Source organism: Bacteroides stercoris ATCC 43183, assembly GCF_025147325.1.
Lineage (GTDB): Bacteria > Bacteroidota > Bacteroidia > Bacteroidales > Bacteroidaceae > Bacteroides > Bacteroides stercoris.
In genome coordinates this window covers 1,960,023-2,075,365 of sequence record NZ_CP102262.1, presented here as the reverse complement: position 1 = coordinate 2,075,365, position 115,343 = coordinate 1,960,023, and the positions used below count along the sequence as shown (strand labels likewise).

93 protein-coding genes and 1 riboswitch (2 of these 94 cut by a window edge) are annotated in these 115,343 nt (G+C 44.1%); of the genes, 49 read left to right on the top strand and 44 right to left on the bottom strand.

What is annotated here, in order from left to right:
- The 4 genes from NQ565_RS08355 to NQ565_RS08340 all read right to left on the bottom strand — a co-directional run.
- Positions 1-607, bottom strand: the 5' end (the start) of a protein-coding gene (locus NQ565_RS08355) for an SLC13 family permease (protein WP_005654987.1). Its footprint begins 947 nt before the window's first position; 607 of the gene's 1,554 nt are visible here — the first part of the coding sequence; the start codon lies at positions 605-607; its stop codon lies beyond the left edge, outside the window.
- Positions 608-623: 16 nt separating this feature from the next.
- Positions 624-1,439 carry a 3'(2'),5'-bisphosphate nucleotidase CysQ gene (gene cysQ, locus NQ565_RS08350; protein WP_005654986.1) on the bottom strand — a complete coding sequence of 272 codons (816 nt, stop codon included), beginning with the start codon at positions 1,437-1,439 and terminating at the stop codon, positions 624-626.
- Positions 1,440-1,686: 247 nt separating this feature from the next.
- Positions 1,687-2,190, bottom strand: a complete 504-nt coding sequence (locus tag NQ565_RS08345; protein ID WP_005654982.1) for an SPOR domain-containing protein — start codon at positions 2,188-2,190, stop codon at positions 1,687-1,689.
- A gap of 49 nt (positions 2,191-2,239) precedes the next feature.
- Complete coding sequence (locus tag NQ565_RS08340) at positions 2,240-2,692, bottom strand: lipocalin-like domain-containing protein (protein ID WP_040315749.1); 453 nt, start codon at positions 2,690-2,692, stop codon at positions 2,240-2,242.
- 201 nt (positions 2,693-2,893) lie between these two features.
- Between NQ565_RS08340 and NQ565_RS08335 the strand changes: the two genes are divergently transcribed.
- Genes NQ565_RS08335 through NQ565_RS08325 form a run of 3 tightly spaced genes read left to right on the top strand, consistent with a single transcriptional unit; the run spans position 2,894 to position 3,762 of the window.
- Positions 2,894-3,103: a YtxH domain-containing protein gene (locus tag NQ565_RS08335; RefSeq protein WP_005654976.1), complete on the top strand. Its 210-nt coding sequence runs from the start codon at positions 2,894-2,896 to the stop codon at positions 3,101-3,103.
- 29 nt (positions 3,104-3,132) lie between these two features.
- Positions 3,133-3,495 (top strand): phage holin family protein, encoded by a 363-nt coding sequence (locus tag NQ565_RS08330; protein WP_005654975.1) that lies wholly within the window; start codon positions 3,133-3,135, stop codon positions 3,493-3,495.
- A gap of 6 nt (positions 3,496-3,501) precedes the next feature.
- Entirely contained in the window at positions 3,502-3,762 is a 261-nt protein-coding gene (locus NQ565_RS08325) for a hypothetical protein (RefSeq protein WP_005654973.1), read from the top strand.
- Positions 3,763-3,800: 38 nt separating this feature from the next.
- Here the strand turns inward: NQ565_RS08325 and NQ565_RS08320 are convergent, their stop codons facing one another.
- The 14 genes from NQ565_RS08320 to NQ565_RS08255 form a co-directional block, all read right to left on the bottom strand.
- On the bottom strand, positions 3,801-4,610 hold the full coding sequence (locus NQ565_RS08320) for a glycosyltransferase family 2 protein (protein WP_005654971.1): 810 nt from the start codon (positions 4,608-4,610) through the stop codon (positions 3,801-3,803).
- Positions 4,611-4,691: 81 nt separating this feature from the next.
- The gene (locus NQ565_RS08315; protein WP_005654970.1) at positions 4,692-6,005 is read right to left on the bottom strand and encodes a UDP-glucose dehydrogenase family protein; all 1,314 of its coding nucleotides are present in this window, start codon (positions 6,003-6,005) and stop codon (positions 4,692-4,694) included.
- A 21-nt stretch (positions 6,006-6,026) separates the two neighbouring features.
- The gene (locus NQ565_RS08310) at positions 6,027-7,079 is read right to left on the bottom strand and encodes an NAD-dependent epimerase (protein WP_005654968.1); all 1,053 of its coding nucleotides are present in this window, start codon (positions 7,077-7,079) and stop codon (positions 6,027-6,029) included.
- Complete coding sequence (locus NQ565_RS08305; protein WP_005654966.1) at positions 7,076-8,071, bottom strand: glycosyltransferase; 996 nt, start codon at positions 8,069-8,071, stop codon at positions 7,076-7,078. The genes NQ565_RS08310 and NQ565_RS08305 overlap by 4 nt, the downstream gene beginning before the upstream one ends.
- 6 nt (positions 8,072-8,077) lie before the next feature.
- Complete coding sequence (locus tag NQ565_RS08300) at positions 8,078-9,160, bottom strand: EpsG family protein (protein ID WP_005654964.1); 1,083 nt, start codon at positions 9,158-9,160, stop codon at positions 8,078-8,080.
- Positions 9,157-10,272 carry a glycosyltransferase gene (locus NQ565_RS08295; protein ID WP_005654962.1) on the bottom strand — a complete coding sequence of 372 codons (1,116 nt, stop codon included), beginning with the start codon at positions 10,270-10,272 and terminating at the stop codon, positions 9,157-9,159. Before NQ565_RS08295 ends, NQ565_RS08300 begins: the two co-directional genes overlap by 4 nt.
- A gap of 5 nt (positions 10,273-10,277) precedes the next feature.
- Positions 10,278-10,793, bottom strand: coding sequence for an acyltransferase (locus NQ565_RS08290; protein WP_005654960.1), 516 nt, complete (start codon positions 10,791-10,793; stop codon positions 10,278-10,280).
- Positions 10,790-11,710 carry a glycosyltransferase family 8 protein gene (locus NQ565_RS08285; protein ID WP_005654958.1) on the bottom strand — a complete coding sequence of 307 codons (921 nt, stop codon included), beginning with the start codon at positions 11,708-11,710 and terminating at the stop codon, positions 10,790-10,792. The genes NQ565_RS08290 and NQ565_RS08285 overlap by 4 nt, the downstream gene beginning before the upstream one ends.
- On the bottom strand, positions 11,679-13,721 hold the full coding sequence (locus tag NQ565_RS08280) for a glucosamine inositolphosphorylceramide transferase family protein (RefSeq protein ID WP_005654956.1): 2,043 nt from the start codon (positions 13,719-13,721) through the stop codon (positions 11,679-11,681). Before NQ565_RS08280 ends, NQ565_RS08285 begins: the two co-directional genes overlap by 32 nt.
- A 20-nt stretch (positions 13,722-13,741) precedes the next feature.
- Positions 13,742-15,265 carry a lipopolysaccharide biosynthesis protein gene (locus tag NQ565_RS08275; RefSeq protein WP_040315746.1) on the bottom strand — a complete coding sequence of 508 codons (1,524 nt, stop codon included), beginning with the start codon at positions 15,263-15,265 and terminating at the stop codon, positions 13,742-13,744.
- A gap of 598 nt (positions 15,266-15,863) precedes the next feature.
- A complete protein-coding gene (locus NQ565_RS08270) occupies positions 15,864-16,499 on the bottom strand; it encodes a sugar transferase (RefSeq protein WP_005654954.1) in 636 nt (211 codons plus the stop codon).
- 53 nt (positions 16,500-16,552) lie between these two features.
- The gene (locus NQ565_RS08265; RefSeq protein WP_005654953.1) at positions 16,553-17,014 is read right to left on the bottom strand and encodes a UpxZ family transcription anti-terminator antagonist; all 462 of its coding nucleotides are present in this window, start codon (positions 17,012-17,014) and stop codon (positions 16,553-16,555) included.
- A 46-nt stretch (positions 17,015-17,060) separates the two neighbouring features.
- The gene (locus tag NQ565_RS08260) at positions 17,061-17,612 is read right to left on the bottom strand and encodes a UpxY family transcription antiterminator (protein WP_005654952.1); all 552 of its coding nucleotides are present in this window, start codon (positions 17,610-17,612) and stop codon (positions 17,061-17,063) included.
- Positions 17,613-18,690: 1,078 nt separating this feature from the next.
- Positions 18,691-19,665 carry a type I phosphomannose isomerase catalytic subunit gene (locus tag NQ565_RS08255; RefSeq protein WP_005654949.1) on the bottom strand — a complete coding sequence of 325 codons (975 nt, stop codon included), beginning with the start codon at positions 19,663-19,665 and terminating at the stop codon, positions 18,691-18,693.
- Positions 19,666-19,866: 201 nt separating this feature from the next.
- Here NQ565_RS08255 and NQ565_RS08250 point away from each other — a divergent pair, with 201 nt between their 5' ends.
- The 11 genes from NQ565_RS08250 (at position 19,867) to NQ565_RS08200 (ending at position 31,714) form a co-directional block, all read left to right on the top strand.
- The gene (locus NQ565_RS08250) at positions 19,867-20,964 is read left to right on the top strand and encodes an aldose epimerase family protein (protein WP_016661310.1); all 1,098 of its coding nucleotides are present in this window, start codon (positions 19,867-19,869) and stop codon (positions 20,962-20,964) included.
- Positions 20,965-21,010: 46 nt separating this feature from the next.
- On the top strand, positions 21,011-22,321 hold the full coding sequence (locus tag NQ565_RS08245) for an MFS transporter (RefSeq protein ID WP_005654947.1): 1,311 nt from the start codon (positions 21,011-21,013) through the stop codon (positions 22,319-22,321).
- A 49-nt stretch (positions 22,322-22,370) separates the two neighbouring features.
- A complete protein-coding gene (galK, locus tag NQ565_RS08240; protein ID WP_005654946.1) occupies positions 22,371-23,525 on the top strand; it encodes a galactokinase in 1,155 nt (384 codons plus the stop codon).
- 371 nt (positions 23,526-23,896) lie between these two features.
- Entirely contained in the window at positions 23,897-25,906 is a 2,010-nt protein-coding gene (locus NQ565_RS08235; RefSeq protein ID WP_005654944.1) for a transketolase family protein, read from the top strand.
- Between the two features lie 128 nt (positions 25,907-26,034).
- Positions 26,035-26,472 (top strand): ribose 5-phosphate isomerase B, encoded by a 438-nt coding sequence (gene rpiB / locus NQ565_RS08230; protein ID WP_005654942.1) that lies wholly within the window; start codon positions 26,035-26,037, stop codon positions 26,470-26,472.
- A 265-nt stretch (positions 26,473-26,737) separates the two neighbouring features.
- On the top strand, positions 26,738-28,141 hold the full coding sequence (locus NQ565_RS08225) for a glycoside hydrolase family 28 protein (protein ID WP_005654940.1): 1,404 nt from the start codon (positions 26,738-26,740) through the stop codon (positions 28,139-28,141).
- A 379-nt stretch (positions 28,142-28,520) separates the two neighbouring features.
- Positions 28,521-28,796, top strand: coding sequence for a tetratricopeptide repeat protein (locus NQ565_RS08220; protein ID WP_005654935.1), 276 nt, complete (start codon positions 28,521-28,523; stop codon positions 28,794-28,796).
- A gap of 12 nt (positions 28,797-28,808) precedes the next feature.
- A complete protein-coding gene (locus tag NQ565_RS08215) occupies positions 28,809-29,036 on the top strand; it encodes a 4Fe-4S dicluster domain-containing protein (RefSeq protein WP_004289820.1) in 228 nt (75 codons plus the stop codon).
- Between the two features lie 11 nt (positions 29,037-29,047).
- On the top strand, positions 29,048-30,133 hold the full coding sequence (locus NQ565_RS08210; RefSeq protein WP_005654933.1) for a 3-methyl-2-oxobutanoate dehydrogenase subunit VorB: 1,086 nt from the start codon (positions 29,048-29,050) through the stop codon (positions 30,131-30,133).
- A 254-nt stretch (positions 30,134-30,387) separates the two neighbouring features.
- Entirely contained in the window at positions 30,388-31,152 is a 765-nt protein-coding gene (locus NQ565_RS08205) for a thiamine pyrophosphate-dependent enzyme (RefSeq protein ID WP_005654929.1), read from the top strand.
- Between the two features lie 19 nt (positions 31,153-31,171).
- Complete coding sequence (locus NQ565_RS08200) at positions 31,172-31,714, top strand: 2-oxoacid:acceptor oxidoreductase family protein (protein ID WP_005654927.1); 543 nt, start codon at positions 31,172-31,174, stop codon at positions 31,712-31,714.
- A gap of 122 nt (positions 31,715-31,836) precedes the next feature.
- Here the strand turns inward: NQ565_RS08200 and NQ565_RS08195 are convergent, their stop codons facing one another.
- From NQ565_RS08195 to NQ565_RS08170, 6 genes are all read right to left on the bottom strand, one after another.
- Positions 31,837-34,164: a BACON domain-containing protein gene (locus NQ565_RS08195; protein ID WP_005654925.1), complete on the bottom strand. Its 2,328-nt coding sequence runs from the start codon at positions 34,162-34,164 to the stop codon at positions 31,837-31,839.
- 24 nt (positions 34,165-34,188) lie between these two features.
- A complete protein-coding gene (locus NQ565_RS08190; RefSeq protein ID WP_040315744.1) occupies positions 34,189-35,157 on the bottom strand; it encodes a hypothetical protein in 969 nt (322 codons plus the stop codon).
- A 16-nt stretch (positions 35,158-35,173) separates the two neighbouring features.
- Complete coding sequence (locus NQ565_RS08185; RefSeq protein WP_005654922.1) at positions 35,174-35,935, bottom strand: hypothetical protein; 762 nt, start codon at positions 35,933-35,935, stop codon at positions 35,174-35,176.
- A gap of 37 nt (positions 35,936-35,972) precedes the next feature.
- Positions 35,973-36,710: a hypothetical protein gene (locus tag NQ565_RS08180; RefSeq protein ID WP_005654920.1), complete on the bottom strand. Its 738-nt coding sequence runs from the start codon at positions 36,708-36,710 to the stop codon at positions 35,973-35,975.
- 30 nt (positions 36,711-36,740) lie between these two features.
- Positions 36,741-37,394, bottom strand: a complete 654-nt coding sequence (locus NQ565_RS08175) for a response regulator (protein ID WP_005654918.1) — start codon at positions 37,392-37,394, stop codon at positions 36,741-36,743.
- A gap of 104 nt (positions 37,395-37,498) precedes the next feature.
- A complete protein-coding gene (locus NQ565_RS08170) occupies positions 37,499-39,403 on the bottom strand; it encodes an ATP-binding protein (protein WP_005654916.1) in 1,905 nt (634 codons plus the stop codon).
- 261 nt (positions 39,404-39,664) lie between these two features.
- On the opposite strand from NQ565_RS08170, the gene NQ565_RS08165 reads away from it, so the two are divergent.
- Both NQ565_RS08165 and NQ565_RS08160 read left to right on the top strand, forming a co-directional pair.
- On the top strand, positions 39,665-41,746 hold the full coding sequence (locus tag NQ565_RS08165; RefSeq protein WP_005654914.1) for a putative porin: 2,082 nt from the start codon (positions 39,665-39,667) through the stop codon (positions 41,744-41,746).
- A gap of 15 nt (positions 41,747-41,761) precedes the next feature.
- A complete protein-coding gene (locus tag NQ565_RS08160; RefSeq protein WP_005654912.1) occupies positions 41,762-42,577 on the top strand; it encodes a transporter substrate-binding domain-containing protein in 816 nt (271 codons plus the stop codon).
- 90 nt (positions 42,578-42,667) lie between these two features.
- Here NQ565_RS08160 and NQ565_RS08155 read toward each other — a convergent pair whose 3' ends face one another.
- Positions 42,668-44,593, bottom strand: coding sequence for an NAD(+) synthase (locus tag NQ565_RS08155; protein WP_005654910.1), 1,926 nt, complete (start codon positions 44,591-44,593; stop codon positions 42,668-42,670).
- A 194-nt stretch (positions 44,594-44,787) separates the two neighbouring features.
- Between NQ565_RS08155 and NQ565_RS08150 the strand changes: the two genes are divergently transcribed.
- Positions 44,788-45,222, top strand: a complete 435-nt coding sequence (locus NQ565_RS08150; RefSeq protein WP_005654906.1) for a Fur family transcriptional regulator — start codon at positions 44,788-44,790, stop codon at positions 45,220-45,222.
- 26 nt (positions 45,223-45,248) lie between these two features.
- Positions 45,249-45,806 carry an NADH peroxidase gene (locus tag NQ565_RS08145; RefSeq protein WP_005654904.1) on the top strand — a complete coding sequence of 186 codons (558 nt, stop codon included), beginning with the start codon at positions 45,249-45,251 and terminating at the stop codon, positions 45,804-45,806.
- Between the two features lie 88 nt (positions 45,807-45,894).
- Here the strand turns inward: NQ565_RS08145 and NQ565_RS08140 are convergent, their stop codons facing one another.
- Positions 45,895-47,592 carry an OmpP1/FadL family transporter gene (locus tag NQ565_RS08140; protein WP_005654903.1) on the bottom strand — a complete coding sequence of 566 codons (1,698 nt, stop codon included), beginning with the start codon at positions 47,590-47,592 and terminating at the stop codon, positions 45,895-45,897.
- Between the two features lie 33 nt (positions 47,593-47,625).
- Positions 47,626-48,885 (bottom strand): hypothetical protein, encoded by a 1,260-nt coding sequence (locus NQ565_RS08135; protein ID WP_005654900.1) that lies wholly within the window; start codon positions 48,883-48,885, stop codon positions 47,626-47,628.
- A gap of 204 nt (positions 48,886-49,089) precedes the next feature.
- Here NQ565_RS08135 and prmA point away from each other — a divergent pair, with 204 nt between their 5' ends.
- Entirely contained in the window at positions 49,090-49,932 is an 843-nt protein-coding gene (gene prmA / locus NQ565_RS08130) for a 50S ribosomal protein L11 methyltransferase (protein ID WP_005654898.1), read from the top strand.
- A gap of 33 nt (positions 49,933-49,965) precedes the next feature.
- On the opposite strand, the gene NQ565_RS08125 is transcribed toward prmA, so the two are convergent.
- The 6 genes from NQ565_RS08125 to NQ565_RS08100 form a co-directional block, all read right to left on the bottom strand.
- Positions 49,966-50,814, bottom strand: a complete 849-nt coding sequence (locus tag NQ565_RS08125) for a glycoside hydrolase family 25 protein (RefSeq protein WP_081448464.1) — start codon at positions 50,812-50,814, stop codon at positions 49,966-49,968.
- A 142-nt stretch (positions 50,815-50,956) separates the two neighbouring features.
- A complete protein-coding gene (locus NQ565_RS08120) occupies positions 50,957-52,603 on the bottom strand; it encodes a diphosphate--fructose-6-phosphate 1-phosphotransferase (RefSeq protein ID WP_022103660.1) in 1,647 nt (548 codons plus the stop codon).
- A 137-nt stretch (positions 52,604-52,740) separates the two neighbouring features.
- Positions 52,741-55,497 carry an AAA domain-containing protein gene (locus NQ565_RS08115; protein WP_005654893.1) on the bottom strand — a complete coding sequence of 919 codons (2,757 nt, stop codon included), beginning with the start codon at positions 55,495-55,497 and terminating at the stop codon, positions 52,741-52,743.
- 179 nt (positions 55,498-55,676) lie between these two features.
- Positions 55,677-57,056 (bottom strand): efflux transporter outer membrane subunit, encoded by a 1,380-nt coding sequence (locus NQ565_RS08110; protein ID WP_040315743.1) that lies wholly within the window; start codon positions 57,054-57,056, stop codon positions 55,677-55,679.
- Between the two features lie 35 nt (positions 57,057-57,091).
- Entirely contained in the window at positions 57,092-60,202 is a 3,111-nt protein-coding gene (locus tag NQ565_RS08105; RefSeq protein WP_005654891.1) for an efflux RND transporter permease subunit, read from the bottom strand.
- A 9-nt stretch (positions 60,203-60,211) separates the two neighbouring features.
- Positions 60,212-61,462 (bottom strand): efflux RND transporter periplasmic adaptor subunit, encoded by a 1,251-nt coding sequence (locus NQ565_RS08100; RefSeq protein WP_040315804.1) that lies wholly within the window; start codon positions 61,460-61,462, stop codon positions 60,212-60,214.
- 303 nt (positions 61,463-61,765) lie between these two features.
- Here NQ565_RS08100 and NQ565_RS08095 point away from each other — a divergent pair, with 303 nt between their 5' ends.
- From NQ565_RS08095 to NQ565_RS08085, 3 genes are read left to right on the top strand one after another with little or no spacing between them, the layout of a single operon-like run.
- Positions 61,766-62,035 (top strand): hypothetical protein, encoded by a 270-nt coding sequence (locus NQ565_RS08095; protein ID WP_005654889.1) that lies wholly within the window; start codon positions 61,766-61,768, stop codon positions 62,033-62,035.
- Positions 62,036-62,040: 5 nt separating this feature from the next.
- Positions 62,041-62,595 (top strand): 1-acyl-sn-glycerol-3-phosphate acyltransferase, encoded by a 555-nt coding sequence (locus tag NQ565_RS08090; RefSeq protein WP_005654888.1) that lies wholly within the window; start codon positions 62,041-62,043, stop codon positions 62,593-62,595.
- Between the two features lie 29 nt (positions 62,596-62,624).
- Positions 62,625-63,464 (top strand): amidohydrolase, encoded by an 840-nt coding sequence (locus NQ565_RS08085; protein WP_005654887.1) that lies wholly within the window; start codon positions 62,625-62,627, stop codon positions 63,462-63,464.
- Here NQ565_RS08085 and NQ565_RS08080 read toward each other — a convergent pair.
- Positions 63,436-64,137, bottom strand: a complete 702-nt coding sequence (locus NQ565_RS08080) for an SIMPL domain-containing protein (RefSeq protein WP_016661332.1) — start codon at positions 64,135-64,137, stop codon at positions 63,436-63,438. The two genes, NQ565_RS08085 and NQ565_RS08080, sit on opposite strands and share 29 nt — an antisense overlap.
- Before the next feature lie 251 nt (positions 64,138-64,388).
- On the opposite strand from NQ565_RS08080, the gene nagA reads away from it, so the two are divergent.
- The 12 genes from nagA (at position 64,389) to NQ565_RS08020 (ending at position 82,094) form a co-directional block, all read left to right on the top strand.
- Positions 64,389-65,555: an N-acetylglucosamine-6-phosphate deacetylase gene (nagA, locus tag NQ565_RS08075; RefSeq protein ID WP_005654885.1), complete on the top strand. Its 1,167-nt coding sequence runs from the start codon at positions 64,389-64,391 to the stop codon at positions 65,553-65,555.
- Between the two features lie 101 nt (positions 65,556-65,656).
- Positions 65,657-67,648: a glucosamine-6-phosphate deaminase gene (locus NQ565_RS08070; protein WP_005654884.1), complete on the top strand. Its 1,992-nt coding sequence runs from the start codon at positions 65,657-65,659 to the stop codon at positions 67,646-67,648.
- An 88-nt stretch (positions 67,649-67,736) separates the two neighbouring features.
- The gene (locus NQ565_RS08065; RefSeq protein WP_005654883.1) at positions 67,737-70,667 is read left to right on the top strand and encodes a golvesin C-terminal-like domain-containing protein; all 2,931 of its coding nucleotides are present in this window, start codon (positions 67,737-67,739) and stop codon (positions 70,665-70,667) included.
- Between the two features lie 114 nt (positions 70,668-70,781).
- On the top strand, positions 70,782-71,105 hold the full coding sequence (locus NQ565_RS08060; protein WP_005654882.1) for a hypothetical protein: 324 nt from the start codon (positions 70,782-70,784) through the stop codon (positions 71,103-71,105).
- Positions 71,102-71,314 (top strand): sulfurtransferase TusA family protein, encoded by a 213-nt coding sequence (locus tag NQ565_RS08055; RefSeq protein WP_005654881.1) that lies wholly within the window; start codon positions 71,102-71,104, stop codon positions 71,312-71,314. Before NQ565_RS08060 ends, NQ565_RS08055 begins: the two co-directional genes overlap by 4 nt.
- 26 nt (positions 71,315-71,340) lie before the next feature.
- The gene (locus NQ565_RS08050; protein WP_005654879.1) at positions 71,341-73,146 is read left to right on the top strand and encodes a YgiQ family radical SAM protein; all 1,806 of its coding nucleotides are present in this window, start codon (positions 71,341-71,343) and stop codon (positions 73,144-73,146) included.
- A 331-nt stretch (positions 73,147-73,477) separates the two neighbouring features.
- A complete protein-coding gene (locus NQ565_RS08045; RefSeq protein ID WP_005654874.1) occupies positions 73,478-74,170 on the top strand; it encodes a DUF3575 domain-containing protein in 693 nt (230 codons plus the stop codon).
- 20 nt (positions 74,171-74,190) lie between these two features.
- Positions 74,191-75,261, top strand: coding sequence for an OmpA family protein (locus tag NQ565_RS08040; protein WP_005654872.1), 1,071 nt, complete (start codon positions 74,191-74,193; stop codon positions 75,259-75,261).
- 73 nt (positions 75,262-75,334) lie between these two features.
- On the top strand, positions 75,335-76,540 hold the full coding sequence (locus tag NQ565_RS08035; protein ID WP_005654870.1) for a fimbrial protein: 1,206 nt from the start codon (positions 75,335-75,337) through the stop codon (positions 76,538-76,540).
- Between the two features lie 13 nt (positions 76,541-76,553).
- Positions 76,554-77,453 (top strand): FimB/Mfa2 family fimbrial subunit, encoded by a 900-nt coding sequence (locus NQ565_RS08030; protein ID WP_117857861.1) that lies wholly within the window; start codon positions 76,554-76,556, stop codon positions 77,451-77,453.
- 18 nt (positions 77,454-77,471) lie between these two features.
- Positions 77,472-78,914, top strand: coding sequence for a fimbrial protein (locus NQ565_RS08025; RefSeq protein ID WP_005654868.1), 1,443 nt, complete (start codon positions 77,472-77,474; stop codon positions 78,912-78,914).
- A 36-nt stretch (positions 78,915-78,950) separates the two neighbouring features.
- Positions 78,951-82,094, top strand: a complete 3,144-nt coding sequence (locus tag NQ565_RS08020; protein ID WP_005654866.1) for a hypothetical protein — start codon at positions 78,951-78,953, stop codon at positions 82,092-82,094.
- Between the two features lie 196 nt (positions 82,095-82,290).
- On the opposite strand, the gene mfd is transcribed toward NQ565_RS08020, so the two are convergent.
- Complete coding sequence (mfd, locus tag NQ565_RS08015) at positions 82,291-85,677, bottom strand: transcription-repair coupling factor (protein WP_005654862.1); 3,387 nt, start codon at positions 85,675-85,677, stop codon at positions 82,291-82,293.
- A gap of 191 nt (positions 85,678-85,868) precedes the next feature.
- Between mfd and NQ565_RS08010 the strand changes: the two genes are divergently transcribed.
- From NQ565_RS08010 to NQ565_RS07980, 7 genes are all read left to right on the top strand, one after another.
- Entirely contained in the window at positions 85,869-86,621 is a 753-nt protein-coding gene (locus NQ565_RS08010; protein WP_005654860.1) for a polyprenol monophosphomannose synthase, read from the top strand.
- A 4-nt stretch (positions 86,622-86,625) separates the two neighbouring features.
- Positions 86,626-87,987 carry a dihydroorotase gene (locus tag NQ565_RS08005; protein WP_005654859.1) on the top strand — a complete coding sequence of 454 codons (1,362 nt, stop codon included), beginning with the start codon at positions 86,626-86,628 and terminating at the stop codon, positions 87,985-87,987.
- Positions 87,988-88,033: 46 nt separating this feature from the next.
- Positions 88,034-88,927, top strand: coding sequence for a vitamin B12 dependent-methionine synthase activation domain-containing protein (locus tag NQ565_RS08000; protein ID WP_175456003.1), 894 nt, complete (start codon positions 88,034-88,036; stop codon positions 88,925-88,927).
- 71 nt (positions 88,928-88,998) lie between these two features.
- Positions 88,999-89,484, top strand: a complete 486-nt coding sequence (locus NQ565_RS07995) for an RNA polymerase sigma factor (RefSeq protein WP_005654855.1) — start codon at positions 88,999-89,001, stop codon at positions 89,482-89,484.
- A gap of 3 nt (positions 89,485-89,487) precedes the next feature.
- Complete coding sequence (locus NQ565_RS07990; protein ID WP_005654853.1) at positions 89,488-90,114, top strand: hypothetical protein; 627 nt, start codon at positions 89,488-89,490, stop codon at positions 90,112-90,114.
- On the top strand, positions 90,102-91,331 hold the full coding sequence (locus NQ565_RS07985; protein ID WP_005654852.1) for a metallophosphoesterase: 1,230 nt from the start codon (positions 90,102-90,104) through the stop codon (positions 91,329-91,331). The genes NQ565_RS07990 and NQ565_RS07985 overlap by 13 nt, the downstream gene beginning before the upstream one ends.
- A 47-nt stretch (positions 91,332-91,378) precedes the next feature.
- The gene (locus NQ565_RS07980; RefSeq protein ID WP_005654850.1) at positions 91,379-92,137 is read left to right on the top strand and encodes a lysophospholipid acyltransferase family protein; all 759 of its coding nucleotides are present in this window, start codon (positions 91,379-91,381) and stop codon (positions 92,135-92,137) included.
- Between the two features lie 19 nt (positions 92,138-92,156).
- Here the strand turns inward: NQ565_RS07980 and NQ565_RS07975 are convergent, their stop codons facing one another.
- Positions 92,157-92,915, bottom strand: coding sequence for a DUF4369 domain-containing protein (locus NQ565_RS07975; protein ID WP_005654848.1), 759 nt, complete (start codon positions 92,913-92,915; stop codon positions 92,157-92,159).
- Positions 92,916-93,047: 132 nt separating this feature from the next.
- Between NQ565_RS07975 and NQ565_RS07970 the strand changes: the two genes are divergently transcribed.
- From NQ565_RS07970 to NQ565_RS07950, 5 genes are all read left to right on the top strand, one after another.
- A complete protein-coding gene (locus NQ565_RS07970) occupies positions 93,048-94,280 on the top strand; it encodes an anaerobic sulfatase-maturation protein (protein ID WP_005654844.1) in 1,233 nt (410 codons plus the stop codon).
- 30 nt (positions 94,281-94,310) lie between these two features.
- Positions 94,311-96,470 carry a S46 family peptidase gene (locus NQ565_RS07965; protein ID WP_005654841.1) on the top strand — a complete coding sequence of 720 codons (2,160 nt, stop codon included), beginning with the start codon at positions 94,311-94,313 and terminating at the stop codon, positions 96,468-96,470.
- A gap of 138 nt (positions 96,471-96,608) precedes the next feature.
- On the top strand, positions 96,609-98,798 hold the full coding sequence (locus tag NQ565_RS07960; RefSeq protein ID WP_005654839.1) for a S46 family peptidase: 2,190 nt from the start codon (positions 96,609-96,611) through the stop codon (positions 98,796-98,798).
- 82 nt (positions 98,799-98,880) lie between these two features.
- Positions 98,881-99,177 carry a thioredoxin gene (gene trxA, locus NQ565_RS07955; RefSeq protein ID WP_005654838.1) on the top strand — a complete coding sequence of 99 codons (297 nt, stop codon included), beginning with the start codon at positions 98,881-98,883 and terminating at the stop codon, positions 99,175-99,177.
- A 9-nt stretch (positions 99,178-99,186) separates the two neighbouring features.
- Positions 99,187-99,657: a thioredoxin family protein gene (locus NQ565_RS07950; protein WP_005654836.1), complete on the top strand. Its 471-nt coding sequence runs from the start codon at positions 99,187-99,189 to the stop codon at positions 99,655-99,657.
- A gap of 170 nt (positions 99,658-99,827) precedes the next feature.
- On the opposite strand, the gene NQ565_RS07945 is transcribed toward NQ565_RS07950, so the two are convergent.
- The 8 genes from NQ565_RS07945 to NQ565_RS07910 all read right to left on the bottom strand — a co-directional run bounded on the left by NQ565_RS07945 (position 99,828) and on the right by NQ565_RS07910 (position 112,085).
- A complete protein-coding gene (locus NQ565_RS07945) occupies positions 99,828-100,679 on the bottom strand; it encodes a histidinol-phosphatase (RefSeq protein WP_016661346.1) in 852 nt (283 codons plus the stop codon).
- 71 nt (positions 100,680-100,750) lie between these two features.
- Positions 100,751-102,640 (bottom strand): ABC-F family ATP-binding cassette domain-containing protein, encoded by a 1,890-nt coding sequence (locus NQ565_RS07940; RefSeq protein ID WP_005654832.1) that lies wholly within the window; start codon positions 102,638-102,640, stop codon positions 100,751-100,753.
- 78 nt (positions 102,641-102,718) lie between these two features.
- Positions 102,719-103,528: a DUF3805 domain-containing protein gene (locus NQ565_RS07935; RefSeq protein ID WP_005654830.1), complete on the bottom strand. Its 810-nt coding sequence runs from the start codon at positions 103,526-103,528 to the stop codon at positions 102,719-102,721.
- A gap of 261 nt (positions 103,529-103,789) precedes the next feature.
- A complete protein-coding gene (locus tag NQ565_RS07930; protein ID WP_005654828.1) occupies positions 103,790-105,760 on the bottom strand; it encodes a SusD/RagB family nutrient-binding outer membrane lipoprotein in 1,971 nt (656 codons plus the stop codon).
- Between the two features lie 24 nt (positions 105,761-105,784).
- Complete coding sequence (locus NQ565_RS07925) at positions 105,785-108,982, bottom strand: SusC/RagA family TonB-linked outer membrane protein (protein WP_040315736.1); 3,198 nt, start codon at positions 108,980-108,982, stop codon at positions 105,785-105,787.
- Between the two features lie 157 nt (positions 108,983-109,139).
- A complete protein-coding gene (locus NQ565_RS07920; protein WP_040315496.1) occupies positions 109,140-110,144 on the bottom strand; it encodes an ISAon1 family transposase in 1,005 nt (334 codons plus the stop codon).
- Between the two features lie 10 nt (positions 110,145-110,154).
- Entirely contained in the window at positions 110,155-110,505 is a 351-nt protein-coding gene (locus NQ565_RS07915) for an ISAon1 family transposase N-terminal region protein (protein WP_005652161.1), read from the bottom strand.
- 377 nt (positions 110,506-110,882) lie between these two features.
- Positions 110,883-112,085 carry a hypothetical protein gene (locus NQ565_RS07910; RefSeq protein WP_005654822.1) on the bottom strand — a complete coding sequence of 401 codons (1,203 nt, stop codon included), beginning with the start codon at positions 112,083-112,085 and terminating at the stop codon, positions 110,883-110,885.
- Positions 112,086-112,278: 193 nt separating this feature from the next.
- Between NQ565_RS07910 and NQ565_RS07905 the strand changes: the two genes are divergently transcribed.
- The 3 genes from NQ565_RS07905 to NQ565_RS07895 all read left to right on the top strand — a co-directional run.
- Positions 112,279-112,968: a response regulator transcription factor gene (locus NQ565_RS07905; RefSeq protein ID WP_005652157.1), complete on the top strand. Its 690-nt coding sequence runs from the start codon at positions 112,279-112,281 to the stop codon at positions 112,966-112,968.
- Positions 112,943-114,739: a sensor histidine kinase gene (locus tag NQ565_RS07900; protein WP_005654820.1), complete on the top strand. Its 1,797-nt coding sequence runs from the start codon at positions 112,943-112,945 to the stop codon at positions 114,737-114,739. Before NQ565_RS07905 ends, NQ565_RS07900 begins: the two co-directional genes overlap by 26 nt.
- A 34-nt stretch (positions 114,740-114,773) precedes the next feature.
- Positions 114,774-114,983, top strand: a riboswitch (cobalamin riboswitch).
- Between the two features lie 273 nt (positions 114,984-115,256).
- On the top strand, positions 115,257-115,343 hold the beginning of the coding sequence (locus NQ565_RS07895; protein WP_005654818.1) for a tryptophanase. It continues 1,287 nt past the right edge of the window; 87 of the gene's 1,374 nt are visible here — the first part of the coding sequence; the start codon lies at positions 115,257-115,259; the stop codon falls past the right edge of the window.

The following is a 115,343-nucleotide window of genomic DNA, read 5'->3' as shown; positions in this document are numbered from 1 at the left end:
CGGGCAATAGTCTGGAAGAAAACAGAAACAGATAGATAATACCGGTTATTGCAATAAAAATACCGACTTTCCCAAGTTCAAACATAGTAAATCCCTCATAACCAGCATCCAGTATCATACCGTGTACCACCAGATTGGTGGAAGTGCCGATTAAAGTACAGATACCTCCCAGAATCGTCACATAGGACAAAGGAATCAGAAATTTAGTAGCCGGAAGCTTTACCGACTCAGCCCAACGTTTTATAATCGGAGCAAAAATTACAACGACAGGAGTATTATTCAAGAAAGCCGAAATAAAGGAAATCGTAGGCAGCATTCGGAGTTGCGCTTTGAAAACGGTGGTTTTACCTTGTGGCAGGAGTTTCTTGATAAGCTGCCCCAACGCACCGGACTGGCGAATCCCCTCACTGACCAGAAACAGCATGGCAACCGTAATCATACCCTTATTGCTAAATCCTTCCAGCATTTCTTTAGGTGTCAGGATTCCAGCACAGAGAAACAGTACCACCACCGAAAAGAGCACCATCCCCGGACGCATTTTATCCAGAACCAGGGCTATCACCATGCCCAGCAACGCTAAAAGCACAAATATGATTTCAAACGTCATATATACGAGTCGTTATTTAATTACGCCTGGGCTCTACTATAAACCAAGGATTCAACAAATCTTCCTTATTGTACTGTAGCGGTTCTTCTTTTCCGGCCTGATATACTTCCATACCGGCAGCACGTGCAATGGCATGCCCTGCTGCCGTATCCCATTCCATGGTGGGAGCAAAACGGGGATATACATCCGCCTTACCTTCCGCCACCAGACATATTTTAATGGAACTTCCACTGGAAATCAATTCTACATCCGAGTGGCAATGCTTCATCTTTTCAATGTAATCTTCAGTTTCGGGAGACAGATGTGAGCGGGATGCTACAATTACAAATTTATCGTGATTATCCTTAATCGGCAAATGAACGGCTTTCGCCATCAACTCTTCCAACGACGCTCCGCTGCGAGCTGTAAAATCCGAAAGTTTGTAAGCACCTAATGTTTCTTCTGCAAAATAAAGCTCCCGCTTTACCGGAAGGTATATAACCCCCATTACCGGAACGGAATTACGAACCAAAGCGATATTAACGGTAAACTCGCCATTCCGTTTGATAAACTCTTTGGTACCATCCAGAGGGTCTACAATCCATAAAGTAGTCCATGCACATCGCTCTGTATAGGGCAAATGCTTTCCCTCCTCGCTCAATAATGGATAAGGCTTTTTTTGCAGATAGTCGGCAATAGCCGCATGCGCTTTCTTATCAGCAATCGTCAAAGGAGAATTATCCGCTTTCTTTTCTATTTGAAAATCTGAGGTCGGATCGTTGTAAATAGAGAGGATATCTTTGCCGGCACAAAGTGCTGCATCAATCGCATCAAGTATATATTGTCGTTCCATATTGTATTCTCAAAATATATAAGGTGCAAAATTAAAAACTTTTTTACCGCCAAAAGTTTTTAATTTTGTTTTATAACTTCTTTTAAACGAAAAGAGATATTTATAAGTACTTTTCACAATCACCCAAAACAGAGTTTTCATAATCATTTTCAACAGATTATGAAAAAGGCAGTAACTTCCCAGTTACCGCCCTATCTTGAAAGGAGGGAAATACCCCTTTCTTATGAATTACCAAAAAGAATTCAAATTAATTAATGCGATACAGCAGCCAAGCACCCTGGAAATCCTGACGGTTAGGGTATTTAGCCTTGAAAGCATCGCGAGCGCTGGCAGCAGAGTTTCTGTCTGCATATGTACTTACAATTACACGATACATAGCGGCGTCTGCATTAAATGCAATGACAGCATTATAACCTTCCTTATCCAAGAAGTTTTTCAGGTTCTCCGCATTGGCTTTCACACCGAAGCTACCGCATACAACACTATAATCTTTCAGTCCGTCAGCACCTGATACCACCGTCACTTTCTCTTCACGGATCGTACCTACCGGTGCACTTTCTACAACCTTAGCTTCTACCGGAGCGCTAACCACAGGAGCAACTTCCTCTACCGGTGCAGTAGTCTGCGGTTCTGCCAGTTCCTGCTGTTTAGCCTTTTCGTATGCTTTCTTGTAAGCGCTTTCACTCGATTTACAAGAAGAGAATGCCAGTACAATACATACTCCCATTCCTAACACTGCCAATTTTTTCATCTTTTCTTTTTATTTTTTGTTAATAACTATATCTATTCTCAAATAACACTCAATATTTACGGAAAACATATTTCGTTCCTTCATAGTCCAACCGCATCTTCTTGTTTGTCAATTCTTCAACCTTGAACGTTCTCTCGCCGCTATCTCCCCAACCAAAGAACTTCTTATAGCTATCCGAATTTACAAGTTCTTCATGAACAGACTCATTTCCTGAACTATTATCCGGCCACAAAGTTATAGAAATTTCATCATCTTTCAACTTATAATAACCATAAAAAGATTCATAGCTTCCACTTTCATTCATACAATGTGCCAGAAAACTACCTTTTTGAAAATCATAGAAGATACTGTCTACTTTCTGCACTTTACCATCGGGATACTGATATTCGCGCAACTGCCATTTTCCTACCCACTCGGAACCGCCGTCATTCATACAAGACGCCAGTCCCAGCGCTACACACATCAAAAGCAATAGTATTGTCCCGTTCAACAATCTTTTCATATATCTCTTTTTTGTTTAGGAAGCAAAAGTACTCCGAACCGCTTATCTTAGCCTCTCCTATGCCGTTAAATATAATTAAAATACATGTTTTATCTCTTTTTGAGGCATATATTTTCAAAAAACACGAATTAATGAACAATCATTCAAAATAAATTGTTAGCTTTGTCATATTAGACCTAATAAAAAGAAAGGAGTATTATTATGAAAGGATTAAATGTTTTAGCAGCTTTTTTGGGTGGTGCAGCGGTAGGTGCTGCCATCGGTATTTTGTTTGCCCCGGAAAAAGGAGAAGATACGCGTCACAAGATTGCGGAAATCCTTCGCAAGAAAGGTATCCGGTTGAACCGTAATGAAATGGAAAACCTCGTTGATGAAATTGCAGCAGAACTGAAAGGCGAAGCAAACGAATAAATCAAACCACATTTCAAAACAAAGCCACTATGTTTGCAGATGACAACAGTATTGAGAATATCCAGCAGCTATTTTTCGATTTCAAGAAATATCTGGAGCTACAAAAGAAATATACCCAACTGGAAGTAGCGGAGAAATTAACCATATTGCTCTCAACGCTTATACTTGTATTGTTGGTCGTCATCCTCGGCATGGTGGCTTTGTTTTATCTCTCCTTTACCCTGGCCTACATACTAGACCCCATAGTAGGCGGATTAATGGTAAGTTTTGCCATGATAAGCTGCTTCCATATTTTATTGATTGCGTTAATTGTTGCGTTCCGCAAAAAAATCATTATTAATCCAATGACCAAATTCATTGCCGGATTATTCATAGATAACAATAAAAACTAAAATATCATGGATATGAATGATACCGTCCAGACAGAGATTCTTACACTGGAAGACCTCCAACGACAAAAGGCCGAAGCATTAGAAGAATTACGTGCCCAAAAGCAGGTCATGAATGATACCGCCCGGAACTTATTTGCCCCGATAGCCCCTGCTGCAAATAAAGGAACGGCTATCATGCGTGCATTTAATACCGGTATGGCTGTATTCGACGGAGCCATGCTTGGAATAAAACTGATGAAAAAAGTCAGAAAAATATTCAGACGCTGAAAATCAACCAGGCTATAAAGGAATCATTCATGCAGTATCTATCTAATCAATTTCGTATATATAATTGCCCGCAAAGAATTAGGTATTAGCCTAATAGAGAAACGGACAAATAGGTTTTGCATGAATTGAGAAAAAGAAATAAAATGCATTTGTCTCATAATTTGCAGAAAATGCAATTCGTTTATCATATATTTCCATCCCCCTCTTCTTTTAAACATTTCCGGAGAAAAACGGAAATACAGCAAGCTTTCCTGAATATTATAAAACTTAGCTCCATTCATCAACATACGTATCCATAAATAGTAATCCTCAAATAAAGGGAAATGTTGGTATCCACCGGCAGCCAATACTGCGCTCTTTCGAAACATTACAACCGGATGATTTATAGGATTACGGCGTTTTGCAAATTGTCTAATATCATCAGGTAGCTCCGGTAACTTTCTTACAGACTTTACTTCCGAAATATCATCTTCAAATTCGTCAATCCAAGCTCCAACCACGTCTATATCCGAATACTTTTCAAAAATAGCCAATTGTTTCTCAAAACGATCCGGTTTAGCAATATCATCTGTATCCATTCGGGCAACAATGTCATAAGAACAATGTTTAAGACCTTCATTTAAGGCTTTTCCCAAGCCTTGATTGGTTACTAATGGAAAAACTTTCAAATTAGGATATTGCGATACATATAAATCAATGATGCCATCAAGTTCATTATTTAATGGACCATCCTTTACTAAAATAACCTCAACAGGAGACTGAGTTTGAGAAAAAATACTATCTAAACTTTTTACTAAATAATTAGGATTCTCTTTGTTGTAAACAGAAAGAAGTACAGACAAATTCATTAGATTAAAATAATAAAAAATAGTATTGTTCGTTTGCTATCATAGCAAGGGGATATAATACTTCCTTATTCATTGTAAAAGTTATTTTCCAATGCACATATAATCAAAGCCGATTTCTTTCATATCTTGTTCGTCATAAATATTACGTCCATCAATTAGAACAGCTTGGTTCATTGTTTTTTTTACAACTCCCCAACTGGGCATTCTGAATTGCTTCCATTCTGTGAGCAATAGCAATGCGTCTGCATTGAGAACTGCATCATACATATCTGTTGCGTATTCTACAGTATTACCGATTCTCCTTTTGCATTCGTTAATCGCAATAGGATCATAAACTTTTACTTTACAACCAGCTTCTATTAATTTTTGAATCATGACCAATGCCGTTGCTTCTCGCATATCATCTGTTTCAGGCTTGAAAGCCAAGCCCCAAATCGCAACTTTTTTACCTTTTAAATCATTCTGATAATATTCCAAAAGTTTTTTGTATAAAATACTTTTTTGAGTTTCGTTTACCTCTTCTACAGCTTTTAGGACTCTCATATCATATCCGTTCTTTTCAGCTGTTTTAATTAAAGCCTTTACATCTTTCGGGAAACAGGACCCTCCATATCCGCATCCAGGATAAAGAAATTTATTGCCTATGCGTGTATCTGCCCCAATACCTTTGCGTACCATGTTTACATCAGCTCCTACTAATTCACATAGATTAGCTATGTCATTCATAAAACTGATACGAGTAGCAAGCATGGAATTGGCTGCATATTTAATCATTTCTGCGGAAGGAATATCTGTAAAGATAACTCGGAAGTTATTTAACATCATCGGACGATATAGACGTGTCATCATCTCTTTGGCTTTCTCCGATTCTACTCCGATGACTACACGATCCGGACTCATAAAATCTTTAATGGCAGCTCCTTCCTTTAAAAATTCAGGATTACTCGCCACATCGAATGGAATAGATACCCCTCTTTTATCTAATTCGTCTTGAATTGCTTGTTTTATTTTTTTTGCAGTGCCTACTGGAACGGTGGATTTTGTTACTAAGACTAAATATTTATTCATGTTTCTACCTACAGTACGAGCTACTTCCAACACATATTTTAAATCAGCACTTCCATCTTCATCAGGGGGAGTACCTACAGCACTGAATACAATATCTACATCATTGAGACATGTTGTTATATCTGTGGTGAAATGTAATCTTCCTTCTTTATTATTTCTTAATACCATTTCGTCCAGTCCTGGCTCATAAATGGGAATATTTCCATTCAAAAGTGCTTGTATTTTTTCCTCATTGACATCTATACAAGTTACATTTACTCCCATCTCTGCAAAACAAGTTCCTGAAACAAGACCAACATATCCTGTTCCTACAATAGCTATATTCATAATTATAAAAGATTTTACGATTTAAATTTTATAAAAATTACGATACCAACTAATGGTTTCTTTGACCCCTTCATTTAAATCCTTATGTGGTTTAAAACCTAATTCATTTTCTAATCGCGAAGTGTCAGCATAAGTTTGATACACATCTCCCGGCTGCATGGGCAAATAGATTTTATCGGCTTCCTCTCCGATAGCGTTTTCGATAGCTTGAATAAAATCCATCAGTTTAACGGGTTGAGAATTACCGATATTGTATATTTTATAGGGAGCTGATGAAGAAGCTGGAGATGGAGATTCCGGATTCCATGTTGCGTCAGCTGTAGGAATATGAGTAATGACTTTTAAAACACCTTCTACAATGTCGTCAATATAAGTAAAATCACGTAGCATATCTCCATTATTGAAGACTTTAATGGGACGGTGATTTAAAATGGCATCTGCAAATAAGAAAGGTGACATATCAGGACGTCCCCATGGTCCATAAACGGTAAAGAAACGTAAACCGGTTGAAGGAATATTATATAGATGACTATATGCATGAGCCATAAGTTCATTTGATTTTTTTGAAGCGGCATATAAGCTTACCGGATGGGCAATGCTGTCATCTTCTGAAAATGGTACTTTCCCATTTAGTCCATACACGCTGCTTGAACTGGCATAAACAAAATGTCTTACTTTATTATGGCGGCAACCCTCTAAAACATTCAAGAAACCATCTACGTTGCTTTCTATATAAGCATAAGGGTTCTGTATTGAATAGCGTACTCCTGCTTGTGCGGCTAAATTACATACACACTCAAATCCCTCATTAGCAAAAAGCATTTGCATTGCTTGAGTATCTTCTAAATTCATTCGGATGAACCGGAAATTAGAAAAAGTCGTACTTGAGGTGAATTTATACCAACCTATATTCTCTTTTTCGATTCCCAATTCAGCCAAACGGCCATATTTAAGATTGATATCGTAATAGTCATTTATGTTATCCAAACCTATTACTTCGTTTCCATATGCCAATAAATGTTTGGAAACATAACTACCAATGAAACCAGCTGCACCTGTCACTAATATTTTCATGATATAATGTATTTAGATAGGAGATTTGCTATTTTTATTTTTTCTGCAATAGTCAGTAGCTTTGATAAGATGAATACTTTTAGCCTGAACTCTAATGGTCTGAAGTCCTTTCGTGCAATCTTTATAAAGATGGAGATGAAATTCTTAATTCTTTTCTGGAAGAAAGATTCTCTAAGATCGTTAAGAAGTGATATGGTTGATTGATATTTTTTTTTATCATTTAAGTCATAAATAAGTTCTGGTAAATTAGGATAGACTTTCAAATGCTTTTGTCTAAATTCCTTGAATTGTTTTTTTACTCTTAATGTATTTATATATTGTTCATAAGCATATTTTCTTGAAACAGAACGCAAACTAGTTTGCTGGATTCTAACGTAAAACAATTTTTCTTTTAAATTGTGAAAGTGGTATCCCAATGCATAGGCTCTTATCATGAAATCGTAATCCTCGCAATGGGTAAAGTTTCTGTATCTGCATTTTTTAAATAATTCACATTTCCCGAACCAAGTGGGATGAATTAAATTGATTGTGATATAGCGCAACATCATTTTTTGTGAAAAATCCGTTGATAGTTTATGGTATTCACCAATCAATTCTCCCTCTTCATTAATGACAAAAGCATCAGTTCCCAATAAGTCTATTTCAGGATGTAGATATAAATAATTTAATTGTTTTTCTAATCTGTCATGAGCTGAAATATCGTCTCCATCCATGCGAGCTATGAAACTACCGGTTGCAATATCAATACCTCTGTTTAGCGTATCCGGTAATCCTTTATTTTGTTCATTTATAACAGAAATAATCCGTTTGTCTTTTTGGGAATATTCGGTTAATAGGTTCTTTAGTATCTCATTGGTGGGATTATCCAATAATAGTATAATCTCTAACCTATCATAAGTTTGCTCTATGATAGAATCAATAGCTTTTCTGGCAAGATTTTCAGGTTCATTGTATAAAGGTAATAAAACAGAAATAAAATCTTTGTTTTTCATTTTACATTAAAATAAAATGGATTTGTATGGAATATATTCACTTGCATCATTTAGTATATTCAGTGATAGGTAGATTCCCCATGCACAAATAATGGTCAGTATTATGTATTTGTCTTTCAAGTTTACATGCTTTAACAAGAACGGCAATGCAATAAAGAGAGGATAAACTAAGGCTATTGTTCCTCTGGATGCAAAATCAGCCGACATGGTAATTAAGGCAAAATACATGCATGTCCCAATGAAATACAGATTGATACATAATCTCAGTATTTGCTCTTGGTGGTAAATATTGTATTTAAAAGCATAGTAAAACAACAGAAAAGACATTCCTGCACGTTCAATCATTCCCATTGAAAAACTGACAGCCATCGATTTATAACTTAAATATGCGGTTAATGCTTCAGATAAATAAAAATTTTGAGGAATAAGCTGTATAATTATTTCAGACAACATGGGAGATGCTATATAAAAAGCGAGCGCAATAGTTGAAAAACAGAAAATTGTCTTTTTATTAAAATCCCAATTAGCCATAAATATAGGAATAGCTAAAAGCAACATGGATTTATGGAAGAAAAAACCTACAATAGTTATCCATAAAAAAGCTAATATCACACGCTTTTTCTGCAAAAGTGGAATTAATCCCAAAAGAGTTACTATAATAGCAAAAGGTTGACGCATTTGTCCCATGACCTGAAGGTAAAAGGCATAAGCAAAAAACATGAAGAACGATAATAAAACATAGGGAGAATAGCGTTTAAATAAGGTAAAAGCTAACAATATAGTAACAAAACTAAATGTAACAAGAAAGAAATGAAAAGAGTTATATATTGTTTTACATAAACTGACGCTTATTTCGTAGCCTATTTCCATTGACTTGTCTGTCCATGTATATTGAAATATAGAAGGAACAACCTTAAAATGATCCAAATAAGAGTCAAAATCCAATCCTATTTGGCGAAATCCTGCAAATAAGGTCAGAATACATGTTGCGGTAACAATACAAAATGTAAGATATGTTTTATTGGAATGCTTGTCAACAGACCATACAGCTGTAAAAAGAGATAAACTTGTTATAACAAAATAAATCATATTGCTTTGTTACCTACTTGATAAAAAACAGATCTATATTTGGGTAAAATAACCGAAATGTCGTATCTTTTTTGGGTCATTAGTCTTATTTTCTCTGCATCAAAATTGGTTGATAAGAATTTTTCCAATCCGTTCTGGAAAGAGGTTTCTGATTCAAAGTTACATGAGATTCCATTTATACCTTCAATGATGATTTCATTTATACCACCAGGGCATTGGTTGCTAAAAATGGGGATTCCCAAGGCGTTGGCTTCTAACAAGACATTAGGGAAACCTTCATGTCTAGAGCTTAATATGATTCCATCGGATTCTTTTAATATACTATAGGGATTGCTTTGAAACCCCAAAAGCTGTACAGAACTTTCAAGATTTAATAGTTTAATCATCTCAGTTATTTTATTCAATAAAGCTCCTCCTCCTAAGATGTAGAGTCGGAAAGGAATCTTTGGATTTAGTTCTGCCATTCGTTTCAAAAGTATATCATATCCTTTCTGATGCTCCAATCTTCCGATAGCAACAAAATTTATTTTTCTTTCTTCTTTATTGAGCTTGTATTTAGATGCTTCTACACTCTTCGCAATGATTGCATTGATATTTATCGGATTGTTAATAAGATTGATCTTTTGTCGATTGATTTTCCATATGTTGATTAAATCATTCTTCATGTCAATAGATTGCGCTATGATACTGTCATATTGATTATAGAAAACCTTGTAAGATAACTTAATGAATGGGTTATGAAAATTATACTGCTGGCTTAATACATTAGTTTCTCTTACGATGAATCTTATTTTCCATAGTTTCATGAAAGGAATAAAAAAAGCAAGCATAATATTCAGTTTGTCCAATCCTACATAACATATGTTAGGACGTATAGAAATAATCTGTTTTATGATGGAGTATATTGAATAGCGTATTCTGTTTTTTATATTTAAGTTTATTACTTTTACGTTAGCAGAAACATAACTGAGATAAGTGTTTCCTTCCTTTTTTAGTAGCAACAAGATGATTTGTTTATTTTGGTCTTTTGCAAATTCATTAAGCAGATAGGATATGATTCGTTCTGCGCCTCCATTTCCTAAAGTCGTAGAAACAAATAATATTTTTTTCATTCGGATTACTTTTGTAAAAATAGTTGAGAATAATATTCTTTCTTTTGGGATGATGATAATTGTTTTGTTGGATATACGCTATGTTGAACTTTATCAAAATATTCATCAATACTTTTTAAAACTCTTGCCGGACTTCCTACGACTACTGAATTATCGGGTATGTTTTTTGTCACTACACTTCTTGCCCCAACAATTACATTGTTTCCTATATGTACCCCAGGTAGTATAATACACCCTTCCCCTATATATACGTTGTTTCCAATTTTGATTGGAGCTATTTTATCCCAATCAGGGTGTTGCTCTCTAAAAACCCATATTCCTCCATCATGAGTTTCAAAATGTGTACGTGTGGCAGAAACATGATTGCCTATTTCTACAAGGTAGGGTTCAGAACTAAATGTGCAATGTATCAGCCTGCATTGATTACCTATTTTGACACCTAAAAAACGTGCAGCTCTTGCTCCATCTACATGATAGAGATATTTATGTATAATCTTTCTGATAAATGTTTTGATGTTCATTGCTTATAATCTCCTCGAATGAAATTTCTTAATAATCGGAGAATTTTTTTTAATGTCCACGTTGGGTACTGTATTTTATAGGCTGTTTGGAAATGCATCTCTTCGCTGTAAAAAACAGACTTTTTATAGTATCTCCACCAATTATCGTATCGATAACAAAAGCCATTCCATGGCTTATTAGTTCCTTCATAATGTATGATACCTTCAGTAAAAGCTTCTTCTACTTCTTTTGGAGAAAAAACACTAAACAAACGTTTCGGGTTTGTGTAATATAATTCATAGCTTTTTTGAGTAAAGCAATATTTTAATGGGAGAAAAGTTAAACGGTTCTTACAGACTATATTTATAATATCTTGATCTTGAAATTGAAATTTTTTTGTCAAATATTCTTGGATTTTATTGAAAAGCTGTTTTTCTCGCTGGAGTTTCGCGTTTATTAATAAAAATCCAGAATTAATATAACCATGGATATTCAACCCTAATTGTATAATATAATCTTTTATACTTTCTGCACCTATCGCCTTAATACCACCAAAATAATTATCTTTTAAATCTGTATCTAAAACTTCTTGTAGTCCGGATTGAAAAATAACATCTACATCAGAATAAATAATTTTATCATATTGAGGTATTAAATCTGGAATAAGCAGTCTGAAATAAGCAGCTTTAGAAATATTGCGAATCTCGAAAGCATTATCAAATCTGTCGTCTATTTCTATAAAATTAATGTCAGCTTTGTATGCAAAAATTGTTTTATTTAACAGTTCTTTATCATGTTCTGTTATATCCGCTGCGCTTAGTATATAAATGTCATAATATTCCTTCTCATCAGAATTCATTAGTAGAGACAAAATACATACTCCAGCCTGCATAACATAATTATGGTCAATACTGAAAACGATAGGAATTTTTTTCATTTGATTTTTTTATGAACTTATTAATAGCCAATAACGATTTACTTATGAATGGCTTACGGAATTTTCTTCCATCGATTACGGCAAGATTATCATAGACATTGAAAGTATGCATTCCTTGATCATAAATTGTGTGTTGAGGATACATACGTTTTAGCTCCTTCATTTCAAAAGTTCCCTCTGTATAGGATATTTCATAAAACACCAATCCTTTTCCATATGCCCCATTGCAATCTTGTGCAGGTCGTATGATTTTACCATTTAACCTGAATAGGGAACCGGCATTTCTACCCGTATTGGAAGGAAATTCCATGGTTTGAATAGGATGATATTCTCCATCCCATTTTTCTGATTGATAAATGAATAGTTGATTCCCGTTTTGCACGGGGAGTTTGGTTGTAAATAAATGAAAACTGTTAAAGCAAGTTTCTAAAGAAGCATCAGTTAAAGGCTCATCATGTAATATTTTATGTGGTTTAAAGTTATTGTCTTTCTCGTCAAATTCATAAATAACCAAATGCCCTTCTGCTGAATTTTCGGGGTAAATATATATTTTATCATCTTTTCTAAATATTGCAGGAAAAGACAAATGGCTGTTTAACTCTAAAATTACATCTATCTTTTTTAACTCATAAGTTTGTTTGTCAATTGTCAGTTTAGAAATCCTTCCCCGGTGGATAGGATCATAGAATTCTTCAACAAGAACAATAATGTCATCGTTAGTAACTTTTAGGATAAATGGATCTGCAAACCATCGATTTTTATAGTTATGTTTCATCCAATGAATATCCCAAGTGGACTTATCTAAAAAGTCTTGATTAATATCAACAAAACCAATATTCCAAGATACATCTAAAGAATTTCGTTTGACTTTATTTAATGCTCGTTGCATATAGTATTTTAATTCATCATAAAAAGGTTCAGAGTCCTTTTTGTTGTATAGAAGATATGTGTGTGATTTTATAACATCTTTTATCCAATGAATAAAAGAAATTTTATGAGTGAGTACACTTTGAAAAAAGTCAATAAGTTCCGGAATTACTAGTATTTCTTTTTTCGCAACATATTTTCCCTCTTCTATTGAATTATCAGTCATACCTTTACACCATATGTAAGGAAGATTATAACCAGCTCCAGTTAAAGCATAAGCATTTCCATCGTTTCTGAAATTTATTTCCATAAAATAGTTACAACCATGTTTGGATTTTATAAACTCTACACTGAAAAGTCCTATGTATTTTGTTGCTCGAATAAATTCTTTAACTTTTGCTATTTCGATATTTTCTTGGCTATTGATAGGTCTAAATTTTAAGAATCCTGTATTTGAAACAGAAGAACTTCTTATTATCTGAGATACTCCAGGAATGATAATATGTTCTTCATTCTTGTTTTTTATGCGGCATCCTATAAATTGGAATTCGTAATCTTTGTCTATGTATTCTTGCACCTGAATAATTGGTGCGTGAACAACTTTTATTATTTGATTTAAATCTGAACTATTATAGCAAATATGGATATCAGTTTTTGATCCTTCTATGCTTAATAAAGGCTTAATGATACAAGGGTAGTGGAGATTATTGGGAATAGGATTCCTTTTACTGATAATCCATGTTTGAGGAGTTTTCAAATTATATTTCTCTGCCAATAGTCTCATCTTTTCCTTATCCATTAGTAAGGTGATGCGTCCTTCTTCCTCTGCATTGGGAAAGATAAAATGAGGGCTTAAGTTATTATAATTTTTGTCTATACATGAGGATGCTCCATCACTACAACAAATAATGATAGGTTTAGAATTTTCTTTCGTGTATTTTTCTATAAGAAGTTTTACACCCTCTTCTTCATTAGATACATAATAGGTTTGGCTTATGTATTTGCTTTGTGCAACAAAACTATGATTGGTTCCGTGTAAGATAAGTATTGGAGTTATCCCTGCTTCCCCTAAACTTCGAATTACTCCTAGTGTATTATGATGGTTACCACCAAAAACAATGATTTTATTAGGAATTATTTCCATAAAAAATATAATTTGCTTTTTTATTTCTTTAGAATAGTCTTTATCGCATTTTTTTCTTTCGAAGAAAATCCTATTAAAAAAGTTATTATGATAAATATTATAATTGAGAGGATAATTGGTAATAAAATAGAATATATGCAAGATGGTTTTGATTGCTGAAAATAGGCTTGAATACCATATAATGTAATACTTACACAAACGAAAGTCTTTAAGTAAGGTATTATCACTCGATAAAAATATTGTTTGATATTAAATTGACCTATTTTTTTTGCCCAAATAAGGATAACTATTAAGTTTAATAACTCAATTATTGCCATAATGTAAAATATGTTTTGTAGAGCTAGGTTACAGAACTTTAATGCACTATAAGAAATTGGTAAAGATAAACTCAAAATGATAAGTTCCGTTATCTGAAACAGCTTTAATTTTCCAATTATAAAAAAGAATGTGTTGATTGGTTCATGAAAAGACCTTATCATTAAATAGATTAATATCGCTTGAATGAATTCGGGTGCATATTGGGGAATTGTTCCCAGCCATATTTGTAAGATTTCATGAATATAAAAATACAGCGGAAATGCCATCATTAAGTAGAAAAAAACTATGATTTTAGAAGCTGTAAATAGGAGTGAGTAGAATTTTTGTTTTTCACCTTGTGCATATAACTGGGTTGCTTGGGGGTCTATAGCAATCATAATGTTACTGAGCATTGTTGTAATTGCATTTTTTACCTGATAAGCAATACTCCTTGCCGCATTGGCTATCACTCCTCCAAATAGATTCAATAATATATTAAGCCCTTCATTTACTAAAGCAAAGGCAAGATTTCCTGCGAAATTCCATCCTGCAAATACTCCCATTTCTTTAAAAGCCTTTTTGTCCCAGCAGATTCTATATTTACATTCTGGAAATTTCCTTTTGCAATAGACTGAACTTATAAAGCGTATGACTAAAGAAACAGCAACAATCAGTGCAGCATATAGTTTTAGCTTGTCTATGGCGAAGTAAGGAAGAATAAATATGACTCCTAATTTTAAACAGGCATCCAATATGGATACATAGGCATAAAAGGACATTTTTTCATGGGCAATTATCAGTGCGTCAAAAGGTATTGTTAAGATAGATATCATTGATGCTAAAACCGAAAAATGGAAAGCCCATTTTGCAGCATCCATTCGTTCTGGTGCAATAATGAGTTTATTTTCCAAAAACCATAAGCCAATTATTTCTGCGCAAATAAAGAACACTATACAAATAGTGACATTGATAATCAGACTTATATTGAATATTGTATTCAAGCCATTTGTATCATTCTTTCCCATTTCAAAATTAAGGAAGCGTTGTGTAGCTGTTGCAAATAGTCCTCTGAGCGATGAAAAGATGGCTACAATTCCTCCGACAATTCCATAAAGACCAAAGTCATTAATACCAAGTTCTTTAAGTAAGACTCGTGAGGTGTAGAATGCTACAAACATTAAAATTAGCATTCTGACATATAGAAATAAAGTATTAAAAGCTATTCGTTTTGTATGTAATGTTCCCATTCTTATTAAAAAGAACGTTAGTATCCAATTTTGGCATATCACATAAAGCAATCGCCTGAAAGCGATTCCCTATTAAAAAAGACAAAAATGAACTCCGATTTTTAAATATTGTTAGTGCTCATTCCAATGGTCATGGGAGCAGATTCTCAACAAACTGGCCACCTTAGTAACTTCTTCAGACGGAATGGATACACATACTTACTAAGTTTTTTTGATTACAACTGAAAAAGTCGACGTTATTATAGCTTAATGCAATACGTCATTTTTAGACACTTACAGTCAGAAACCTTTAATCAATAAGAAGAAGTGAAATTGATGGATGAATACAGCACAAAAAGTAATTGCCAACCAAGCACTTGATTTAAATTAGCCACTTTAATCTATGTGATTTAAGTTTGGACAATAAACACTTCCCGCACATGTACTCAATGCGCACCTGTTTATCGTCCATTATCTACTAGAAGAAGCATTTTACATCTTCCTTTATTTTATTTTTTCAACTATTCTTGATTCATCATAAGTGTATCTCTTTTCTCCTACAGAGATACGCTGAATCATTTACACTTTACAATCGCAATACTTTTATATTGTAACATTCTCAGAATTTCTTCCCGAACACAATATTCATAAACGTCATAAAAAGTATCTTGGTATCAAAACCCCAGGAGCGATGCTCCAAATAGAATAAATCATAACGCAGACGACGAATCATTTTCTCCAAAGTATCGGTATAGCCATTGTAAAGTGTAGCATACGAAGTGACTCCCGGACGAATCTGGAATAAATAACGATAACGAGGATCCACCTCCATAATCTGGTCTATAAAGAACTTACGTTCGGGACGGGGGCCGATAAAGGCCATATCACCACAGAATACATTCCAAAGCTGGGGAAGTTCGTCCAAATGATGGTCGCGAAGAAACCTGCCGACTTTCGTCATGCGGGGATCTTTTGCACCGGCGTAGAGAGCAGGGCCATACTTCTCTGCGTCCAGCTTCATGCTGCGAAACTTATAGATATTAAAAGGACGGCCGAACCTACCGATACGCTCCTGCTTGAAAATAGCAGGACCGCCATCTTCACTTTTCACGGCAATATAACAAATCAAAAATAAAGGAGAAAAAACAATAAGCGCACCAAGGGCAAGAAAACAATCACCTATACGTTTCACATTGCGCTCGAAAGCATTCATTCCGTCAGGAATAAAATGATCATCTTTCTCAATTGGTTCCATAAAATAAAAAGTCTTAGTTTAGATAGTTGAATAGTTTAGGTTGGTGAATGAAGTTATTCTATCACTTCATAAGGGTATTGGTTTTCTTCAAAACTCTTTAGCTCTTCTATTATATCCACTTGCTCCAAAGTTAATTCTGCCTTATCCCAAGTGGCAATAATGCTATGAGCTTGCCTTGACAGTTCTTCATCATAAACTTCGCTATAACAATAGACAAGAAGTTGAACTTTGAGCAAAGATGCAGACAGTTTAGGAAGAACTTCCCAACTACGGTCCAATACTCGCTGAATGTATTGCTGCTTATGACCATTATCGTAAATAGTAGCGGCAAAAGCTGCTAAAAGACCAAGACAAAGCTCAGCTTCGGACTCAACAGTCTTGCCGCGAGTGCCATAAAGCTCCAATGCCTGCTCGTAAACTTCACGGTTCAAACGTGTAAATTCGTCTACATAGATAGGACTCCCGTCAAGCCCGTAAGTGAGAAGACGATGGGCTAAGGAAAATAATGAATCCATTAATTTGTGAATTATGATTTGTGAATTATAATGCTTTAAAAAAAGGTTACTCTTTTATGGGTTCTACCAAAGAAGGCGGAATAAAGGTAGTAGCTACAGCCATGACACCCTCTATATTAACCACCACACGACGGTCGTGGCGGATTCGGACAAACTCACCGATTACTCCCTCAAAAACACCACCGGTAATACGTACTTTCTGTCCCTTAACCAAATGCAATTCGGCCGGCTCTACATAAAGAACCGCTTCGTCACAATTGCCTGCCACCAAAATAAAGCTACGCATTTGCGATTCGGGAATTACAACCGGACGACAATGCTCACGATTCATAATAAAACGTATAGGCATGGACGATTCAAGTCTGTCTTTCAAAGTATCTATACGTTTACGGGTAGAGTAAACAAAAACAAGATTGTGAATAGCCGGAAGCAGTTTACGGACGCGCTTCCCCGATTTCATGATATACTCATAACGCATCGGGATGAAATTCTCAATATTCTCGGCATCCAGAATTGCTTTTAACGCTAATTCACGGCTATAAGAAACACGAATCGCAAACCAACAATTACCTCCTTCATTTTCAGCCGGTAATTGCATATCGGGTTTACATTGTAACTCGGATGATTTATTTACTGATAAACGGGACATTAATCTGTGATAATGCAAGATTTGGAATAACATGAAGCCTTGTGAAAAGGGTGTTCTTTAGGGACACCGGAGTAGCGTAATACTTACCGATCAAGTCATGTAATGCAGTTATTTCCAATAGTTTAGTTAGCATTCATATTGTTTTAGAACTTCCTACCATCACGGAAAAAGAAGTAGAAAAACAGTTATGTTAGTTTTTAGCTTATAAAAAGCTGAGAACTAATAATCTAAAAAGAGAAAGTATCTTTTAGACGTTCGTTTAAAAGACACTCTTTTTCATGAGAAGTTCAATAGACGTATTTATATAAATAATAAAGTAATAATGAGGTCTTTTGAAGCGTGGATAATAAATTGATTTAAAGTAATTTGTCTAAAAAATAGTTTCTGCGTGGAAATATTCTTATTAAACATTTTGCCCGTTAAAAAAATAGGTTGTATCTTTGCGCACAATAAACGAACGTTAAAAAAACATTTTCCCTTTTTTGGTATAGTATATTAACGACTATCACATTACCTCTTCATACACCTCTACCAAAGGAAATACATAGCGTGATTTGTTGGTGTATATCACCGATAAAAATGATTTTCAGAATTAATTGTTTTTTCATCATTAATCATTATAAAGCATAAAACTAAGAAAATGATGAAAAAAGTCATAACGGAAGAAAGAAGTTTCGAAAAGATGTTTCCGCTACCCGCCCGGGACATGCCAACAATAAGCAAACGCACAATTATGGCAAACCTATATCCACCTTACTACAAATGAGAATTATAAATTCCAAAGAAATCAATGCTATTTCGCAGTTATCCGGCTATAAAAAATTAAATGGTTGCACATAGTTAAAGAATACACACCACATGCTGTAGTGAAATCGTAGCCAAAAGGAAACATCCTATTACGGCATTTGCCAAAGAGAAGAAAAAGACAGAAGTTTAATATCTGGAAATTAAAAGAACATATCAAAAAAAAGAAGTTAACACCATTGGCTACATGATGTTAACTTCATTACAGTAATAATATCAACTCTTACACGTAAGTCTCAAGCAGTTTCACCCGCTGGCCTTCCGGTACGATTGTTACTTCCTGAACAGCAGCAGGCAAAAGAACCGTTTCGCCGGCACGCAAGGTAATCTCATTCTGATTGTCATCCGTCAGACGGCAAGAACCTTCCACACAGATAAAAATAACAAAAGAATCCAGTTCCGAATAATCACAAGTAATCTCTTCCGTCATGTCATATACAGAAGTAGTGAAATAAGGACTCGCTACCATCTCAACGGGTTCATTCTGTACACGTTCGTATTCGGTACGGAAATCGTCTTGCACATCGGAAAAGTTAATGGCATCCATTGCCTGACTGGTATGCAATTCGCGGGATTTACCGTCCTTATCCTTACGATTGTAGTCGAAAATACGATAAGTTATGTCGGAAGTCTGTTGAATTTCCGCAACGAATGCTCCGGCGCCAATGCCATGTACACGGCCAGCAGGGACGTAAAACACATCTCCCGGCTCTATGGCACAAGTTTGAAGCACTTCGGCAAATGTTCCATTGTGCACCCGGTCTTTATATTCCTTCGGAGTTATCTCCTCGGCAAAGCCGGAAATCAATTTTGCACCTTTATCGGCAGCAATGACATACCACATCTCATTTTTACCGAAACTGTTATGGCGTTTCTTTGCAAGTTCGTCACCCGGATGCACCTGAATGGACAAATCCAGCTTTGCATCAATAAACTTTATCAGTAGCGGGAATTTATTTCCAAACCGTGCATAGTTCGCTTCACCCACCAACTCTTCTTTATATTTACGAACCATTTCGGGTAAAGTATACCCTTTGTCCGCACCATTGGCAACTACAGATTCACTACCTTCTACTGCTGAAACTTCCCAACTCTCACCTACATTCGGCAGAGTTTCATTCAAGTGTTTGAATGGGATAATCTTGTCGCCACCCCAAAGTGTCTGTTTCAGGATGGGCTCAAATTTTAGAGGATACATTTGTTGTTTTTAATTAGTACAATTCAATACTGTTACAATACTTTTTAGATTAACGCGACAAACATACAAAAAATATCAATTTGTATTCTAATTGTCAAACGCTAAACTTTCATAAAATGTTCCCCATATTTCCTCTCAATTACTTGGGGGAACAAAAGAATTTCTCTTTATTTGCAAGAAAATTTAAATAATACCATGAATATGACAGACACTACTCCGACAGAAAGTAACTTGTCCGGTTTGGACAGAAAAGACTTTCAAAAGAATATAAACAGCAGGAAAACAGATTTATATATCCTCAAAAATGCTCAGGGCATGGAAGTGGCGGTAACCAACTACGGTTGTGCAATTCTTTCGATTATGGTGCCCGACAAAAACGGAAAATTTGCCAATGTCATTTTAGGACATGACAGCATAGAACACGTAATAAACAGTCCCGAACCTTTCTTGAGCACCACGATAGGCCGTTATGGAAACCGAATTGCCAATGGGAAATTCACTTTATATGGCGAGGAACACCAATTGACTGTCAACAACGGTCCCAATTCACTGCACGGCGGACCAACCGGTTTCCATGCCCGCGTATGGGATGCGGTTCAGCCCAATGAATCGACCGTCATTTTCAATTATACGTCTGCCGACGGTGAGGAGGGCTTCCCCGGTACTTTAGAAGTAGAAATGACATATCGTCTGGAAGATGAAGCAAATGCCTTGGTTATAGAATACCGGGCCACAACCGATAAAGCTACAGTTGTAAATTTAACCAATCACGGTTTCTTTAATCTCGCTGGTATTTCCAACCCCTCACCTACTGTTCTGAATAATATCCTTACCATCAACGCCGATTTCTATGTACCTATTGATGAGGTATCTATTCCTACGGGAGAAATCCTGAAAGTAGAAAATACACCTATGGATTTCCGTACTCCCCATGCCATCGGCGAGCGTATTGACGATAAATTCCAGCAACTGGTAAACGGAGCCGGATATGACCATTGCTATGTATTGAATAAAGCGGAAAGCGGTGAACTGAGCCTTGCCGCCACTTGTACAGAACCCGTAAGCGGGCGCACAATGGAAGTATATACTACAGAAAACGGCCTGCAACTTTATACGGGAAACTGGCTGGGAGGATTCACCGGTGCTCACGGGGCAACATTCCCCGCAAGAAGCGCTGTATGCTTTGAAGCACAATGCTTCCCCGATACTCCCAATAAGGCACATTTCCCATCGGCAGTATTGCTCCCCGGAGATGAATATCAGCAGATAACCATCTATAAGTTCGGTGTACAAGAATAAAAGAAATAACTAACCTGATTATAAACTTAATAAACAATTATTAACCATGACACAACAAAAACAGAATGGGAATATCGTTGCCATTATTGTGATGATTTTCTTATTTGGTATGATTTCATTCGTAACCAATTTAGCCTCACCAATGGGTGATATCCTGAAATTTCAATTCGGAGTACCTAATTGGATGGGAACTCTCGGCGTATTTGCCAACTTCATCGCATATGCAGTAATGGGATATCCGGCAGGTAATATGTTGCAAAAAATGGGATATAAAAAGACTGCACTCATTGCCATTACAGTAGGATTTATCGGTGTGGGTATCCAAACGCTTTCAGGAGTAGCGGGCAGTTTCGGCATTTATCTGTTGGGAGCATTCATTGCCGGTTTTTCCATGTGTTTACTTAATACGGTAGTAAACCCGATGCTCAACACACTTGGCGGTGGCGGTAACAAAGGTAACCAGCTTATCCAGCTCGGCGGTTCGTTCAATTCATTGGCAGGAACCTCCGTTATCATTCTTACGGGTATTTTAATACCTTCCATTACCAATGCAAAAATCAGTGATGTGTTTCCATTGATGTATGCGGCTCTGGCTATTTTTGCATTCGCATTCATTGTCATCTTCTTCTCCACTATTCCGGAAAAAGAAAAGCAGGAAGTTAAAATCGACACCACTCCTTCTCAGTATGGTCCTTTATCATTCCGTCATTTCATCTTCGGAGCAATCGGTATCTTTGTATATGTAGGTATTGAAGTCGGTGTACCCAATGTTCTGAACAAATGGTTACAAAATCCCGACTTGGATGTACTGGGTGTAAATGGAGCAGGAGCAGAAGCTATCGCCGGTTCAGTAACAGCAACCTATTGGTTACTGATGTTGGTGGGTCGTCTCATCGGCGCCAGTATCGGCAGTAAAATATCAGCAAAAGCCATGTTGGGCACAGCTTCCGTTATAGGTATATTCCTGGTTATCTCTGCCATGTTTGCACCAACCGATCTCATGGTAAACATGCCGGTATTCAAGAACAGTGCCGAAGAAATGTTCGGACTTGTCAATGTACCTGTCAACGCTATGTTCTTGGCGTTAGTCGGACTCTGTACATCCATCATGTGGGGCGGTATCTTTAACCTTGCAGTAGAAGGACTGGGCAAGTACACGGAAAAGGCTTCCGGTATTTTCATGGTACTTGTATGCGGTGGCGGTATTCTGCCGTTGTTACAAAATGCCATTGTCGACTGGAATGACGGAATCGGCTACTTAACAAGCTACTGGTTGATTGTAGTGGCTCTTGCCTACCTGCTTTATTATGCGCTGATAGGTTGCAAGAATGTAAATAAAGACATTAAAGTTGATTGATAATACATATTATAGGTAATTAGATTTATTCACCTTAAAAAACAATATCATGGATATAGAATACGTAAGAAGCCGTTTCATCAAGCATTTTGACGGAACAACAGGAGCAGTCTATGCTTCTCCGGGACGCATTAATCTAATCGGTGAGCATACCGACTACAACGGTGGTTTTGTATTCCCCGGCGCAATTGACAAAGGTATGATTGCGGAAATAAAACCGAATGGCACAAATACAGTAAAGGCCTATTCCATTGACTTGAAAGACTACGTAGAGTTCGGTTTAAATGAAGAAGACGCTCCCCGCGCCAGTTGGGCAAGATATATTTTCGGTGTATGCCGCGAAATGATTAAACGCGGTGTAGAAGTAAAAGGATTCAATACCGCTTTTGCAGGCGATGTGCCTCTGGGTGCAGGAATGTCCTCTTCCGCAGCTTTGGAAAGCACTTATGCTTATGCGTTGAACGATCTGTTCGGCGACAATAAAATCGACAAATTCGAATTGGCCAAAGTTGGCCAGGCTACGGAACACAACTATTGTGGCGTCAACTGCGGTATTATGGACCAATTCGCTTCCGTATTCGGCAAGAAAGGCAGTCTCATCCGTTTAGATTGCCGTTCATTGGAATACCAGTACTTCCCGTTCGAGCCGAAAGGTTACCGTCTGGTACTGGTAGATTCTGTGGTAAAACACGAACTTGCTTCGTCGGCATACAATAAACGTCGCCAAAGTTGCGAGGCTGCTGTTGCCGCTATCCAGAAGAAACATCCGCATGTAGAATTCCTGCGCGACTGCAACATGGAAATGCTTGAAGAAGCCAAAGCCGAAATCAGTGCAGAAGACTTTATGCGTGCAGAATATGTGATTGAAGAAATCCAACGCGTACTCGATGTTTGCGATGCTTTGGAGAAAGGCGATTACGAAACGGTAGGTCAAAAGATGTACGAAACACACCAGGGCATGAGCAAACTGTATGAAGTAAGCTGCGAAGAACTCGACTTCCTGAACGACCTTGCTTTTGATTGCGGTGTAACCGGTTCGCGCGTAATGGGCGGAGGATTTGGCGGTTGTACCATCAACCTCGTTAAAGAAGAGCTTTATAGTACTTTCGTTGAAAGAGCCAAAGAAGAATTCAAGAAGAAATTCAACAGAAGTCCGAAGATTTACGATGTTGTAATCAGCGATGGTGCACGCAGATTGGAATAAAAATAATTCGATTTATAATAAAAAAGACGCTTTCTGTGAAGAAGGCGTCTTTTTTATTAAACCGACCTTCCTGTCATCTATACCGGACAAACTCCTCGGCAGCCGGTATTGTTCCATTTCCGGCAGAGAAATAAATAACTCCCAACAACGACAACACACCTCGTTTACCTTCCGGCAGACAATCCTAAACCCACCAGTCAGCAGTGAACAGTTATTGTATTCAAAACAGGAAGCAGGTTATACAGGCAAGAAAAAAGAGCAGCTTTCTATATTGTAAATTGCACATAAAGAGTTATCTTTGTCCTGGTAAAACAACAAGCAAGAATTCAATTCACTTACAGAATATTCAAATAACAATTATATTTTATAATATGAACGACAAGAAACTTATGAACCTTGCAGCGGACAACATCCGTATCCTTGCTGCTTCTATGGTCGAAAAAGCCAATTCCGGACACCCCGGTGGCGCTATGGGCGGTGCCGACTTTGTGAATGTACTCTTCTCCGAGTTCTTAGTGTACGACCCCGAGAACCCCGCGTGGGAAGGTCGCGACCGTTTCTTCCTCGACCCGGGACACATGTCGCCGATGCTCTATTCCACATTGGCGTTGGCAGGCAAATTCACATTGGATGAGCTGAAAGAGTTCCGCCAATGGGGCAGCCCCACTCCGGGACACCCCGAACGCGACATTATGCGCGGCATCGAAAACACTTCCGGTCCGTTGGGACAAGGACATACCTTTGCCGTTGGAGCAGCCATCGCCGCCAAGTTCATGAAAGCCCGTTTTGAAGAAGTAATGAACCAGACGATTTACGCCTATATCTCCGACGGGGGCATTCAGGAAGAAATCTCACAGGGTGCAGGCCGTATTGCCGGTGCGCTGGGACTGGACAACCTCATCATGTTCTATGATGCAAACGACATCCAGCTTTCCACCGAAACGAAAGATGTAACCATCGAAGATACAGCAAAGAAATACGAGGCATGGGGCTGGAAAGTCATCACAATCGACGGTAACGATGCAGATGCCATCCGCAGCGCACTCAACGAGGCTAAAGCCGAAGCTGAGCGTCCTACGCTGATTATCGGTCACACCGTAATGGGCAAAGGTGCACGCAAGGCAGACGGCAGCAGCTACGAAGCCAACTGCGCTACACACGGTGCTCCTTTGGGCGGCGACGCTTATGTAAATACAATCAAGAACCTGGGCGGTAACCCGGAAAATCCGTTCACTGTCTTCCCGGAAGTAGCCGAGCTTTACGCCAGACGCGCTGCCGAATTGAAGGGCATCATGGCAGAAAAATATGCCGCCAAAGCCGCATGGGCAAAAGCCAATCCCGAAAAGGCAGCCAAACTGGAACTGTTCTTCTCCGGCAAGGCTCCCGAAGTGGACTGGGCTGCAATCGAACAGAAAGCCAATGTCGCTACACGTGCCGCATCGGCTACCGTACTCGGTGCTCTCGCCACTCAGGTGGAAAACATGATTGTGGCTTCCGCCGACTTGTCCAACTCCGACAAGACCGACGGCTTCCTGAAAAAGACCCACTCCTTCAAGAAAGGCGATTTCAGCGGTGCATTCTTCCAGGCAGGCGTATCGGAACTGACAATGGCATGCTGCTGCATCGGTATGGCGCTGCATGGCGGCGTTATCCCCGCTTGCGGAACATTCTTCGTATTCTCCGACTACATGAAACCAGCCGTACGTATGGCTGCCCTCATGGAAACTCCCGTAAAATTCATCTGGACACACGACGCATTCCGCGTAGGCGAAGACGGTCCTACGCACGAACCGGTGGAACAGGAAGCTCAAATCCGCTTAATGGAAAAGCTGAAAAACCACAAGGGGCATAACTCCATGCTGGTACTCCGTCCTGCCGATGCGGAAGAAACAACCGTAGCATGGAAACTTGCCATGGAGAACATGTCTACCCCGACCGCTTTGATATTCTCCCGTCAGAACATCGCCAACCTGCCTGCAGGCAATGATTACAGCCAGGCAGCCAAAGGCGCTTATATCGTAGCCGGTTCGGACGAGAATCCGGACGTTATCCTTGTAGCTTCCGGTTCCGAAGTAGCCACGCTGGTGGCCGGTGCAGAACTGCTGCGCAAGGACGGTGTCAAGCTGCGCATCGTATCTGTTCCGTCCGAAGGACTGTTCCGCAGTCAGGCTCCGGGCTATCAGGAGAGCGTGATTCCGGCAAATGCAAAAGTATTCGGTCTGACCGCCGGCCTGCCCGTTACGCTGGAAGGCTTGGTAGGCGCCCACGGTAAGGTTTGGGGATTGGAATCGTTCGGTTTCTCCGCTCCTTACAAAGTGCTGGACGAAAAGCTGGGCTTCACAGCAGAAAACGTGTACAAGCAAGTAAAGGCAATGATTTAATAAAACAACAGTAAAATAATGATAGAGTAATGAGGCGATAAGGTAGAAAAGCCTGCACATGCTGCACTACATCGTCACCTCATTGCTCTATCGTTTTTTCACATTATCACTCTATCATTTTATTTTATATGAAAACTATTGGACTTTGTTCCGACCACGCCGGCTTTGAACTGAAAGAGTATGTCCGCGGTTGGCTGGAAGCCAAAGGCTGGCCTTACAAAGATTACGGAACCTACTCCACCGAAAGCTGCGACTATCCCGACTTTGCCCATCAGCTGGCGCAAGCTGTCGAAGCAGGCGAATGCTACCCGGGAATTGCTATCTGCGGCAGCGGAAACGGCATCAACATGACGCTCAACAAGCATCAGGGCATTCGTGCGGCTCTTTGCTGGACTGCCGAAATTGCTCATCTGGCACGCCAGCACAACGATGCCAATGTCCTTGTCATGCCGGGACGCTTCATCGGCACGGAAGAAGCGGATATGATTATGACCGAATTCTTCAACACTTCGTTTGAGGGCGGACGCCACCAGCGGAGAATAGACAAGATACCGGTACAGGGATAACCCTCGGATTCAAGGAAGCCCTTAACCGGTTGTTTTCATCCCGTGAGACGGAATTATTCGCCCTGCGAGATAAAGAAAATCATCCCGCGAGACGATTTATTTCATCTCACGGGATAATTTTTTTTCGTCTTACGGAACGGATTTTTCTTCATCTCAGTCAATTATTACACCCTTTCAATCAAAAACTAACCTCTGTCACCGGAAGAGTTTTCCTACTTTTGCCTGCGCAATCTATTTACCATTTAAGAACATAAAAGAAAAACGCATGAAGAAAGTAATCGGAATCATCTCCCTGCTTCTATCGGTAACCCTGGCCACCGCCAATCCGATAGACTTTGACAAAGCCTTCAAGGAAAGCGCCAAAATTGAAAAACAAATCAAGCGGACCTCTTTCCCCAAACGTACCTACCTCATCACAGACTTCGGTGCACAACCGGATACGCCGGATGAACCTTGCCATGAGGCTATCAACCGGGCCATCCTGACATGCAGCCTGAACGGCGGCGGAACGGTCGTAGTACCTAAAGGGACTTTCCATACTGGTCCCATCACCCTAAAGAGCAACGTAAATTTTCATGTGGAAGAAGGAGCCGTACTGAAATTCTCCACCGACCAGAGCCTTTACTTCCCTGCCGTCATCACCCGTTGGGAAGGTCTGGACTGCTACAATGCCCGCCCGCTGATATATGCATACGGCGAAACCAACATCGCCATCACCGGCAAAGGGACAATCGACGGTCAGGGTTCCAACGAAACCTGGTGGCCGATGTGCGGCGCTTCGCGCTACGGCTGGAAAGAAGGCATGGTGGCCCAACGCAACGGCGGACGCGAACGTCTGCTGATGTACGGGGAAACATCCACGCCGGTATACAAGCGTATCATGAAACCCGAAGACGGCATGCGCCCGCAGCTCATCAACCTCTATTCCTGCAACACGGTACTGATAGAGGATGTAACCCTGCTGAACTCTCCGTTCTGGGTTATACACCCGTTGTTTTGCGAAAGCCTCATCGTACGTGGCGTGCACGTATTCAACCGTGGTCCCAACGGAGACGGCTGCGACCCGGAATCCTGCAAAAACGTACTGATAGAGAACTGTACCTTCGATACGGGCGACGACTGCATAGCCATCAAATCCGGCCGTAACCAGGACGGACGCAAGTGGAACATTCCCAGCGAAAATATCATCGTGCGCGGCTGCTTCATGAAAAACGGTCATGGCGGCGTCGTTATCGGCAGTGAAATATCCGGCGGCTACCGTAACCTGTTCGTTGAGAACTGCCGCATGGACAGCCCCGACCTGGACCGCGTAATCCGCATCAAGACCAGTACCTGCCGCGGCGGACTGATAGAGAATGTATTTGTACGCAACGTCACCGTCGGCCAATGCCGCGAAGCCGTACTGCGCATCAACCTGCAATACGAAAACCGGGAAAAGTGCAATCGCGGCTATGCCCCTACCGTGCGCAACGTACATCTCAAAAACGTGACTTGCGAGAAGAGCAAACTCGGTGTACTCATCATCGGACTTGATGATGACAAGCACGTTTATAATGTAAGCGTGGAAGACAGCCGCTTCAATAACGTCAAGGAAGGTAAAAACCGGATTAGCGGAGCAAAAGATGTCACGTTCAAGAATCTGTACATAAACGGGGAACTTGTGAAATAACCGGTCTCCCCCGACAATCCCTGCTAAAATAAAAGACCGAAGAAGTATATTCCATCTGCACATTCATCAGGAGAACATCCCTTTGTCCTGCTTTGCATCGTAATGAATCAAAGCCGGAACAAAGGGATTGTCATATCTCCCAATCCCCCGGCATTTGCTCCCGAAACGCCCGGAGTTTACTCCTGAAAGACCGGGCATTCCAATAGAAAACACCCGGAATATGGGAAGCAAATGCCGGGAGTTTCGGAAGCAAATGCCCGGAATAAGAAAAGACAAGATACAACCGTCTCCTTATTTTCTTATTTTTCACAGTAAAGATGCCTCTCATCTTCAAATAAAAACTATCTTTGTATTTAAATAATCCGGAACTCAGAACGATATGGAGCAATTAAACACCATAAAAGAGCTTATCAGTCAGGGAAACGTAGAGCAGGCCATTCTGTTGCTTGACGAACTGCTTCAGACCGATTTCCCGCAAAAAGACGAAGCCTATTATCTCCGGGGGAACGCATACCGCAAACAGAGCAACTGGCAGCAAGCGCTGAACAACTACCGCTATGCCATCGACCTCAATCCGGACAGCCCCGCCCGGCAAGCCTATAACATGGTAATGGATATTCTGAACTTCTATCACAAGGATATGTACAATCAATAAAAAACGTAAATTATGGCAAAAATCAAAGGAGCAATCGTAGTAGACACCGAGCGTTGCAAAGGCTGCAACCTGTGTGTTGTGGCTTGTCCGCTCAATGTAATAGCCCTCACCAAAGAGGTGAACGTGAAAGGGTATAACTATGCCCACCAGATATTGGAAGATACCTGTAACGGATGCAGTTCATGCGCAACTGTATGTCCGGACGGATGTATCTCGGTTTATAAAGTAAAAGTTGAATAAATAAGAAGAATATGGCAGAAGAAGTTGTATTAATGAAAGGAAACGAAGCCATCGCCCATGCAGCCATCCGCTGCGGCGCCGACGGATACTTCGGTTACCCTATTACCCCCCAATCAGAGGTATTGGAAACACTCGCCGAACTGAAACCGTGGGAAACCACCGGTATGGTAGTACTTCAGGCAGAGAGTGAAGTGGCAGCTATCAATATGGTATACGGTGGCGCCGGAAGCGGAAAAATGGTAATGACCTCTTCGTCCAGCCCCGGTGTCAGCCTCAAGCAGGAAGGTATCTCCTACATTGCAGGAGCCGAATTGCCGTGTCTGATTGTAAATGTAATGCGCGGCGGTCCCGGACTGGGAACCATCCAGCCAAGCCAGGCCGACTATTTCCAGACCGTGAAAGGCGGCGGCCATGGCGACTATCGCCTTATCGCCCTTGCCCCCGCTTCCGTACAGGAAATGGCGGACTTCGTAAGCCTGGGCTTCGAGCTTGCCTTCAAGTACCGCAATCCGGCTATCATCCTTGCCGACGGCGTAATCGGACAGATGATGGAGAAGGTAGTTCTTCCCGCACAGAAGCCGCGCCGCACGGATGCCGAAGTTATCGAGCAATGTCCGTGGGCCACTACCGGCAGAACCAACGGCCGCAAGCCCAACGTCATCACTTCTCTGGAACTGAAACCGGAAGAGATGGAGAAGAACAACATCCGCTTCCAGGCCAAATACAAAGAAATCGAAGAGAACGAGGTACGCTTCGAAGAGATTCACTGCGAGGATGCCGAATACCTGATTGTAGCTTTCGGCTCCATGGCGCGTATCGGCCAGAAAGCCATGGAAATGGCGCGTGAAGAAGGCCTCAAGGTCGGAATGCTTCGCCCCATCACTCTGTGGCCGTTCCCAACCAAAGCCATTGCCGCATATGCCGACAAGGTAAAAGGCATACTGGTTACCGAGCTGAATGCCGGACAGATGATTGAGGATGTCCGCCTCGCCGTAAACGGTAAGGTGAAAGTAGAGCACTTCGGACGTCTCGGCGGCATCGTTCCCGACCCGGACGAGATTGTAGAGGCGCTTGCCAAATTAAAAATCGAGGGTTGAGAATCAAGAAGTCTCAGCCAACTCTATTTTTATTTTTTATTTTTAATCCTCAACTCTCAAATTAAGAAATGAATCCTGACAAAATAAGAAACGTACTGAATATTCTCTTTCTGATACTTGCCTTGGCATCTATCATCGTGTACATTGTAGCAAGGGACGATTTCAAACTGTTTATATACGTTTGCGGCGCAGCTATATTTGTAAAGCTTATGGAGTTTTTCATACGGTTCACCAACAGATAAGGAGAAGTGATTATGACAAAAGAAGATATTATCAAACCCGAAAACCTGGTTGCCAAGAAACCGACTCTGATGAACGATAATCCCATGCACTACTGCCCGGGATGCAGCCACGGCGTGGTTCACAAACTGATTGCCGAAGTAATCGAAGAAATGGGACTGGAAGATAAGGCCATCGGAATCTCCCCCGTGGGATGTGCCGTGTTTATCTACAACTATATAGACATCGACTGGCAGGAAGCCGCCCACGGACGTGCTCCAGCCCTTGCCACCGCCATTAAGCGCCTGTGGCCGGACCGTCTGGTATTCACCTATCAGGGCGACGGCGACCTGGCATGTATCGGTACGGCCGAAACCATCCATGCGCTGAACCGCGGTGAGAACATCACCATCATCTTCATCAACAACGCCATCTACGGTATGACCGGCGGACAGATGGCCCCCACTACCCTTGTGGGCATGAAAACCTCTACCAGTCCTTACGGACGTGACGTACACCTGCACGGTTATCCGCTGAAAATGGCCGATATAGCCGCCCAACTGGAAGGTACGGCATACGTAACCCGCCAGAGCGTAGATACGGTTCCCGCTATCCGCAAGGCAAAGAAAGCCATCCGCAAGGCGTTCGAGAACTCCATGGCAGGCAAGGGTTCCAACCTCGTGGAAATCGTTTCCACCTGCAACTCCGGCTGGAAGATGTCTCCGGAGAAATCAAACAAATGGATGCAGGAGCACATGTTCCCCTTCTATCCATTGGGTGACTTGAAAGATAAACAATGATGCTAAAAACAGAAGAACAATGAAAGAAGAAATCATTATAGCAGGCTTCGGCGGACAAGGCGTATTGTCCATGGGAAAGATTCTGGCATATTCCGGACTGATGGAAGGCAAGGAAGTTACCTGGATGCCGGCCTACGGACCGGAACAGCGTGGCGGTACGGCAAACGTTACCGTAATCGTGAGCAACGAGAAAATCTCCTCGCCCATCCTGAGCAAGTATGATGCGGCTATCATCCTGAACCAACCTTCATTGGAGAAGTTCGAGAGCAAAGTAAAGCCGGGCGGCATACTTATCTACGACGGCTACGGCATCATCAACCCGCCTACCCGTAAGGATATACACATTTACCGCATCGACGCCATGGATGCAGCCAATGAAATGAACAACGCAAAGGCTTTCAATATGATTGTGCTTGGCGGACTGCTGAAGATTGCTCCCATCGTAACGCTGGAGAACGTTATCAAGGGATTGAAAAAGACACTCCCCGAACGTCACCACCACTTGATACCCATGAATGAAGAGGCTATCAAACGCGGTATGGAGCTGATTAAAGAGGTCTGAAAAAACAGACCGTCCGTTTGAGGTAAACAGATGGTCTGTCAGCCCCGAACGGACGATGCGTTCAGTATAAACGGATGATGTATTTCAAAGCGATACATCATCCGTTTTTCATTGCCCTCATATCACCAATGGTCAGGCATATCGGAATAGTCTGTCAGTTTTGTGCAATCTCCGAAGCAACGTACATATTCTTGCAGTGCAACGAACTCGGTCGAGTAGTCTCCGCGTTCATACAAGTGTACCTTTTTATTACCTATCACGGTATAAGGCGATTCGCCCTCTACGTTCAATGAACCGCTAAACGCCGATTTCACATTCATAAGTTTCCGGTTATTATCAAAGAGCATTGCGGGAATAGCCGTCAAAGCCGTACAACTCGAGAAAGTGCCTTCCACCTGCTCCAGTCGGGAATTCTGCCCGAACAGATTATCGGGAAGTGACGTCAGCGCTTTACATCCGGCAAATGCGTAAGACATGTCCTCTGCAAGCGGGCAACCGGCAAACAGAGTTTCCGGAACGGCCTGCAAGGACTCGCACTGCTGAAACACGCCCAGCCCGCCTCTGTGACTGCTATCGCGCAGCCAATTCATACCGAAATAAAGAACTTTGTCGCAGTTGGCAAACAGAGTCGGCGGAATGCTCTTCAAACTTGTACACTGGCTGAAAGTACCCTCAAATGATGTCACCTCCGTATTATCGGCAAAGAGGTTTGCGGGGATACTCTCCAAAGAAGTACACAGAGCGAATGTGGTGGAAAAATTCGTCACAGCCTTACATCCGCTGAAAAGGTCTTCGGGTATCTGCCTGAGCAATCCGCACTCTATAAAAGTCCGCTGGAAAGAAACGGCTTTCGTGCAATTCTTGAATAATCCCGCCGGAATACTCTTCAGGTTTTTGCAATCGCCGAACGTATAGTCAAAGCTGGTGGCATTTACCGCATATTTAAAGAAATCATCGGGAATGGACTCGATAGCCGTACCGGTAAAACTACCGCCATAAGGCTCCACGCCGAAGTGCTCCATGCCCCGGAATGCACCTTCCGTATCGGCAGCTATCGACTTCAAACTGCTAAAGCCGGAAAGCATAATCCGTGTCAGTCCGGTATATCCCCACTGCTTGATTGACAGCAATGTGTTTTCTCTTGCTTCGCGGACATCCGCCACCAGGTCAAGCGAAGTGAGTACACCCGAAAAACGCACTTCATACGTGGTGGCAACGTTGGTTTCATATTGATGACTGACCCCGTACATATTCCAGCCTTCCACCTTCTCTACCGTGCCGTCTCCCCAGTCGACCGTACCTTTCAGATAATCATCACAGAAAGGCAGGTAAACCTTAAAGTCGTTCGCCCTATTGGCACTTACCTCCAGCACCAAATCATGCCTGCTCTCCTGCACGGCAGTTGTGGCAGTTTCCATCATGTAAGCGCCCGCAGCGTCTCCGGCACTATGAACCGGAAGCATGTACAGGTAATAGGTCGTAGCAGGAAGCAGACCGTCAAAATTCAGGGCAAACTCCTCCGCCCCGTCGGACAAGGAAAGCTCTTGCGACCGGTTGCGGTCGGCAAGAAACTCTTCCACTTCCTTTTCCGACCGCAGCCGGGTGTCCGAAAGTCCATAATACACATGGTGCACCTGACCGTTTGTCCCAAACCGGAACACCAGTCCGCCTACTTCCGACTGTGTATCGAGCAATTGACACACGGCTCCCCGTTCCTGCCTCAGCACTACAACAGCCAACTGCTCATTGTCGTGCGTCATAAAACGCAGAATGTTCCTCCGTTCCTTATCCAAAATGTTTGGGAACACCTCCAGTTCCAACTGGCTGTTTTCATCCGGAGTGCACATCAATGCCCCTCGAATGGCGGCAACGTATTCCTCACCCTCTTCTTCACCCGGCAACTCCAGCGCTATCGCAGGCTCTTCCATCAGATTCGATTTGAAGTTTACGAAGAAGCGACCGGAAGCCACAGCAGGCAGAACCACCTCTTGCTCTTCTACCGTCACATACGGCGCTTCACCATCATAAGTAGGCTCCTGGTTGACGGGGACATCACCCGATTCAGTAACCGCCTTTTGCTCTATTGTAATGGTAATGCTGCTTCCGCATGTTATCCTGATATAAGCCTTGCGGTCGGCACCCGTATAATTCCTACGGACAAATACGGTTATCGTATATTCGCCTGCCGCATTGCCGCTATACTTGTCGAGAGTGACCCAACTCACACTGCTTCCTTCCGCTTTGGTAGATGCCTCCGTCACCTCCGCAGTCCAAGCACCGTCTGTCGTGAAATGTATGTCGCCATCGGTAGTCGTTTCGTCAGCAAAGACTGTCTGACCGGAAGCCGTACCTTCTATAAGACGTATGCCGGAGTTTTCTTCCTCTTCCGTACAACCCGCCAGCATACAGATACAGACCAGAAAAATAAAAAGTTGAAGTTTGTTCATCATTCCATATTTATTACTGTTAATCAATTAATTATAAGGACAAACTCCCGTATCGCGCATCTTGCATCTGGAGTTTGTAATCTTGCATATCCCCCTTCCGTTGATTACATCATCGGTCAGATTTTCACAAGTCACTTTATACTTGCCTTTTCCTCCCGAATTTCCGGTAGCGGAAAGGACTATATAAAGAATGAGCAGCGCAATTGCCACGAATATCAGAATCCAGGTGATAGTGAACACCGCATAGGTAGTCAATACCATATATCCACACCGCCATGCAATCTGTTTTCTGCCTTCGGGTGCGGCACTGTGTATCTGATACCAGGCATAACCGATGAGGGCAAGCACGGATATGCCCACCAGCCAGCCGATTACCGCCTCACCGTCCGAACCCCAGAACTGCGACAGTACGGCAACCACACCCAGCACAGCACCTATCCAGTAATAGCTATTCGACTCCGGCACAACGTCCACTCCGGACATCTCACGGAGATGCTTGGGGACGAAACCGTTCCATTTCGTAAAAGACAAGATTACCGCCACAAAAGACAAGATGACAAGCAACAGCAAACCGCCGAACAAACCTGCCAGGTTTACCGCTACGTCGTAGAACAGTCGCCACCTTTCCGCTCTCCTGTTTTCCGCACGACTGCAACGCACGATACGGCGTATCACGCGCCAAACCGGATACACCAGCGTCAACGCTACAAACGTACCTGCAAACCAATACATCTGTGTATCCGTAGGCGTCTTATCTATAAAAAGCCCCACGCTGCAAAGCAGACCCACCATCATCATTACAAACCCCAGCACCCCGGTTACAATCAATGTGCGGAGAGAACGGAAGCTGAATGAGGATACAATCTCCGTACCTGCCTTCTTATTGAACCAACCTTTTACTTTACCGAACCTCAAAAACAAAAGACATGAGAAAACAAAGCCGAACAGACCCAATATTTGAGAAAGCAAAGCCAATAATACGATTATAGTTTCCATAATACCTTGTCTATTATCATTCGTAATAAGTAATGCTACGTTCCGCAATGCCATAGGGCTGTCCGTTAAGGGTTATCACCATGCGTGTCCAGTTGCCCCGGTCGTCCGTTTCCGGATAATCGTAAGACACCTTATTATCATCGGAAGATACGCAGGTTTCCAGCCAGCCTTTTTCGTTATAGGTATACTCCTTTACGGTGAGATAATCGTCCATCTCGCTGTAAGCGGACTCTTTCAGCACACGCCCCAAAGCATCTTTCACAACATAATCGCGTTCCGTATCACCATGCTCTATGCAATTGCCATCCACGTACTCTGTCTTTGAAGCATCCACCGGATACTCATTGGTAGTCTTGTCGCCGCCGATATACATGTCTTCGATTGTACTTGCCAGCTTGCCGTCCCGATAAACATATCTGCGGTCGGTTAGCAGTTCACCGTTCTGAAAGAGTTTCTCATTGCTGACATTCCCGTCCCGATAGGCATAGACCGTAATGTATTTGACGGCGTCCACCACACTCACCACAGAATCGAGCTGCCCGGCAGCATTATAAATCCGGGTATCTTCTTTCGGAAAGAAATCCGTTTCACGATAAGAATCCGGTTTGCCGTCCTTTACTGTTTCATTGCCCTGGGACTTCGCGTTGTAAATCAAGGTTTGCACCTTATGCACTTTACCGTTCAGTCCTTCTTTGTCCGTACCGTTGCCGTTTTGTGTGGATACGCCACCACAGGCTGCCAGCACAATAAGTGCCGCCGCCATTAAAAACCTGTTCATAGTTGTTTGCCTTTAAGATTAAAGAAGTTTGTTTCTATCAGAAGCCGTAAGCCTGCTTACGTATAGCCATATAATCTTTCTCTGCCAGAAATACAATCTTGGCAAATTCCGTAAAGTCGTAGGTATGGCAGTTGATGTACACCGGAGCTCCTTCGCTATGGCAAGGTACGCCGGCTTGAACCATCTGTCCGGGAGCATATTCGGCTTTCAAAGAGCTGTTATAAGAATTACCGTTGAAAGGGTTCAACTGTCCGAGTTCAATCAAATGGTCGTTGGCCTTCATCAAGGCGAAATACAGACGGGTATCTTTCAGCGGATATTCGCCTTCGGCACATTGACGTTTGGTTTCACGTACTACAATATCCCGTTTGGGAGTGACCGTAACCCTCACAATTATACTGCCCGCCTCTCTGCCGACATGATATTCCGCCACCTTAGCACCCGTTATCTGAAAATCAGGGTAAACATCTCCCGTACAGACAATTTCACGTCCGACAAGTTTCTCGCCTTCTTCCGCCGCCTTCTGATAACTCTTGGCAGCATATTCATCAAACTCTTTCAGTTTCTTCTGATACCGGTCCAAATCATCCTCCTTACGCAAGCTTTCGTCCAATGCTTTTTTCTTGGCAGCTACTTCTGCAAATATCGCAGGCACACGGCCCAAAGGCGCATCGCTACTTGCAGCCGAACCCGAAGCGACTCCACCGCCGCATGCCGACAACACAACCAGTCCGCAGAACATTGCGGATAAAGTTATAACCGTAAACTTTTTCATACTATTGAATTATTTAAATGAGTAATGTTGTCAGCATTTACGGATAGGGATTATCCCTTTGGAGATAGCTGTCATAATGAGGTCGGCCACATTACGTGCATCCAGCTTGTCCATCAGATGACGGCGGTGCGTATCAACCGTATTGGTAGAGACACAAAGTTCCTGAGCTATTTCCTGCGTGTTCTTGCCCTCGGATATCCGTTTCAGTACATCAAGTTCGCGCAAGGTCAGTTCCTCACGCCGCCCTTCGTCCGAACGCCGCATCTGTGCACGCACATGCTCGGCATAAGGGCAATAGTAAGTTCCGCCATCCAGCACCCGGCGAATGGCTTCGGCTATTTTCGTAGAATCGATGGATTTAAACAAGATACCGTCTACTGCACTCTGAATCAAATCTTTGATAAACCAGATTTCTTCGTGCATGGTGTTGACAATGATGCGTGCCCGCGGGTCTTTCTCCCGTATCCGCACAATGATGTCCATCCCGGATATGTCGGGTAGTTCCATATCCAGCACGAAAAGATTGAAACGTTGAGATGCGATAAGATGCAATGCCTCCTGTCCCGACGATGCAGTACATACGTTTTTTATTTCCGGTAGCGAACATTCTACTATCCGCTTCAAACCTTGAAGCACCAAATCATGGTCATCCACCAACAAAATGCGTATATCTCTTTCTTTCATCAACCTATCTTTGTGTTCTGAATTATGTTGCAAAGAAATAGCATTTATCAATATGCGGCATCATCAAAAATAGTGATTTTACTCTCCGGCATACCGGTTTTCCATTAAATGGATAACGATATTTCAAGCTTGAACTTTTGGCTTCTGTCCTGAATATCCGTGGTAAACAAACCACCGACAGCTTTGGCGCGTTCTTGAATGGTAGTAAGCCCGATGCCCTTTCCCCGCACCTCGTCACCACAGTAGTTTTTACCGTTATTTGAAATTTGCAGAGTCAGCAACTTCCGTTTCAATGTAAGAGTCACATCTATCTCCGTCGCTCCGGAATGTTTCAGGATATTGGACAGCAATTCCTGCATGATGCGATAAACTTCATAAGACACCTCTTCGGGCACTTGGCTCCATTGAATCTCTTCATTTTCCTTACTGAACGCAAGTTGCACCGACGCAGGAAAGGCAAGCCCTTTCACATAGGCCTCCACCGTCTCGGCAAGGGTAGTAACCTGGAACTTAGGCGGCATCAGTTCGTGAGAAATACAGCGTACATCGCTGCGCACCTGCTCCAGCAGAGCCAGAATCTCCCGTTTCGATTCGTCCGTAGGCTGCATGTACTGCATATTCATACCGATACCAAGCAGGTCGTTGCACACACCGTCGTGCAAATCCTTGGCAAGGCGCGTACGTTCGCGCTCCAAACCGTCTATATAGCTTTGGGCAAGTTTCAATTCCTCCTCTTTCCTGATGCGCTTACGCCGGAAGACATAATAGGCAGCCAGCAGCAGGAAAGCAGAAGAAGCCGCCACTGCCGCCACACTCCATTGCATCGTCTTAGCTTTCTGTTCCAAATGCTGCTGAGTGAGCCGCGCTATCTCAAGTTCCTTTTCCTGGTTCTCGTATTTAATGGAGAGTTCCGACAATTCCGTCTCCACCTCTGCTTTATGCAGGCTGTCTGCCGTATGATAGGCCTTTGCGTAATACTCCATAGCTTCCGGATAGTTTTTCATTCTGGCATAGTTGCGTGCCATTCTCTCAAAAAGCCGGTCTACGGGAGTCTGCGAACTGCTGTCCCTCGCAGCCAGCATCCGTTTCTGGATATGCAGGCTCTCGCCATAGCGTCCCATTTTAGTCAGTATGTCACACAGACTTTCATGATACCCCTGCACCTCGGCATTGGTAGCGGGCAGTCCTGCCGCCACTTTATCGCCTTCCGCCATGTAATGATTGATGGAGTCGCGATTGTCCAGCCTGTAATAGGCACTCAACAGATACGCTATGATTTTCAGTACGAATCTCGGCTTCTGCTGCTCCCGTGCTTTGGCAAGTACGGGATAAAGCAGTTGGGCAGCTTCCGCATAATTTTCCCTCAGCGTGAAAATACTTCCCGCCGTAGCGGCAGCATACATCACCATGTCCATGTCATCACTCTTCTCCGATGCCTCCAACGCTTTCCGGATGTAATATTCGCCTTCTTTCAGCCGGGCGGTGTTCGTATAGAGAATGGCTATACTCGTCAGCAACTGTGTCCGTTCATCATAAGCCTCGCGATTATCAAGCAACGCCAATGCCCGGTTATAGCACACCAGCGCCGAATCGGGCATCTCCTTTCTACGGTATATCACGCCGACAGAGGAAAGCACGGAAGCTATCTCGACCTCGTCCCAATGCAAACGTCCGGCTTCTTCGAGCACAAAACGGAAACGCTTTAACGATTCGTCCAACTGCCCCGAAGAAAAATAAGCGTCTGCCAGATTATTCAACAGGTAAAGGTAAGGCTCGGCTTTATCCGTTGCGGCATATTTCAATCCCTGTTCGCAATAATACCGGGTACTGTCCGCCTGGCGATAGGCGTAGTATTCTCCCAAATGACAATAAGCCGCTGCAATGCTGTCGCGGTTCTTCTGACTCATGCCGCGTGCCAGCTCTTCCCGGCAAGCCTGCAACTCCGCATCTTGAGCGTATAAACAAGGATAAATTATAAACATCCCCAAAAGGACAAACAATGTTTTCATGTTATAAGATATGGATTTTAAGTATATATAAACAGTCTTTGACACCCACTCACCACAAAGGTAACAATTCATCATAATATCTGCGCAAATATAAATAACCCGGCACATACAATGCTCCATTTACAAGAAAAAACATTCTTTCCATCTCATTTTTATCGTCAAAAAGAAAGAGATTGCCTGTAAACGCCGAATGTAAAAAAGAAGCAAAAAAGGCTGAATTCCGTAAGCGAATAATTTTTTATTGTATCTTTGCGCCTAATTATGAGACGAATCGTACTGACATACATATTTCTATCTATTATAGGCATTTTGGGCGTCGGGGCACAAAACCCTTTCAACCGTATGGATCCTGTAACAGGCCGTGACCAGTTCGGCAACCAGGTAGACCCCAACACATTACCCGATAATCTGGAAGACAGCACCGATACGGAAATCCAAAGCCTTCCGCCCAAACTCTATATGTGGCGTTTGAGTGAAACATTGGGCAACCGCACTATTATCCCCGCCGATACTGCCAACCTGAACTTCCAGAATACCAATCTGGTAGAAGGCATGTACGGACACTATAATTATCTGGGTAATCTGGGTTCCCCCCGTATGTCACGTATCTTCTTTGAACGCAGAGACAACGAGCCGACCATCTTCATGGAGCCCTTCTCCAGCTTCTTCGTCCGCCCCGATGAAGTGAAATTTACCAACAGTAATGTACCTTTCACCAATCTTACCTACTATAAAGCAGGAAATAAGGTCAACGGTGAAGAACGCTTCAAGTCCTATTTCTCGGTAAACGTCAACAAGCGGTTGGCATTCGGCTTCAACATTGACTATCTGTACGGACGGGGATACTACCAGAACCAGTCCACATCGAACTTCAATGCCGGAATATTCGCCAGCTATATAGGTAATAAATACCAGATGCAGGCGGTATACAACAACTTCACTATGAAGATGAACGAAAACGGCGGTATTCAGGACGACCGTTACATCACGCGCCCGGAAGATATGGCGGAAGGCAAGAAAGAATACGAATCCACTACCATTCCGGTTAAGTTGGAACAGACGTCAAACAAGAACAAAGATTTCTATGTATACCTGACGCACCGTTACCGCCTCGGCTTCACACGTGAAACCACAACTGTGGAAGATGCCAAATCCCCCAAAAGAGCAGTTGCCAACGACAGCGTACCTTTAGCCAAAGATACCATTATAACCGAAGAGTTCGTTCCCGTCACCAGCTTCATACATACCATGAAAGTGGAACGGGCGCGTCATAAATTCTCTTCCGCCAAGGAGACGGAAGGGCAATATCCCAACGCTTACTTCAACGAAGTAGCCAGCAGGGACTCTACTACGGCTTTCAGTGTAAAGAACGTATTCGGCATCGCTTTGCTCGAAAGTTTCAACAAGTATGCCAAAGCTGGACTGACAGCCTATATATCGCATAAATTCAGCCGCTATGAGTTGATGGACACATTGTCGCGAACCAATTTCGACGAACAGGAGATATTCGTTGGCGGCGAACTGGCCAAACGGCTGGGTAAAACACTGCATTACAACGTAAACGGTGAAGTGGGCATCATGGACAAGGCACTCGGACAGTTCCGCGTCAATGCCGACCTCGACTTGAACTTCCGCCTCTGGAAGGATACCGTGAACTTCTATGCACGAGGTTATGTAAGCAACACGCTGCCCTCTTTCTATATGCGTCATTATCACTCCAACCATTACTACTGGGACAATGAAAACATGGACAAGGAGTTCCGTACACGCGTGGAAGGCGAGCTGAACATCAGCCGCTGGAAAACCAATCTGCGTGCCGGCGTAGAGAACATAAAGAACTACACCTATTTCAACCAAAATGCCATGCCCGCTCAGGAAAGCGGTAATATACAGGTGCTCTCCGCTACACTGAAACAGGATTTCCGTTTAGGCATCCTGCATCTGGACAACGAAGTAACCTGGCAGAAATCAAGCAATGAAACGGTATTGCCCTTGCCGCAGCTCTCGCTATATCACAATCTGTATCTGCTTGCCAAAATAGCCAAGAAAGTGCTGACTGTACAACTTGGTGCGGATGTGCGGTATTTTACCAAATACAATGCACCTGCCTATACCCCTGCCATTCAGCAGTTCCATCTTCAAGCAGCAGATGACCAGGTGGAGATTGGCGGCTATCCGATTGTAAACGTATACGCCAATCTGCATTTGAAGCGGACACGCATCTTTGCCATGATGTATCACGTTAATGCAGGAATGGGTAAAGGCAATTATTTCCTTGTGCCGCACTACCCTATAAACCCGCGTCTGTTCAAGATTGGCATTTCATGGAATTTCTACGACTAATGCCGTCTTTCAACTATGAAAAAGAGTAAATTATCAAAATATATCATCCTGGGGGCAATAGCCGCAGTCGTTGCCACATTTATATTGCCCAAAAAGGAAATCCGTAAAGGACATCCGCGCGATTATGCCGAAATAGCAGCAGACGGTACGCTCCATGCCGCTACGGAATATAACTCCATCAGCTTTTATGTGGACGGAGACACCCTGTCCGGATTTCATTACGAATTAATAGAGGCTTTTGCCCGTGATCACGGTCTGCAGGTAGCCATTACTCCCGAAATGAGTTTTAACGAACGTCTGGAAGGTCTGGCAAACGGCAGGTTCGATGTCATAGCCTATGGAATTTTAGCAACCAGCGAATTAAAGGACTCCTTGCTTCTGACCTCTCCGATTGTTCTGAACAGGCAGGTATTGGTACAACGGAAAACAGACTCTCCCGACGATTCCCTGTTTATCAAAAGCCAATTGGACTTAGCGGGAAAGACGCTGAATGTGGTAGAAGGGTCGCCTTCCATCCTGCGCATCCGTAATTTAGGAAACGAAATCGGTGATACCATATATATTAAGGAAGTAGAAAAGTATGGTTCCGAACAACTTATCGCCCTTGTCGCACATGGCGATATCGATTATGCCGTATGCGAAGAAAGCATCGCTCGCGCAGCAGCCGACAGTCTGCCGCAGATAGACATAAATACGGCTATCAGTTTCACCCAATTCTACTCGTGGGGAGTGAGCAAGCAGTCTCCTGTACTCTTGGACAGCCTGAATACCTGGCTGGAAAGATTCAAAAAAGGAAAAGAGTACCGGAAAATATATAAGAGATACTACTAAAAAGTTAAACGCTGAAAGCTAAAAGGTCGTGTCAAAAAGAACCTGATAATTTCTTTTTGACACGACCTTTTAGCTTTCAATGCTTAATCCTCAAATCTTTTCAACTTCCTTCAGCCACATTTCTGAAGAAGCATCGCTCGGCATCCGCCAGTCACCGCGCGGACTGATAGAAATACTTCCTACCTTAGGGCCATCGGGCAAACAGGAACGCTTGAACTGCTGGTTAAAGAAGCGACGACAAAAAGTCTGCAACCACTTCTTTATAGTCTCTTCATCATAAACATCTTTAAACGTACGCGCAGCAAGGAAGAAAATCTTGGAAGGACGGAAACCGCAACGAAGAAAATAATATAAGAAAAAATCATGCAGTTCGTACGGCCCTACAAGGTCTTCCGTAATCTGCCTGATATTTCCGTTTTCATCCGCCGGTATGAGTTCCGGACTGATAGGGGTGTCCACAATATCCAATAATGTGGCCCGCGACGTCTCATCAATGTCATTCTCCGCCACCCACTTCACCAAATGTTTCACCAATGTCTTGGGGATACTTCCGTTAACACCGTACATAGACATATGGTCGCCGTTGTACGTAGCCCAGCCTAAGGCAAGTTCCGAGAGGTCGCCGGTGCCAACTACCATCCCCCAGGTCTGGTTGGCAATATCCATCAATATCTGCGTACGCTCACGCGCCTGTGAATTTTCATACACCACATCGTGTACGTTGATATCATGGTCTATATCTTTGAAGTGCTGGATGCAGGCATCCTTTATGCTGACCTCGCGCATGGTTACGCCTAATGATGCCATTAAGTCCACCGCATTGGTATGGGTGCGGTCGGTAGTACCGAATCCCGGCATAGTCACGCCGATAATTCCTTTACGGTTCCAACTCAGTTTATCGAATGTTTTCACACAAACCAGCAATGCCAGTGTGGAATCCAGACCACCGGATATGCCTACCACCGCACTCTTGGCATTGGTATGCAGCAAACGTTGCGCCAATCCCGACACCTGTATGGAGAATATCTCCTCACAACGCTCGTCCAACGCTGCTCCTTGAGGAACAAACGGATGCGGATCGAAAACACGGGTCAGATTCAAATCTTTGGAATTGACATATTCCGTAGAGACACGCACCGGCACTTCCGGTGCACAATTGGCGCGACAGGCTGCAAATGTAGTGTTCACCCGGCGTTCCGTACGTATATGCTCCACGTCAATCTCACTGATAACGACCTGTTCCTCGAACGAGAAACGCTCGCTGCCTGCCAGCAACGTACCGTTCTCGTAAATTAATCCGTTACCTGCAAACACCACGTCTGTAGTAGACTCGCCAAAACCGCATGAACTGAATACATACCCTGCGATACAACGTGCCGACTGCTGGCTGATAAGCGAACGCAAGTAAGCATGCTTGCCTATCCCCTCATTGTCTGCCGAAAGGTTGAAAAGAATTTCCGCTCCTTGCAATGCCAAAGAAGAACTTGGCGGAATCGGAGCCCATAAGTCCTCGCAGATTTCAATTCCAAAGGTTGTATCCGCCGTCTCGAAAAGCAGATTCCGCCCCATGGGGACTATTTGCCCGCACAAACGGGCTGTCGTTTCCGAAACTTCACACGCAGAAGTAAACCAGCGCTTTTCGTAAAACTCTTTATAATTCGGAAGATAAGTTTTAGGAACAACTCCCAATATCTTACCTTTCTGTATGACCACCGCAGTATTCAGCAGTACACCGTTCAAAGGCACGGGCATACCGAGAATGGATATAATATCCATCTGACGGGTATTGTTCAAAATCTGCATCAGCCCCATTTCAGCCTCTTCAAGCAGAAGTTGCTGGGCAAAAAGGTCACCACAGGTATATCCGGTAATGCACAACTCCGGAAAGGCAATTATCTGCACTCCTTTCCCATCGGCAATGATTATCTCTTTTTCAATCTGTCCGGCATTGAACTTACAGTCCGCCACTCTAACACGGGGTACAGATGCCGCCACTTTAACATATCCGTAATTCATATATGAATCCTATTAATATTAGGGTGCAAAAATACGGCAATTTATCAATAAACACAAAAGAATCAGCCTTTTCACTTTGCATAGCCGCACTTTCTGATAAAAAATATCTAAAATCTTTTGGATAAACAAAAGAAGTACCTATCTTTGCAAGAGAATTAAAAATGTAATTATTACAAGTTTGAATTGCAGATGATATGGATGTAGTAAAACGATTGCAAAATCATAACATTAAGCCCTCGGTACAGCGCATAGCCATTATGACTTATCTGATGGAGCATCGTACACATCCCACGGTGGATGAAATTTATACGGCACTTGCACCTTCCATTCCCACATTGTCTAAAACAACTGTTTACAACACTTTAAAATTACTTAGTGAACAAGGTGCTGCACAGACATTGACAATTGACGAACGGAATACCTGCTATGATGCAGATACCACTCCTCATGCCCATTTCTTATGCAAACATTGCGGAAAAATATATGATTTGGAATGCAATGCCAACATTAAACAGGTAGAAGAAATGGATATGAACGGACACGAAGTGCAAGAAATCCATTATTACTATAAAGGTATCTGCAAAAGCTGTCTGGAAAATGAATATTTAACCAAAATAACGAATAACTAATTCAACTAATTAAAATCTGAAGTAAAATGAAAAAGTTTAGATGTACTGTCTGCGGTTACGTATATGAAGGAGACGCAGCTCCTGAGAAATGTCCTTTGTGTAAAGCTCCTGCAAGCAAATTCGTTGAAGTAGAAGAAGCACAGGCAGGCGGTCCGTTGGTTTTTGCTGACGAACATGTCATTGGCGTAGCCAAAGGTTGCGATGACGAAATGATTAAGGATTTGAACAACCACTTCATGGGCGAATGCACGGAAGTAGGTATGTACCTTGCAATGAGCCGCCAGGCAGACCGCGAAGGCTATCCTGAAGTAGCTGAAGCTTTCAAGCGTTACGCATGGGAAGAAGCAGAACACGCTGCAAAATTTGCTGAATTGCTGGGTGACTGCGTATGGGATACCAAGACTAACCTTGAAAAGAGAATGAATGCAGAATCAGGCGCTTGCGAAGACAAGAAGCGTATCGCTACACGTGCCAAAGCATTGAATCTGGATGCTATCCATGACACAGTTCATGAAATGGCTAAAGACGAAGCTCGTCACGGTAAAGGTTTCGAAGGTCTGTACAACCGCTATTTCAAGAAATAATCCGAAACAATACGGTAGAATATAAAAAAGACTTGCAGAAGAAATTCCTGCAAGTCTTTTTTTATCGGTAACGGGGAATCACTTCCCCTTAAAAACGTAAACCTAAGGTCAGCAGCACCTGGCTTCGGGTATTTTTTACTTTCGTTGCTTCAGGAGAGCCTATCACTAACTGGCCTCCATCTTCATAGGCATTAATGAACGGATAGAAATCTTCCTTGTATGAAGAGAACTTATATGCCAAATCAGCATAAAACATAGACCCTCTGTAACCGAGACCCACTGTATAGTTACTCAAAGCTTTGGTATTTGCAAAATCCGTATCCGTCTGAATTGAGTTATAAGGCAAATCCTTATATGCATCACTATTGAAAATGGCAGAGGTATAATTGTATCCTGCACGCAAAGCAAACTGAGGAATCACTTTATATTCGGCTCCCAAACGAATGGTGCTCACCCCTTTCAGCATAGAAGTAGTACTGTTTTCGTACCCAAATGTATCGGAATAGCCTTCCTGGTCCTTGAATTTCATGGACGAATAGTCCTGATATTCATACTCTGCCCCTAAAGCCAAACTGGAACCTACAGTATATCCCAAACTTACATTATACGTCCATGGTATCTGCAAGTGGAATTGACGCACCATGTCTCCATTCATTATATCATAAGTATCCACAGTATATTGACCGATCACACCGCTTCCTATACCCGACTCGTTAGCTATATCCAAATCATTCAAGACATTCGACTCCAGGCGGGCATTTGTCTTATAATCCAAATTATAATAGGTCGGTGTATGAATGGCTAATCCAATCCTCAAAGGGGAATATTCGAAAGGACGCACGATGGCTCCGAATTTCACATCAAAACCCGAACCGTGTATCTTGTTCCAGCTCTGCAGGTTATAATTCTGCCCGATGCTATTTCCGGCATTATCCAAATAGTCTTCACTATAAAAAGTATATTTATTGTAATCTATGGCATAAGCCCCCACAGTTACGCCTAAATATACCCGGTCATTAATATTGAATGAAATATTGAAATCATATTGTTCAATTCCGCCACGCTCTTCCGACCGGAAATTGCCATTTCCTCCTAAAAACATTCCTCCATATTCACCCGGAGTGATATACATTAAATCACCGTTCAGATTCTTTACCTGAGTCCCGTTTTTCATATAGGGAACGTAACCGGAAGGGACATCTCCCTGTCCGTTGTGGGCAATAAAGTCGGTTATCAGATAACTGTCATATCCCAATGCGGATAGCCATCCTACTTCCGGATCTGTATAAATATTGCCCGACCAGTCCTTTATTCCTCCGGCTTGTGCCGCCATATAATCCGTTTGCGTATAATCGCCTAAATTACCTCCCATCGACATATTCTTATAAAAAGACTTCGCCTTATGATAATTAAAGCCGAAATTCACATAACGCAAAGCCGTAGCATTGCCTATCTTTGAAGAAATAACAAAACCGGCATTATCAAATGAGGTTTTCATCTTGTCTGCATTCATCTTACTTCCCATATAATTACTTTCAGTACCATAAGAAGAAAGACTGAATGACAGCATTGCATCATTACTGCGATAAATACCTATACCGGCAGGGTTTGTAGCAATAGTGGAAATATCTCCACCCAACGCACCCATAGCTCCGCCCATACTTACAAAGCGTGCTGTACCATTTAAATCCTTGTTTGCGATGTTGGCTGCATCGTACACGGTCTGTGCACTTACCGGAACTGCACCCAACATCCCCAAAACAGCTAAAGTTATAATTTTTTTCATATCCTACTCATCTTTTTCTATTGAATACTATACCTATCTTCTTCTTGAAGAACCACCACCTGACGAACGGGTAGCACCGCCGGAATAACTGCGTGAACTGCTACCGCCTCCCGAAGAATAACTACGGGTGGAAGAGTTGTTTTGCACAGGCGTATAAGAGCGACGGCTACTACTGTTACCGGTTGAATAATTGCGTGTTGACGATGCAGAACTGCCCCTGTTGTAAGTAGAAGGACTTCCGGCTGCGGAACGTCTTACACCTGTAGCATGTACACGGCTACTACTTCCCTGCACTCCTGAAGCTGAAGAACCTACCCGCGTACTGCTTGGACGGGTATATACCCTGCGCCGGGTAGAGGCGGCATCTGTACGGGTAGTTACCCCACTGCGTGTACCCGACGGACGTGTACCTACCACACGTCTGGTGGTCGTACCGCTTTGTCCGTCTCTTCTATAGGATGACACACCTGAACGGACAGCCGAACCGGTCCTGCGAACCGTAGAAGAAGAATTTCTATAACTGCTTGCTCCCGAAGAACGGCGATAGGTATATGTATTACGCGGCCAATAACCGCCACCGGGATAACAGTGATGATGATAGTGGTGATGTCCCCACCAGCCACCTCCATACCAGCCGCCCCAGCTTACGCTCCAGCCAAAGCCCCAGCCCGGACCATACCAACTGTTCCAACCCCAGCCATAATAGGGATAGCCGCCCCAACCGAAAGAGTTATAGCGCCAATCCCACCACAAACGGTTGGTGAAGGTAGGAAATGCATATGCGTACAATCCGTCCGTATATACATTCCAGTCCCATGGATTCAGACCATAAACTACATCCCAGTAAAGCGGGCTGCTGATACTGATGGCATAGCGTGGATTGCGGAAACGGATAATGCGCGTGGCATATTCATAATCATCTTCCGAACCGTCAAAACCGTTCACCCATTCTCCATCCAGGCCATCGTCTTCTTTTTCGTCTATATAAAGCGTATCATTCTCTTGTGAAAAGTCATAGTCTTTAGAGTCATACCGACGATTATACTCGTCTACATCACGAATATTCCCTTTACGGTCTTTCACTACAATGGTCGTATTGCCCGGCGACGCATAAACCGTAGTCGGAGCATTTGTCTTTACTACAACCGCATCGGCAGCCGGAGTTTTTTTCTTCTCCGTCTTTTCCTCTTTTTTCTTGGAAGGAACGTAGTAAAGGTCGTCATCTACACTTTGAGCTGAAAGTGCCCACGGAAGACACAATGCAAAAAGCGATAAAAAAACAATCTTTTTCATATTTATTTGGTTTATGGGTTTACAATTCCATACTTTTTCACACCACAAAGATAACGCAGGGATTTACTCTATACAGAAGATTTTCCCCAAAGATTTATAGGGATTTCCCTAAATGCACCTATCTTTGTATCCAAAACAAATATACGCAGAAATAGGATTTTCTCCTATACCTGCCTTTTGCATTTAACAAACAATTATATTCCAATGAAATATTTAGAATTTACATTTCATACCACTCCCTGCACGGAAATCGTCAACGATGTCTTATCGGCAGTGCTGGGTGAAGCCGGTTTTGAGAGTTTTGTAGAGCAAACAGACGGGATTGCCGCCTACATTCAAAAAGATTTATACAATGAAACTGTCCTCAAAGAAGCTCTTGCCGATTTTCCCTTACCTGATACACAGGTAGAATATGCTTACCAAGAAGCGGAAGACAAAGACTGGAATGAAGAATGGGAAAAGAATTTCTTCCAGCCCATTATCATTGGCGACCGCTGTGTCATCCACAGCACATTCCATCGCGACATCCCTCAAGCAGAATACGATATAGTCATCAACCCTCAAATGGCATTCGGTACAGGACACCACGAAACGACCAGTCTCATTATCGGTGAATTACTTGATAACGATCTGCAAGGCAAATCTTTGCTTGATATGGGATGCGGAACATCCATTCTAGCCATATTGGCACGTATGCGCGGTGCTGCGCCCTGTACAGCCGTCGATATAGATGAATGGTGCGTACGCAACTCTCTTGAAAACATAGAGCTAAATGGAGTAGACCGTATATCCGTTTTTCAAGGAGACGCTTCTCTATTGAAAGACCAAGAACCTTTTGATGTAATCATAGCCAACATCAACCGTAACATCCTGCTGAACGACATGAAACGATATGTAAGTTGCATGCATCCGGGGTCGGAACTATATATGAGCGGTTTTTATGTAGATGATATTCCTGTAATACAGGCCGAAGCGGAGCATAACGGACTGCGCTTCGTACATCATAAGGAAAAAAACCGTTGGGCCGCAGTAAAGTTTGTATTATGACACAACGATAAAAGGAAGAAAACGGAAAGCAAGCTATTGCAGGGTCATACCAACCAATTCTTCCAACGTGCCGTTAAAAACATTCAGATCGACTTCTTCTTCAATGCCGGGGACATTACCTACATCGGTATGTTGCCAAAAATGCCATTTGCCCTCGTACTTCACGGAATCAACGTAATAATGGGCTATCCAGTAAGGATAAGCGTTGAATATGGAGTCGTTGAGATAACGTTTCTTAAATTTATAGGAAGTGTAAAGAATCGGTTTTACGCCGTAATGCGCCTCTACTCTGTCGAGCCAGGTTTTAACGGCAGATTTCAGTTCCAGAGGAGATCTCTTACCCGTAGTTTCCACATCAAGAACGGGGGGAAGGTCTCCTTTTGACAAGTGTACTGTACTAATAAAAAAGTCAGCCTGCTTATGCGCATCTGTCTTGGGTAGGAAATAATGATAAGCTCCTCGGATAAAACCGTATTTCCGTGCCTGACTGAAATTTTCTACAAAAGTTTCATCGCCATAATCGCCCCCTTCGGTAGCTTTCATAAAGATAAAATGTATGGGAAATTTCGCTTCTTTATTATGAAGGAGCTTATCCCAATCTATAATACCCTGATAGTGGGAAATATCAATGCCATGCACCTCATAGTTGCAAGGCATGCATACGCCGTAGCCCTTTAAACCGTAACAAGGTTTCCAACGATAAGCATAAGGACGGATAAAGAACCAATAGAATCCTGCTGAAAATACCGCTATAATACAAAATGCCAATAAATTACGCAACCATACAGGCATGGGACGAGACACCGTCTGCTTCTTTTTTCGAGAAGAAGTACGACGAGATACAGGTTTGCGCCGGGAAACTGTACTGTTTTTAGAAGGCATTCAAGTATATTGAAGTAACAAATATCTATCAAAAATAAAACACAAACTACACAGATTACACAAATTCGGATTTGCGCAACTCTTGTGTAATTTGTGTTCTACATAGCCAATTACTGCAAATGCAGCAATTGGCTATAAGATTTTATCTACCTTGTTCCAGTTGCAAAGTCTTGGTAGGCTGGTCGCAAACTTCGGCAGGACCGAAGTATTGGATAGGACCCGGATAAACATAGTCTGTTTCCACAGCCCAACGCTCACGCTGAGCGGCAAATGCCTTGAAAGGAGCACCGTCCAGTCTTACCAAAGCTTTCTGGATAACCGGTTTCATTTCGCCGTGACGACGTTCCATATTCATCATCATTGTAATAGGTACACCACCTGCAATCCACTCTTCGGCAGGAGCTGTAGTATTACGTACGGAAGACATGTAACCGGTCTTACCGTTAGCAATCAGCGCAGATGCCGCATAACCCAAAGAGTAGCAGTAGTCGGCATCGAAATTAGACGGAGCAGCGCAACGTCCTTCATAACCGAAGAAGTGATGCTGTGCAGCGAACTTACCTACATATTTACCTTCTTCTTTCCACTGAGCCAATTTGGCAGCTACCATTTCGGACAACAGTTTCTCCGTTTCAATGAGAGATACCTGTACGTTTCCGTGCGGGTCGCGGTCCAATGACAACTGACGCGCTACACCTTCGGGAAGACTGGCATAGATAGCGGCATTTTCCGGAGAAAGTTTGCGGATGATATAGTCGCGTTGGTGTGATTTCTTAATCTGAGAGAATTCCTCTGCATTGGCAGCCAGGAAATCATTCAACTCAGCGATAAGACGTTTCATAGCAGGGATGAACTCAACCAAGCCCTCGGGGATAAGAACCGTACCGAAGTTATTGCCCTGTGCGGCACGATTAGCCACCACCTGAGCGATACCCGTTACGATATCATCCAAAGACATATCCTTAGCTTCAACTTCTTCGGAGATAATACAGATATTAGGCTGTACTTGCAATGCACATTCCAAAGCGATATGTGAAGCGGAACGTCCCATCAGTTTTATGAAATGCCAGTACTTACGTGCCGAGTTACAGTCGCGCTGGATATTACCAATTACTTCAGCATACGTTTTACAAGCTGTATCGAATCCGAAAGAAGTTTCAATCATTTCGTTCTTCAAGTCACCGTCGATAGTTTTCGGACACCCGATAACTTGTACACCGCAATTCTTCGCAGCATAATACTCAGCCAATACGCAGGCATTTGTATTAGAATCGTCACCACCGATAATAACCAGTGCTTTGATATTCAATTCCTTCAAGATTTCCAGTCCTTTTTCAAACTGTTCCTCTTTCTCCAATTTGGTACGGCCTGAACCTATGATATCGAAACCACCGGTATTACGATATTCATCGATGATATCGGCAGTCAGTTCCATATAATTATGGTCTACCAAACCACCAGGGCCAAGAATGAAACCGTACAGTTTACTATCTTTGTTCAACTTTTTAATACCGTCAAAAATACCGGATATCACATTGTGACCACCGGGAGCCTGACCACCGGAAAGAATTACACCCACATTCATAGCAGGGAAATCAACGGTCTCATCGGTATTTTCGAACTTAATCAAAGGCATCCCATAAGTATTGGGAAACAATTTCTTGATTTCTTCCTGATCGGCAACCGACTGGGTAGCTGCGCCGGCCACTGCTTTTACAGTACCTGTCAGCCCTTTCGGAAGTTTGGGCTGATAAGCAGCCCTTGCAATTTGCAATGCACTTTTAGTCATTTCTCTTAAATATTTAAAGGTGTTAATAAAGTTTCGTTTAAAAGCGTCGCAAATTTCGCTCTTTTCCACAAGAAATGCAAACTGAAAAGGGAAATAATTAAAAGTGAGCGCTAAAACAAAACAAGAGAGAATATCACTTATATCTCTTGAAGCGCTTTCATCAATTTTTCTTCTTCGCCGCTCCCCACGGTTGAAAGCCGCAAAATAGGAATCTCATATAATGTAAGAATATGATCTTTCTTTATATCTCGTTGATACTGCTGTGTTTTCTCATTATGATAAGAATAGCCATCCGTCTCCACTACCAATATTGGTTTCTTGCTGACATGGTTAATTATAAGAAAATCCACGTGAGTATTATAATTAGCAGCATATACCCGTTCATCCTCATTTAAAAGGATAGTATCTTTGATGAGATGACGTAAAGGAATATGACATAATACTCCCAAATGATGAAACTCCCGATATTTTTTTAAAACTGTTTGTATAAAAGCAAAAGTAATGTTTTCCGAATCATACTCAGATATTTTCGGATGTGCCTGAATAAAAGCCAAACGTTGACGGGTATATTGACTATACAGATAATCAAAAATAGAATGTATCCTACTCTCACTGACTGTGAAGTTATTATATTCAATATAAGACAACAATTCACTGATATTACCCTTCAAAAGCTGTTCGTTACCCGAGACAACCAGACAGAACCGCTTTTTGGCCCTTGATATGGCAACATTCAGCAGGTTCGGATCATCGCTGAATTCGGTTATCTGATCATCCACCACACTCATAATAATAGTATCTTTCTCCCGTCCTTGAAACTTATGAACAGTAGCAGATTCTATTGCAGGTAATTGCCGAGACAATTCATCAACTTGAACATTATAAGGAGTGATAATTCCAATATCCGTCTGTTCGGGTAAATGAGCTATCACTTCATCACGAATTACATCAATTTCCCGCTGATTATAGTGTTTACGAGCATGATGTCCCGGCACTGTCTTGATTGCGCACAATGTATCAGGTTTTCCATCATCCTCGGTCATAATAAGCAAACCACCGCTATAAAACTTACGATTACAAAAGTCAATAATACGAGGATGGCAACGGTAATGTTCCCGAAGCAATGTTTGCGGGGCATCGGGCAAAAGAGTACATACCGACTGTAAAAAGCTGTTTCCGGCACAATCATAACCGGAAGGGATATCGAATTCCGCGACAATAGCATCAAGCTTTTTTTTATCCTCGCCTGTCACTATATTGGGCAACTGCAAAGTATCTCCCACAATAACAACATTTTTTGCACATGTCAGCGCCAAAGCACCCGTTTCAATAGAAACTTGCGATGCCTCATCCATAATCAGATAGTCGAATTCTGCTTGATCGGACAAACAAATACGTGAAGAGAATGTAGTACTCAGCACTACCGGATATTGCTCCAGTACACTCTGGTAATCTATTCGCAAATCCCTGACAGAAGAAAAAAACTTACGCTTTTCCTTGCCGTATTTCTTAAACAAGGATGCTTTGAATAGCTGCATAGATACTTCCGTTAATCTGTTCAGTTCAGTCTTGGCATTATAGGTTTTCAATTCGGCTTGCAAGTTCGTTATCCGTTCGTTTAATTCCTCAATCTTTCGATGGTAATACAAAGTTTGCAGTTCCGTAATAATAGCAGATAGATTATGCTTATCAAACTTAGAGTTCAGTTTTAATACATATCGTCCTATCAAATTCATCCACCACCATTGAAGAGCCGCCAAACACTTATTCCACCATTCTTTGGGAACAATGACATCCTTCTCTGCATATGCCTGAAACTGTAACCACAAATTTAAAAGACGCGTGGAAGATAGATAGTTAGCACTATTGAAAGAAGTAATTTCAAATATCTGATCCCGTTTGAAATGATTATACTCTAACTCTACAGCTTGAAGCTCTTGTTTGGACAAAGCCAACTCCTCTTGTACTGCAAAAATCCTGTCAAGCTTCTTCAAAAGATTTTCCGCCTCTTCCTCTTTCTGGAGTTTTTCCTCTACATTACACTCCCAGTCTTGAAGTTCATCGGGTATAGCAGGCTGATTACCTATAAACGCCTCTTTATTTCCTTTCCTGCCCAATGGTGCCACTATAAAGCCAAGTCCCGCCTTATCCAGCTTCTCAAGAACATTGGTCGTCGCTGAATTGTTGTTTGAAACGACTAAAACAGTCTTTCCTTTGCGTATAATATTAGCTATAATATTGAGGATAGTTTGTGTCTTTCCCGTTCCCGGCGGACCTTGAATGATACTGATCTGATGTTCAAAAGCACAAACTACAGCTCGTTTCTGACTGGCATTGCATCCAAAAGGGTATATAAGCCGACCGCTCTTATCCTTCTTCAATGCTTTCTTTGGATTTAAATATGGAGCAATAGCTCTGCTATCATCAATAAAATCAATCTTTTCATAAAGTTTGGAAAGCAATCCGATATTATCTTTTTCTTCCTCTTTACCGAGAATATTAGTAGATGCCACCGCCTTCAAATATTCAAATACACTTTGCGATTTACCATCACTCAAACATGAAGTCCTGATTATCAATTCTTCATCCAAGAGATACTGTGAGTAATTGGAAGTGTAAACTACATACCAATAAGTACTACCCCTATATTCAAAAGAAAATACTCCTTTTAAATCGTACACTCTGCGCTGACGAATGAATATTCGGTTATGAGCGATGTCAATTTGTTTAGAGCACGTCAGCCATACAACTTTCTCACTGCCATATCTATATACCTTAGAAGAACCGAGATACTTCACATTAAAGCGACCAGCATCATCCCGACCTATTTCTTCTATTTGCAAGGTCTTATTTTCTCCATTAATCAAAATAAGGTTTTGAGTAGCATCAATCATACTTCTTTTGTGTTTTAACCTAATATCAGTTCGAATAAATCCCACGGTTAAAGTTACGGATATTTATAATATGACAGGTATTTTCCAAAAACGAAATCTTACATACCCGTTAAAAAAACAAGAGTACTCCCGCAACCAGTAAGAGCACTCTTGATTTCTATCGTAAACAGCTTTACGGTTTATTTCTCTATCTGCCAGCCTCCACCCAAAGCCTTATAAACATTTACCACTGCTATCAGTTCGTCACGGATTGCATTGCTGACACCAATCTGGGCATCGAAATATCCACGCTGGGCATCAAGCACGTCCATATAATTAATAACACCATTAATATATTGCAACTGCGCTAAATCCACGTACGTTTTGGCTGAACGTTCCAATTTGAGACGCAACTGATACACTTCCTTTATTTTGTTGAAGTCCACAATTGCGTTCTTGGCCTCTTTAAAAGCATTCAACACCGTTTTCTCATAGCTATGAACTTCCGCCTCAAACGAAGCTTTCTGTGCCTTTAGAGCAGCCCGGTTCTTACCCCAATTGAAAAGCGGAGTCAATACTGCTCCGTTCAACAATGAATAAGGCGACTGAAGGAAGTTTGACAAGACATCACTCTCCAATCCAAACTGACCAGTCAGCGACAACCGAGGGAACATATTGGTATAGGCCACTTTCACACGAGCATGTTCAGCTATAAGCTGCTGCTCTGCAGCACGAATGTCAGGACGACGTTCCAATAAGCCGGACGGCAATCCTACAGGTAAAGACTCCGGCACATCCAACTCCTCCAAAAAGCGGCTGCGCTCTATACGTGTAGGAAATTCACCGGCAAGAAAAGCTATGTCATTCTCCTTGATGGAAATCTTACGTTCCAGATCCGGAACAAGCGTAGCTGTACGCGCCAACTCTACTTGCGCCTGCTGATAAGATGTCTCCGAAGTAAGTCCGCCTTCAAAACGGATTCTTGCAAGACGCACACCTTCTTCACGAGCCTTTTGTGTCTGACGGACAATTTCCAATTCTGTATCGAGTGCTACCAGCTCGTAATATGCCTGCGCCACTTCCGCAACAATTGTCATACGCAAGGCACGCTGTGATTCTACACTTTGCAGATAATCGGCTACGGCAGCTACTTTTTTCCAACGCAGATTTCCCCAAAGGTCAAGTTCCCACGACAAAAGAGCCTTTGCTTCATAGCTGTTACCCACATCGCGGCTATGTCCGCCATAGTTTTCAACTTCACGCTCTGCCTCTATTTTACCATTCAACTGGGGAAGTAGATTAGCTACGCTGATACGTTTCTGGGCCGCCATTTCTTTCACGCGAGCGGCCGCAACGAGCATATCTTTATTATACTCCAATGCGCGTGCTATCAGATTACGCAAAGTATTGTCTGTATAAACAGCCTGCCACTGCTCATCGGCAATGCTGATGCTGTCCTGCTGTTGCATCAAACTGTCGGGCAATGCCATTTCGGGACGGACATAGCTTTTGCCTACCTTGCACGATGCAAAAAGAACCGGGGCGAGCAACAGAAGTATATATATATTCTTTTTTTTCATAAGTGTGTAATCAGAATTCATTTACAATGTTATCATCAATCTTTTTTGATTTTGTGTTGCACTTTTTCCTTTGCCTTATAAATCAAAACAAAGAAGAAAGGCACAAGCACAATGCCGAATACAATGGCAAAAATCATTCCAAAGAAAACTCCCGTACCTATTGCCTGACGGCTTGCAGATCCCGGTCCGCTTGCAAGAACCATAGGAAGCATACCCAATACAAAGGCAAGTGAAGTCATCAATATAGGACGGAAACGGAGTTGGGCGGCATGAATGGCCGACTGCACCAAATCTCCTCCATTATCCACCTGTACTTTGGCAAACTCAACGATAAGGATAGCATTTTTTGCTGCAAGTCCCACCAACATTACCAAGCCAATCTGGAAATAAATATCATTTTCCAAGCCACATACAGCAACGCCCAAATAAGCTCCCAATGCAGCTACCGGCAACGAAAGCAATACAGCAATAGGCACAGTCCAGCTTTCGTATTGTGCTGCCAGGAACAGGAATACGAAGAGGAATACCAACGTCAGCACCAGTCCGGTCTGCCCACCGGCTTTCTTCTCCTGATAAGAAAGTCCGCTCCACTCAACACCTATATTATCCGGTAAATGTTCGCGCGCTATCTGTTCCATAATCTCCATAGCCTGGCCGGAACTGTACCCCTGTGCCGCCGAACCGAGAATAACTGCAGTAGTAAACATATTGAAACGTTTAATACTGCCCGGACCGGTTGTATAGGATGCATTACCCAACGAGGTTAACGGAACCATCGCACCATTAGCTGCTTTTACAAAGAACAGATTAATGTTCTCTTTGTGCTCACGATACGGAGCTTCAGCCTGAATATATACCTTATATATACGATTGAACATATTAAAGTCATTTACATATACGGAACCCGTATAAGCTTTCATCGTAGAGAACACATCTGCCAACGGCACCCCCAGCATCTTCACCTTGTCACGGTCTACATCAAAATAGAGTTGCGGAATCTCAGACTGCAAAGAAGAAGAAAGCCCCGTCAATTCCTTGCGTTTCTGAGCATAATACATCAAAGTATCCGCTGCCTGTACCAGATTTTCAAAAGTAGCTTCCCCACGTGCCTCAAGCTGCATTTCAAAGCCACCGGATGTTCCCAATCCCGGGATTACAGGAGGAGTAGAAAGATAGACTCTACATTCGGGGTATTCCCTCAAATCCTTTTCCACTTTCTCCATTATCTTATTGATAGTGGTATTTTTGCGTTCCTCCCAGGGCTTCAATATAACAGTTAACTCACTGCGCGCCTGATTGCTTCCTACACGCGGACTGCTACCCGTTACATTCTGCACATAAGCCACATACGGATTCTGCTCCAGATACTGCACGGCACGATCGGTCACGATACGGGTACGTTCCAAAGTAGAACCTTCCGGCAGTTCCAACTCCACTTTAAAGTATCCCTGGTCTTCCACCGGCAAGAAACTGGTAGGAATCAGACGGTGAATGATGAAAATAGCTATCAATACCATACCGAATGCACTCATCAAACGTCTGGGATGCTTGATAACGCGGCTGATAACACCAATATACTTATGATTACTGATATTCAACCATTCGTTAATCTTACGGAACACGATATTCTTTTTCTTTCCGCTGTCGGGCTTCAGGATAAGCGAACACATCACGGGACTAAGCGTCAGTGCCACAACCGTAGAAAGCAATACCGATACAGCAATGGTAATAGTAAACTGGCGATATAATTGTCCGGTGATACCGCTCAGAAAGCTTACCGGAACAAATACGGCACAGAGCACCAATGAGGTTGCAATCAAAGCACTTGCCAAACCGTTCATTGCTTTTTTCGTTGCTTCATAAGGAGAGAGTTTTTCCGTTTCCATCAGATGTTCCACATTCTCCACTACCACAATAGCATCATCCACGACAATACCGATAGCAAGAATCAATCCCAACAATGTCAATATATTCAGCGAGAAACCGAAAATAAGCATGAAACCGAAAGTACCGATCAAAGAAATAGGCACTGCAACAACAGGTATCAAAGTAGCACGCCAGCTTTGCAGTGAAAGGAACACTACCAATACCACAAGAACCAATGCTTCGAACAATGTCTTATACACCTCGTGGATAGACTCCGAAATATAGGTAGTCATGTCAAAAGGTATCTCGTAACTCATTCCTTCAGGAAAGTTCGCACTGATTTCTTCCATTGCCTTCTTCACGTTGTCCGCCACTTCCATAGCATTGGCACCCGGAAGCATATAAATGCCGAGAACTGCCGCATTTTCACCGTTAATACCACTTTCCGTACTATATGAGGAAGCTTCAAGTGACACTCTGGCCACATCGCGAAGACGAATAATAGACCCATTGGCATTGGCACGGACCACAATATCCTCAAACTGCTTTGCCGAGCTCAAACGACCTTGCGTTGTAATAGGAATTGTAATGTCCAAACCTTGCACCGGCTGCTGTCCCAAAACACCGGCAGCCGATTCGCGGTTCTGGTCTTTCAAAGCATTCTGCAAATCCTGAACAGTCAATCCGAAATTTGCCAGTTTGTCTGGCATGGCCCAGATTTGCATGGCATAGTAACGGCTACCGATATTAGACACACGTCCCACACCGGGAATACGGCGTAAAAGGTCGAGTACGTTAATAGTAGCAAAGTTACTTAGATAGATTTCGTCGAATTTCGGATCATTGGAAGTCAAACAGATTGTCATCAGCTGGCTGGGAGCCTGCTTTTCTACCGAAATACCATTCTGAATGACTTCCGCAGGCAAACGGCTTTCCGCCAGCTTTATACGGTTTTGAATTTCCACGGCAGCCAAATCCGGATCGGCAGATACATCAAAGGTCACGGTTGCCGAAAAGCCACCGGAATTGGAACTGTTGGACTCCATGTACAACATACCCGGAGTACCGTTTATTTCCTGTTCGATAGGAGTCGCCACTGCTTGTGACACAGTCAGCGCACTTGCCCCCGGATAGGATGCACTGATTTTCACAACGGGCGGTGTTATCTGTGGGTATTGATCCACCGGAAGCATAGTCAGACCGATGATACCGACAATTACAATCACAATCGATATCACCGCCGAGAATACAGGGCGGTCTATAAAGAAACTTACTTTCATACTGTTATTTTACTTTGAGAGATTCTTATCCTTTTCTTTATTCTCAGAAGCGGCTTTCTTATTCAAAGAATCTGCCGGCTGCTCATCTTCCTTTTTGGGAGCAGCTGCTTGTGCACGCACTTTCATTCCCGGAGTAAGTTTATGGAAACCTTCCGTCACTACCTGCTCTCCTGCCGCCAGTCCGCGTTCAACAACCATATTGTTACCAAACTCAGGTCCTAATTCAATGAAGCGCTTTTCAACTGTCGAATCGCGGCGCATTACATATATATAAGCACCGCCTTTCTCAATGGTAACGGCCTTTTGAGGAACTGCCACAGCACCTTCGCGTACGTCCAACAACAGTTTTACTTTCGTAAACTGTCCGGGCAGCAATACTCTGTTCGGATTAGGCATTTCGGCACGAACGGAGAACGTACCGGTTTGCGGGTCAACCTGCGGTTCTGCAAAATCGACATAACCTTTGTAAGGATAAACAGTATTATCAGCCAAAGTAATCGTGATATTAGGCTGCCAAGAGCGGGTAGAATCCTGACGGCCTATCTCTATATTGCGCTCTTTGCTTTTAAGATAGTCCAATGCGGTCATGCTGAAATCTACCAATACCGTATCACTTTTTACTATGGTAGCAAGCAATGATTTAGCCCCGGGACCTACCAATGTTCCCAAGTCCACATTTCTTTCACTGATATGCCCTGATAGCGGAGAACGCACAATGGTATACCCCAGTTCCAATTCCGCCTGGTCCAGATCGGCCTGACTCATAGCAACAGAAGCCTCGGCCGTTTCATAAGCAGCCTGCGCATTATCCAAATCCAGCTGACTGGCAGCATTCTGTGCATACAAAGGACGAATACGTTCCAAATCCCGTTTGGCTTTCAACGCCTGCGCCTCATCTTTCTTTAACTGTGCACGAGCCTTGTCAGCCTTTGCACGGTATTGGTCTTGATTGATAACAAATAAAACCTGGTTTTTAGTTATATACGTCCCTTCGGCAAAAAGCATACTCTCCAAATAGCCTTCCACACGTGCACGGACTTCCACAAACTGTTGTGCACGTATACGACCTACATACTCACCAAAAATTTCCACATCACCCACTTCGGCAGGTTCTACAATAACAGTAGGTAATTCCGGCTGAATTTTCTTGGGCCAAGTCAATATCAGATAACCGGCAAGCAGCACTGTCATGCAGGCTATCATCATTATCACCCGTTTCTTTCTCAGCTTTAATTCTTTTTTTGTAAAAAATAGTCTCATGCTTGTTTGTTTATTTAATTTAACCCTATTTCCCATTTCAAAGCAAACGCAATGCCAAAGCAGGACAAAGGGTATTCTTTATTATATAATAGTTTAGTTATCAGACATGAACATATATATAAGTAGTAATATTCCACCTGCTTTCCACACTCACATTGTAGAAAATCTCCACAAATGTAGAATTATTCCACGAACTATTTCTCATTAAAAACACATAAATTTTCATTTTTTCACTCAACTCATGAAGAAAAACACTATCTTTACCGAAAATAACACTATTCATTCACATAAAAAGTAAAGATTATGGCAAGTAGAAAAGCATTGAAAAAGAACGTCAATTATATTGCCGGTGAATTATTCGCCGAATGCCTTATGAACAGTCTGTATGTACCCGGAACAGACAAGAAGAAAGCTGATGAACTAATGGGTGAAATTCTGAAAATGCAAGATGAATTCATCAGCCGTATCAGCCATACCGAACCGGGAAATGTAAAAGGTTACTACAAGAAATTCCGTTCTGATTTTAATGCAAAAGTAGACTCAATCATTGAAGCTATCGGCAAACTTAAATAATAAGAATGAAGAAAAGACTATATAGTTTTATCTATTATCGCCTGTTAGGTTGGAAAACAAATGTAACAGTGCCCAACTATGACAAATGTGTCATTTGTGCAGCGCCACATACATCCAACTGGGATTTGTTTATCGGCAAACTGTTTTATGGTGCCATCGGACGAAAAACCAGCTTTATGATGAAGAAAGAGTGGTTTTTTTTTCCTTTAGGATTGATATTCAGAGCCATCGGCGGCATACCGGTAGACCGAAGCCGGAACACATCTTTGGTAGACCAGATGGCAAACAGATTTGCCGGAAGCAAACTGTTTCATTTAGCCATTACTCCGGAAGGTACGCGCAAATCCAACCCTAACTGGAAAAAAGGTTTTTACTTCATTGCGTTGAAAGCACAAGTTCCTATCATGCTTATCGGTATAGATTATCCTACCAAGACTATAACTTCCACCAAGGCAATAATGCCAACAGGAGACTTTGAGAAGGACATGCATGAAATAAAGCTCTATTTTAAAGATTTTCGCGGAAAGATTCCTGAGAATTTCTCCGTTGGAATAAATTAAAAGACAACCGATAGCAACTGTTTACTAAAATGAACCAACTGCGTGTCAGTATCCTACAAATGGATATTGCTTGGGAGAATAAACAAGACAATCTTCGCCGTCTTCGCGAAAAGCTGGAAGCTCTTCGCGGAGCGACGGAGATTATTGTTTTACCGGAAACCTTTTCTACCGGTTTCAGCATGAACACCGACACATTGGCAGAGCCGGTAACAGGTAATACAATTACAACACTACGCCAATGGGCTTCAGAATATCAGATAGCTATTGCCGGAAGCTATATAGCTTGTGAAGAGAATTTTGTTTCATCTGAAAGCAATCCATCATCCTACAAAAACTCTACCTATTACAACCGCGCCTTTTTCCTCACTCCCGAAGGGGAAGCTTATTTTTACGATAAACGACATCTGTTCCGCATGGGCAACGAGACAGATAATTTCACGGCAGGCAGCCGTCGTATCATAATTCCGTATCGAGGTTGGAATATACTGCTACTCGTCTGCTACGACCTGCGCTTTCCGGTATGGAGCCGGAATACAGGCAATGAATACGACCTCCTGATTTACGTTGCCAACTGGCCTGTACCCCGACGTAAAGTCTGGGACATACTTTTACAGGCACGGGCATTGGAAAATATCAGTTACGTTTGCGGTGTAAACCGTATCGGTAAAGACAGTAATAGCTTCTCCTATAACGGCGGCAGCGCAATCTACTCATACAAAGGTGAAATGCAGATTCAAGTGCCCGACCATGAAGAAGGAACAGCTACGGCTACTCTTGAACTTTCCGCACTACAAGAATTCAGAAACAAATTTCCGGCATGGAAAGATGCGGATTCATTCACTATCGTCTCAGATAGTAATTCACGGTAGTCACTACCCGTATACTTTTAATATAAGGCGTATTGGCATCTCTGTCCGATATGGAGAATTGTCCCTGCGAAGCATTCCGTATCTTACCCAGGCTACTGTCTGAGTCTTTTGCAAACTTTTCGGCAGCGGCACGGGCATTTTTCGTAGCTTCTTCTATCATTTGCGGTTTCACATCATTCAAGCCTGTAAATTCATACACCACATTATAGCGATAATCACCTCCACTGATGGCAATACCCTGTTTCAACAGTTCAGCCTGTTCCGACATCAGTTTCCGTACCTTATCTACATTTTTTGAAGTAACCGTAATGACTGATGTAGCATTATACCGATAAGCAATATCACGATTTCCATAGCGTTCGGCCTGCATATCTATCACTTCCGGAGGGGCAATACTGATTTCTTCCTTAGCAATGCCGTTGCTTTCCAAAAATTTCACAATTGCCTTGTTTTTCTGTTCCATATTGGCATAAAGCAGCGACGGATCATTCCCTATATCTTTATACATCAAGGGCCATATCACCTTATCAGCAGGAACTTCCATCTCAGCCAACCCTTTTACACTGACAATACGTTCTTTATCTATAAAATCATTTATACCCCATTTAATTATCACTCCCAGCAGTACCATACCAACGGCAATAATAGCCGCTTCTACTTTCCATGTTTTCATAATCCATCGTTTTATTAAGTTTATCATAAGTAAAACAAAATAACGAAAATAAAGTTCCCGCTTACCATCATCCTGATTAAAAGATATTAAACAGGTATTTCTTTAAACATTACGTATTAAATTTTAGAGTATTTAATAGAAATACCTAAATGTATGGAGTGCATCTTACCTAAAAAGTAGTTATTTTTGTCCTTTGAAATAATGTCTGACGACTGAAACATTTAATTTATTAACACTAACCCCTAAATCCTATGTTGACTCAACTTATCAACGCACGTATTCTGACCCCTCAAGGTTGGCTCAAGGACGGTTCCGTACTCATCAGAGACGGAAAAATTTTAGAAGTAACCAATTGCGACCTCGCCGTTATCGGTGCACAACTGATTGATGTAAAAGGAATGTATGTACTGCCCGGCGGTGTAGAGATCCATGCACATGGCGGTGGCGGACGCGATTTTATGGAATGTACCGAAGACGCTTTCCGCGGTGCGGTCCAAACCCACATGAAATACGGAACTACCAGCATATTCCCTACTCTGTCCTCTTCTACCGTACCGATGATTGAACAGGCGGCAGAGACTTGTACGAAGATGATGGCGGAAAAAGACAGTCCTATACTGGGTCTGCACCTCGAAGGCCACTATCTGAACATGGCGATGGCAGGCGGACAGATGCCCGAGAACATCAAGAATCCCGACCCTAACGAATACATTCCTATCGTGGAAAACTGGCACTGCATCAAGCGTTGGGATGCTGCTCCCGAATTACCCGGAGCCATGCAGTTCGGAAAATATATCACCGGAAAAGGCATTTTGGCTTCGGTAGCCCATACACAAGCCGAATTTGAGGACATACGTACAGCCTATGAAGCCGGATACACACATGCTACACATTTCTATAATGCAATGCCCGGATTCCACAAACGCCGTGAATACAAATACGAAGGCACTGTGGAGAGCATTTACCTCATGGACGACATGACTGTGGAAGTTGTAGCCGACGGTATCCATGTACCGCCCACAATCCTGCGCCTGGTCTACAAGATAAAAGGTGTGGAACGGATGTGCGCCATCACCGATGCCCTGGCATGTGCGGCCAGCGACAGCAAAGAAGCTTTCGACCCGCGTGTCATCATTGAAGACGGAGTCTGTAAGCTTGCGGACCACTCCGCCCTTGCCGGCAGTGTGGCTACTATGGACCGGCTGATACGTACAATGGTGCAGAAAGCCGATATACCTCTGGCAGACGCCGCACGAATGGTATCCGAAACACCGGCACGCATCATGGGTGTATACGACCGTAAAGGCTCGCTCCAAAAAGGGAAAGATGCCGATATTATCGTAATGGACGAAGATTTGAAGATTAGAGCAGTATGGGCAATGGGTAAATTAGTGCCTGAAACCGATACTTTATCATAAAATTTATCCCAACATCATGCGGATGAACTTTGTTTTTCGTATTTTTGTTAAGTTTTGAACAAGCGAACAGCTTTAATCATTTATTAATAACCAAATATTGTATGAAAACCAATCTTAGTTCTCAAATTACTCTGAACAGAGTATCCCCCAGGTACTACAGACCGGAGAACGCTTTCGAGCGATCGGTACTGACACGTCTCGAGAAAATTCCGACAGACATTTACGAGTCTCCCGAAGAAGGAGCCAACCAAATTGCATTGGACATCGCACAGATGATTCGTGACAAGCAAAAGGCCGGACGCTTCTGTGTATTGGCACTGGCTGGCGGCAACTCACCGCGCAATGTCTATTCGGCCCTTGTGCGCATGCATAAAGAAGAAGGACTGAGTTTCCGCAATGTAGTGGTATTCAACCTTTACGAATATTATCCGTTGGCTTCAGACGCTGTGAACAGCAACCTCAATTCTTTAAAGGAAATGCTGCTCGACCACGTAGACATTGACATGCAGAACGTATTCAGTCCCAGCGGTACTATCGCCAAAGATACTATTTTCGAATATTGCCGTTTGTACGAGCAACGTATCGAAAGTTTCGGCGGCATTGATATAGCTGTATTAGGTATCGGACGTGTCGGTAATATAGGTTTCAACGAACCGGGTTCACGCCTGAACTCCACCACCCGATTGATTTTGCTGGACAGTGACTCACGCAACGAAGCATCCAAAATGTTTGGAAGCATTGAAAGCACACCGGTAAGTTCCATAACAATGGGTGTAGCCACGATTCTCTCCGCCAAGAAAGTATATCTGCTGGCATGGGGTGAGGAAAAAGCCAAAATGGTAAAAGAATGTGTGGAAGGTAACGTAACGGATACAATTCCTGCCTCTTATCTTCAAACCCATAACAATGCCCATATCGCCATCGACCTTTCGGCAGCCGCCAATCTGACACGTATCCAACGTCCCTGGCTGGTGACTTCCTGCGAATGGAACGACAAACTGATTCGCAGCGCCATCGTCTGGCTATGCCAACTGACCGGAAAGCCGATTCTGAAACTGACTAACAAAGATTATAACGAAAACGGTCTGAGTGAGTTGCTTGCCCTCTACGGTTCTGCCTATAATGTAAACATCAAGATTTTCAACGATCTGCAACACACCATCACTGGTTGGCCGGGCGGCAAGCCGAATGCAGACGACACTTATCGCCCCGAACGTGCGAAACCGTATCCAAAACGTGTCATTGTATTCTCTCCGCATCCGGACGATGATGTCATATCCATGGGAGGTACTATCCGCCGACTGGTAGAACAGAAACATGACGTACATGTGGCCTATGAGACTTCCGGCAACATTGCCGTAGGCGATGAAGAGGTAATCCGTTTCCTGCACTTCATCAACGGTTTCAACCAACTCTTTAACAACAGTGAGGACCAAGTTATCAACGAAAAGTACACCGAAATCCGCAACTATCTGAAAGATAAGAAAGACGGTGATATGGACACCCGCGACATCCTGACTATCAAAGGACTGATTCGCCGCGGTGAAGCGCGTACGGCATGTACCTATAATAATATCCCGTTGGATCACTGCCATTTCCTCGACCTGCCGTTCTATGAAACTGGTAAGATTCAGAAGAACCCCATCAGCGAAGCCGATGTGGAAATCGTACGCAACCTGTTGCGTGAAGTGAAACCCCACCAAATCTTCGTTGCCGGCGACCTTGCCGACCCACACGGCACACACCGTGTTTGTACGGATGCCGTATTCGCAGCTATCGACCTTGAAAAGGAAGAAGGAGCCAAATGGCTGAAAGATTGCCGCATCTGGATGTATCGCGGTGCATGGGCAGAATGGGAAATCGAGAACATTGAAATGGCAGTGCCCATCAGTCCCGAAGAATTACGTGCGAAACGTAACTCTATCCTGAAGCACCAAAGCCAGATGGAGAGCGCACCATTCCTGGGCAACGACGAACGTCTGTTCTGGCAACGAAGCGAAGACCGCAACCGCGGTACAGCTGCATTGTACGACAGCCTGGGTCTGGCATCCTACGAAGCTATGGAAGCATTCGTAGAATACATTCCGCTGTAAATGTTTGCTAAATAGAAACAAGAGAGTGGGAAGTGATGAACTTCTCACTCTTTTTTATGTATTTTTGTACGGTACTTAACCATCGGACATGAAAAAACTATATTTATCCATATTGTTCCTGCTCGCAGGAGTTGGTTCTGTCTTTTCACAAGACGTAGAACAGGCCGTTCGGGAACGGCTACAGGCCTTTTTCCAAACGTATATCCCTGTCAATGTCAATATCGGTACATGCCGACTCGACAGTGTACTTATCGATTTCCACCGAAAAACAATCCGCATCTATGCCGATAATACATTCTCCTACCAGCCCTTCCGGCCGGAAACGGTGAACAGAATTTACCGGAACATCAAAGAAATTCTTCCGGGTCCCGTAACTTACTTCGACATTACTGTCTTTACAGACGGATATTCCATCAACGAACTTATTCCCAACACATACAGAAACGGAAAAAAAGACAAGAGCCGCCTGTTTACCGATATACACTATAAAGATGCTCCCTGGGTGACCCGTACATCCCGTCCTTTTGAAATAACCCGCGGACTGGAGGGACGCCATATCGCTCTGTGGCAAAGTCACGGAAAATACTACATCAATAACAAAGACAAATGGGGTTGGCAGCGTCCGCGCTTGTTCTGTACCTCCGAAGACCAATTCACACAATCGTTCATCCTGCCTTACCTCATCCCGATGCTGGAAAATGCGGGAGCCAACGTATTCACCCCTCGCGAACGGGACACGCAAAAACAGGAAATCATTGTAGACAACGATGACAACCGGAACACCACAAACTCCCTCTATCTTGAGGTAAAGAGCAGAAAAGCACAGTGGAAAAAAACCGCTCTGCCTGGATTTGCACAACAGAAGCGTATCTACACGGAAGGAGAAAATCCTTTTCATGACGGTACAGCCCGCTTTGCACAAACTGAAAAGAAGAAAAACAAAGCCTTTGCCGAGTGGGTTCCCGACATCCCGGAAACCGGAGAATATGCTGTATACGTTTCCTATCAAAGCCTGCCCAACAGCGTGAGCGATGCCAAATACCTTGTATTCCATAACGGCGGTGTCGCTGAGTTTAAAGTAAACCAACGTATAGGCGGCGGCACATGGGTATATCTCGGCACTTTTACTTTCGACAAAGGAAGCAACGACTACGGCATGGTAGTATTGAGCAATGAAAGCCGGGAAAAAGGAGTGGTATGCTCCGATGCCGTGCGCTTCGGCGGTGGTATGGGCAACATTGCGCGCGGCGGCCAAGTCAGCGGTCTGCCCCGTTATCTGGAAGGCGCGCGTTATTCCGCTCAATGGGCCGGTATGCCCTACCCCGTATATGCCGGATACAAAGGACAGAACGACCTTTCGGATGATATCAATGTACGTTCGCGTACAATCAACTACCTGTCGGGCGGTTCCGTATTCAACCCCAAAGAACCGGGATTGGGAGTTCCTCTTGAGATGAGTATGGCACTGCACAGTGATGCGGGTTTCAGGACAGACGACCGGATTGTAGGTACACTCGGCATCTACACTACCCATTTCAACGATGGCAAGTTAGCGGCAGGAACAAACCGCTACGCTTCGCGCGACCTTACCGACCTGTTCCTCACCCGTCTGCAACAGGACATCCGTTCCACTTTCAACGCAGACTGGACGCGCCGCAGCATGTGGAACCGTAACTATAGCGAGACCCGCCTGCCTGCTGTTCCTTCCACAATCGTAGAACTTCTGTCGCACCAGAATTTTGCCGACATGCGCTTGGGACACGACCCCAAATTCAAGTTCACGGCAAGTCGTGCCCTATACAAATCCATCCTGCAATATATCTGTACCCAGCATAATAAAGAATACGTCGTACAGCCCTTACCTGTCAACAATTTCTCCGTCCGCTTCGGTAAGAAGAAAAATACCCTGGAACTTTCCTGGCAAGGAGTGGATGACCCGTTGGAACCGACTGCCACACCCCGCGAATACATTGTCTATACACGCATCGGGCGAGGCGGATTTGACAATGGTGTACGCGTAAGCAATCCTTTCCACACTCTGAAGATAGAACCGGGCATCGTCTATTCCTTCAAAGTAACGGCAGTGAACCGGGGTGGTGAAAGCTTCCCGTCCGAAATCCTTGCCGCATACAAGTCCAAGCACGAAAAAGCACGCGTTCTCATCATCAACGGTTTCGACCGTATCAGTAGCCCTGCTGTGATAAACACACCCGACGAAGCCGGCTTTGATTTGACGAAAGACCCCGGAGTACCTTATCTATATGATATATCACTCTGCGGCAGCCAGCTGAATTTCGACCGCAAAGAAGCCGGAAAACGTTTGGGAGAAAGCGGCAATGAATACGAAGGGATAAAAATAACCGGAAACACATTCGACTATCCCTTTATACACGGTAAAGCCATACAGGCCGTCGGCAGCTACAGCTTTACTTCATGCAGCGACGAAGCCGTAGAAAACGGTAGTGTAGCATTGGAAGAATATCCAATAGCAGACTATATTCTGGGACTGGAAAAGACGGACGGCAATCTGTCACGGGCAACCTATTACAAAACTTTCTCTTCGTCCATGCAGCGTGCCTTGACAGCTTACTGCCGGTCGGGCGGCAATCTACTGGTCAGCGGTGCATACATAGGCAGCGACATGAACGACTCGCAAGGCAATCGGGAATTCACCCAAAACATCCTGAAATACCGTTTCGACAGCAGCTTACAGGTATCCGGCGAACATATCGGCATACAAGGTTTGGGGCGCATCCTCAGCATTCCCCGCCTGCCCAATGAACGGGCTTATCCCGTGACGACCCCCGATTGTATCCGCCCTATGGCAACCGCCTTTCCCGTAATGACCTATACCGGGAGAAATCTTCCTGCTGCCGTAGCTTATAAAGGTAACGACTACCGCACATTCATCATGTCATTTCCCTTTGAAAGTATCCGGGAAGAAGCCGGCAGAACAGCGGTTATGGCATCCATTCTGCATTTCTTTTCCGCCGATAATGCAGGTGTACACAGAGAATAACGGCAATCTTGATAAATAATCCGGTGAAATAGGTATAATCTGTGGTGAAAAACTTATCTTTGCTTTTACAGAAAATATGAATCACTGAATATTAACCATTAAAACATTAACGCCATGTACACTATACAAGCCAATCCCAGCGGAACCCGCAACTTGGAAATATCGGAAGAAAACCTTGCCACTATCGAAAAATACGGTCTCTTCCGTCATCTCATCGACAGTAACGGCATCGTGGACGAAACCGTGCTCGACAAACTCAAACTGAATATCCGTTCCCTCATCGCCGCCCAGGAAGAGGACAGCAAAGACCTGCTCGACCTCTGCATCGATGTTATCTACCACAACAATATGAAAGCCTTCGGATTACAGCAGCTTATCAAGCTCTACCTGCAATGGCTTTCCCAACAAACAACCATAGAAGAGGAAGAAAATAAATGAGAACCATCGACACACGCGGACAGAACCTGTACAGTCCTCTTATTCCGGCCATAAAGGCCATGTGCGAAGCCGGAAAAGGCGAGAAACTGGAAATCATTATGGACGATGCAACCGCCTTTAATGACCTCAAAGAGTATCTTGCCGAACAGGGAATCGGCTTCCGGGAGATTTATGACGGAGAGGAAATGCTGGTACAATTCTGTAAGTAATTAAAACTTTCCGTATCTTTGCACCCATGAAAGAGTACAGACTGACTGATTGGTTGCCTACAACCAGGAAAGAAGTGGAACTTCGCGGGTGGGATGAGCTGGACGTTATTTTGTTCAGCGGTGATGCGTATGTGGATCATCCGTCATTCGGGGCAGCCGTCATTGGGCGCATCCTCGAAGCGGAAGGTTTGCGTGTGGCGATTATACCCCAACCCAACTGGCGAGATGACTTACGGGATTTCAAGAAACTGGGACGTCCCCGTCTCTTCTTCGGTGTCAGTGCAGGCTGTATGGACAGCATGGTCAACAAATACACTGCCAACAAACGTCTGCGCAGCGATGATGCCTATACTCCCGACGCACGTCCGGACATGCGTCCCGAATATCCTTCGATTGTCTATACCCAAATACTGAAAAAGCTATACCCCGATGTACCTGTCATACTGGGCGGCATCGAAGCAAGCATGCGCCGGTTGACACATTACGACTACTGGCAAGACCGTGTGCGCCCAAGCATCCTTGTGGACAGCGGTGCCGATGCACTGATATACGGCATGGGTGAAAAACCCATTATGGAACTTGTACGAAAACTGAAACAGCAACAACCGATTCTTGACATCCCCCAATTGGCTTATCTTACGAAAGAAGTGCTGCCGCAAGAAGGAGATATCACCCTATTCACACATGAAGAATGTCTGAAAGACAAGAAGAAACAGGCTTCCAACTTCCGCCATATCGAAGAAGAGAGTAATAAATATGCTGCTTCGCGTATCTTGCAGGCCGTAGGCAGGCAAACTGTCGTTGTCAACCCGCCTTATACGCCCTTGACGGAAGCGGAACTCGACCGTTCTTTCGACCTGCCTTACACGCGTCTCCCGCATCCCAAATATAAGGGCAAACGCATACCCGCATACGATATGATTAAGTTCTCCGTCAACATTCATCGCGGATGTTTCGGCGGTTGTGCTTTCTGTACCATTTCGGCACATCAGGGCAAGTTTATCGTCAGCCGCAGCAAGGAAAGCATATTGAAAGAAGTAAAGGCAGTAATGGAATTGCCGGATTTCAAAGGGTATCTTAGCGACTTGGGCGGTCCTTCTGCCAATATGTACAAGATGCGGGGACGTGATGAAGCCATGTGTAAGAAGTGCAAACGCCCGTCGTGCATCCACCCCAAAGTATGTCCTAACCTGAATACAGACCATAGTCCGCTACTCGATATTTATCATGCGGTAGACAGTCTGCCCGGCATCAAAAAATCATTTATCGGCAGCGGTGTACGCTATGACCTGCTGCTGCACCAAAGCAAAGACCCCAAAACCAACAAAAGCACGCAGGAATACACCCGCGAACTCATAGTTCGCCATGTCAGCGGCCGCCTTAAAGTTGCGCCGGAGCATACCTCGGAACGGGTGCTCAGCATCATGCGCAAACCGCCATTCAGCCAGTTCGGAGAGTTCAAAAAGATATTCGACCGTATCAACCGCGAAGAAGGTCTGAGACAACAGCTCATCCCCTACTTTATCTCCAGCCACCCCGGCTGCAAGGAAGAAGATATGGCGGAACTTGCTGTCATCACCAAGCGTCTGGACTTTCATCTGGAACAGGTACAGGACTTTACTCCTACCCCCATGACCGTTGCTACCGAAGCATGGTACACTGGTTTCCACCCCTATACACTGGAACCCGTATTCAGTGCCAAGACCCAGCGCGAGAAATTGGCACAACGTCAGTTCTTCTTCTGGTACAAACCCGAAGAACGGAGAAATATTATCAATGAACTGCGACGGATAGGACGAAAAGATTTGATTGACAAGCTGTACGGGAAATAACAGCACCGACAACCGGACCATCCATATCCTGTGACAGGCAACTTTCAATAAGTTAAAACATTCTTTTCTATTAAAATAAACTTACTTTCATAAAACAAATGAATAGTTATCGATGTTGATAGATGACATTGCCTGATAACTATTTGTAAAAATTAGTATACAGGCATATCATTAGAAGCTAATTGTTCCGTTTGCAATAATACCATCCGACCAATTAAAATTCTCTTGAACTTAGTAATAATAAAAGTACGAAAACCGGACATCGTATCCGGCTTTCCGGACTCCAACACTCTCTTAAAAGCAATCGGTTGGTAACAAAAAGTCAGTAGCAATGATACAGCGTACAATTAAAAACAGAATCCGATACTCTAAATATAAACTTCTGCTTATGCTCATAGGGGTATTATCGGCACACTCTTGGACACAAGCGCAAAACAGTCCGCCGACCAATGAAGTGATGATCGACATCGACACAACCGCCTCATGGGAAAAAATAAAAAAGAAAAAGACACATCTGGCTCTCAAAACAAATCTCCTGTACGCTGCTACCTTAACTCCCAATCTGGGTTTGGAAATAGGAATAACCCCACAGATAAGCCTCAACATAGTCGGCAGCTATAATCCATGGAACCGTGAAGGGAAAAAAGGCGATAATGACAAGCTGGTACATTGGTTAGTGCAACCCGAAGTGAGATACTGGCTTTGTGAAGCATCAAACGGACATTTTATCGGCATTCATGGCATTGTCACAAAATACAATATCGCCGGGTATAGCCTATTCAGCATGCTCGATAAGAACTATCGCTACGAAGGTTGGGGAGCAGGAGTCGGAATCAATTACGGATACAGTTGGGCATTCTCCAAAAGATGGGGCATAGAGGCTTACCTTGGAATAGGAGTCGTGCAATTCACATTCGACAAGACAGATAACAGGGACTGGTGCTGTAACAAGTCCGAACATGCTGAAAAGACCTATTTCGGGCCCACCCAAATAGGCATTTCATTAATCTACAACATTAAATAATCCGGAGAAATATAAACCTAATGAATCCTATTATTATCATCATTTCATTCATTTCACTACTGATACCTGCCTATGCCCGGGCATCAACAGAAAGCGGGTCTCAGGGAAGACACCTGTCCATCACTCAAATTCAAGTGCGGAATACAGGTGACAGTATAGAGCTCAGCTTCAGTTGTGCTTCCGCCCGGTTCAATACCCGAAAGCCGGAACGCATTACGGTTACTCCGGTAATTTCCGATGGCGTTCATCAAGCACGGTTCCCCTCTTTTGCAATAATTGGCAAAAGGAAGAGGATGTCCCCTGCATTACAGTACAATGCAACCATGAAATACGAAGACTGGATGCGAGGAAGCATACTTACCTTTGAAAGCAACATTAAATTATGCGCCAAACAAGCCATACTGACAACAGCCGTTGTCAACAACAGAATACTTCAGGACCCGGATGTGGAAATCGTACAATTTACCGATACCGCCGAAACTGTCATACCTGTTCTTACTACTGCCGAAAAGCTGGCTCAAGACTACGATTTTCTGGCTGACGAGTCCACGAGAAGCGAATTTGATGAAGAAAACCGGAGCAATGCTGTTTCCATTTTATTTAAAACTGGTTCGGCAACCCTGCTTCCCGAATACCGGAACAACAGTCGGAATCTGGATTTACTGGTCGATATTATCCTGAAGATTAACCAGTCTCCCGACAGTCGCATCAGTCATATCCTGATTGCAGGTTATGCGTCTCCCGATGGCGATATCCGCATAAACTCCGACCTTGCAATGCTTCGCGCCGCTGCATTGAAAAAGTATCTGATGCGGCACACCCGGCTCGACTCCGGTACATTCGAGGTAATTAACGGCAAGATAGACTGGTACGGTTTGTCCCAGATGGTCGGTAAATCCGATATGCCGGATAAGGAAACGGTACTCAATATTCTCAGTGTCACTCCCGTCGAGGGAAGCTCGGGCAAACGTGGCAGAAAGAACGAACTTATGTACCTGAAAGCCGGAGTCCCTTACCGTTATATGCTGAAGAACTTCTTTCCGGCACTCCGTTCAAGCACCTGTATCAAGGTATTTTACGAAAAAAAATAAGAATATAAAATAAAAAGACTCCCGACAGGGAGTATGCAATTCACTTTTCTAATAACTTAACAAAACTTTAATTATGAAATTAAGAAATCTTTTGGCAGTTTCCGCAACTGCATTCACATTGCTGTCATGCAATGATTCAGACAATCATCCGACTCCCGGCAAAGGTGAGTTAACCCCCATTACCGTCAATATAAAAGGAAATGCCGACACCCGTGCACTGACAGGAGAAGAAACGGGCGCAACCAACGAAAACGACATCAACTCATTGGAGTTCTTTGTTTTCAACAGCGACGGTTCTTTCCAGAAGTATTATAAACCGGCAAGCGTGGCATCCGACAATCAATACACATTCCTTGTCAACGCCGGCAGTCTGACCATCCTTACTGCTGCCAACCAAAACTTAGGTGAACCCTCACCCGCCCCTGCCTCTTTGGCAGATTTCAAAAAGAGCAGCTCATACAAAGAGCTTTCTTTGGATGGCACAAACTCCCGTTCGGACATCAGTACTTCCCTCGGGTTTGCCATGGCGGCAGAAGGGACGGCCAATGTAGTGGAAGGCGAGACAAACAAATTAAGCCTTTCCATACGCCGTTTGCTGAGTAAGGTTGAAAGCCCCAGGGTAGCCCCTACCAACGAAATAAAAATACCCGATGCCGAGTTGCTTAAAATATTGGGACTCGGCACTTCCGAAACCGTTCCAAACGATTTGAAATGGACATTCAAGGGTTATATGGTAATCAACGGCATCAACCAATCACTGGCTTTTGAATACGAGAACCTGACAAACTGGGAACGTTTTGCCACTGCATCCAACTTCAAAACTACATTCAGCCCCGACGGTGCAACTGTAGAGACCGTATATTCCGTAAAAAGCGATGATAACAGCGAAACATCAAACGGCTTCCTGCCGGCTGGCTACGACAAACCGGTCTATGTATACGAAAACATTCCTACCATGCTGCAAGGCGGCAACGGACAGGCGGCAACGGTATTCGACAAAGATGAAGTTGTGGCTTTCATCATCAAGGGAACATTCTCTGGCACAGGAGTTTCAGATGTGACCCGCTACTGGAGAGTCAATCTTCTGAAAGACGACGCTTGGAAAATATTCCGTAACAGCATTTACCGCATCACGATGCAGGACATCACTACCGTAGGATGGGGTACTCCGAAAGAAGCCGAAGAAGAAGGACCTGTTATCGACCCTTCCGAAAGCAGCATTACAATAGACATTGAAGTAGCCAAGTGGGATGTCAGAACCCAAGATGTAGACCTATAAACGTACAAATATCGTGAAGAAAGTAATTCTAATAATATCAATGGCATTATCCCTCACCGGATGTACCCATGAAGGTCCTCACACAGGTTGTGACGAGGGCTCATTGAATCTGCTCTTCACGTATGACGGCAACACGGCCGGCTTTGACCAAACCATAGCCGAAGACATAGAATTATATCTGTATGACGACCAGGGAAAAAAGATGAATGAAAGGCATATCCCCTATGAAAACATCAAAGGGGGTAAGCCTTACCCTCTTGAGTTGTCCTATTCGGGAAATGCCTATCTTGTGGCATGGACATTGACAGGCAACGAGGATATCAAAAAGACTTCCCCCGCATTGCATGACGATGAAAGCTATTCCACCGCCAGGTTCAGTATGGGCGAACATGCCACGAAGCTGTCATCTGCCTATAACGGTTCCATGCAGGAACTCTTCCTGAGAAGTATGGCGTTTACCCACAACCGACAGGAAAACCGTATTCTCAGTGTCGATGTCCAAAAACAGTTATGCAGCATTTCCGTCACCATAGAAGAAGGAAGCAATTTCGCAACCCGATACTCCGGAACACTCAGCATGGCCATTTACGGTTCATCCCATTCATACAATATTGCTGAAGACAAACAAAACGGCAGCAGGATTGTGATAGAAGACAGCTTCGCCTATATAGAAAGCAGCAATGAATACGTTGCGGAGAACAAGGTCATGCCTGCTTCCGTCGATTCGGCAACCGGGCAGAGAGACAACATTGTTGTCACGATTCTTGAAGACGGAGCAGCCTGCCTGAGCGTAGATACGGAGACTCAAGCGCTACGAGGCGCACAAATCAATGTTGTAATCAGACCGACGAAAATGGAAGCGATTATTACAGTCGGCTCATGGCAGATTCGTAAGGCAGTGACTGTACTTTAATAAAAAAACGGTAAAAATATGAGAAAATCATTTATACTATTAACAATATGCGCATTGGCGGGACTTTGGTCGTGTCAGTCAAGGATTGAAGACGAAACTCCCATTACGTACGCTTCGGACGAATCCGAAGTGGAAATTACTGTTGCAGCGGACAGAACGCCCCGCAATGTCCCGTCAGCCACTCCGGACGAAAACATCATCGATAATCTGGATATATTGCTTTTCGATTCCAACGGAAAGTTTATATGTTGGCGGGCGACTTTCAAGATAAACGGAAAGTTGCGGACGACTCTTCCCGTAGGCAAAGACTACGATGCCTATTTCTTGGCCAATTGCCGTAGCTTCATCGGGGAAATGCTTCCCGATAAAGCCACGGAAAAACAATACAGGCAGCAGGCGGATTGGGAAGTCTTTCGAAAAACCTTGGTTGATGCAAACCCTCAAAGGCTGCTCCAGGAAAATACAGCTTTTACCAGCCTGCCCATGTGGGGAATGCTGAAGAAGCAGGATGTAAACGACCGTGTAATCAATTATTGGCCGCTACTGAGCCTGACCCGTTCGGTCGCATCAGTAGATGTGTATGTAGCCAATGGCATCGACTATTTTATATTAAAAGACATCACCCTGTTTCATGTGCCCGACAAGGGCTTCTTAGGCAACGTCCCTGCTAATGTTACAGATGGGCAGGCTCTGGAAGCCTCTTCACCCGCAGATATGCAGACCGGCCTGACTTTGGAATCGGACAGCTACAACAGCACCGACCGTTCCATTGCCAACAAGCTTTATCTGTACGACAACGATACGGAGAACGAAACTGCAGACAAGAAGCATACCCGCCTCGTCATCGGAGCCGAATACAAAGGAACGAAAGGCTATTACCCCGTTGATTTTGAAGATACCGATGCAAACAAGCTCATCAAAATCATACGGAACAAGAAGTACGTATTCAATATCAATTCTGCCGACGGTCCGGGATATGCGGATAAGGAAACAGCCGCCAGCCAGCCTTCCGTCCATATCAATGTCAACATCATAGAATGGGACATGACGGAAGGACAGATGGGAGCAAGCGGCAATTACTACTTGTGGACGGAAAAGCGTGAAGCGGTATTATACCGCAAGGCAAACTCTGCTGTTACTATCGGCATGAAAAGCAATATCCTGTCAGAAGCTATTACCATGGCTTTTAAAACGGACCTAAACGGGCCTGCCACAAACATCGCAAACGGCATCCGCAACAACCGCTTCGAAGCCCTGTTTGTGAACGATGCCGACGGCTATCCTGCCGGACTGAAAATAACGGCTTTGGGAGACTACGATAAAAACTCCGCCGGTACCAACTCCGATACAATCGTGCTGCTTTCCGGACGAATCAGACTGGAAATACAAATACACCTGTATAATCAAGGGCAGAATGACTGGGAACTGGATGGCGACATCAGCACCGATTTAGGAGAATAATTATATAACATCATTACAATAAAAACAATCAACATAATGAGAAAAATATTATGGTATGCTTTTCTTCTGATACCGGCCGTTTTCACGTCTTGCAATTTGGAAGACGATAGCGGGCTCATTCCACAAGAAAACAGAAAACTGACTATCAGCTTCAGTGTACAAGACCCCGCCAGCGGATTGGCTACACGTGCGGCCATCGCACCGGAAGCCGGGGAAGAGAATATAAAAACGCTCGATTTGATTTTCTTCGAATCAAACGGTAACGGTACCGGCACATTCAAAGGCTGGAAAGAACTGACCTCTGCATCCGGCTCTCCCTTGGAGATGAATACCGACATTGTGTTCGACTTTTCGGATATAGGACTAAAAACGACAGATGCTTATGATATTTTAGCTGTAGCCAATATGGGAAGCAACTATCTGCCCACAGACGGTTCGCAAAGTATGGACGACTGGAAAAACGCCATTAAGAACAGCAACTTCAAAACAGCCCGGGCGGAAGTACAGGCTTTTATGGCAGGTACATCCGCAGATATCCCCGAATATATTACAAAACCGATAGTGAGCGAAGCATTGCTTATGAGCGCTTCGCTTAGAAAAGAATCGGAAGATACTAAAATCAGCATAGTATTGCAACGTTCCGTTGCCCGTTTCGACGTGTATAACTCGGCGGCAGGATATACGCTTGAATCCGTTTCCGTATGGAACGGATACCCTTCCCTCTTTGTGTGGAACGGAGAGCCTACTGCTTTCGACAAAGCGGCGAAACGAATTGCAAGACTCTACGGAGTGGAGAGCGAAGCCGGTGCCGACATTGTAGGAAAACTATACGCATACGAAAACTATGTACCCGCCCCCAAACAGAACGACCAGGTGACTACCTGCCTCATCATCAAAGTAAGAAACAAGCAGAGCGGTACGGCATCGTATCACCGCGTCAATGTACACCCGCTGGAATCGGGACAGTCGCTCAAACGCAATAATGTGTACAAACTCACCGTCAATTCCGTAAAGAAAGAAGGATATGCCACCGAACTGGAAGCCTATAAAGGCGCACTGACTTCTTTAAGTTACTCCATCAACTACTGGGATATGGACAGCCACGGCACGGTGCAATTCGATGGTGACAACATTCTGGCCATACCTTCCAAAAAAGTTCTGTTCACCCCCAATGGCGGCAGTTATGATTTGGGCATATTCACTTTTGGCGAAGGGACGTTATCCGTCAGCAAAAAGGTGCTGGACAACGGTCTGTCCGCCACTCTGAACGGCAAAACACTGACCGTATCGGCCACTGCACTGGACAATGTAAAAGACCGGTGCAGCGGAATCGTAGAACTCTCTTTCGGCAATCTGAAAGCGACCATAGACGTGGTACAGTTGGAAGGCGGAGACCTCTATCTGGAACTGAACCCGAAAACCATTTCCCATTTTGGCAATACCGCCGGTGTGGCTGTATCTCCCATTGCAGTAAAGAGTTCGGGAGAGTGGAGCGCAAGCATCTATCCCCCGGGAGCCGGTGCATTCTTCTCTTTTGCCCAAACGGGTTCCGCCGCCGTAACCGATTACGACAGTAGTAAAGCTGTAAACAACATTATTCCCATCTATACCCATACCGACAACACAGGTATCAGTCCGCGTTATGGTTTTATGGTGGTCAGCTTGAAAGAAGACCCTTCGGTACAAGGCACCATGTTACTGATTCAGGACGGTGTGCCCGGATTTACGCTGACACCAGATATTGCTTCCATCGACTTTGAATACGATGGTGAACTGACAATCACCGGCAACAATACCAATTCGTTCCTTGTCAACCCCAGATTGACGGCAGACGGCTCAACCGTCAACGAATGGGAATACGTGCTTGAAGGCAACGATGCAGCAGCCTTTGAAGTAAAGGACACGCACGATGCGTCCGATCCCAAGCTCAACCGTATCACCGTAAAGGCCAAAAGTCATAATGAAGGCAACGGTATCCTGAAAGCCCGGCTCTATCTGGCTTTGAAAGCCTCTCCCGGAGTGAAGTCTCATGTAATCGACATCAGCCAGCAACCGATGTCATTCGGTACAGGAGTTCCGGGCAACACGCTTTACATATCCGAAAATGCGGACGAGACCCAACTTATAACTCTGCAAGGCGGTAGCGGGATGCAATGGATTGCCGAACTGGAACAACCCGAACCGGCAACGGCTCATGCGTACAATATAAAAATGACCGGCGAAAACGGTACGGAGATGTCTTGGGGAAGCGAATACACCATGAGTACCAAATTCAAGGTCAATTTTCCCAAAACACTGTACAAGGACGCCAACCGGAACATCACCTATAATGTAAAACTCACTTTGGCCGGAACGGCAGTAACAATCCGTCTGGCTATCGTAAGAACGGTGCTTCAGCCCATAGCGATTAACACCGCCAATCTTTCCGGTGGCTACGGTTCACTCGGCAACGGCATTTTCAGCACATTCCGCGAATACGGCAATTACGGCACATTCTTCGGTCCTCAAGGAATAGTCTATACTCCGGCAGTACCGACTTTGCCGAACAGCGACAATAACAATGCGGGAGTAGGCGCAGACATTCCGGACAATGTGAACATTCTCTTCTCGGGAACATACACAAGCAGAATTGCAAATTATTATGACAACCTGCTTACTTGGCTCAAGAGCAGTCCCGGCAAGAACAGAATTGCCGTAATCACTCTTGACAACAGTGTCGCGGATAATCAGGCCTTGTTCACCAAGATCGCCTCATTGGGATATACCTACAAGAGCAACAGTAGCGTATCTGCAACTTGGGTCGGAACTCATTCCAACGATCCTGTATGGGATTATATTGTCAAAAACGGACCGTTCAGCAATTACAAGCCGTCGCAATCCATTGACTTCACCGCCTTGTTTTATAGAGACGGGATAAGCGGAAGCTTTGACACGCCTACCGGAGTAACCCATGTACTGGAAGTGCCCGGTTACGGATGTTCCTTGTCTGTCGACCTGCAAAGGCGAATTATAGTTATCGGCGACAGCCAGCATACCAATACCTGGACACCGACTTATAGTGCGCTGGCAAGTACCACCGACAACAAATACTACGGCCGCGGAATACTATGGGCTTCATTGTGGGCAATCATTTACAATACCGCTCAGTACGGAGACCATTTTACGGATGCACTCAAATAGTTGAGGATATCCGGTTACCGCTTATATACAGAGAAGTCCTCAAGAACGGAGCATATCGAATCCGTTTTTGAAGACTTCTCTCATTATATCAATAATAAACAAAGATATATTCTCCACGAGCATATTGCTCCTTTGCCCGCATGGCCGATGTCAACTCATGTTCCGGAATTTAGAATAAAGTCGTAAGCCAATAGAATCATTCTTCCACCTGCATCGCCACAATCTCCTGTAACACCGACACAGCCTCTTCCACGGTAGTGACGTCCTTCACCACCATGCTCCGCTTGCCGTTCTGCTCACGCAGGTCGCAACGGCGGGTATGTTTCATCATGTAGGCGATGACTTTGCCGAAAGCCAGGCTCTGATAGTAAGGGCTGTCCGGATTGGAAACAAAGAACAGCGTCATGCGACCGCCTTTAAGGAACACCTTTTCCGTTCCCAGACGCGCTGCAAGACGGCGTAGGGGAACGATGCGGAGCAGTTCCTCCGTTTCGGGCGGAACAGGTCCGAAACGGTCTTCGAGACGGGCACGGAAAGCATCTACGTCTCTGTCCAGCGTCAATCCGTCCAATTCGCGATAGAGCAGCATACGTTCACTGCTACCGGTGACGTAAGCGGCGGGCAGCAACAGTTCGAGATCGCTTTCCACCTGGCATTCGTCAACAAACTGCTCGCCGCTGATAGTACCGTCGCCTTTCAATTCATCAGCATAGAGGTCGGCAAATTCGTCTGTCTTAAGCTCACGTACGGCTTCGGACAATATCTTCTGATAAGTTTCGTAGCCCAGATCGGCAATAAAACCGCTTTGCTCCGCGCCGAGCATGTTACCCGCACCGCGGATGTCGAGGTCCTGCATGGCAATGTGGATACCGCTACCTAAATCGGAGAAGTTCTCGATGGCCTGCAGGCGGCGTTTGGCTTCTAGAGTAAGCGAGGACAAGGGGGGAGCAAGCAAGTAGCAGAAAGCCTTTTTGTTGCTGCGCCCCACACGGCCGCGCATCTGGTGCAGGTCGCTCAAACCGAAATTCTGTGCCTGGTTGATGATGATGGTATTGGCGTTCGGTATGTCGATACCGCTCTCGATAATGGTGGTGGCGAGCAAAACGTCATAATCATAGTTGACAAAATCGAGAATAATCTTCTCCAGTTCGGCAGGTTCCATCTGTCCGTGACCGATACAGACACGGCAATCGGGAATGTTGCGCTCTATCATCGCTTTCAGTTCCGAAAGATTGGAGATACGGTTGTTTACAAAGAACACCTGTCCGTTGCGGCTCATTTCGAAGTTAATGGCATCAGTGATAATCTCATCACCGAAAGTATGCACCTCCGTCTGAATGGGGTAACGGTTGGGAGGCGGCGTCTGAATAACGCTTAAATCGCGCGCACCCATCAGGGAGAACTGCAAAGTGCGGGGAATGGGAGTGGCGGTCAGGGTCAGGGTATCCACGTTTACTTTCAACTGGCGGAGTTTCTCCTTGACGGAAACGCCGAACTTCTGTTCCTCATCGATAATCAGCAGGCCGAGGTCTTTAAACTTAACATCCTTGCCCAAGATGCGGTGCGTACCGATAAGGATATTCACCTCCCCCCCCGCAAGACCTTTGACAACGGATTTAGTCTGTGCCGCCGTCCGGGCACGACTCAAATATTCCACACGGCAAGGCAAACCTTTCAGACGCTCCTTGAAAGTCTGGAAATGCTGGTAGGCAAGGACAGTGGTGGGAACGAGAACGGCAACCTGCTTGTTGTCCGCCACCGCCTTGAAAGCGGCACGTATGGCAACCTCGGTCTTGCCGAATCCTACATCGCCGCATACCAGCCGGTCCATGGGACGGGCACTTTCCATATCCGCCTTTACGTCGGCAGTCGCCTTGCTCTGGTCGGGGGTATCCTCGTAAATAAAAGACGCTTCCAGCTCCCGTTGCAGGAAACTGTCGGGACTGTATTGGAAGCCTTTCTCTTCGCGCCGTTGCGAATAGAGTTTTATCAGGTCGCGGGCTATATCCTTAATCTTGGTCTTGGTACGGTCCTTCAGTTTCTCCCACGCACCGGTTCCCAATTTGTTGAGACGGGGAGCTTCACCTTCTTTGCCTTTGTACTTGGAAACCTTGTGCAAAGAGTGGATGGAGACAAAGACCACATCGTCATTCTGATAGACCAGGCGCATTACTTCCTGCGTAGTGTCTCCGTTGGGAATACGTACCAATCCCGTAAAACGCCCCACGCCGTGGTCGGTATGTACCACGTAATCTCCGGGGGTAAACTGGTTCAGCTCCTTCAGACTCAGGGCCACCTTGCCACTGCGGGCTTTATCGCTTTTCAGGTTGTATTTATGGAAACGGTCGAAAAGCTGGTGGTCGGTAAAGATGCAGAGACGCAACGTATCGTCGGCAAAACCCTCATGCAGGGTACGTTCAACGGGTGTGAAGGAGATATTATCTCCCCGGTCTTCAAAGATAGCGCGGATACGGTCGGTCTGCTTCAGACTGTCGCTGCATATATAGAGGGTATAGTTGCGGGAAAGATAGTCGCGGAAACTTTCTGCCACCAAGTCGAAATTCTTATGGAAGATAGGCTGTGCAACGGTGCTGAATGCAACTGTCGCATCCGGCATTCCGGTGGGCTTCGTACCGAATTCCATGCGGCGGAAATCGAGGGCACGCAAAGTAAACTCTCCTCCATCAATCAACTTACCTTCCAGAGAGATTGCACCGTTTTCTTCGGCTTCGCAGGCTGCAATAGCCTGTGCAGTAAGCGATTCATCGTGGACGACCTGAATACGCTCCCGCAACCAAAGGAAATCACGCATCGCCAGCAAGGTATCCGGCCGCAGAAAATCCAAGAAAGAAACCATTCCGCCATTCCCCCCTTGCTCCAAGCTACGGCTCAAATCGGGAACAATGACAATCTCCTCTTTCTTCTCTTTGGAAAGCTGGCTTTCCACTTCAAAAGTACGGATACTCTCCACCTCATCTCCAAAAAAATCGATACGGAAAGGAAACTCGGACGAAAAGGAAAAGACGTCAATAATACTGCCGCGCACAGCATACTGCCCCGGCTCGTACACATAATCCACATACTCGAACCCATAGCTGCGCAGCACTTCCGTAACAAAGTCCATATCCACCTTTTCGCCGGCATGAAGCTTCAAGGTTTTATCTCCCAGTTCCTCACGGGATACAACTTTTTCCGCCAACGCATCCGGATAGGTAACTACACAAAGCCCTTCTTCTCCCTTTTGCAAACGGCTCAGCACTTCCGTACGGAGAATCTCGTTAGCCGCATCTTTCTGGCCGTACTTTATGGCACGGCGGAAAGAAGAAGGAAAAAACAACACCTGTCCGGTTCCCAAAATCTGTGTCAGGTCGTGGTAGAAATATCCCGCCTCTTCCAAATCGCCGAGGATAAAGACAAACGGACATTCCGCCTGCTGCACCAGCACGGATGAAAACAGTGAAGCGGCAGAGGCGCACAAACCACTGCAATAGAGATGACGGACGGAATTGTCCTTTAGCAACTTGCACATGCCTTCTACATTAGGGTGGGTGGCGTATAATTGTTGTAGTTCGGTAATAATCATTGCTGTCTTTTTTAGTTCACCGTAGATTACACAAAGTTACACAGATTAAGAGAAACCGATAATCTGTGTAAACTCATAAATGTTCCATAACGAATTTCCGTTGCAAAAATACATAAATAATCCTTAGTTTTATCTGTAAGTAATAGAAAAGCACTACTTTTGTTCCCAATAACAAGCTCCATCTATTTTCAATGAATATGCAGACATCAGACAGTATTGTCATCATCCCCACCTACAATGAACGGGAAAATATCGAGAATATCATCCGTGCCGTTTTTGCCCTGGAACACGGATTCCACATACTTGTCATCGAAGACGGTTCTCCCGACGGCACAGCCACCATCGTAAAAGACTTGCAACGCGAGTTTCCCGACCGCCTGTTTATGGTGGAGCGTAAGGGAAAACTGGGACTGGGTACGGCCTACATAGCCGGATTCAAATGGGCTTTGCAACGCGACTACCAATATATATTCGAAATGGATGCCGATTTCAGCCATAACCCCAAAGACCTACCCCGCCTCTACCGGGCTTGTACCGAAGAGGGAGCGGATGTGGCCATCGGCTCGCGCTACGTCAGCGGCGTGAATGTGGTAAACTGGCCTATGGGACGTGTGCTGATGTCTTATTTCGCTTCCAAATATGTACGGTTTATCACGGGATTGCCCATACATGACACTACCGCCGGCTTTGTATGCTACCGCCGCAAGGTATTGCAAACCATCAATCTGGACGGCATCCGCTTCAAAGGGTATGCTTTCCAGATAGAAATGAAATTCACCGCTTACAAATGCGGAGCGAATGTAAAGGAAGTGCCGGTTATCTTCATCAACCGCGAACTGGGAACATCCAAGATGAACAGCAGTATTTTCGGAGAAGCCGTGTTCGGAGTTATCCGGCTGAAATGGAACAGCCTGTTCCATAAATATCCAAACTTAAAAAACTAAAGATATGAAAAGAACACTGATACACAACGCTACGATTGTCAACGAAGGACAAAGCGTACAAGGCTCGGTAGTGATAGAAAACGGGCGCATCGCCGAAGTACTTACCAACTGGAAGCCTCTTTCCGCCCCTTGTGAAGAAGTGATTGATGCAACAGGCTGCTACCTGCTGCCCGGCATTATCGACGACCATGTGCATTTTCGTGATCCGGGTCTTACCCATAAGGCAGATATTCTGACAGAAAGCCGTGCAGCGGCTGCCGGCGGGGTGACTTCCATTATGGACATGCCCAATACCAATCCGCTGACCGTAACGTTGGATGCCTTGAATGCCAAACTCGACTTGCTGAATGAGAAGTGTATCGTCAACCATTCCTGCTACTTCGGAGCAACCAACAACAACTATACGGAATTTGACAAGCTGGACAAACACCGCGTTTGCGGCATCAAGCTGTTCATGGGCTCCAGTACCGGTAATATGCTGGTGGATAAAATGAACAGCCTGCTGAATATATTCAACGGTACGGATATGCTGATTGCCGCCCATTGCGAAGATCAGGAAACAATAAAAAACAATATCGAGAAATACAAGCAAAAATATAAAGGAGCGGATGACATTCCCGTCAGTGCCCACCCCAGTATCCGTTCCGTTCCGGCATGTTATGCCTCTTCCGAACTGGCTGTCCGTCTGGCAAAGATTGCCGGAGCGCGCCTGCACATCCTGCATGTTTCCACAGCCAAAGAACTGCAACTGTTCAGTGACGAACCTTTGGCAAACAAGAACATCACCGCTGAAGCATGTGTAGCGCATTTACTTTTTACGCTGACGCACTACAACAGTCTGGGCGCACGCATAAAGTGTAATCCTGCCGTTAAACGAAAAACAGACCGGGAAGCACTGCGGACCGCCGTCAACTCAGGACTGATTGACGTTATCGCCACCGACCACGCCCCTCACTTGTTGAGCGAGAAAGAGGGCGGGGCTTTGAAAGCAATGTCCGGTATGCCTATGATACAATTCTCCCTTGTCAGTATGTTAGAACTGGTGGACGAAGGAGTGTTCTCACTGGAAACGGTTGTTCAGAAAATGTGTCATGCACCTGCCCGGATATACGGTATTTGCCAGCGTGGATATATCCGTGAAGGCTATCAGGCGGATTTAGTGCTGGTACGCTCTAACTCTCCCTGGGAAGTCACTACCGACAAGATTCTGAGCAAATGCGGCTGGAGTCCTTTGGAAGGGCATACGTTCAACTGGAAAGTAGAAAAAACGTTTGCCAACGGACATCTTATTTACAACGGCAATACTGTGAACGATTCTTACCGCGGTGAAGAGCTGCGGTTTGATTATCCGTCAGCAGGAGCATAATATAGTATTATCTATTCAGAGCATAACCTTATATAGAGATTATCAATTGCCAACTATCAATTATAAAATCCATGAAGTAAGCCCCTATATCAACTGGATTTATTTTTTCCATGCCTGGGGCTTTCAACCCAAGTTTGCAGCAATCGCCAACATTCACGGTTGCGATTCCTGCCGCGCCATGTGGCTTGCGGCTTTTCCGCAAGAAGAACGCTCCAAAGCCGCCGAGGCTATGCAATTGTTTAAGGAAGCCGGCAGAGTACTCAACCGGTTGGATGAGAAAATTTCGGTGCAATGTATTTACAGGCTATGCAGTGCCAATGCAGAGGGAGACAATCTCATCATCGAAGATACGGTGTTCCCTCTGCTCCGCCAGCAGACACCTCATCCGGATGGAAGTCCGTTTCTCTGCCTGAGCGATTTCATACGGCCTCTTTCATCCGGAGTGCCGGATACGATAGGGCTTTTTGCATCTTCCGTCAGTGCGGAGAGCGAAGGATGTTATAAAGACGATCCTTATAAGCATCTTCTCGTACAGACCCTGACAGACCGGCTTGCCGAAGCCGCAACAGAAAAGATGCACGAATATGTGCGCAAGACAGTCTGGGGATATGCTCCCGATGAATCGCTTTCCATTCCGGATTTGCTGGTTGAGAAATATCAGGGCATCCGTCCGGCAGTAGGCTATCCTTCCCTACCCGACCAATCCGTAAACTTTATATTGGACGAATTGCTGGATATGAAACAGATAGGCATTACGCTCACCGAAAACGGAGCCATGTATCCGCATGCTTCTGTCTGTGGTCTTATGTTTTCACATCCCCAGTCACGCTATTTCGCCGTAGGCAAGATTGGTGAAGACCAGTTGGAAGATTATGCCTGCCGGCGCGGTAAACCGATTGAGGAAATGCGAAAGTTCCTGGCAGCAAATTTAAAGAGTTAAATGTTGCAAGTGTGATTTTCCGGTTTCTCTTACGACAAACAGAATAAAAGCGATTCGAGCAAGCATACACAATGGAAAATGTAGAACAAGAGTTTCTGTCCGTCATACGGGAATATGAGCGCGTCATCTATAAGGTGTGTTACCTGTACACCACTCCGAACGCGACTCTTAATGACCTGTATCAGGAAGTAGTGCTCAATATATGGAAAGCGTTTCCTAAATTCAGAAGGGAATGTAAAATCTCGACGTGGATTTACCGTATCGCCTTGAATACCTGTATCAGCTTCATACGGAAAGAAAAGAACATTCCGGAGATTGTCACCCTCACCCAGGAAGCCGACCGCAGCGAAGAGGACGACGAAACGCAAGCCATGTTACAGCAACTCTACCGGATGATAAACCGGCTGGGACAGTTGGAGAAGTCTATCATCCTGCTTTATCTGGAAGAAAAAAGCTATGAAGATATTTCCGAGATTACCGGACTGACCGTAACCAACGTGGCCACCAAACTCAACCGTATTAAAGACAAACTAAAAAAGATGAATAAGGAGGATTAATATATGGAACTGGACGAACTGAAAAAATCATGGAATGCCCTGGATGCACAGTTGCAAAAGGAACCTATTGCCGATGAGAAACAGATAAAAGAACTGATTGCAAATTATAAAACAAATACCCGGCACAGTTTGGGACGACTCGTTATCCTGCAACGCTTCTCGCTTGGAACAGGTGCGATAGGATTGGCTGTCATCCTGCTGGTGTGGTTCTTACTGCCTACCTTCGGTTTCAACGAGCATTTGCAGAACAAGATAATTCTGTTTCTGATTTTCATTACCGTAACTATTCTCAGCGGTATGTGGTGGGACTGGAAAACCTACCTTTGGAACAAGAACACCCACATAGACGAAATGTCCGTAGCCGAAGTGAGCCGACGCATGACCAGATTCCGTAACTGGACCCGTTACGAAATATGGGCAGTAGCTGCCTGGACCGTTATCTTCACCATACTATTCTTCTGGATAATGGATTACTATACACTGCCTCTCATGATACAAGCCGTCTTGCTCGGTTGCTACATCATCCTGGATGCACTTCTTATTTATTTCATATATAAAAAAGTCGTTTACAAACACCTCGACTGCATTAAAAAGAACATAGAAGAATTGAAAGACATATGCACCGAATAACTCTCATACTTATCTTATGCCTGCTTTTACCGGACATGTACATCTACTTGGTGTACATCGTAAAGAGAACACGTAACATACTTTGGCGCAGTGTGTATTGGCTTCCTACAGTTGTGCTGGTAGCTATATATATGTATTACATCTATATGACAGGTGACAATGCGCTTTCACGCCATCCGCAAGGCATCGGCAGGCTGGCAGTGACCGTAATGCTGTTTGCCGTCCCGAAGACGGTATTCATGCTTTGTTCGCTGTTTGGCATATTGATGCGGGGAATCAGCCGCCTTTTGTCATTCATCATTTTCCATACGCCGTTCAGGAATCCCCGTTTTCCTTTCGTTGCCCACCGGCTTCCTTACACACTTCTCGGATTGATATTGGGGATAATCGGTTTTGCCAATATCCTTTACGGAGCCATTGCCGGTATCACGCGCTTTGAGGTAAAGAATGTCGAATATCGCTCGCCCAACATTCCCAAAGGTTTTGACGGTTACCGCGTTCTTCAGCTATCGGATATACATATAGGCAGTTGGTTGGGAAATCCGGAAGCTATCCGGCGTCTGGTTACGCTGGTGAACGAACAGCAAGCGGACCTCATTGTCTTTACCGGTGATTTAGTCAATCAGCAAAGCCACGAACTGGACGGTTTCAAAGAGACACTTTCACTGCTTCATGCTCCCGACGGAGTATATTCTATCCTCGGCAATCACGATTACGGGACATATTACCGCTGGCATAACAGAAAAGAGGAAGCAGCCAACTTGGAGTATCTAATAGGACAGCAAAAAGATATGGGTTGGAAAATGCTGAATAACGAGCATTGCATCCTATATCATAAGGACGACAGCATAGCGCTGATAGGTGTTGAGAACGACGGCGAACCGCCTTTCTCACAATTCGCCGATTTATCCAAAGCCATGCAAGGCACGGAAGGCATGTTCCGTATACTGCTCAGCCATAACCCTACGCACTGGCGACGCGAAGTTTTGCCTGATTCGGATATAGAGTTAACCCTTTCCGGACATACGCACGCCATGCAGATGGAAATATTCGGACACTCGTTATCTTCTCTCATCTACCCTGAATGGAGCGGTATGTACTACGAAGGCAAACGCGCCCTGTATGTAAATGTCGGTATAGGATACGTAGGTCTGCCTTTCCGCTTCGGTGCATGGCCCGAAGTCACCGTCATAAAATTAGTTAGCGAGAAAGAGTGACAGAATATAAAAAAGACCTATCTTTGTGGCAATAAAATCCACAACCCATGAAGATACTCTACAATATTTACCAGATTTGCTTTGCACTGCCTGTTTTATTGGTCCTGACTGTCCTTACCGCATTGGTCACAATTATCGGTTCGTTACTGGGGGGCGCTCATTTCTGGGGATATTATCCGGGTAAAATATGGTCACAACTGATTTGCTACCTGCTGCTCATTCCGGTAAAGATAAACGGACGCGAGAAACTTCACAAACGTACTTCTTATGTGTTTGTCCCAAACCATCAGGGTTCTTTCGATATTTTCCTGATTTACGGCTTCTTGGGCAGAAACTTCAAATGGATGATGAAGAAAAGCCTGCGAAAGATTCCGTTCGTAGGCAAAGCATGCGAAAGCGCGGGACATATCTTCGTAGACCGTTCCAGTCCTAAAAAAGTACTGGCCACCATGCGCCAGGCAGAGGCTTCCTTAAAGGATGGAGTATCATTGGTAGTATTCCCCGAAGGAGCACGCACATTCACCGGTCACATGGGATACTTCAAGAGAGGAGCCTTCCAATTGGCAGACGAACTGCAACTGGCGGTAGTGCCCGTTACCATCGATGGTTCGTTTGAGATACTTCCCCGCACGGGCAAGTGGATACACCGCCACCGCATGATACTGACTATTCATGAACCGATTGCCCCTAAGGGACAAGGAGTGGAGAACATCAAGGCAACTATGGCGGAAGCCTATACAGCAGTAGAAAGCAGCCTTCCGGAGAAGTTTAAAGGAATGGTTAAAAACGAAGATCAAGACCGTTGAAGTCTTTCATCCGCACTGCCTACGGTTTATTGGCGGAAGTATCAGTTGAAGCGTTTTGCCTGACGCGCTGGTGTTCCTCAATCAACTGCATGTTTTCTTTCGCCTTTGAAAGGAACTCCTTTATCAACTGATTCTGCTTGAATGCCAATGGAGCGGTTCGCATAATATCCTCTATCTGCGGAGTCATGACAGGATACGGTAATGTGCTGCACATCATCATAAACACGCTTGGACCCAGAACATTTTCATTGTTGTCAATGATGAACTGCTTCACATAATTATTCATTTCTTCAACAAGAGTTTCCCCTTCTTTCGCCAGCTCCTTATGGACATCTTCCAAATTGGCTCCGTCCAGCACCATACGCGCCTCTTTGCGGTCGAGCTCCTCTATCTGCAGTTCCAGTGCATTCCGTTTTTCTATAAACTCATACAGCCGATCATTGAGCAATGTCCCTTTAGCTGCCAATTGCGTATTTGAAATAGAGACTTCTATCTTACCGTCTTCCAGTACAAGCGGCATAATCCCTTCATCGTCCATATAGAGAGTTACCATCATCACAGAATCTACAGGACCTTTCATTGAGAAAAGCCCATGAATAACTTCCGCAGAATCGACAGCTACCCACTGCCCGTTCTGAAGAGTTTTAAGAAACAACATTTTTCCATCAAGGCTTGTCACTGAAGAACTGCCTTCCACCTTGTATTTTCGGGCACAAGAAGTGAAAAACACGAGTAAAAGCAAAAGAGGCAAAATACGATTTACACTCATTCTAATCATGCAGGAAACGATTTATGAATTATACGTGGCAAAGGTATTAATATTCCTTATAAACGGGATAGAAAGAAAGGAATTTTCATTTGGTTTACGTATTTTTGCACAATCATAAATATAAAAAACGGAGAAATATACATGTCAACCTATGCTCCTTTTGCCAAACCTCTTTATGTAATGCTCAAGCCCGTAGGGGCTGTATGCAACCTGGCATGCGATTATTGTTATTATCTGGAGAAGTCCAAACTGTATGTAAACAATCCAAAACACGTGATGAGCGATGAACTGCTGGAGAAGTTCATTGAAGAATATATCAATTCGCAAACAATGCCTCAAGTATTGTTCACCTGGCACGGCGGAGAAACCCTAATGCGCCCGCTGGCCTTCTACAAAAAAGCGATGGAACTGCAAAAGAAATACGCCAACGGACGGACGATTGACAACTGCATACAAACCAACGGCACACTGCTCACCGACGAATGGTGCGAGTTCTTCAAAGAGAACAATTGGCTGGTGGGCGTATCTATCGACGGGCCGCAGGAGTTTCATGACGAATACCGTAAAAACAGGCTTGGAAGACCATCCTTTGTCAAAGTGATGCAAGGCATCAACCTGTTGAAAAAGCACGGAGTAGAATGGAACGCGATGGCGGTAGTAAATGACTTCAATGCCGACTATCCCCTTGAATTCTATAAATTCTTCAAAGAAATCGGTTCTCATTATATCCAGTTCGCTCCTATCGTAGAACGCATCATGCCGCACCAAGACGGACGCCATCTGGCCTCACTGACCGATAAGGAAAAAGCTACGGAACTGGCGGACTTCTCCGTTAGCCCGGAACAATGGGGAAACTTCCTCTGTACCCTGTTCGATGAATGGGTGAAACAGGATGTAGGTACTTACTATATCCAGCTCTTCGACTCCACCCTTGCCAACTGGGTGGGCGAACAGCCGGGCGTATGTTCCATGGCAAAGACCTGCGGACATGCCGGTGTAATGGAATTCAACGGTGATGTATATGCCTGCGACCACTTTGTATTTCCGGAATACAAGCTAGGAAACATCTATCAGAAAACACTAGTGGAAATGATGTACAGCGAACGTCAGCAAGCCTTCGGACAGATGAAGCAAAAGTCTCTCCCCACCCAGTGCAGGGAGTGCGAATGGCTGTTTGCCTGCAACGGTGAATGTCCTAAAAACCGCTTTGCACATACTGCCGACGGCGAACCCGGACTGAACTACCTGTGCGCCGGCTACCGGAAATTCTTCAAGCATGTGGCTCCTTACATGGATTTCATGAAGCAAGAGCTGATGAACCAGCGTCCGCCTGCCAACATCATGGATGCTATCCGGGAAGGAAGATTCAATTAAAAATCATATAGTAAATTAACAACAAAAAAGATGAAAGTAACGAAGTATTTGATTGCGGCGGTCGCCGTACTGACAGTCTGCTCGGCACGTGCAGACGAAGGAATGTGGTTACTGCAACTGATGAAGCAGCAGAACTCTATCGACATGATGAAGAAACAAGGACTGAAACTTGCAGCCGATGATTTATACAACCCGAACGGAGTATCGCTGAAGGATGCCGTCGGCATCTTTGGCGGTGGTTGTACGGGCGAAATCATCTCACCCGAAGGACTGATTCTCACCAATCACCACTGCGGCTACGGTGCTATCCAACAGCACAGCTCAGTGGAACACGATTACCTGACAGACGGTTTCTGGGCAAAAAGCCGCAATGAAGAGTTGCCTACTCCGGGATTGAAATTCCGTTTCGTACACCGCATTGTAGACATCACCGACCTCGTAAACGCGAAAGTCAAAGCCGGAGAAGTGACGGAAGTCGATGCATTGACCGCCCCGTTCCTCGGCAAACTTGCCAAAGAAGAACTGGAAAAGAGTGATTTGAAAGGCAAACCGGGCATCGAGGTAAGAGCACTTCCTTTCTATGCGGGAAATAAATTCTACCTGTTCTATTACAAAGTGTACAGTGACGTACGCATGGTAGCCGCTCCCCCTTCCTCGGTAGGTAAGTTCGGCGGTGAAACCGACAACTGGATGTGGCCGCGCCACACGGGCGACTTCTCCATGTTCCGCATCTATGCCGATGCCAACGGAGAACCGGCCGAATACAATGCAAGCAACGTACCTTTGAAGACTCCGAAATTCCTGTCCATTTCCATCAAAGGACTGAAAGAAAACGACTATGCCATGATTATGGGATTCCCCGGCAGCACCAGCCGTTACCTCACCCGGTCGGAAGTGAAAGAACGCATGGAAGCAGACAACCAGGCCATGATTGACATGCGCGGTGTCCGCCTCGATGTACTGCGCAAGTACATGGATGCCAGCGACAAAACCCGCATCCAGTATGCCAGCAAATTTGCCGGAAGCAGCAACTACTGGAAAAACTCCATCGGCATGAACAAGGCAATTATCGACAACGATGTGCTGGGCACAAAAGCGAAACAGGAAAAGAACTTTGCCGAATTTGCCAAAGGTAAAACCGAATACGAGGGTGTAGTAGAGAGAATCGACGAAATCATTGCCAAGAGAATGCCGGTTACCCGTCAGTTCAACTACTTGTACGAAGCCTTGAGCGGCGCTATCGAATTCGGAAGCCCGTACATGATTATGCATAAGATAAAGACGGCGCTGAAAGAGAAAAACGACTCTTTGCTTGCTGCTTCCAAAGCACAGTTGGAAGAGGTGTTCAACGACATCCACAACAAAGACTACGACCACGAAGTAGACCGTGCCGTAGCCAAAGCCATCCTGCCCGCTCTCGCCCAAAAACTGCAACCTGAACAGTTGCCCGTTTTCTACCAGACTATCCAAAGCAAGTACAAAGGCGACTACAATGCTTTCGTAGATGATATGTACGACAACTCCATCCTTGCCAACCGCACCAACTTCGACAAGTTCATGAAGAAACCTACGGTAAAGGCTATCGAAAAAGACCCTGCCACAGCTTACTCCCGCTCGAAGATAGAAAAGCTGAAAGCCGTTTCCATAGAAGAAAAGGCACTGAGCAACGGTCTTGAGTTGCTGCATAAAGCATACATCCGCGGACTGGGCGAGATGAAACTGCCCGTACCCTCTTATCCGGACGCCAACTTCACGCTCCGTCTGACCTACGGCAATGTGAAAGCATACAGCCCGCGCGATGCCATACACTACAATTACTACACCACCACGGACGGCATTCTTGAAAAAGAAAACCCCGAAGACCGCGAATTCGTAGTGCCCGCCAAACTGAAGGAGCTTATCCTCAATAAAGACTTCGGACGCTATGCCATGGCCGACGGCACAATGCCCGTTTGCTTCCTGACTACCAACGACATCACCGGCGGTAACTCCGGCAGTCCCGTCATCAACGGTGAAGGACAGCTTATCGGCTGTGCATTCGACGGCAACTGGGAATCCTTGAGTGGTGACATCAACTTCGACAACAACCTGCAACGTTGCATCGCACTGGACATCCGCTATGTACTCTTCATTCTGGAAAAACTAGGAGACTGCGGACATCTGATAAAAGAAATGAACATCATTGAGTAATGGGAACCCATCCCCAAAAGGGTATGAAAGTGAATGGCATTCGGTCGTATACTGAATGCCATTCACTCGTATACTGAATCCTATTTAGTCGTATATTGAATTTCCCCTCTCTCAGAACACCTTCTAACGCATAGTTACATGAGACGAATCATATTATCATTATTCCTTACATCCGGCATCCTTTCGGCACACGCCGACGAAGGAATGTGGATGCTTACCGACCTCAAACAGCAGAACGAGGTTGCCATGACAGAGCTCGGCCTGCTTATCCCTGCCGAACAGATATACAACCCCAACAGCATAGCCCTGAAAGATGCGGTAGTGCATTTCGGCGGCGGTTGCACGGGTGAGGTTATCTCGGCAGAAGGGCTGGTACTGACCAATCATCACTGCGGCTATGGAGCCATCCAGCAACACAGCAGCGTGGAGCACGATTACCTGACCGATGGTTTTTGGGCAATGTCCCGCAGCGAGGAGCTGCCCTGCAAGGGACTTACTGTGACCTACATCGACGAGATAATGGACGTGACGGACTACGTAAACGACCAGTTACAGATAGACTCTGACCCGAACGGCACAAATTACCTCTCGCCCAAATACCTTGCCATGATAGCCGACCGTTTCCTGTCCGCGCAAGACATCACGCTGACATCCGGCCATAAAGCAGAACTGAAAGCATTCTACGGCGGAAACAAATATTACTTGTTCCTAAAGACAACCTACAGCGATATCCGCATGGTAGGTGCTCCTCCCTCTTCCATCGGCAAGTTCGGAGCCGATACGGACAACTGGATGTGGCCGCGCCACACGGGCGACTTCTCCTTATTCCGCATCTACGCCGGCAAGGACGGCCAACCCTCCGCTTACAACCCCGACAATGTGCCCTTGCAGGTAAAGAAGCACCTCACCATCAGCCTCGCCGGCTATCGTGAAGGCGACTTCACGTTTGTCATGGGATTTCCCGGACGCAACTGGCGCTACATGATTTCCGACGAAGTGGAAGAACGTATGCAAACCACCAACTTCATGCGCCACCACGTGCGTGACGTCCGCCAGAAAGCCCTCATGGAGCAAATGCTGAAAGACGATGCCGTGCGCATCCACTATGCAAGTAAATACGCCTCATCCGCTAATTACTGGAAGAATGCCATCGGCATGAACGAAGGGCTTGTCCGCCTGAAAATACTAGATACGAAACGCGCACAGCAGGAACAGCTCCTTGCACGCGGCCGTGCCCTGAACGACAGTTCTTATCAAAAGGCTTTCGACCAAATACGCGGCATCGTGAAGCATCGCCGCAATGCTCTCTATCATCAGCAGGCCATTCAGGAAGCATTGGTTACGGGACTCGACTTCATGCGGATTCCGAGTACCGCCGCCCTGGTTTCTGCCCTGAAAAGCAAGGATAAAACCCGGATAAAAACCGCCGCCGACAGTCTGCAAGTTGCCGCCGACAAGTATTTTGCGTCCGTCCCCTTCCCCGAAGTGGAGCGAATTGTAGGGAAGAAGATGCTGCAAACCTACATGAAATACATTCCTGCCGAACAGCGCATCGGTATTTTCAAAGTTATCGACAAGCGTTTCAAGGGAGACAGCGATGCCTTTATCGATGCCTGCTTCGAATATTCCATCTTCGGCAGCAAGGAGAATTTCGCCAAGTTCATCCGCAAACCCAGCTTGTATAAGATTGGCAACGACTGGATGACACTGCTCAAATACTCCATCACCGACGGTCTGTTGCAAACTACCATTGCCATGATGGATGCCAACCGCAACTATAATGCCGCTCACAAGGTATGGGTAAAAGGCATGATGGACATGAAGCGGGAAGCCGGCACACCTATATATCCCGATGCCAACTCCACCCTGCGCCTGACCTATGGACGCGTATTGCCGTATAAACCTGCCGACGGTGTGGAATACGGATATTACACCACCCTAAAGGGGGCAATGGAAAAGGAAGACCCCGACAATTGGGAGTTTGTGGTGCCTGCCAAACTGAAGCAATTGTACCAGACAAAAGATTTCGGACGATATGCCATGCCCGACGGCGAGATGCCCGTATGCTTCATCGTGAACACGGACAATACGGGCGGAAACTCCGGCAGCCCGGTGTTCAATGCCAAAGGCGAACTGATAGGTACGGCTTTCGACCGCAACTACGAGGGTCTGACGGGTGACATCGCTTTCCGTCCATCTTCGCAACGTGCCGCCTGTGTGGATATCCGCTATACGTTGTTTATCATAGACAAGTATGCCGGTGCTTCGCACATCATCAAGGAGCTGACGATTAGCGAAGCGGAACCGGACATGACAAAAAGTAATTAGTTATTACTAATTTACAATTGACGGCGAACAATTTCTTCGTTTATCCGTTATATATTCATAAACTATATATAAGACAAAGATTATGGAGAAATTTGAAGAATTAATACAATCGGAAAAACCTGTTTTAGTAGACTTTTTTGCTACCTGGTGCGGACCTTGTAAAGCCATGCACCCCGTGCTGGAAGCATTGAAAGGCGAAATCGGCGACAGAGCGCGTATTGCAAAAATCGATGTAGACCAGCATGAAGAATTGGCTGCAAGCTATCGTATACAGATGGTTCCTACCTTTATCCTGTTCAGAAAGGGTGAAGCTTTGTGGCGTCATTCGGGGGTAATCAGCGGTAAGGAACTTAAAGCCATTATCGAACAAAACTCATAATTAAGAAACATGAAGAAAATCATAACCATGGCGGTTCTCATCTTCTCAAGCATGCTGACTTATGCTTGCACCGGTGGAGCCGAACAGAAACAAGCTGAAACGCAAAAGACTGCCCAGGAGGGTAGCGTAATCGTAATGAACAAAGCCATGTTCATCAAGGATATATTCGATTACGAGAAGTCCAAAGAGTGGAAATATAAAGGCGACAAACCCGCCATCATCGACTTATATGCCGACTGGTGCGGACCTTGCCGGATGACAGCGCCTATTATGAAGGAACTGGCGAAAGAATATGCCGGGAAAATCGTAATATACAAAGTCAATGTGGATAAGGAGAAAGAACTGGCAGCCTTGTTCAACGCCACCAGTATTCCTCTGTTTGTCTTTATTCCGATGCAGGGCGAACCCCAGTTATTCCGCGGAGCTGCCGATAAGGCAACCTACAAAAAGGCTATCGATGAGTTCCTGTTGAAGAAATAACAGCATATACAAGTAAAGAGAATATGCCCAAATAGAGAATGCTCACTGTGTGCTTTTTTTAGGCACGGGAAATCGAAATCTGTGTAATCCCTGCCTAAAAAGAGCATTAGGTGCACGTCTTAATACAATTTTTGAGGAACAAACTACCGGGTTTCTGTTTTACAGGATTCTTATAATACTATCGGCATCTCCTGCCATACCCCGTTGTACATCTCCATCACAGTTTCATACCCTGCCTGCTTTAATGCCCGCAATGCTTCCGGGCGACCGCTGTTAATCCGCTCCGGATAGTGAGAGTCGCTATTGACCTGAACGCGGATACCCAAACCACGCAATAACGGGAAATAACGTCCGTTGGGATAGAAAGTGCCCAAATCATGGTAAGACTTGGTATTGATTTCCACCTGATAGCCTCGTGCGGCAATGTCTTCAAAATACTCTTTCACGAGCGTATCATACCAAACCTCGTCGAGCAGACCGGGACGATAGCAAGCAGCATTATAGTGCATCTTGTCCGCATGTCCCACTACATCGAACCCGCCCAACTCCAGCATACGCCTCAACCGTCCGTAGTACAAGCGCACCACCTGCTCCAAGTCGCCGCCAAACTGCTTATCTACTATCTGCCTGAAAACATCGGCCGGAACATCCACATCCACCACTTCGCCCCGTTCATTATACAGCATGTGCACGGAACCGATGCGATAATCCAGCGGCAGTTCACGAAAACGGGCAGCAGACGGATTGCTCTCTTCATTTAAATAATCTATTTCCAAGCCGAGATAAAGTTCTATCTTTCCGGCATACTTTTCCTTTATCCGATGAAATTCGGCCTGATAGTCGTTCATACGGTCCCACTCCATAGTCCATGCCGTAGAAAAAGGCAACGGGGCATGGGATGAAAAGCCATACGAAGTAAATCCCTCGCTCAAGGCAAACCGCACGAAATCTTCCATGCTGGCACGTCCGTCACAATACAGGCTGTGACTATGATAGTTCGTCAGATTCTTGCTTCTGCTCATTCTCGTATATTTTAGTTAGATTCTTAATTCCGGCGCCTCATCAGTCTGCCGATAAAAACCGGAGCTAGTTCTCAGTTCGACTCTATCTCGCTCAGTTCCAGCCAGCGCATGGTCTTTTCATCAATCAAGTCCGTCAGTTCCGGCAAGCGTTTTGACTTCTCCGTCAATTCCTCTACGGATAGCGCACCGCTGCACAACGCCTCTTCAATGGATTGCTTTTCGGCTTCCAATGCCGCAATCTCCTGTTCGAGTTGTTCAAATTCGCGCTTCTCCTTGAAAGACATACGGCGCTTTTCATTCAGACGCACTTTCGCAGTCTTTTCTTCCTGAGTTTTAGCCGCTTCTTTTTCCTTTTCCTTCTCTTGGGCGGCTTTCACATCTTTCCAATCGCGATACTGCGTATAGTTGCCGGGGAAATCGCGGATGTCTCCCTGCCCGTTAAACACCAGCAAGTGGTCCACCACCTTATCCATGAAGTAGCGATCGTGGCTCACCACAATCACACATCCCTTGAAGTTCTGCAAGTACTCTTCCAATACGTTCAGCGTAACGATGTCCAGGTCGTTGGTAGGCTCGTCCAGAACCAGGAAATTAGGATTGCGCATCAGCACCGTACACAGATAGAGACGGCGGCGCTCGCCACCGCTCAGCTTATAGACATAGCTGTGCTGCGTTTCAGGCGTAAAGAGGAAATGTTGCAAAAACTGCGATGCCGTCAGACGCTTGCCGTTACCCAGCTCTATCACTTCCGCAATGTCCTGCACCACATCGATGACTTTCATCTGCTCGTCAAACTGCAAACCCTCCTGCGAATAATAGCCGAAACGGACGGTTTCGCCGATGTCCAGCGTACCACTATCCGCCAACTCCTGTCCCATCAGTATCTTGATGAAGGTGGACTTTCCCGTACCGTTATTCCCCACGATGCCCATCTTCTCATAGCGGGCGAAGATGTAGGAGAAATCATCCAGTATCTTCAAGTCGCCAAAGGACTTATAGAGGTGGTCTGCCTCGAATATCTTGCTGCCAATATAGGATGCCTTTACATCCAGCTTTACATTATCGTTATTGAAACGTTGCTTGGCTACCTTCTCCAATTCATAAAAAGCATCTTCCCGGTAACGTGCCTTATGCCCTCTGGCTTGCGGCATACGCCGCATCCATTCAAGCTCCGTACGATACAGGTTATTGGCGCGTTCTATCTCTACGGTCTTGGCTTCGATGCGCTCTTCGCGTTTTTCCAGATAATAGCTGTAATTGCCCTTGTACTGGTATATACGGCGATTGTCTATCTCGATTATCTCCGAGCAGACGCGGTCGAGGAAGTAGCGGTCGTGCGTCACCATCAGCAGAGTGAGGTTGGTACGGCGCAGATAATCTTCCAGCCATTCGGTCATATCAAGGTCGAGGTGGTTGGTAGGCTCATCCAATATAAGGAGATCGGGTTCGGTGATAAGCGTATTGGCAAGCGCCACACGTTTCAATTGTCCGCCGGACAGAGACTTCACCTGCTGATTGAAATCGCGGATTTTGAGTTGAGAAAGAATTTGTTTGGCTTTCTGCTCATACTCCCAGGCCTTCTCATGGTCCATGCGCACCAGAATTTCATCCAAACCGGGATGCCCTTCCGTCTCCATGCAACGTTCATACTCCTTTATCAGCTCTACGGTACTGTTGCCATGATGAAAACATGCTTCCAACACAGTCAGCTCTTCCGGATATTGAGGGTCTTGTTCCAGATAGCCGACACGTATATCACGTCTGAAAGAGATTGTACCGCCGTCATAGCCTTCTTTTCCGGAAAGGATATTAAGCAGTGTGGACTTGCCGCTGCCATTCTTGGCAATAAGCCCCACCCGTTGCCCTTCGGACAAACCAAAGGATATATTCTCGAATAGTACCAGGTCGCCAAACGACTTAGTCAGGTTTTCCACTTGAAGGATTGAATTTACTGCTGCCAAAACTTATTAAATTGAGAGTTGAGAATTAAAATTGAGAAATTGCCATGCAGACGGCAATATGAATCGGGCAATGGCTTGTCATGAAAGTAAATTCCGGTAAACCTCTGCAAGATTGCAGGGCTCTCCGGCTTTGACTTTGCTCCATACCAATTTCATCGGGTCTATCACGGTATTGCCCGCAACACTCGTCAGAACAGGGGCTTCACGATTGCCGTCGATGAGCGTACGCCATTCCAAACCGTCTACTTCATTAGCCAAAATCACACAAAGCGTAATACCCAGCGACAACCATACCTCTTTTTTCTTGGCGCCTATGCTGCCGCTGTCTATGACCTGCTGCATATTGGCTATATCTTCTTCCTGTCCCTGGAAGTCTTTCTTCAACTGCTCTTTTACAGTGGTACATACCCACTCGTATGCTTCGTTTATCCGGTAAATTTCCGATAGGCGCACCGGAATTATCTCTGCCGGATATTTTTGGCCGGCCCGACGGACTTCCAATGAAGCTATGATGCTTTCGGCCTCTGCCACCGGCTCTCCCTTACGCACCGTAAACGAGCATTCAAAAGCAACATCGTCTATCCCAGCTATCCAGAGATGGGAAGTGTAGTATGTTCCTTCTTCCTCAAACATCTCCTTACTGTACGCACAATCCAGACGACCTATTTTCACAAGTGTGGCCGAAGTATTCTCTTTGAGTTCCTGCTTAACAGATTCCCTGCCGTATGCAGTATCTCCCTTATAAGCCGATATACGGAAATTACCGGTCCACTCGTTAGGATTATAAAACAGGAAAGAGCCTTCCCCGTCTTCAAATTCATTCCAGTCTGCCGGATAAACCATAGAGAACCATGCTCCCGGAGAAATGTATTTCTTACCTTGTTTCATACTTCATTGACTAAATGGGTTCTTTCTTGCAAAAGTAACATTACCGCTGTTGATATGCAAACAAACCCAACAAAAAACAGCCGATTCTCACGAACCGACTGTTCCAATCATCATCTATGAATGAAGACTGTTTAGGTCTCCAATATTTTAACATATCTTATAAATCCATATTTCGAGTGCAAAGATAATCAATGAAATAATATGTGCATCAAGATTTTAAGATATTTAAATTAACATTCTATAAACTAATAAGGTTATGACCTACTTAATGTAACCGTAATACTCATTATCTGTTGCACAATCCCACCAAACCGGACACGACCAAATCGGGTCTGTCATGGCTTGTTTGTTGGATGCCTTTAGCTGAGTCAGATTATAGTTGCTCTCATGAGTACTCTGGCTGAAACGACGGAACCAATAAGTAGGCTCATTCTTAGAAGTACCTACAATCTTGCTGACAGCCGTGAAATCCTGCGGACGGTCGTAATCCACATAGTCATAATCCAAACGGCGCATATCATTCCAATTTTCGGTATTGATACCCAATGCGATAATCTTCTGACGCATAATCTCGAACAAGGTCAGACTAGCAGCATTCTGACATACGGAAGAACTTGCCATATAAGTACTGATTTCACCTTCATCCATCGGCTTCTGATCCGGATTCTTTGTTCCTTCGGCTTCCCATGATTTCAATTTAGCCTGCATACGGTCAAAGTTTGCCTTTATGCCTTTTTGATAGGCATCCAATGCACCATCGGTATCTCCTTTGCGGAAAAGGACTTCCGCCTTGATAAAGCACATTTCCGAATAAGTAAGAATATCGGAATCTGAATTAGGACGTGCATAGAATGTACCCGTACCGCCCACATAGTCTGATTTCGCATCGGTATAGTAATACATATCCGTAGTGTTTCGCCCGCTATTGGCCATACCGTTAGAACGTAAATTTACATAAATAGTATCACCTGCACGCTTATAATCCTTATTATTGCAATATGCAGCCCCCTTTTGATAAAGCACGGTCACATTGTTGCCGTCGACCGTTGTCTGGTGTATGGCCTGAGCATCAGCAATAAATTTCGTCTTTGTTTCATTATCCGCTTTGGATAAATCATAAGTTATCATAAATCCGCCTTTTTCCTTATTATAACCGGTTTCTCCACCCGTTACAAACAAAGCAGCTACCGGACCGCCTTCTGCGCGTGTAGTGGAATGTATCACATCCACCCCGGCATCACGAATCCATTCATTAGCCGTTATTTTACCATCAGCATTCAGTTTCACATTTGTCATCATGGCAGGAACAAGCTTTGACAAACGAGGGTCTTTCACACCCGAACCGCCTGTAAATTCATTAGTCAACAGATTAACATACCAGCGCGTCAGACGTTGTGTCGAACCATATCCGGTACAATCCCAAATAACGGAAGCCTGATAAGGGTCGCTCACCGTAAAATTAACCTCATCCCCTTCCACATTATAATGTTTCATAATGGTGTTGTCATCATTCGATTGAGGAGCAGAGTTCAATGCCGTCAAAATAGCCTCCGGATCATACAAATCCTCTTTCTTGGATAATTTCAGCAAATAACGGGCTTTCAGACCGTAACATAATTTCAGCCACCTGGAAACCTCTCCGCCATTCCATAAATCGCCTGCACTCAATGCGGGAGCCGTAGTGTTCTGCTGCTTGCCAAAATTCTCGATAGCTTTGTCCAGATACCCCATACAGAGTTCATACATGGTTTTACCGTCATCATAGGCCGGATTGGTCTTACCGGTAAACGCTTCCTGAACAGGCAGCTCGCCATGCAAGTCGAGCATCATCATAAATCCCATCGCCTTAATGCAATAAGCTGCACCTTCATAATGATAAGCTCCTTCCGCTTCCGCCTTCTCTATCAAAGGATCGATATTTACACCTGCACCCAGATAAAAATTCTGATAAATAGTGGTACATGAACTTTGGGCAGGATTCCATGATGACAAGAGGCTGTTAGCAGCCGTGCCGCCAGTCTGTGTCATGATACCGGCAATCGTATTGGTACGCATACTGGCTGTACCCCATGCGTAAGCATAATAGTTCTGTATCCACGGCAGGCGAAGCTGCGGTGATACGGTTTCGGAAACCGGATTATCCGGATCTGTATTCACATCCAGGTAGTCCTCGCAAGAAGACATGCCGAACACAAGCGCCAAGCCAAGTGCAATATGTATTAGTTTCTTCATACTCTTATCTTTTTAAATCTGTTATTAGAATGTAAGATTAATGCCAAACGACATGCCGGCTGTGGCCGGAACACCGCAATAGTCGATACCTGCAGAACCGGAACCACCTGTACCGGAACCTGAAACGCATGTTTCAGGATCCATACCCTTGTAGTTTGTCCAAACAAACAGATTAGTTCCCGTAATTGTAGCAGTCAGCCCCTTGATTATATTTTGTTTCTTCAACAAATCCTTGAAATCGTAGGACAAGGAAATAGAACGCAAACGCAGCCAATTGGTGTCAGTTATAAAGTTATAGGCGTTCTTGGCATAATTCTTATAATACTCCTGAATCATATACTTGCCGGAACGGGTAGAGTTACCAACCTGATAAGTTTCATTGGCATTATAGGTAATTGTTTTGGTTTCATAAGACGGTTTTGCAGCAGTACCCGTATTGACAACACCCGTAAATGATACGGATTCTCTGTTTATTGTCTTTGTGCTCAATCCTTTCGTCACGAGATAGTATTCGGTCCCATTATAGATGTCACCTCCCAGACGGATATCGAACAAGAAAGAAAGGTTGAAATTCTTATAGCTGAAACTATTATTAAAACCACCTATCAGCTTCGGTTCACGGTTACCCACAATATTGGTTTCAACTTGCGTATCCTTATACAAACCTGTAGACGGGTCGATAACATTGTACATCTTGCCGTCGGGCCCTTGAGCCGTTTCATACTTATTACCCGTCAATCCCAAAAAATAACCGCCATTGGGTATTGAACCGGCTTTGGCTGCACCGACCTGCGCATCCGTCACATAGAAAATATCCACACCGTCGATAAAATCTCCCAATCGTCCACGGTTACCGGAAAGATTCAATGTCGTTTCCCATTGGAAGTCTTTCGTTACAATAGGTTTACCTGTAATCGAGAGCTCCATACCCTTATTTTCTACCGAACCGCCATTCAGCGTAAGGAAAATGTATCCCGTAGACTGTGCCAAACGCGGTGCACAAATCTGGTCTTTCGTCTTGCTTTGATAGTAAGTATAGTCAAAGCCCAAACGTCCGTTGAAGAAACGCATTTCCAAACCCAATTCATAAGAATCCTGTATTTCAGGTTTCAAACCGACACTACCGCCTGTCCAACTGTTGCCCATACCATATTTGCCACCGTTCAGCGTAGCTACCGGCCACATATAGTATCCCAAAGAATAGGCATCGGCATCTTTACCTACCCGTGCCCATGAACCGCGGATCTTACCGAATGAAAGTACGTTGTTCTTCGGCAGCAGTTCGGTAAACACAAACGAACCGCTTACGGAAGGATAAAAATAAGAACGGTTATTCACCGGCAATGTAGAAGACCAGTCGTTACGTCCGGTCACTGTCAGATAAACAAGATTCTTGTACGAAGCACGGAATTCACCGTAAAGGCCTACCATGCGTTTGCGTACCGTACTCTCTTTGAAATACTGGTTGGCTTTAATAATATTGTTGAAACTGTAAAGCCCTTCCGTTACAAAATTATATCCCCAACGGGTGTTATTCGTTGTCTTCGTAGCTTCTGTAGTAGTACCTACCAGAAGATTCAAATCAAAATCACCGAAAGTCTTATGGAAGTTAGACATCACATTCGTAGTAATGTATTGGTAATTCACATCACCTTTGGACATATAACCGTTCTGATATATCTGCTTGACCGCACCACCCGGACGCCGAAGCGTATTGGAACTGGTAGTGTACTTATCAATACCCGCACGTGCGGAAACATCCCACCAGTCTGTCAGTTTGAGGCTTGCGTTGACTGCACCCGTAAAACGGGATGTTTCGTCCGTCAAAGTATTTTTATTCAGAATCCAATACGGATTTTCAACATCATCCTCCAAATCCTGCAAACCCTCCAATATGCGGTATTTACTACCATCATCATTCAGATAGCGACTCATCTGATCGTCGACAGGCCATCCGTAAACAGCGGTCATTGCACCGTTACCGCCCTGTCCGTACAAACCTGCACTGGTCAGTGTCTTATCAGTACTTGCCTGCGAATAAGAAACATTGGCTCCTACTGTCAGGATGCCATATTTCTGTTCACCATTAAAGCGGAAAGTCGTCTTGTCATAACCAGTTGTAGGGATAATGCCGGACTGATGATAATTGGAACCGGATAAATAGAAAGAACCGTTCTTACTACCGCCGGACACACTTACACTATTATCCCAAACACTACTTCCTTGAAAGAAATCATCTATATTATCATAAGCCATACCATCAATCCGATCTCCCCAGGAATCCATCGTCTTATCAATAAAAGCACCAGAAGTGTTATATTCTCCACGGCCATACTGTTTTTGAGCTTCCGGTAATTTATTAGCCCATGAATAGGTATATTTACTGCTTACATTCACCCTTACAGCACCCTCTTCACCTTTCTTGGTCGTAATGATAATAACGCCATTAGCAGCACGGGAGCCATACAGCGCAGCAGCCGCAGCACCTTTCAACACGGACATGCTCTCAATGTCTTCAGGGTTAATATCCATTACGCGGTTGCTGAAAGTAGTTGCAGTTTTCGTCATGCCATCCGTACCGGAATTACCGGTATTTACTGTAGAGTTATCATAGATAATACCGTCTACAACAAACAAGGGCTGGTTATCACGAGATTCGCTGGCAGAGTTACCGCCACGAATTACAATATTGGAACCGGCACCCGCAGCACCACCCGCCTGCGTAATATTCACACCGGGGATTTTACCAGCCAAAGAGTTTACCACATTCGTTTGCTTGTTCTTCATTAACTCTTTGGAATTAATATCCGAAACAGAATAACCTAACGCCTTTTTCTCTTTCTTAATGCCCATAGCCGTTACAACAACTTCACTCAATGACTGGGTATCATCTTTCAGGGTAACCGTATAGTCGCTTGCCGTTCCTACCTTCACTTCTTCCGTAGCATATCCAACAAATGAGACTACCAATGTGCTACCCACTGGAGCTTCTACCGAGAATTTTCCATCGATGTCAGTAACAGAACCTGTACTGGAACCTTTCACCAATACACTGGCTCCAATAATCGGTTCGCCTGCAACATCCACTACTTTACCTGTGATTGTTTTGGCTTGCTGAGTACTTTGGGAACTTAGCGCATTATCAGCAGCAACAACCGAATATGGCACAGACATCCCAAGCAATGCAAGCAACACTAATGATAAGCAATAATTTCTTTTCATAAGCTCTTTTTTATTTGGATTTATTTGCAAATTTATAAATTAATTCAGCAAATCAAAGAGAGATGTATTTAAAATATATTAAATAAATATTAATATATTTGCTTTTATAATTTTAAAATATTGGGTCAGCGGATTTCCCCGGTTGGCAAGCTTTCTTTTAAGCGTATAGCCTAGCCAGTCTGAACATGAAGAATTTCAGATCAGCCACCCCTCTTAACTGGCTTCGAAAAGCTTTGATTTTAGCATTGAACGACTCCGCTGAAGCATTTGTCAATCGTTCTTCAAAATAATTTATGATGGTCGTACTATGGTTTGAAAACGTATCAAGTACCTTGTTGAACTCCATATAGTCAAACTTTTCCACTTCATTGTACCATCTTGCGAGATTTAGCCTTGCTTCATCGAGACCTGACTTCTTGTTGAAGATGTCTGTCAGTTTCATGCTAAGGCTGTATCCTTCCAGAAGCTTGGGGAATTTATCAAAGAGAATGGCAGCCCTGGTCTTTTGCTGTTCATTCCATTTGCTCCAGTGTTTCAGTATAATGTGCTTGCTTCTGCTTACTATCTGTGACAGGGTTTCTCCGTTCTCCATTCTTTCAGGTTCCCATTTCCCTATTCTTTCCCTTTCCGCCTTACTCTTTGTTTCTTTCTTCTTTTGGCGATGCTCCCTGATAGCCTGATTTTCCGCATCAAGTACTTTCCACCGATAGCGTATTCTTAACTGGTCAACAGCTTCAGACATGAGCTGCTGTACATGAAAACGGTCATTGATCAGCTTTGCGGCAGGAAACACCTTTCTGACTGTCAGCATCATGGCTGAAGATAAATCTGTAGTGACAGTCTTGACAGACAGCCGTTTCCGGTGCGGAAGCCTGCGCAAGATTCCGCTTACCGCATCTGTGGCCACTCCACGAACTATTGCAACTAAAGCACCCTTACGACCTTTAGCTGCTTTATTGGTCAGAATCGTATAAACATCTCCATTGCTCAGGCAAGTTTCATCCAAAGAAAGCTTTTCTCCAATATTTTCAGGATAAAGGAGATAGTCATGCGCATGTTCGAGCTGATCCCAGTTCCGGTAATCACTGATTTTCTCCTTGTATTGTTTACGAAGAGTCTGCCCTTTTACGCCATAACGTTCCGCAAGCACACTGATGCTCACAGGAGTAGATTCAATCTCCTTCTTTTAAAAAAGAGACGAACTCAGAATTGAGCCGTGTACCGTCAAATTCGGATAAATCCCAGTCATAACTGAAGATTTCATTGGAAGATTTGTCAAGCCATTTACGTTTACGAACATGGAGATAAGTGGCGCGACCACGAATAGGATAGTCTTGGATTGTACGATACTCACCAAAACCATAGGATATGATATCCGGATTGATCTTATCTTCTTTTAGTTGAACTTTTTTTTCATCAAGATAAATATCAAAACGGTCAGCACTCTTGTCGAAATTGACAATATCAAAGTTGTCTATAAGCACATCCGGAAGGATGGCACGAAGGAGTTGTGCGGGTTTCATAAAACAAAGGTAAGCAAAGATAGCTAATTTTAAAACTTACCAACCAGATATTTCCGCTGAGCCAAAATATTGGCAAATATAAAACAATAAACATTATTATTTCTTATCAGATAAGTAGCGTAATATTTTAAAATTATAAAAGCAAATATATTAATATTTATTTAATATATTTTAAATACATCTCTCTTTGATTTGCTGAATTAATTTATAAATTTGCAAATAAATCCAAATAAAAAAGAGCTTATGAAAAGAAATTATTGCTTATCATTAGTGTTGCTTGCATTGCTTGGGATGTCTGTGCCATATTCGGTTGTTGCTGCTGATAATGCGCTAAGTTCCCAAAGTACTATTTAATCTTATAAACTATTCAACCTTTACTATTTTCCTATAGGTTGTATCCGCCTTCTTACATCCTTGGATATTTCCAAAAACATATAATTCAATCTGCCGGAATGAATGCCCTTTTCATTCTCTTTATATTTCCGACTTGCATACTCTTTAGACTTATCAAAGGTTATACGGGACATCTGATTCTGCGTTTTTCCCACCATAGTAGAATCCAGCCGTTCATCAGGAAAGAAATCGTCCAAATCCACATCCCCAATCATGGTGGTCTCAAGAAATTTCATATCTTTATGATTTGCATCAGTATAATAACCAACAAACATATGTCCGGGTGTACGTACCAGTATCGGCTCGATATTTATGGCACGCAGCAAAGAAGCAAACAGAACACTCCCATCCACACAATTAATTTGCGACGACTCCAAGGCATCATCGAATGTACGAACACGTTGAGAGAAAACCACATTGCTGGACAGGCTTGTATTAGAAACCGAACTATACCGGAAATTACGTTTCTGCAAAACATTCCACAAGGCATAAACCTGATTATCGACAGCCTCAGGACTACCCTGATAACCGAGGAAACGATTCACAATACGAGTATTCAATGCCTCCCGTAGCAAATGGTCTATCATAGGATTTTCTTCATTGACATAAGCAGCAAAGAATATTCCGGTATCATGAAATCTCGTACCTCCCGTAACATACCCCAATAAACACTCATTGATACTGCGCACCGAAAAAGTACGTACCCGCTGCCCCAACTCTTTCCTATTCATCTCTACCGTAACGGCAACGCTAATCGGCTCCGCCTGATTATTATTCTTCAAGGCTTCATAGTTCCAGATAATATCGGGATAGATTGTATACTCGGTACGTGGCCTTGCCAATACAAACTCCGAAACGGAACGGGAAAAGAAAGGGGTTTCCGCAACTTCTATCCTCACCCGGCTATAAGCCTTTGCCGACCGGACTTTCACAGCGATACAAGATTTTGGGTTTCCCACAAACATCGAATCAGCCGGCACAATCACCTGGGCATCTGTCGTTGCAACAGACAAAATGCTGGAAGGAAAAATATTCCCACCCAATTCATCCGTTATCTCAAAACCGGAACGGAAAGGAGCAACGTTCAACCAAATCGAACCAATAATTACAACAGCCAATACAGCCACTATTAACGGCATACGCCACTTAGATTGTCCCCACCTCTTTATATCCATTAATTCTTTCATATAGAAACCCTTTTTAAAACAATACAAAGATAATACTTAATTAGTTGCAAGAGAGATTTTGTAATCGCAATGTAATACTTGTTTCATTCCATCGTAACAAAAACGCCGCAATTTTGTCGAAGAAAAGAAATAAAGTTTAACTTTGTAATAAAGAGACTCTATACGTCTCTCATTACATTAATTCAGAAATACAATGAACGAATATCGGATTTTAGTAGTAGACGACGAAGAAGATTTATGCGAAATCTTAAAGTTTAACCTTGAGAATGAAGGCTACGAAGTAGATACCGCAAACTCTGCCGAAGATGCCTTGAAAATGGACATCAGTACTTACGACCTGCTATTACTGGACGTGATGATGGGGGAAATTTCCGGATTCAAAATGGCAAGTATGCTAAAGAAAGAAAAGAAAACGGCCAAGATTCCTATCATCTTTATCACAGCCAAAGACACCGAAAATGATACGGTAACCGGATTTAATATAGGAGCAGACGACTATATCTCCAAGCCTTTCTCCTTACGCGAAGTAGCAGCACGCGTTAAAGCCGTATTACGCCGTACCCGGCAAACTGAAACGGAGCGCGCACCTGAACAAATTGCCTATAAATCATTAGTGCTTGATATCATCAAAAAGAAAGTAAGCATAGACGGAGAGGAAGCTCCCCTCACCAAAAAAGAGTTTGAAATACTGCTCTTGCTATTGCAAAACAAAGGACGCGTATTTTCCCGCGAAGACATATTGAGCCGCATCTGGAGTGACGAAGTATATGTGTTGGACCGCACTATAGACGTAAACATCACCCGCCTGCGCAAAAAGATAGGAATATATGGCAAATGTATTGTAACTCGCTTAGGATATGGTTATTGCTTCGAAGCCGAATAATGACAGACACTTCCTGTCATTCAGCCGGAAGTTATTTCTTTCGGTAATCTCATTATTTCTTGTCTTTGCAGCCTGTTTTATTGCTTATCAATATCAACGGGAGAAAGAGTATAAAGTAGAACTGCTCGACACGCAACTCCAAGACTATAATGAACGCCTGCAACAGGAACTGCGAAGTATTCCAGACAGTCTATGGACATCTACTTTAAACCGGTATATAGCCAAAGGTTCATACAGAGACCTTCGTGTCACTATCGTAAATTTACAAGGCCGCGTCCTTTATGACAGTTACAATGAAACTTCCCAAGAAGCATTCAGCAATCACATTAATCGTCAGGAAGTCCAAAAAGCATTAAAGAACGGCAAAGGATATGATTTAAGGCGCACCTCCGAAACAACAGGCATACCCTATTTCTATTCGGCAACTCTCTATCCCCAGTATATCATTCGCTCGGCATTACCCTATGATGTAAACCTGGTAAATAGTCTGGCTGCCGATCCGCATTACCTCTGGTTTACAGCTATTGTTACTTTATTGCTGATATTCGTTTTCTATAAGTTTACATCCAAACTGGGTACGGCAATCAACCATCTGCGGGAATTTGCCAAACGCGCCGATAAAAACGAACCGGTGGAAACCGATATACAATCTGCTTTCCCGCATAATGAACTTGGCGAAATATCCCAGCACATTATACAGATATATAAACGTTTGCGGGAAACCAAAGAAGCGTTATATATCGAACGTGAGAAACTGATTACACACCTACAGACTTCTCGCGAAGGATTGGGTGTATTTACTAAAGACAAAAAAGAAATCTTAGTCAATAACCTCTTTACACAATACGGCAATTTAATCTCCGATTCCAACTTGCAAACTACCGAGGAGATATTTTCCATTTACGAATTTCAAAAAATCACCGATTTTATCAGTAAGGCACAAAGAAGACCTTCGGATAAAGAAGAGAAGCGTCTCTCCATCAACATCAATAAAAACGGGCGCATATTCATTGTAGAATGTATCATCTTCCAGGATCTGAGTTTTGAAATATCCATTAATGACATCACACAGGAAGAAGAACAAGTACGTTTGAAACGCCAACTGACACAGAACATTGCACATGAACTGAAAACCCCTGTAAGCAGTATTCAAGGGTATCTGGAAACAATTGTCAGCAATGAAAGCATCCCTCGCGAAAAGATGCAGACTTTCCTAGAACGGTGTTATGCCCAAAGCAACCGGCTGAGCCGTCTATTACGGGATATCTCCGTACTGACACGTATGGATGAAGCAGCCAATATGATTGATATGGAGAAAGTAGACATCAGCATGCTTGTCACCAATATAGTCAACGAAGTATCATTGGAACTGGAAGAAAAGCATATTACGGTAGTCAACGGTTTACATCCCAAAATACAATTAAAGGGTAACTATTCATTACTCTATTCCATATTCCGTAACCTCATGGATAACGCCATGGCTTATGCAGGAACCAATATCTACATCAACATCAACTGTTTCCGTGAGGATGAGAACTTCTATTATTTCAGTTTTGCAGATACCGGAGTAGGCGTTTCACCAGAACATCTGAATCGTTTGTTCGAACGCTTTTATCGTGTAGACAAAGGACGTTCGCGAAAATTAGGCGGTACAGGCTTAGGGCTTGCCATCGTAAAAAATGCCGTCATCATTCATGGCGGAACAATCTCCGCCAAGAATAATCAAGGTGGCGGACTGGAATTCGTTTTTACGTTGGCAAAGGAGAAATAATTTCTTTTATTCATTTTGGTTTGTTACTTTTTTCATTATCTTTGCGATGCATTGGTTTGTCGACTTTTTTCAAAGGAGGCGATTAAAAGGGAATCAGGTGCAAGTCCTGAACAGTCCCGCTGCTGTAAGTTTCACATAATGTTGCAGACAATGAATTCTCTCTCCATGCCACTGGAAACGTTTTCCGGGAAGGCAGCCTGCAACAGAAACAAGTCAGAAGACCTGCCATGCATTATCTTATCATTGCTTTCGAGGAAAAAGCGTTGAGTCTAATGAACGGGATAAATTCTATCCAATCATTTCATTCATCAAAACTCTTTCAAAGAAAGTAAAAGAGAATAAACTCTGCCAAGTTTATTTAAATGATGTCCGGCCGAAGTGATTCGCCCGGACATTTGTTTTACAGAAAGTCATCAAAAACATTGTTCATCATCTATAAAATCATTATATTCGGCACATAAAACACAAAAACGGATTTATCCGTTGACCTATTGTCTAACTTATAAAAAAATAATCTATGGAATTACCATTTGCCGAATCATGGAAAATCAAAATGGTGGAACCTATTCGTAAAAGTACCCGCCAGGAGCGTGAACAGTGGTTG

What these genes read in the sequence shown, in the direction of transcription:
- NQ565_RS08305 (WP_005654966.1), bottom strand. Translation starts at nt 8,071, where the DNA reads ATGAAAAACAAAGATTTTATTTCTGTTTTATTACCTTTATACAATGAA.
- NQ565_RS07990 (WP_005654853.1), top strand. Translation starts at nt 89,488, where the DNA reads ATGGAACTGGACGAACTGAAAAAATCATGGAATGCCCTGGATGCACAG.
- NQ565_RS08310 (WP_005654968.1), bottom strand. Translation starts at nt 7,079, where the DNA reads ATGAAAATATTAGTGACAGGTGCAGCTGGTTTCATTGGTAGTTATGTT.
- NQ565_RS08215 (WP_004289820.1), top strand. Translation starts at nt 28,809, where the DNA reads ATGGCAAAAATCAAAGGAGCAATCGTAGTAGACACCGAGCGTTGCAAA.
- NQ565_RS08140 (WP_005654903.1), bottom strand. Translation starts at nt 47,592, where the DNA reads ATGAAAAAAATTATAACTTTAGCTGTTTTGGGGATGTTGGGTGCAGTT.
- NQ565_RS08070 (WP_005654884.1), top strand. Translation starts at nt 65,657, where the DNA reads ATGAAAACCAATCTTAGTTCTCAAATTACTCTGAACAGAGTATCCCCC.
- NQ565_RS07970 (WP_005654844.1), top strand. Translation starts at nt 93,048, where the DNA reads ATGTCAACCTATGCTCCTTTTGCCAAACCTCTTTATGTAATGCTCAAG.
- NQ565_RS07910 (WP_005654822.1), bottom strand. Translation starts at nt 112,085, where the DNA reads ATGAAAGAATTAATGGATATAAAGAGGTGGGGACAATCTAAGTGGCGT.
- NQ565_RS08120 (WP_022103660.1), bottom strand. Translation starts at nt 52,603, where the DNA reads ATGACTAAAAGTGCATTGCAAATTGCAAGGGCTGCTTATCAGCCCAAA.
- NQ565_RS08050 (WP_005654879.1), top strand. Translation starts at nt 71,341, where the DNA reads ATGAAAGAGTACAGACTGACTGATTGGTTGCCTACAACCAGGAAAGAA.
- NQ565_RS07945 (WP_016661346.1), bottom strand. Translation starts at nt 100,679, where the DNA reads ATGAGCAGAAGCAAGAATCTGACGAACTATCATAGTCACAGCCTGTAT.
- NQ565_RS08300 (WP_005654964.1), bottom strand. Translation starts at nt 9,160, where the DNA reads ATGATTTATTTTGTTATAACAAGTTTATCTCTTTTTACAGCTGTATGG.
- NQ565_RS07905 (WP_005652157.1), top strand. Translation starts at nt 112,279, where the DNA reads ATGAACGAATATCGGATTTTAGTAGTAGACGACGAAGAAGATTTATGC.
- NQ565_RS08335 (WP_005654976.1), top strand. Translation starts at nt 2,894, where the DNA reads ATGAAAGGATTAAATGTTTTAGCAGCTTTTTTGGGTGGTGCAGCGGTA.
- NQ565_RS08180 (WP_005654920.1), bottom strand. Translation starts at nt 36,710, where the DNA reads ATGAAAAAGTTTACGGTTATAACTTTATCCGCAATGTTCTGCGGACTG.
- NQ565_RS08315 (WP_005654970.1), bottom strand. Translation starts at nt 6,005, where the DNA reads ATGAATATAGCTATTGTAGGAACAGGATATGTTGGTCTTGTTTCAGGA.
- NQ565_RS08175 (WP_005654918.1), bottom strand. Translation starts at nt 37,394, where the DNA reads ATGAAAGAAAGAGATATACGCATTTTGTTGGTGGATGACCATGATTTG.
- NQ565_RS07915 (WP_005652161.1), bottom strand. Translation starts at nt 110,505, where the DNA reads ATGAAACCCGCACAACTCCTTCGTGCCATCCTTCCGGATGTGCTTATA.
- NQ565_RS08270 (WP_005654954.1), bottom strand. Translation starts at nt 16,499, where the DNA reads ATGGAACCAATTGAGAAAGATGATCATTTTATTCCTGACGGAATGAAT.
- NQ565_RS08275 (WP_040315746.1), bottom strand. Translation starts at nt 15,265, where the DNA reads ATGGGAACATTACATACAAAACGAATAGCTTTTAATACTTTATTTCTA.
- NQ565_RS08225 (WP_005654940.1), top strand. Translation starts at nt 26,738, where the DNA reads ATGAAGAAAGTAATCGGAATCATCTCCCTGCTTCTATCGGTAACCCTG.
- NQ565_RS08290 (WP_005654960.1), bottom strand. Translation starts at nt 10,793, where the DNA reads ATGAACATCAAAACATTTATCAGAAAGATTATACATAAATATCTCTAT.
- NQ565_RS08040 (WP_005654872.1), top strand. Translation starts at nt 74,191, where the DNA reads ATGAATCCTATTATTATCATCATTTCATTCATTTCACTACTGATACCT.
- NQ565_RS08025 (WP_005654868.1), top strand. Translation starts at nt 77,472, where the DNA reads ATGAGAAAATCATTTATACTATTAACAATATGCGCATTGGCGGGACTT.
- NQ565_RS08260 (WP_005654952.1), bottom strand. Translation starts at nt 17,612, where the DNA reads ATGCAATTACCGGCTGAAAATGAAGGAGGTAATTGTTGGTTTGCGATT.
- NQ565_RS08055 (WP_005654881.1), top strand. Translation starts at nt 71,102, where the DNA reads ATGAGAACCATCGACACACGCGGACAGAACCTGTACAGTCCTCTTATT.
- galK (WP_005654946.1), top strand. Translation starts at nt 22,371, where the DNA reads ATGGATATAGAATACGTAAGAAGCCGTTTCATCAAGCATTTTGACGGA.
- rpiB (WP_005654942.1), top strand. Translation starts at nt 26,035, where the DNA reads ATGAAAACTATTGGACTTTGTTCCGACCACGCCGGCTTTGAACTGAAA.
- NQ565_RS08165 (WP_005654914.1), top strand. Translation starts at nt 39,665, where the DNA reads ATGAGACGAATCGTACTGACATACATATTTCTATCTATTATAGGCATT.
- NQ565_RS08005 (WP_005654859.1), top strand. Translation starts at nt 86,626, where the DNA reads ATGAAAAGAACACTGATACACAACGCTACGATTGTCAACGAAGGACAA.
- NQ565_RS08035 (WP_005654870.1), top strand. Translation starts at nt 75,335, where the DNA reads ATGAAATTAAGAAATCTTTTGGCAGTTTCCGCAACTGCATTCACATTG.
- NQ565_RS07950 (WP_005654836.1), top strand. Translation starts at nt 99,187, where the DNA reads ATGAAGAAAATCATAACCATGGCGGTTCTCATCTTCTCAAGCATGCTG.
- NQ565_RS08320 (WP_005654971.1), bottom strand. Translation starts at nt 4,610, where the DNA reads ATGAATTTGTCTGTACTTCTTTCTGTTTACAACAAAGAGAATCCTAAT.
- NQ565_RS08065 (WP_005654883.1), top strand. Translation starts at nt 67,737, where the DNA reads ATGAAAAAACTATATTTATCCATATTGTTCCTGCTCGCAGGAGTTGGT.
- NQ565_RS08255 (WP_005654949.1), bottom strand. Translation starts at nt 19,665, where the DNA reads ATGTATCCTCTAAAATTTGAGCCCATCCTGAAACAGACACTTTGGGGT.
- NQ565_RS08330 (WP_005654975.1), top strand. Translation starts at nt 3,133, where the DNA reads ATGTTTGCAGATGACAACAGTATTGAGAATATCCAGCAGCTATTTTTC.
- NQ565_RS08195 (WP_005654925.1), bottom strand. Translation starts at nt 34,164, where the DNA reads ATGATGAACAAACTTCAACTTTTTATTTTTCTGGTCTGTATCTGTATG.
- NQ565_RS08220 (WP_005654935.1), top strand. Translation starts at nt 28,521, where the DNA reads ATGGAGCAATTAAACACCATAAAAGAGCTTATCAGTCAGGGAAACGTA.
- NQ565_RS07935 (WP_005654830.1), bottom strand. Translation starts at nt 103,528, where the DNA reads ATGAAACAAGGTAAGAAATACATTTCTCCGGGAGCATGGTTCTCTATG.
- NQ565_RS07925 (WP_040315736.1), bottom strand. Translation starts at nt 108,982, where the DNA reads ATGAAAAGAAATTATTGCTTATCATTAGTGTTGCTTGCATTGCTTGGG.
- NQ565_RS08295 (WP_005654962.1), bottom strand. Translation starts at nt 10,272, where the DNA reads ATGAAAAAAATATTATTTGTTTCTACGACTTTAGGAAATGGAGGCGCA.
- NQ565_RS08200 (WP_005654927.1), top strand. Translation starts at nt 31,172, where the DNA reads ATGAAAGAAGAAATCATTATAGCAGGCTTCGGCGGACAAGGCGTATTG.
- NQ565_RS08045 (WP_005654874.1), top strand. Translation starts at nt 73,478, where the DNA reads ATGATACAGCGTACAATTAAAAACAGAATCCGATACTCTAAATATAAA.
- NQ565_RS07965 (WP_005654841.1), top strand. Translation starts at nt 94,311, where the DNA reads ATGAAAGTAACGAAGTATTTGATTGCGGCGGTCGCCGTACTGACAGTC.
- NQ565_RS08340 (WP_040315749.1), bottom strand. Translation starts at nt 2,692, where the DNA reads ATGAAAAGATTGTTGAACGGGACAATACTATTGCTTTTGATGTGTGTA.
- NQ565_RS08010 (WP_005654860.1), top strand. Translation starts at nt 85,869, where the DNA reads ATGAATATGCAGACATCAGACAGTATTGTCATCATCCCCACCTACAAT.
- NQ565_RS08080 (WP_016661332.1), bottom strand. Translation starts at nt 64,137, where the DNA reads ATGAAAACATGGAAAGTAGAAGCGGCTATTATTGCCGTTGGTATGGTA.
- NQ565_RS08150 (WP_005654906.1), top strand. Translation starts at nt 44,788, where the DNA reads ATGGATGTAGTAAAACGATTGCAAAATCATAACATTAAGCCCTCGGTA.
- NQ565_RS08285 (WP_005654958.1), bottom strand. Translation starts at nt 11,710, where the DNA reads ATGAAAAAAATTCCTATCGTTTTCAGTATTGACCATAATTATGTTATG.
- NQ565_RS07995 (WP_005654855.1), top strand. Translation starts at nt 88,999, where the DNA reads ATGGAAAATGTAGAACAAGAGTTTCTGTCCGTCATACGGGAATATGAG.
- NQ565_RS08170 (WP_005654916.1), bottom strand. Translation starts at nt 39,403, where the DNA reads ATGAAAACATTGTTTGTCCTTTTGGGGATGTTTATAATTTATCCTTGT.
- NQ565_RS08060 (WP_005654882.1), top strand. Translation starts at nt 70,782, where the DNA reads ATGTACACTATACAAGCCAATCCCAGCGGAACCCGCAACTTGGAAATA.
- mfd (WP_005654862.1), bottom strand. Translation starts at nt 85,677, where the DNA reads ATGATTATTACCGAACTACAACAATTATACGCCACCCACCCTAATGTA.
- NQ565_RS08105 (WP_005654891.1), bottom strand. Translation starts at nt 60,202, where the DNA reads ATGAAAGTAAGTTTCTTTATAGACCGCCCTGTATTCTCGGCGGTGATA.
- NQ565_RS07960 (WP_005654839.1), top strand. Translation starts at nt 96,609, where the DNA reads ATGAGACGAATCATATTATCATTATTCCTTACATCCGGCATCCTTTCG.
- cysQ (WP_005654986.1), bottom strand. Translation starts at nt 1,439, where the DNA reads ATGGAACGACAATATATACTTGATGCGATTGATGCAGCACTTTGTGCC.
- NQ565_RS08145 (WP_005654904.1), top strand. Translation starts at nt 45,249, where the DNA reads ATGAAAAAGTTTAGATGTACTGTCTGCGGTTACGTATATGAAGGAGAC.
- NQ565_RS07985 (WP_005654852.1), top strand. Translation starts at nt 90,102, where the DNA reads ATGCACCGAATAACTCTCATACTTATCTTATGCCTGCTTTTACCGGAC.
- NQ565_RS07980 (WP_005654850.1), top strand. Translation starts at nt 91,379, where the DNA reads ATGAAGATACTCTACAATATTTACCAGATTTGCTTTGCACTGCCTGTT.
- NQ565_RS08345 (WP_005654982.1), bottom strand. Translation starts at nt 2,190, where the DNA reads ATGAAAAAATTGGCAGTGTTAGGAATGGGAGTATGTATTGTACTGGCA.
- NQ565_RS08115 (WP_005654893.1), bottom strand. Translation starts at nt 55,497, where the DNA reads ATGATTGATGCTACTCAAAACCTTATTTTGATTAATGGAGAAAATAAG.
- NQ565_RS07930 (WP_005654828.1), bottom strand. Translation starts at nt 105,760, where the DNA reads ATGAAGAAACTAATACATATTGCACTTGGCTTGGCGCTTGTGTTCGGC.
- NQ565_RS08235 (WP_005654944.1), top strand. Translation starts at nt 23,897, where the DNA reads ATGAACGACAAGAAACTTATGAACCTTGCAGCGGACAACATCCGTATC.
- NQ565_RS08155 (WP_005654910.1), bottom strand. Translation starts at nt 44,593, where the DNA reads ATGAATTACGGATATGTTAAAGTGGCGGCATCTGTACCCCGTGTTAGA.
- NQ565_RS08110 (WP_040315743.1), bottom strand. Translation starts at nt 57,056, where the DNA reads ATGAAAAAAAAGAATATATATATACTTCTGTTGCTCGCCCCGGTTCTT.
- NQ565_RS08185 (WP_005654922.1), bottom strand. Translation starts at nt 35,935, where the DNA reads ATGAACAGGTTTTTAATGGCGGCGGCACTTATTGTGCTGGCAGCCTGT.
- NQ565_RS07900 (WP_005654820.1), top strand. Translation starts at nt 112,943, where the DNA reads ATGGTTATTGCTTCGAAGCCGAATAATGACAGACACTTCCTGTCATTC.
- trxA (WP_005654838.1), top strand. Translation starts at nt 98,881, where the DNA reads ATGGAGAAATTTGAAGAATTAATACAATCGGAAAAACCTGTTTTAGTA.
- NQ565_RS08135 (WP_005654900.1), bottom strand. Translation starts at nt 48,885, where the DNA reads ATGAAAAAGATTGTTTTTTTATCGCTTTTTGCATTGTGTCTTCCGTGG.
- NQ565_RS08100 (WP_040315804.1), bottom strand. Translation starts at nt 61,462, where the DNA reads ATGAGACTATTTTTTACAAAAAAAGAATTAAAGCTGAGAAAGAAACGG.
- NQ565_RS08325 (WP_005654973.1), top strand. Translation starts at nt 3,502, where the DNA reads ATGGATATGAATGATACCGTCCAGACAGAGATTCTTACACTGGAAGAC.
- NQ565_RS08190 (WP_040315744.1), bottom strand. Translation starts at nt 35,157, where the DNA reads ATGGAAACTATAATCGTATTATTGGCTTTGCTTTCTCAAATATTGGGT.
- NQ565_RS08205 (WP_005654929.1), top strand. Translation starts at nt 30,388, where the DNA reads ATGACAAAAGAAGATATTATCAAACCCGAAAACCTGGTTGCCAAGAAA.
- NQ565_RS08250 (WP_016661310.1), top strand. Translation starts at nt 19,867, where the DNA reads ATGACAGACACTACTCCGACAGAAAGTAACTTGTCCGGTTTGGACAGA.
- NQ565_RS08280 (WP_005654956.1), bottom strand. Translation starts at nt 13,721, where the DNA reads ATGGAAATAATTCCTAATAAAATCATTGTTTTTGGTGGTAACCATCAT.
- NQ565_RS08125 (WP_081448464.1), bottom strand. Translation starts at nt 50,814, where the DNA reads ATGCCTTCTAAAAACAGTACAGTTTCCCGGCGCAAACCTGTATCTCGT.
- NQ565_RS08095 (WP_005654889.1), top strand. Translation starts at nt 61,766, where the DNA reads ATGGCAAGTAGAAAAGCATTGAAAAAGAACGTCAATTATATTGCCGGT.
- NQ565_RS08265 (WP_005654953.1), bottom strand. Translation starts at nt 17,014, where the DNA reads ATGGATTCATTATTTTCCTTAGCCCATCGTCTTCTCACTTACGGGCTT.
- NQ565_RS08160 (WP_005654912.1), top strand. Translation starts at nt 41,762, where the DNA reads ATGAAAAAGAGTAAATTATCAAAATATATCATCCTGGGGGCAATAGCC.
- NQ565_RS08085 (WP_005654887.1), top strand. Translation starts at nt 62,625, where the DNA reads ATGAACCAACTGCGTGTCAGTATCCTACAAATGGATATTGCTTGGGAG.
- NQ565_RS08090 (WP_005654888.1), top strand. Translation starts at nt 62,041, where the DNA reads ATGAAGAAAAGACTATATAGTTTTATCTATTATCGCCTGTTAGGTTGG.
- NQ565_RS07975 (WP_005654848.1), bottom strand. Translation starts at nt 92,915, where the DNA reads ATGATTAGAATGAGTGTAAATCGTATTTTGCCTCTTTTGCTTTTACTC.
- NQ565_RS08245 (WP_005654947.1), top strand. Translation starts at nt 21,011, where the DNA reads ATGACACAACAAAAACAGAATGGGAATATCGTTGCCATTATTGTGATG.
- NQ565_RS08020 (WP_005654866.1), top strand. Translation starts at nt 78,951, where the DNA reads ATGAGAAAAATATTATGGTATGCTTTTCTTCTGATACCGGCCGTTTTC.
- NQ565_RS08210 (WP_005654933.1), top strand. Translation starts at nt 29,048, where the DNA reads ATGGCAGAAGAAGTTGTATTAATGAAAGGAAACGAAGCCATCGCCCAT.
- nagA (WP_005654885.1), top strand. Translation starts at nt 64,389, where the DNA reads ATGTTGACTCAACTTATCAACGCACGTATTCTGACCCCTCAAGGTTGG.
- prmA (WP_005654898.1), top strand. Translation starts at nt 49,090, where the DNA reads ATGAAATATTTAGAATTTACATTTCATACCACTCCCTGCACGGAAATC.